Genomic DNA, 85,218 nt, shown 5'->3' with positions numbered 1-85,218 from the left:
GGGGCGGCCCGCCAGGGCCGACTCGGGGGGGATTACATTTTTGTCTTGCCGTCCGGCTCGTCCTTCTTGCCCTTGTTCTCGGGGATGTAGGGGCTCCAGGGTTGGGCCTTGACCGGACCCGGGGTCTTCCACACCACGTTGAACTGGCCATCGGCCTTGACTTCGCCGATGAACACGCTCTTGTGCAGGTGGTGGTTCTTCTCGTCCATCTTGGACGTGATGCCCGACGGTGCCTTGAAGGTCTGGCCGGCCATCGCCTTGATCACCGCGTCCACATCCGTGGTCTTGGCCTTCTCGACGGCCTGCTTCCACATGTTGATGCCGATGTAGGTGGCTTCCATCGGGTCATTGGTCAGCGGCTTGTCCTTGTGGCCGGGGATGGCCTTGGCCTTGGCGTAGGTGGCCCACTTCTTGGTGAACTCGGTGTTGGCCGGGCTCTTGATGCTCATGAAGTAGTTCCAGGCGGCCAGGTGGCCAACCAGGGGCTTGGTGTCCACGCCACGCAGCTCTTCCTCGCCGACCGAGAATGCAACGACCGGCACGTCGGTGGCCTTCAAGCCCGCATTGCCCAGTTCCTTGTAGAAGGGCACGTTGGAGTCGCCGTTGATGGTCGAGACCACGGCCGTCTTCTTGCCAGCGGAGGCGAACTTCTTGATGTTGGCGATGATGGTCTGGTAGTCGGAGTGGCCAAAGGGCGTGTACTCCTCCATGATGTCTTCGTCCTTGATGCCCTTGCTGTGCAGGAAGGAACGCAGGATCTTGTTCGTCGTGCGCGGGTACACGTAGTCCGTGCCCAACAGCACGAAGCGCTTGGCGGAACCGCCGTCCTTGCTCATCAGGTATTCCACGGCGGGAATGGCCTGCTGGTTCGGTGCGGCGCCCGTGTAGAACACGTTCTTGGACAGCTCTTCACCCTCGTACTGCACGGGGTAGAACAGCAGGCCGTTGAGTTCTTCCACGACCGGCAGCACCGACTTGCGCGACACCGACGTCCAGCAGCCGAAGATCACAGCCACCTTGTCTTGCGTCAGCAGCTGCTTGGTCTTCTCGGCGAACAGGGGCCAGTTGGAGGCCGGGTCGACGATCACGGGCTCGAGTTTCTTGCCCAGCACGCCGCCCTTGGCATTGATTTCGTCGATGGCCATCAGCACGGTGTCTTTCAACACCGTCTCGGAAATGGCCATGGTGCCGGACAGGCTGTGCAGCACGCCCACCTTGATGGTGTCGGCGGCTTGGGCGGACAGGCCCGTCAGGCCGAAGGTGGACACGGCGGTGGCCGCGGCCAGCGCCTTGAGCGTGTAACGACGTTGGGATTTCATGGGGGAGGACTCCGTTCGATGAGGGAAGGTGGGTGGGAAGAAAGCAAGGCCAATGTAAAAAAGGTGGCCTCGTGCAGGAATACGCCGGACGGCGTACGCACCGAGCCCCCGGCACCCGGTGTTCCTGGTCGGACGCCCAGGCCTCGACCCGTCCGCTGCCGCGCGGGGGACAACACACAAACACATGTGCACCGACAGACCTTCCGCCCGGGCAAACCCCTAGCTGATGGGCGCTCCAGATGGTTGCACGCGCAACCATAACGGCGCTACAGTTCATCGGCCGGAACACACGGCTTCAACCAGATCAGGAGACAAGACCATGCCCCATCCCAGTACGCCCGCGGTTTGCAACACCGCCCGTCGCTTGTTCACGGCCGGCCTGGCCACCACGCTGATGTCCGCCGGCCTGCTGGCCGCCGGCTCCGCCTCGGCCCAGAGTTACCCCAGCAAGCCCATCGAGTGGGTCGTGCCCTACCCGGCCGGCGGCGGCACCGACGTGCTGGCCCGCACCCTTGCCGAATCCATGAGCCGCACGCTGGGTCAACCCATCGTCATCAACAACAAGCCGGGCGCGGCCACCAGCATCGGCGCGGCCTACGTTGCCGAAGCCAAGGCGGACGGCTACACCCTGCTGTCGGCCGACACGGCCACGCTGGCGGCCAACCCCTTCCTCTATCGCAAGCTGCCCTACGACGCCGAGAAGAGCTTCGCGCCCATCGGCCTGACGGTGCGCTTTCCGCTGATCCTGGCCGTCAACCCGCAGGTGCCCGCCAAGGACCTGAAGGAATTCACCGCCTGGGCCAAGGCCCAGCAGTCCGGCCCCAACGGCGCCAACTACGGCTCACCGGGCGCGGGCAGCCCGCACCACTTGGCCACCGCGCTCTTCGCTCAGCAGACGCAGCTCACGCTCACGCACGTGCCCTACCGCGGCGCGGCGCCCGCCATTCAGGACGTGGTCGGCGGCCAGATTCCCTTCATGTTCGTGGACACCGCCGCGGGCAAGGCTTTCCTGGAGAGCGGCAAGCTCAAGCCGATCGGCGTGGCCAGCGACCGCCGCGTGCGCGGCTTCAACACCGTGCCCACGCTGAACGAACAAGGCTTGAAAGGCTTTGAAGCCTATGCGTGGCAGGGCGTGGTCGTGCCCGCTGGCACGCCCGCGCCCGTGGTGGCCAAGTTGCATAAAGCCCTGCACGACGCCTTCAACGACGACAACGTCAAGGCCCGCCTGATCGCGCTGGGCCTGGAAGCCATCCAGAGCACGCCCGAGGAAATGGCCGCCTACGCCGCGGCCGAGCGCGCCAAGTGGGGCCCGGTGATCAAGGCCGCCAACATCACGGTGGAGTGAGCGTGACTCAGACCCCCGACCCCACCCCGCTGGAACGCACCTTCACCTACCGGCTGCATCTGCTGCAGAAGGTGAGTGATTTGGAGACCCAGCAGCGCTATCCAGGGGCGGTCGGGCTCAGTCTGAGCGATGGCCGCTGTCTGACCGCCATCGGCCGTTTCGAGTCCCTGTCGGTCAAGGACCTGGCGCGCTACGCCAACCTGAACAAAAGCCAGGCCAGCCGTGCCGCGCAGGCCTTGGTGACATTGGGTCTGGTCAGCAAGCGCGACAGTCAACAAGACGGACGAGGCGTCACGCTGACGCTGACCGCGGCGGGCCGCAAGGCCTGCGCGCGTGCCATGCAATTGGTGCACGAACGCAACGCGGAAATCGTCGGCTGTCTCACGCCGACTGAGCAAACCCAGCTGAGTGCTCTGCTCGATCGCCTGGTCGCGCACAACCATGGGTTGGCGCTGGCCCATGGCGCCGCGGACGCCAGCGAGCCCGAGGACGAAGACGCCACATCCGCGCTCTGAGCCACGCCCGACCGGTCCGCCCATCGCCCTTCACTCTTCCCATGCCACGAGGAGCTCCTCATGAAGATATCCAAGATCCACCACGTCGCCTACCGCTGCAAGGACGCCAAGCAGACCGTGGAGTGGTACCAGAAGTACCTCAACATGGACTTCCAACTCGCCTTCGCCGAGGACTATGTTCCCTCCACCAAAGCGCATGACCCCTACATGCACATCTTCCTCGACGCAGGCGGTGGCAACGTGCTTGCCTTCTTCGAACTGCCCACGCAGCCCGAGATGGGCCGCGACGAAAACACGCCTGCCTGGGTGCAGCACATCGCCTTCGAGGTGGACAGCCTGGACACCCTGGAAGACGTGAAGGCCCGCCTGCAGGCCGATGGCATCGAGGTGGTGGGCGTCACCGACCACACCCTGTTCAAGTCCATCTATTTCTTCGACCCCAATGGCCACCGCCTTGAACTGGCCGTGGACACCAGCACGCCCGAGTTGAATCGGCGCGCGGCCGAGGTCAAGTGGGACATGCTCAACGAGTGGGCCCAGACCAAGCGCGCGCCCAAGCACGCGGCTTGGATGCATTCGCTGGAACTGGCCGACGCGAAGTGATCCGACCACAGCGCCCCACCCACCTTCCCCCTGCCCCGTTCCCTCTTCCATGACCACGACACGCCCTTTCCGTCTCAACGAAACCCACGACCCGGCACTGCGCAGTTGGGTGGTGTCCGCGAACCCCCGTGCCGCGATCGCGGCCAGCGACGCGGTCGCGGCCCAAGCCGCCACGGTGAGCGACTTTCCCATCCAGAACCTGCCTTACGCCATCTTCCGGCGCAGCCACACGGACGAGCGGTTCCGCGCCGGCGTCGCCATCGGCGACCAGGTGTTGGACCTGGCGCCGCATGCGGTCCATCAGGCGCTAAAGCTGGACGCCAGCCTGGCCGCGGCGCTCACGCTCTGCCGTGAAGATGCCGCACTCAACGCGCTGATGGCGCTGGGTCCCGCGGCCTGGTCTGGTCTGCGGCTGGCCCTCTCGCGGGGGCTGCGCGCCGAGGCCTCGCACGCGGTGCAAGCCGTGCTGCAAGCCCACCTGACGCCCCAGGCCGAGGTGGAATACGCCTTGCCGGCGCGCATCGGCGACTACACCGATTTCTATACCTCGGTCCACCACGCCACCAACGTGGGCCGGCTCTTCCGGCCCGACAACCCGCTGCTGCCCAACTACAAATGGGTGCCGATTGGCTACCACGGACGCAGCAGCAGCATCGGCGTGTCAGGCCAGCAGTTCCATCGGCCCAAGGGCCAGTTGATGGCGCCCGGCGCCGACCCCGCCACCACGGCGCCGACGCTCGCACCCACGCAGCGGCTGGACATCGAACTGGAACTGGGCATCTTCATCGGCCAAGGTAATCCACTGGGCGAGCCGGTGCCGCTGGTCGAAGCCGAGGACCATGTGTTTGGCCTGTGCCTGCTCAACGATTGGTCGGCCCGCGACATCCAGGCCTGGGAATACCAGCCGCTCGGACCGATGCTCTCCAAGAACTTCGCGACCACGATCTCGCCTTGGATCGTGACGCTGGAAGCGCTCGCCCCGTACCGCACAGCGTTCACGCGCCCGGACGGAGACCCCCAACCCCTGCCCTACCTGGACAGCGCGGCCAATCGCGAGGGCGGGGCCTTCGACATCCAGCTCGAAGTGCTGATCCAGACCAGCCGCATGCGCCAGGCCGGTCAAGCCGCGCACCGCATCGTGCGCACCAGCTATCGGCATGCCTACTGGACGCTGGCGCAGCTGGTCACCCACCACACCGTCGGCGGCTGCAATCTACAGCCGGGCGATCTGTTCGGCAGCGGCACCCTGTCCGGCCCCACCCTCGAGGAAGCGGGCGCGTTGCTGGAGCTGACCCGCGGTGGCAAGCAGCCGCTGAGCCTGCCCGATGGCGAGCAGCGCACCTTCCTGCACGACGGTGACCGAGTGACGCTGCGCGGCCATTGTGAGAAAGCCGGCGCGGTGCGCATTGGCTTCGGGGATTGCACGGGCACGGTGCTGCCCGCGAAAGGCTAAGGCCAGAGCAAGCAGCGACGAATCGGATCTGGGTATGCGCCGTGCTCAGGCGAACAAGGCCTGCACGTCGATGCTGGAACGCCGTCCGACATGGACGGCGTTGTCGCGCAGCCAGTCCTGCGCATGCTCGCGGCCCTGCGCGTGCAGGTACTGCAGAAAAGGGGCATACGGCAGCATCTTGCTTTCACTGCGGGCCAGGCTTTCCAGCTCGCTGCCCCCGATCATGTGAAAGCGCATCGCGCGCAAGCGACGCTCCAGCTTGGTGTTGAACAGCGAATAGGACGGCAGCGCGGCGAACATGCGCATCTCGCGCATGAAGTGGGTGTTGAAGCCCAGCTCGGCGATGCGGGTCTCGATCTCCGCCGCGCTCTGCGGCATGCGGCTGCGCCGCAGGGGGTTGAGCAACACCAGCAGCACATCGCTGCTGCGGCAGGCGTGGAACAGCGGGTAAACCGCCGGATTGGCGCTGTAGCCGCCGTCCCAATAGGGCTCGCCCTCGATCACCACGGTGCGGTGGATGCGCGGCAGGCAGGCAGAGGCCAGCATCACATCCACAGTCAGTTCGTGTTCTCGGAAGACGCGCAACCGCGCGGTGTTGACCTGGGTCGCGCCGATGAAGAGCTTGAAGGGCGATTGCCGGCGCAAGGCCTCGAAGTCGATATGCGCGACCAGCAGGTCCCGCAGGGGGTTGAGGTCGAAGGGGTTGATCTGCGCCGGCGAGAACTGGCTGGCCCAGCTGGCCAGCAGGCGCCCAGCCGAACCCAGGCTGACGGCGCCCTGACCGGGGCTGACCAGACCGAAGCCCAAGGGGTCCACGGTGTGGGCCGGCATTTTCTGGCCCAGCGCCGTCCAGAAATCGGCCAACGCCCGGCGCGCGCCCGCGCGGCCCCCGATGCCGTCGGCCTCGCCCTTGATCCAGCCATCGGCCAGCACCACGGCGTTCACCGCGCCCGCGCTGCTGCCTGACAAGCCCTCGAACACCAGACCCGCGCCCGGTTCATCCGCGCCGGCCTCGGACTGCGGGGACTCTCCCGCGGCGAGCAAGGCGTCAAGCACACCCCAGGTGTAGGCGCCGTGGGCGCCACCGCCTTGCAGGGCAAGATTCAAGGCAAGGGGATGGGTCATGCGGCGCAGTATGACCCATCCGCCCGCGCCGACTGGGTTTTGTCATACCCGCTGACGTGGCGAGCGGCTCGCGCCGAGGCAGAACGTCGCGCTCCGGGCACAGCCTGCCGCCACCGACAGGGGGAAAGCAGCTCGCTTGCAAAATGGCATGCAAGGCATATAATAAGCATTGCTTACTATTAATCCGCAGACGCAGACCCACCCCATGGCACGCTCCCAGGACACCCTCGGTTTTTTGCTGGCGGACATCATGCGCCAGATGCGCCGCATCTACGCGCAACGCCTGCAAGGCACCTCCATGACCCTGGCGCAAGCCAAGGTTCTGCTCAACGTGGAGCGCCATCCCGGCATCCGCCAAGTGGATCTGGCCGAACTGCTGGACATCCAGCCCATCACCCTGGCCCGGCTGATTGATCAGCTCAGTCAGTCGGGCTGGGTGGAGCGCCGCGCCGACCCCCAAGACCGCAGGGCCTACCAGCTGCATCTGCTGCCCAAGGCCGCGCCGATCCTGGAAACCATCGCGGAAACGGCCGCGGGTGTGCATGCCGAGGCGCTGCAAGGCGTGCCGGCCGCGCAAGCCGCCACCCTGATGAACGTGCTGCGCACCGTGCGCGACAACCTCGGTCAGCGCTGACGCATCGCGCGCCATTCTTCCATCGTCTGTTTCTTTCCTTGCCCTCCGTTTTCTCTCCTCAAGGTTCACAGCAATGAGTACCTCCACCTCACTCCCCTCCACGCCCGACACCCAGCGCCGTCGCCAACGCCGCCTCTTGCTGATCGCGGTGCCCTCCCTGGCCCTGCTGCTCATCGGCGGGCTCTACCTGCACGGCGGCCGCAAGGTGGAAACCGACAACGCCTACGTGAAAGCCGACAAAGTGCCGGTGAGCGCCGAAGTGCAAGGCACCGTGCAGCAGGTGCTGGTCCAGGAAAACGAAACCGTTGCCGCGGGTCAGCCGCTGTTCCGCGTGGACGACGCGCCCTACCGAGTGGCCGTGGCAGGCGCCGAGGCGAAACTGGCCCAGGTTCGCAACGACTTGGCCGCCACCCGCGCCGGCTACCGCGAGAAGCAGGCCGAGATCGCGCTGGCGCGCTCGCGCTACCAGTCCGCCCTGCGTGAGCAGAAACGCCAAGCCGATCTGGTCGCCAGCAACTTCGTCTCCGCCGTGCAATACGACAACGCGCGCGACGCCGCCACCATCGCGCAACAGCAGGTGCAGACGCTGGAAGAAGACCTCAAGCGCATCGGCGAGACCTTGGGTGGCGGCGAGAACGCGCTGACCGCGCCCATCGAGAAGCACCCGAACTACCTGGCGGCTCAGGCCTCCCTGGCCCAGGCCCGGTTGGACCTGGCCCGCGTGGAAGTGCGCGCCTCGCTGCCGGGCACGGTGAACAAGCCGCCCAAGCCCGGCCAGTTCGTCAGCCCGGGCGCCAGCGCGATGGCCTTGGTGGTCAACGGCGAGCCGTGGATCGAAGCCAACTTCCCAGAGACCGACCTGACCCATGTGCAAGCCGGCCAACCCGTGGTCATCCGCGTGGACACCTACCCCGACGCGGTCTGGACCGGCACGGTGGACAGCCTGAGCCCGGCCACGGGCGCTGAGTTCTCAGTGATCCCCGCGCAAAACGCAACCGGGAACTGGGTGAAGATCGCCCAGCGCGTGCCGGTGCGCATCCGGCTGCAATCCTTGCAAGCCCGTTCCTCGGGGACGGGGACCGCCCCCGAACTGCGTGCCGGCCTCTCCGCGCACGTCGAGATCGACACCGGCTACCGCCGCCGTTTCCTGGGGCTGACGCTCTGATTCGCGTCACAGGCACCCACGCTTTTCCTGATCAGGTGACGAGGCCATGAGCAGCAACACCGCCGCGCTGGACAACAGCGCCGCTCCCCCGAGCGCCCACACCGCCACGCCCACCGCGCCCGCGGCGTCTGACGTGCAGCATCGCGGACTCATCACCCTGTCGGTGATGCTGTCCACCATCATGCAGGCGCTGGACACCACCATCGCCAACGTCGCGCTGCCGCACATGCAGGGTGCCATGGGCGCCACGCAGGACCAGATTTCCTGGGTGCTGACCTCCTACATCGTCGCGGCGGCCATCTTCATGCCGCTGACGGGCATCCTGTCCGCGCGGCTGGGCCGCAAGCGCATCTTCCTCTGGTCGGTCGCGGGCTTCACCATCGCCTCCATGCTCTGCGGCGCGGCGCAGAACCTGACTCAGATCGTGCTCTTTCGCATGCTGCAGGGGGTCTTCGGCGCCGCCCTGGTGCCGCTGTCACAGACCGTGCTGCTCGACACCTACCCGCGCGAAAAGCACGGCTCGGCCATGGCCATGTGGGGCGTGGGCGTGATGGTCGGCCCCATCCTCGGGCCCGCCCTGGGCGGCTGGCTGACCGAGTACTACAGCTGGCGCTGGGTGTTCTACATCAACCTGCCCTTCGGCATCCTGGCCTGGCTGGGCATCGCGGCTTACGTGCGCGAGACGCCACTGGACCGCCGCCGCTTCGATCTGCTGGGCTTCGTGCTGCTGGGCCTCGGCATCGGTGCCCTGCAGATGATGCTGGACCGCGGCGAGTCGCAGGACTGGTTCGCCAGCCCCGAGATCGTGGTGGAGACCTTGCTGATGGGGTTTGCCTTCTACCTCTTCATCACGCACACGCTCACGCACGAACACCCGTTCCTGGAGCCGGGCATGTTCCGCGACCGCAACTTCAGCGTCGGCCTGGTCTTCATCTTCATCGTCGGCATCATCCTGCTGGCCACCATGGCCCTGCTGCCGCCCTTCCTGTCCAACCTGATGGGCTACCCCGTGATCGATGTGGGCCTGGTGCTGGCGCCGCGCGGGCTGGGCACCATGGCGGCCATGGTCATCGTGGGCAAGCTCTCGGGCAAGGTGGACCCGCGCAAGCTCATCGTGCTGGGCCTGTCGCTCACCACCCTGTCGCTCTGGCAGATGACGCAGTTCAACACCGACATCGGCAACCGGCAGCTGATCATCTCGGGCGTGATCCAGGGCTTCGGGCTGGGCTTCATCTTCGTGCCGCTGTCGACCGTGACCTTCGCCACCATCGCCCCGCGCTGGCGCAGCGACGCCACCTCGCTCTTCAGCCTGATGCGCAACATCGGCAGCAGCATTGGCATCTCGGTCGTCACCACCTACCTGGCCCAGCGCGCCCAGGCCAACCACGCGGCCTTCGCGGGTTACATCAACCCCTGGAGCCTGCCGCTGCAGCAGGCCGCGCACAGCGGCGGCATCGACCTGTCCACCACGGCGGGCCTGTCCACCCTCAACAGTCTGGTCACGCGTGAAGCGGCGGTGCTGGCCTACCTGCAGGATTTCCGCCTGATGATGTGGGTGACCGTCGCAGCCCTGCCCCTGGTGCTGCTGCTCAAACGTCCGGCGCCCGCGCCCAAGGGCGACGCGGCGCATGCGGCGGTGATCGAGTAAGCAGCAAGGGCGGCACACCCGCCCGCCAACACCTGGCGACCGTCAGGCGACCAGATCAGGCCGCCGATTCCGGTGCGTGCCGCGCCAGATGCACCTGGTGCAGCGTGATCTTGCGCACCTCGGCCTGGCTGGTCTCGATGTGGGCGCGCAGCAGCAGCACCGCCTGATCGCCGCGCTTGCGCTGGATGGCGTGCAGGATCTTGGCGTGCTCCTCGTAGGTGGCGTCGATGCGCGCGGGCTTGGTGAAGTCCAACCGGCGGATGATGCGGATGCGCTCGGTCACGTCGCGGTGCACACGCGCCATCTCGGCGTTGCCGGCCGCGGCCACCAGGCTGGCGTGGAACTCCTCGTCCCACTGCGCCACCTGGCGGACGTCGCCGCTGCGCTGCTCGGCGGGCACCAGCCAGACGGCGTCCAGCGCCTCAAGGCGGGCACGGTCCACCTGGGGATCGTCACCGCACAGGCGCTGCACGGCCGCCGTCTCGATGACCAGGCGCAGGTCGTAGAGCTGCTCAAATTTCTCGAAATCAAAGGGCAGCACGCGCCAGCCATTGCGAAACAACACCTCGACCAAGCCTTCTTGCTGCAAGCGCAACAGGGCTTCACGCACGGGCGTGCGGGAGACGCCGAGTCGCTCGCTGAGTTCGTTTTCGGTGAAGCGGTCGCCCGGCACCAACCGGAAATCGGCCACGTCGCGCTTGAGCTGCTCGTAGACCCGTTCGGAACGCGAGGGAGGCTGCGGTGTGACGCGGCGGGCAGTACGGCGGGTGACAGGGGTGGGCATGGGCATGAAGTAGGCGCGGGGCCTACTTTAGCGCAGCCAACAGCGCCTCGCTCCTTGCCGTCCAACCGACGATGGCGCCTTGGGCGCGGATCATCTCCAGGGTCGCGGCCTTGAAGGCCGGGAAATAGCTCTCGGTACAGTCCTCCAGCACCAGGCTGTCGTAACCGCGGTCATTGGCCTCGCGCATCGAGGTCTGCACGCAAACCTCGGTGGTCACGCCCATGAAAATCAGGTGGGTCACGCCGCGCGCCTGCAGTTTTTCATGCAAGCCCGTGGCCCAGAACATGCCCTTGCCAGGTTTGTCAATCACCAGCTCGCCGGGGGCCGGCGCGAGCGCGTCGATGATCTGGTTGCCCGGTTCACCCGCGACCAGGATGCGGCCCATGGGGCCCGCATCACCGATGCGCAGACTGGGGTTGCCACGCAGTCGCTTGGCCGGCGGGCAGTCCGACAGGTCAGGCTGGTGGGCCTCGCGCGTGTGCAGCACCAAACCGCCCGCGCGCCGCCAGGCGGCCAGCACCGAGCGGCACGCCGGCACGATGGCGGCCAGCAGCGAGACGTCATTGCCCAGGGTCTCGCCGAAACCGCCGGGTTCGATGAAGTCGCGCTGCATGTCGATGAGGACCAGCGCCGTCGCGCGCGGGTCGCATTCGTAGGCGAAGGGTTGGGCGTTGATGTGCACGGTCGACCTCCTTTTCTTTCACTGCCAGGGCATGCAATTCATGGCATGCAGCTCACGTCGTGTCCCACACGTCATTCCGTTCAGCGCACACACCGGTTCCATCCCTTCAGCCCATCCAGCTCACGTGCGCGGCCACCACGCGCCAACCTTCGGGCGTGCGCAGCCAGGTCTGGCTCTGACGGCCCGTGCGGTCCACCCCCGGGCGCCGGAATTCGACGTTGGCGGTCGCGAAGTCGCGCCCGTAAGTGGTGATGGCCGTGCGCAGCAGTTCGCGTGCTCCGGGTGCGGGGCGCGCGTTGCGGAAAGCGCGGATGGCGGCAATGCCGTAAAGGTTCTCACCGGCGCCGTAACGCAGGGTGTGCGGACTGTCCCAAAACAGTTCGTCCAGCACGGTCGTGTCATTGGCCGCCAGCGCGGCTTCGTAGCGCTCGAAAGCAGTGGTCACCTCGGCCAGTACCTCGGGCAGGTTGATCTCCATCACAGCGTCGTCTCCTTCAGGCAGGCCACGCCCGCCGCTTGCAACACATGGGCGGCGCGCAGCGCCAGGTCTTCGCGCCAGGGCGCGGCGATGATCTGCACGCCGATCGGCAACGGACCCGCCTCGCCCCCGGGCCACAGCGGCGCGGCCACCACGGGGCAGCCCGCGAAAGACACCGGTTGCGTCAGCAGACCCAGCGAAGGACGGCAGGGCAGGCGTTCGCCCTGGATCTCGATCCACTCCGTGCCGATCACGGGCGCGGCGATCGGGGTGGCCGGGGCCAACAGCACATCCCATTGCGCGAACAAAGCGTTCACCTTGTCGCGGTAGACGCGACGGAAACGTTGCGCGCGGGTCATCCAGGCGGCTGGCTGCAAGGCCCCGGCGATGAAGCGGTCCACCGACAGGGGCTCGGCCTCGTCGGCGCGCTGGCGCAGGTGGTCCAGGTGCAGGCTGCCGCCCTCGCTGGCGGTGACGATGAAGGCCGCCGCACGCGCCTCGGCGGCATCGGGCCAGAGCACCTGTTCACGCGCGTCCAGCGCGCGGGCCGCGGCCAGGACCGCCGCGCGGGCCGGGGCCGTGGCCAGGTCTTCAAAGTAGCCCCCCAGCACGCCCACGCGCAGCCCGGCGACGCCTTGTGCCAGCGTGGGCAGCACCGCCTGCACCGCGCGGGCATGGCAGCCCGGGTCCTGCGGGTCGGGGTACTGCAGCGCGTCGTAGGACAAGGCCAGCCCTTCCACCGAATCCGCGAAAGGCCCCAGGTGGTCGATGCTGTGCACGAAGGGGTAACTGCCCCTGCGCGAGAGCCGCCCGAACGTGGGCTTGAGCCCCCAGACGCCGCAGAGCGAGGACGGCACGCGGATCGATCCATTGGTGTCCGAGCCCAGCGTGATGTTCACCTGCCCGGCCGCGATGGCCGCACCTGAGCCGCCCGAGGAACCCCCGGCACTGCGGCTCAGGTCGTGCGGGTTGCGCGTGGGGCCCTGGTGCGAGTTCTCGGTGGTGAAACCGTAGGCGTACTCGTCCATGTTGAGCGCGCCGACCAGCACCGCGCCCGCGTCCCGCATGCGCTGCACCAGCACGGCGTCGGCCCGCGCGGGCGGATCATCGCGATTGATCTTCGAGCCCGCCAGCGTCACCTCACCTTCAATGTCGAACAGGTTCTTGACCGCGTAGGGCACGCCAGCCAGGGGCGGCAGTCTCTCGCCACGCGCGCGGCGGGCGTCGACGTCGGCCGCCTCGCGCCGGGCGCGTTCGAAGGTGCGGGCGGTGAAGGCGTTGACGCGCCCGTCCGTCGCCTCGATGCGCGCGATGGCTTGGCCCAGGGCCTCGGCCGCGCTGAGCTGCCCGGCGGCGATGGCACTTGCCAGCTCATGGGTTCTCAAGGGCATCCCCGTCATGCGGACGCTCCCGGCACGGGCCGCGCGGGGCAGTAAATCTCGGCGGGCTCGTCCTCAACCGCGAGGTCCAGGCGTTCCAGCAAGGCCGCCATCGCGGCCGTGCGTTGCAGGTGCCCGGCCACGCGCGCGGCGCGGGCTTCGTCCAGGGGCAGGTCCAGCAGGCGCGCCGAGGCACGCACATAGGTCAACATCTCGTCGTCGCTCACGCCAAGTTCTCCCTCATTCAACGGCCTGCATAGGGTTGGGCGAGCGCCGTCGGCGCGACCTGGCGACCGACCAGGCCACCCACGGCCAGCAGGGCCAGCACATAGGGCAAGGCAATCAGCAAGGCACTGGGCACCTGCACGCCCAGGGCGGGCAACTGGAATTGCAAGGCCGTGGCCGCGCCGAACAAGCCGCAAGCCAGCAGGGTGCGGCCCAGCTTCCAGTTGCCGAAGATGACCGCCGCGATGGCCAGGTAACCCGCGCCGCTGGTCATGCCTTCGGTGAAGGTGTGGATGTCGCCAATGGACAGGAAACACCCCGCCAGCGCCGACATGAATCCGGTGAACAGCACCGCGCCGTAGCGGATGCGCCGGACCTTCAACCCCGAGTGGCTGGCCGCCTGCGGCGACATGCCGGCGGCGTGCACGGCCAGGCCGGTGGCAGTGGAACGCATCACCCAGGCGATAGCCACGACCAGCAGCAGCGCCGCATACAGCAGCCAGGTCTGCGTGAAGACGTGCTCACCCAGATAGGGGATGTCGGCCAGCCCCGGCGGCGCCCACTTGTCCAGACCCGGGATCTCAGCGCGCGAGCGGCTGCCAAACAGGGCGCGGTAGCCCAGCGTGGTGGCGCCCAGCACCAGAATGTTGATGCCGATGCCGGTGACGATCTGGTTGGCGCGCAGCGTGATGCTCAGGAAGGCCTGCAGCCAGGCAATCGGCAGCACGCACAGCACGCCGAACAGCAGGCCGAGCAGCGGCGAGCCGGTCATCCACGAAGCCGTGGCGCCCGCGAAGGCGCCCGCCAGCATCATGCCCTCCACGCTCATATTGAGCACGCCGGCACGCTCGCTCACGTACTCACCGGCGGCAGCCAGCAGCAGGGGCGCAGCAAGGCGGATGCTGGAGCCGATGAAGACGGCGGCCAATTCGGGTTCGATCATGGGTGACCTTTCATGGTGTGCGGGCCTCCATGCGCTGGATGCCCAGGGCCGCGCCCGCCAGCGTCACGATGATCAAGCCCTGGATCACCACGACCAGGGCCGTGGGCACCTGCGCCACCATCTCCATGTTGATGCCGCCCGAGCGCAAGAAGCCAAACAGCAGGGCCCCGGCGATCACGCCCGGCATCGAGCCGCGCGCCAGCAGGCCGACGACGAGGCCGTCAAACCCATAACCCGAAGAAAAGCCCGCCTTCAGCGTGTATTGCTCGCCCTGCAGCATGCAGGCCCCCGCGAGCCCGCCAAAGGCACCGGCCGCGCAAAGCACGCCGATCGTGAGCCGCTCGATGGGCATGCCGGCGCGGCGCGCGGCGCGCGGGTTCAGACCGGTGGCGCGCAGCTGCAGGCCCAGCACCGTGCGCCGCAGGATGACCGCAACCACGAGAGCCAGCACGAGGCCCAGCAGCAGACCCGCATGCAGGGGCATGGACGCATCCCCCGTCAGCAGCGGCAACTGCGTGGCCTCGGGAATCTCCAAAGACTCCGGCAGCGTGGCCGAGCTCGTCATGGGTCGGCGCAGCAGGCTCTCTGACTGCACGCTGCCGTAAACCATCCAGATCGCGATGAAGGACAGCAGCAGCGTGGCGATCACCTCGTTGGTCCCCGCCTTGACTTTGAGCACCCCCGCGATGCCGCCCCAGAGCGCACCCGCCAAGCAGGCCCCCAGCAAAGGCACGACAAAGGACAGCCCCCAGGGCAGGGCCGCCACTGGCGCCCACAGCGCGAACGCCGTGGCCGTGATGCCGCCGACGGCGATCTGCCCCTCGCCGCCCACATTGGTCAGGCTGGCGCGCTCGGCCAGGATGAACCCCAGGCCCACGAGCATGAAGACCAGGGCACGGTTGAGCGAGGCCGCCAGGGCATAGGGCGAGCCCCAAGCCCCATCGGCGAAAGCCGCCACCGCCTCGCCCACGGGCACCCCCATCAGGGCGATCAGCAGTGCGCCCACCCCGAAAGCCAACAACACCGCCACCGCCGACACCAGCAGGACAGGACTGGGCCGCAAGCGGATCAGCAGGGAGGTCCTCCAACTCATGCCAGCACCTCTTCCTCTTCTCGATGGCCCGCCATCCAGGCACCAATGCGCGCGCGGTCGGCCCCGGCCGTCGCGCAACTGCCCATGATGCGGCCGCGGTAGAGCACCACGACCCGGTGCGCCACCGACAGCAGTTCGTCCAGTTCCGACGAGATCAGCAGCACGCCCACACCCCGCGCCGCCGCGGCGCGGATATGACCGTAGACGGCTTCGACCGCGCCCACGTCCAGACCGCGCGTGGGCTGCGCCGCCAGCAGGAAGCGTAAGGGGTCGAGCGTGAGTTCACGCGCCAGCACGGCCTTTTGCTGGTTGCCGCCGGACAGTCCACCAAAGGCCACGTCCGGGCTGGCCGCGCGCACGTCGAAGCGCCGCATCAGGTCCAGCGCCGCCTCGCGCATGGCCGTCCGGTCAAGCAGGCCGAAACGGCGGTAATCGCGCAGGCGGTCGAGCAGGAGGTTCTCCGCCACGCTCATGCCCGTGACGCAGGCCAGGGCATGGCGGTCCTCGGGCACGACACCGCAACCCGCACCGGTCAGGGCGCGCGGCGTGGCGCGCGTCATCTCTTGCCCCTGAATGAAATACCGGCCTTCGGTCGGCGCCAACATGCCCGAGAGCACGGCGCCCAATTCACTTTGCCCATTGCCCTCCACGCCCGCGACCGCGACGATCTCGCCGGGGTCCACCAGCAGGGTGAAGTTGTCCAGGCGCAGCACGCCGTCGGCATCGCGCACGGTCAGGCCATCGGCATGCAAGGCGGCCTCGGGCACGGGCTGACCGGGCGCGCGCGGGGCAAAGGATGTTGCAGCAGGTCCGGCTGTGAGCCCGGACGAGGCAAGAGATGAGAACGATGCGACCGGCATGGGCGCGGAGGCGTGGGCCGGGGCGTTCAGTTCGCGCTGGATCATCGCGCGCACCAGCGTGTCGATCTCACGCGCGGGCGCGTCCGAACGCGCCACCACCCGGCCCGCGCGCAGCACCGTGGCGCGGCGCGCGATCTGCTGGATCTCGGCCAGCTTGTGCGTGACCAACACCACGCCGCAGCCTTGCTGAGCGACGCGCTCGCAGACGGCCAGCAACGCCTTGATCTCCTCCGGCAGCAGCACGGCCGTGGGCTCGTCCAGCACCAGGAGGCGCGGTTCACGCGCCAGGCACTTGACGATTTCCACCCGCTGGCGTTCGCCCACCGACAAATCCTGGATGCGGGCGTGCGGGTCCAGCGCCAGGCCGTAGCGCTCGTGCATGGCCAGGATGCGCGCCGCGCCCGCCTTGCGATCCAGCACCCCCCAACGTGTGTCGTTCGCTTGGCCCAGCAGCAGGTTGTCCAGCACCGTCATGTCGGGCACCAGGCTGAAATGCTGGTGCACCATGGCGATGCCCTGCGCCAGCGCATCCGCGGGCGAACGCGGCTGGTAGGCCGCACCGGCCAGCGTCATGGCACCGGCGTCGGGCTGGTGCACGCCGAACACCAGGTTGCACAGCGTGGACTTGCCGGCGCCGTTCTCGCCGAGCAAGCAGTGCACCTCGCCTGGGTGGAGTTCCAGCGACACCTCACCCAAAGCCTGCAACGCCCCGAAGCGCTTGGACAAGCCATCCAGGCGCAGCAGGGCCGCGCCGCCGCCGTCACGGCCATCGCCGTGCGTCAGGGTCGAGGTGGGCAGACCGGCCTGCATGGCTCAGCCTTCCAGCACCTTGATCTTGCCGGACTGGATGTCCTTCTTGATCTGTTCGAGCTTGTTCTTCTGCTCGGCCGTGCCGCCGCAGATCACCATGTCAGACGCCTTGGGCCCCATGGCCAGGCCGAAGGGCTTGTAGCCCGCCTTCCAGGTGCCTGCAACCGCTTCCTTGATGGCGTACTGCACCTGGAAGCCCACGCCCGTGATGCTGTAGGCCACGTAGAGCGGATCGCTGCCGCAGTAATTGGTGTAGCTGCCGATGATCTTGGTGCCCTTTTCCTTGGCCGCCTGTTCCAGGCCGCGCAGGCCGAGGTTGAGGATGTGGTAGTGCACGTCGGCCCCCTGGGCGATGGCGGCCAGGGTGGCTTCCTTGGATTTGGCGACGTTGTCGAAGTCACCCGTGTAGTTCTCGAAGTACTTGATCTTGGGATTGATGTACTTGGCGCCGTTGCCGAATTCCTTGCCGGCGTTGACGATGGAGGGGATCTCCATGCCGCCGACATAGCTCACGGCGCCGTTCTTGGACAGCATGGCGGCGGCGGCGCCGGCGACGAAGGCGATCTCGGCCTGCTTCACGTCGTAACCGGCGACGTTCGCCAGTTCCTCGGACTTGTTGCCGCCGACGATGGAGAACTTGACCTTGGGGAAACGCTTGGAGACCTTGAGCACCGCGGCCTGGGTCTGACCGCCCACGCCGATCACAAGGGCGTTCTTGCTGGCCAGGTTGGTCAACGCCTGCTCCATGTCGGCGTAGTTGATGTTCTCGATCATCTGCACCTTGATCTTGGCGCCCAGCTCCTTCTGCGCGGCGACCAAGCCGTCATAGCCGGACTCCATCCAGCCCTTGTCGGACTTGGAGCCAGGAATCAGGATGCCAACGGCCAGGGGGTCGGCGGCTTGCGCCGGCACGGCCAGCAAGAAGGCGGCGAGCAGGCCACCCAGGGCGAACACACGACGGGAGAAAACGGAAGCTTCCATGACGAGACCTTTCAACGTATGGGTTGCGGCAAGTAAATAACTGATTACTTACAGGCATGCCTCTTGCAATAACGATGCCAGCCGCGGCGCCCCGTCAAGGCCGGTTTTCGAGGCCCGCGGACGGCGATTCGGGGCGTTCGCGGTGCGCGGGTGGTGCGCGCGCGCGCCATCGCACCAAACCGTGGCACGGCCTGTCCAAAACCGCGCCCCCATCCGTGTCCCCTGGTCCTTCATCGCAGGAGTTCCCATGAAACCTCACCCCTACATTCCCGACCCGCGCCCCGACAACGCCCTGGGCCTGGCCCCGCAGTACTACTGGGTGGCCAGCGAGCGCGAGGTCGACATGTCGGTGGAGCCGCCCGCGCCCGTGCGTGCGCGCATCGACGCCGAGCCGCAAAACGTGGTGCTGGACCTGCGCCGCACGGCCATCGTCATCATCGACCTGCAAAACGACTTCTGCACTGAGGGCGGCTGGGTCGATCACATCGGCGGCAACTACCAGGCCGACCGCGCGCCCATCGCGCCGCTGGAAGCCCTGCTGCCCGCGCTGCGCCAGGCCGGCGTGCCGGTGATCTGGGTGAATTGGGGCAACCGCCCAGACCTGGCCAACATGTCGCCCAACCAGATCCACCTCTACAAGAACAGCGGCAAGGGCGTGGGCTTGGGCGACCCGCTGCCCAATGGCAAGGGCCATGTGCTGCAAAAGGATTCCTGGCCCGCCGCCATCGTCGACGAGCTGACACCCCATGACGGCGATTACCTCGTGGACAAGCACCGCATCAGCGGCTTCTGGGACACCCCTCTGGACAGCATCCTGCGCAACCTGGGCGTCAAGAGCATCCTGTTCGCCGGCTGCAACACCGACCAATGCGTGCTGCACACGCTGACCGACGCCAACTTCCTGGGCTATGGCTGCGTCATGCTCAGCGATTGCTGCGCCACAAGCTCGCCCTACTTCTGCACCGAGGCGACGATCTGGAACGTCAAGAAATGCTTCGGCTTCGTCACCGACTCCACGGCGGTGCTGCGCGCCTTGCCAGCATGAACCTGTCCGGCGCGGGTGATCCGGCGCCCCACCCCTCGGGTGCTTTCGTCCCTGGCCCGCGTGCGGAACGCGAGCCAACCGGACCCGGCCGGCTCGCGGGTGTGCGTTTGGCCGTCAAGGACCTGATCGACGTGGGCGGCACGATCACGGGCGGCGGCAACCCCGACTGGGCGAGCTCGCACGGCGAGGCAGCGGCGGACGCGCCCTGCGTCGCCGCGCTGCGCGCCGCGGGCGCGCGCGTCGTCGGCAAGACCGTCACCGATGAACTGGCCTTCAGCTTGGAAGGCGAGAACGCCTTCTTCGGCACGCCGGTCCACCCGCTGGACCCCGGGCGCCTGCCCGGCGGCTCGTCCAGCGGCTCCGCCGTGGCCGTGGCCTGGGGCGAAGCCGACCTGGCCCTGGGCACGGACACCGGCGGCTCGGTGCGCGTGCCCGCCTCGTTCTGCGGCCTGCACGCCCTGCGGCCCACGCATGGACGCATTGCCCTGAGCGGCGTGCTGCCCTTCGCGCCCAGCCTGGACACCGTGGGCTGGTTCGCGCGCGATGCCGCGCTGCTGCGCGACGCCGGGCAGGTGTTGCTCGGTGGCTCGTCCGCCCCAACCCCCGTTCGTGCTCCGCTGCGCCTGTGCATCGCGCAAGACACACTCGCCCTGGCCTCCCCCGAGGTGCGCGAGGCCTTGCTGGACTGGGCCCGGCGCGCCGGTCTGCGGGAGGAGCGCCTGGCCTTTGGTGAGGGCGAGGGCGACGCCGCTGTCGCCCAGGAACAGGGCACGGCACCGTGGCGTGATTGGCTGACCGCCTATGCCACACTCCAGGGCTTGGAAATCCGCACCCACCTCGGCCCTTGGATCCGCGCGCGACGCCCGCGCTTCGGCCCCGCGATCGCACCGCGCTTCGCGGGTGCATTGGCCTTGGACGAGTCCATCGGGGCGCGCTGGCGCGCGTGGCGCACCGACGCGGCGCGTGCCTTGCGTGAGCGACTGGGGCAGGACGAAGCCTGGCTGGTTCCGGCCGCGCCCACCGTCGCGCTGCACCGCGGCGCGGACGCCGCAACGCGCAACGCCTTCTACGACCACGCGCTGGCCTTGGGCGCACTGGCCGGACTGGCCGGGTTGCCCCAGCTCGTACTGCCGCTGCGCCACACCCAAGGTCTGCCGATCGGACTGTCTTTCATCTCCGCGCCTGGCCATGACGAGCGCCTGCTCGACCTCGCCGTGGCCTTGTCGACCGCTTAGGAAACCCGTTTTTGAGCACCCGTCCCACACCGCGCCGCGCGGCCGCGCCCACTGCGGCACGCGCTGCCCCCAGCAGCACGTCCAAGCAGGCCAAGAGCCGTCCCGCCGTCCGCCGCGACCCGGAGCGCACCCGCGCCCGGCTGCTGGAAGCCGCCGTCGAAGAATTCGCCAGCCACGGCTACAGCGGCGCGCGCACCGACCGCATCGTGCAAGCGGCAGGTACGAGCATCCGCATGCTCTACCATTACTTCGGCGGCAAGGACGGTCTGTACCTGGAGGTGCTGGACACGGTGATGGCGCAACTGCGCCAGGCGGAGTTGCAGGCCATCCCCGATGACTTGCCGCCGATGGAGGGACTGCTGCGTGCCTTCGACTTCATCGCCGAGCACTTCGCCGACCATCCCAAGCTGCGCAAGCTGCTGGCCTTCGAGAACCTGAACGAGGCGCGGCACCTGTCGCTGTCCGAGCGCATCCCTCAGATGGCGGCACCGGTGGTCGGCCGCATCCGGCAGTTGCTGGCGCGCGGCGCGGCGACGGGCGAAGTGCGCGCGGACATCGACGCCCTGCAGCTTTACATCGCCATGGCCGGCCTGGCCTATTACGGCCGGCAGCACGCCCACACGCTCTCGCACATCCTCAAACGCGACCTGCTCAAGCCCAGCTGGCAAAAATCCAACCTGAATACATGCCGCGCCATGGTCGAGGCCTATCTGAAGCCCCCGGGCTGAAGCCGTCCCGCGGCGGCCAACACACCGCTTGGGGCCTAGGCCCTTTGGCGCCAGCGCTAGCGCCGCACCTCGCGCTGAAAGATCTCCAGGCTCTTCTTCTTGGTGGCGACGAAGCTGGCCTCTGACAAGGTCTCGACCGTGCGCGGACGGGCATCGTCGTAGGGCAGGATTTCAGCCACGCGGGTCGGGCGCTTGGTGAGCAAGAGTACCTGGTCGGCCAGGTAGACGGCCTCCTCCAGGTCGTGCGAGACCAGCAGCATGGTGGTGCCGGTCTGCATGAAGACCTCTTGCAGCTTCTCGCGGATGAACAGTGTCATCTCGAAATCCAGCGCCGAGAATGGCTCATCCAGGAACAGCACTTCCGGCTTGGGCGCCAACGCGCGCATGATGGACGCGGTCTGCTGCTGCCCGCCCGAGAGTTCGTAGGGATAGCGGTTGAGGTCGAACTTGACGTCGAAGCTGGCTACCAGCTCGGCCATGCGGCGGTCCACCTCGGCCTTGCTCTGGCCTTCGAGCTTGAGCGGGTAGGCGATGTTGTCGATGGTGCGCATCCAGGGAAACATGGCCTCGCGGTAGTTCTGGAAGACGTAACCGATCTTGGTGTCCTGGAGCGACTTGCCGTCGAACAGGATCTCGCCGCTGTCGATGGGCACCAGGCCCGCGATCATGTTGATCAGCGTGGATTTGCCGCAGCCGTTCGGCCCGAAGACCGAGACGATCTTGCCCTTGGGAATGTCGAGGTCGAAGTTCTCGTACAGCGGCCAGCCTGCGAAATACTTGGTCAAGCTGCGGATGGTGATGTGGGTGCCCGCCGGGCCAGGCCGGAAAGGTGCCAGCGGCACGTCGGCGACCACGGGGGCATTCAGAACCTCGCTCATGATGTTTTCTCCCACGCTGCGCGCGACATGTTGTCGCCGCCCCCCAATGAAAAGAGGGCGTTCGCTGGCTTGAAGCGATTCCGCGCTGCGTTCATCTTCCACTCCAGTGAACAATTCGACGCTCGGCGACGAGGAACAGGATGTTCAGCACATAACCCAGGATGCCGGCCGACAGGATGGCGGCGTACATGTCCTTCACATTCATCACCTGCTGCGCGTTGATGATGCGGTTGCCCAGGCCGCTGTCGGAACCGATGAACATCTCGGCCACGATCACGATCACCAGGGCCATGGACACGGCCGAGCGCAGGCCCACGAAGCTGGGCTGGAGGCTTTCCCAGATCAGCACGTCCTTGAAGATCTGCCACCGCGAGGCGCCCATGACCTTGGCCGCCATCACGCGCTGCTTGCGCGCGTTGATCACACCGTAGGCGCTGTTGAACACCACGATCAGCAGGGCACCAAAGGCCGCGATCGCCACCTTGTTGATGTCGGACACGCCGAAGATCATCAGGAAGAGCGGGATCAGCGCCGAGGACGGCGTGGAACGGAAGAAGTCGATCAGGAACTCCACGCTGCGGTAGGCCTTCTCGGCGCTGCCCAGCACCACGCCCAGGGGCACCCCGACCACCGCCGCGATCAGGAAGGCCTGCGCGGTCCGCCACAACGTGACGACGAAGTCCGTCAGCAACGGCCCCCCGGCCAGGCCGTTGAGCAAGGTGCTGACGGTGGCAGCCGGCGGCGGCAGCAGGATGGGCTTGACCATGCCCAAGCGCACGACCAAGTCCCAGACGATGAAGAGCAAGGCCGGGCCGATGAAGGGCAAGGCCTTGGCCCAGTTTCGTTTGCGCGGCACGGCAGGCGCCCCGCCAACGGCCTGGGCCCAAGGGCTGGCAGACCGCTGGCCACCAGCGGAGGTGGAGTCCGTCATGGTCTTCAGCCCTTGTAGAGCATGGTGTCGACCATCAGGCGCGAGGAGAAGATGCCCTTCTCGGCGAACAGGTCGAAGAACTTCTGGAAGTGCGCCACGTCGGCCGGCGTGAACTCGTTGTACATCGTGTAAGCGGCCAGGGGCACCTCGCCGGTCAACGCGCCTTCGATGGCCGTGTAGCCCTTGAGGTACTGGCGCGCCTCGACGGCCTGGCTGCGCACGAACTGCACGCCCTTGCCGTAGGCGGCGATGAACTTCTTGGCCTCGGCCGGGTATTTCTTGATGAAGGCCGAGGACAGCGACGCCGAGCCGCCGAACCACGGCGCCATCGGGTCACCCAGCACGTACTTGGCGATCACGCCGGCTTCGAGCATGCGGGTGGTGCCGTTCATGCGGCCGATGGTGCCCGTGGGCTCCAGCGTGTAGCAGCCGTCGACCTGGCCTGCGGCGAGCGCCGCCACGTGCTGGCCGATGGGCAGCTCCACGACCGTCACGCCGGTGGCGCCGCCGCGCTCGAACACCGTCTTGGCCAGCGTCACGTTCTGGATGCCGGGGCCGGAGGCCACGCGCTTGCCCTTGAGGTCGGCGATGGTCTTGGCCGGGCTGTCCTTGGGCACCAGCACTTGGTCCAGCACGTTCTTGGCGTTGCTGGGGTTGGAGCAGAAGATCTTGAACGTACCCGGCTGAGCCAGCTCGCCGATGGCGATGTTGGCCGAACCGGTGCCGTTGGCCGTGCCGTCGGCGCGGTCGGACAACACGGCCTCCATCACTTGCTGGGCCCCGGCGAAGCGCAAGGCCTCCACGTCCAAACCGGCTTCCTTGAAGAAGCCGCGTTCGATGGCCGCATAAAAAGGCAGACCCGCCGCGATGGGCCAGTAGCCAATGCGGATCTTGGGGCCGCTTTGCGCGCGCACCAAAGCCGGTGCTCCCAGCACGCCCAGCATGGCGGCCGCGCCCCCGGCCTGCACGAGCTTGCGGCGCGTGGTCGCGACGGAGGAGGGAAGGAAGGAACGTTGGCTGTCTTTCATGGAAAGCTCCTGCACAGTGGGTTGAAGAGAGGCACGCAGGTTTCAGGCCTGCGGTGGGGTCGGCACGGCTTGCGCCGCGAGGTAGGCCCGCCAACCGCCATGGGCCGTGATGTCCAGGGCGCCGTTGAGCGCCAGCGCCTCGCACAGAAAACCCTGCACATTGCCGCCGTCGTCCAGCGACAGCGTGCCAATGCCCAAGGGCGCGGGCACGAGCGCGACGAAGGAGCCGTAGTGCTCGATCGGCATCTCCCAGACCTCGACCGCGATGCGCGCGCCCTGCCCTTCGGCCACGCGCTGCAGGCCGGGCTTGGGCGGCATCGTGCCGGGCAAGGCGTAGAGCCGGTAGTGCGGCGCGGTCGTGGTCTGCGCAAGCAAGCGGGCACCACGCTCGGTGAGTTGTGTGTTGAGGGGCATGCCCGAGAGGTGGGCACCCACCACCGCAACGCGCACGGTGGACGGGGCCTCCGATGAGGACCTGATGCCAGGGATGGGCACCGGCGCGGGCAAGGGCTCGCCCGTCGCTCCTTGCGTCAAACCCGTGGCGTGGTGGTAACGCTGGCCCAATTCGGCCAGCTGCCAATCGCTGCCGCAGGGGCCGATCAGGGTGATGCCAAAGGGCAGGCCATCGGGCCGGATGCTGCTGGGCACGGACAGGGCCGCGTAATCCAGCAGATTGACGAAGTTGGTGTAAGCACCCAGGTTGCGGTTGAGCGCCACCGGGTCGGCCTGCATTTGGGCGATGGTGTAGTGGGTGGGGGCCGTGGGCACGAGCATCACGTCCATGCCCTGTCCACCCGCTTCTCGCCATTGCGCCGCAGCCTGCTGACCCAAAGCGCGCAAACGCGTCTGTGCGATGCAAAGGTCCGCAGCGTCATACGAGCGCCCTTGGGCGATGATGCCCCGCACGGGCTCCATCACGGCCGCCTCATGCGCGTCGAAGAAGTCGCGGATGGCGGCGTAGCGTTCCGCCACCAGGGCGCTTTCATACAGCAGCGCCGCCGCTTCGGCGAAAGGCTGATAGGCGAAACGCACCTCCACGCCACCCAATTCACGCAGGCCGGCACGCGCACGCTCGAATTCGGCCTCAGCCAGTCTGTCGCCGAAGAAGGCCAGCGCATCGGGCACACCGAAGCGGAAGGTCTTGGGGAAAGGCCGGTCCGCCAGGGTCAGCGTGCGTGAATACGGGTCTGCGGGGTCATAGCCCCGCGCCGCGGCCAACACCTGCGCAGCCAGCCCCACGCTGCGCGCAAAGATGGAGACGCAGTCCACACTCTGCGCGGCCGGCACCACGCCGCGCGCACTGATCAGGCCCTTGGACGGCTTGAGCCCGACGATGTTGTTCAGGCCGGCAGGCACCCGGCCCGAGCCCGCCGTGTCCGTGCCCAGGGCGAAATCCACCTGCCCCTTGGCCACCACATGAGCCGAGCCGGAACTGGATCCACCGGACACATACGCCGGATCAAAGGCATTGGGCACCGCGCCCCAGGGCGAGCGTGTGCCGTTCAAGCCGCAGGCGAATTGATCAAGATTGGTCTTGCCCGCCAAGGACGCACCGGCATCGAGCAGCTTTTGCACCACCGTTGCGTGGGCCTGCGGCGAGTACGCGAAGGCGGCGCAGGCTGCCGTCGTGGGCAGGCCCGCCGCGTCGATGTTGTCTTTCACCGCGAAGTGCAAGCCTGTCAAAGACCCCGTGACCGCGCCTTGCAGTGGTGATTCTCGGTGGCGTATCCAGGCGCGGGCGCCTTCCGACGCAGAAGACGGGGTGAGAGCTGGGTCAGGAGAAGGTAAGTGCACCATGGGGCCGCAAGTCATCTTGTATACATGAAAACATGCAACATGCGTGCCAGATCCCATGCGACCCGAAGCGGCTGCGCGGACAAAGCGACTGGGCGGCCACCGTTTTGCTTGCGCGTTTGCGGTGAATTTTTCACGATAGGCCCCCGCACGCGCCTACAAAACTGGAACCGGGGCCTCGCAGACGGGCCGTGAATGGCTAAATTACCCCTTGCGTCTTGAATACGCCTGCGTTTTACTTCCCTGCCCGGCTCAGTTGGGGGTTTGCGGACGCGGCCCGGACCCGAGTCCATGACCGGAAAAGCGCGCAAGAGGTTGTCAGGGCACGCTGAGTCGCACTGGCCTGGGTTCGACCCTTGTTATGGATACCTTTGCGCTCGCGCCTGCGCTGCGCCCCTTTCTTGAGCAGCATCTTTCTAAAAACCACTCTGAGGAAACATCGTGAACTATCTGAAGAACATGCGCATTGGCGCCAGGCTGGGCCTGGGATTCGGCGTGATCCTGGTTCTGCTTGCGGTGGTCTCATTGCTGGGCATCAGCCGCATGGCACAGGTCTACAAGGAGCTGCAAGCCATCACCGATGAGAACAACGAGAAAGTGAAGCTGACCGAGAACATGAGTGAAACCATCACCCATATCGGTGCGCTGGCGCGTGACGTGGTGCTCCAGACTGAGGAAGCCGGCATACGTGCCGCGCACAAGAGCCTGCTCGAGACCCGAAGCGGTTACTCCAAGTTGGAAGCTGACCTCGCCAAGATGCTGGAAAGTCTGGCGAGCACGAGCCAAGCCGAAAAAGACACGCTCGCCAAAACCAAGACCATCCGCGCCCGTGCCGACGCCATCACGGACAAGGTCGTCGAACTCGGCTTGGCGAACCGAAATGCAGAAGCCACGCAGATGCTGACGCGCGACATGGTGCCCGCCCAGCGGGAGTGGCAGGCGGCCATGGATGAATTGGCCGACTTCGAATACAAGGCCAGCGACGACGCGGAAGTGCGGGCCAAGGGGGTTTACGAGACGGCCATGGCCTCCATCATCACGTTGACCGTCATCGCGATCGCCATTGGTGTCTTCGTCGCCTACGTGATCACGCGTTCCATCACGGCCCCCGTCGGGCGTGCCGTGACGCTGGCCGAAACCGTGGCCGCCGGCGATCTTTCAAGCCGGGTCATGGTGGAGGGTCAGGACGAAACCGCCCAGTTGCTGCGTTCACTGGCCCACATGCAAGAAAGCCTGTCGCGGGTGGTGAGCACGGTGCGTGTGGGGTCCGAGTCGGTGGCCACGGCCAGCGCCGAGATCGCCCAGGGCAACCAGGACCTCAGCGCCCGCACCGAGACCCAGGCCAGTTCCTTGGAGGAGACGGCCGCGTCCATGGAGCAACTGTCCTCCACCGTCACCCAAAACGCGGACAACGCGCGCCAAGCCAACCAACTCGCTCAAAGCGCATCGTCCGTCGCGGTGGAGGGCGGCGAGGTGGTTTCGCAAGTGATCGAGACGATGAGGGGCATCAGCGACTCGAGCAAGAAGATCGCCGACATCATCAGCGTGATCGACGGTATCGCCTTCCAGACGAACATCCTGGCCTTGAACGCGGCGGTGGAAGCGGCACGCGCGGGCGAACAGGGCCGGGGCTTCGCCGTGGTGGCGGGCGAGGTGCGCAATCTGGCCCAGCGCAGCGCCGAAGCCGCCAAGGAGATCAAGACCCTGATCACGGACAGCGTGCACCGGGTCGAGGCGGGAACCACCTTGGTGGACCAAGCGGGCAACAAGATGTCGGAAATCGTTCAGGGCATCAAGCGCGTGACGGATCTGGTGGGCGACATCAGCGCGGCCAGCACCGAACAAAGCCAAGGCGTCGCCCAGGTGGGCGAAGCGGTGCAACAGATGGACCAGGTGACGCAGCAGAACGCGGCCCTGGTGGAGGAAATGTCGGCCGCGGCCAACAGCCTCAAGAGCCAGGCCAATGAGCTGGTGCAAGCCGTGGCCATCTTCAAGCTGCTGGACGGGCATGGAGGGCATGGCGGCGCCCGGGCTGCGGCCCCCAGCGGCTTGGGCACCCATGGCGCCACGGCGGCGTCACATGCCGCGCCGGCCGTGGCATCCCCCGCCGCCAAGCCAGCCGCAGGGGACAGCCAGCGGCCCGCTGTGAGCCGCCTAGCGCGCCCCGCGCCCACGGCCACCGCCAAGCCCGTCACCCCACCCGCAGCCCGCAGCGCTCCCTCCCAGACCGCGCTGCCATCGGCCGCGACACCCAGCAAAGCCTTGCCAGACGCCGCGCCCAGCGGCCGCGGGGGCGAGGGCGACTGGGAAACCTTCTGAGCAGAGTCTCAACGCGGGCCTTTGCCCACGCCCACGCCCACGCCCACGCCCACGTCACGTCGATGTCCATGTCCATGCGTGGGCTGGCGTGGAGCCTTCCCTCCCCAAATCCAGAACGTCAAAAGAGGGCGGGCTCGCCTGGGACGGAGGGCTTGAGCTGACCACCCCAGGACTGCACGGTCTCCCGTATCAGGCGTGAAACGATGCGACTGGCCTGGGTCAGCTGACCCCATTTCGGATGCGCCAAGGTCACATACCGTTTGAGCTCGGGCGTGACCAGCTTGGCCGCCCGCAGCTTGCCCTGACGCAACTCCTCGTCAATTGAAAACGGCCCGAGCAATGCATACAGATTCGGTTGATCCAGCAGAACTTGCTTCTGGAGACGCAGGGAATCCGCATCGATCACCGCCTGCAGGTGGAAGCCCTGGCTGCGGGCCGTCTCGTCCAGGATGGCCCGCCAATGCGCGGGCCGTCTGGGCAGCACCAGCGGCAGGTCTTCGAGCATCTTGAAGCCCACGGTCTCGCCGCGCGTGCGGGCCGCGCCTGGGCTGGACACCAGATAGGTGTCCACCGTCGCCAGCAGGACTTCGTCCTGACCGCGAGGCGGGTCGAACCGAAACAGGACCGCCATGTCCACGCCGCCCGTGTCGAGCATGGCGTCCAGCTCACCGCCCTGCCCCTCGCGCACGTTGAGCACGATCCTGGGATAGTCCTGCCGCAAGCGGCTGAACACATGGCTCATCAAGGGGTGCGCCACCGAGGGCAGGACGCCGATGCGCACCTCCCCCATGGGCACGGTGGACGCTTGCCGGATCTCCGCGAACAGCTCGTCACAGCCGTTCAGCCAGAGTCTGACCCGTCGTTCGACATGTTGTCCGAACTCGGTCAGGGCCACGCCCCGGCCGGTGCGCCGGAACAAAGGGCTGCCGCATTCCTTCTCAAGCGCGCTGATCTGTCGGCTGATGTGTGACTGAACCGTCTGGCGCCGTGCGGCGACTTTGGTGAAACTGCCCAGCTCGGCGACTTCAAGGAACAGACGGAAATCCTGAATCTGAAACTGCATCTGCATCTGTACGCCCCGCTATGCCAAATCAGGCATGTCTGAAATCTTCGAGTGCATTCTATGCAGATGACTCGCGCGTTCCTAGACTGCCCCTCCATGGACAACCCAGCCACCGCAAGGTGACCACCAGGAAAACAGAACATGAGTTTCGTGAGTTTTGACATCGAGGGCCGTGCGAGCTACGGCGTGTGGAAGGATCAACAGACCTGGATCCAGGCACCGTCGGAATTTGAAGCCCGGTATCCCGACCTCAAGTCCGTGATTGCCGCCGATCGGCTGGATGAACTGGACCGCGTGGCGCGCACGTTGGGCCGCACCGTGTCAGCGGGTCAAGCCCGCTTGCTGCCCGTCATCCCGAACCCCGGCAAGATTCTGTGCGTGGGACTGAACTACAAGTCGCACGTCGCCGAGACCAAGCGCGCGGACAGCGAGTACCCGGCGATCTTCACGCGTTTTGCCGACAGTCTGCTCGCGCACGACGCCCCGATGCCCAAACCCAAGGCGACCCAGCGCTTTGACTTCGAAGCGGAACTGGCCGTCATCATCGGCAACGGGGGGCGCGCCATCCCCCAGGCACGGGCGTTTGAGCACATCGCCGGTTATGCCTGCTTCAACGACGGCACCGCGCGCGACTGGCAACGCCACACCCATCAATGGACACCGGGCAAGAACTTCCCGGCCACCGGGCCTTTCGGCCCCTACATGGCCACGCCACGCGAGATCCCCGACGTCAACCGACTGACGATCGCCTCGCGACTGAATGGACAGGTGATGCAGCAAGCCTCCCTGGCCGATCTCATCTATACCCTGCCCGTCATCATCGAATACCTGTCGGGCTTCACGACGCTGTCGCCCGGTGACGTGATCGCCACCGGCACGCCTGGCGGTGTGGGCGACCGCCGCGACCCACCGGTTTACATGGTGGCCGGGGACGTGATCGAAATCGAGATCACCGGATTGGGCGTTCTGCGCAACGTCATCACCGACGAGGCCTGAAGACGCCATGAACGCCCCCTCTTCCCAGAAGTCGCTGCGCATCGCCGTCGATATCGGCGGCACCTTCACCGACATGGCCGCGTTTGACGAGACCAGCGGCACACTGCTGTTCGGCAAGGCGCTTTCCACCCATGGCGAACTCGTCAAGGGCATCCAGGACACCATCAACAGCGCCAAGATCGACTGGCGTGACGGACGCCTGTTCCTGCACGGCTCGACCATCGCCATCAACACCCTGCTGGAACGCAACGGGGCCAAGACCGCCTTGCTGATCACCGAGGGATTTCGTGACATCTACGAAATCGGCCGCGTGAACCGGCCCGACGCCTACAACCTCTTCTTCAACAAGCACCAGCCCTTGGTCAAGCGCTCGCTGCGTCACGAAGTCTCGGAGCGCTTGCGCGCCGACGGCGGCATCCACAAGCCGCTGGACGAAGCCGCCGTGCGCGAACTCGCACGCGAGCTCAAGGGCCAGGACATCGAGGCCGTGGCCGTGTTGCTGCTGCACTCCTACCGCAACCCAGCACACGAACAGCGGGTCAAGCAGATCCTGCAGGAAGAACTGCCGGGGGCCTTTGTCTGTGCCTCCCATGAGCTTTCGCAGGAATACCGCGAGTTCGAGCGTGTGTCCACGGCCGTGGCCAACGCCTACGTCGGTCCCCGCGTGAGTGCCTACCTCGGTCAGTTGGAACAGCACCTGAGCGGCCAGCATTTCGAGGGCGATTTCTACATCGTTCAGTCCACGGGCGGCTTGTTTCCGGTGGCGCATGCCAAGGTGGGTTGCGTGCGCATGCTGGAATCCGGCCCCGCGGCTGGCGTGATCGGCGCGCAGGCCATCTGCGCGCAACTGGGCATGGGCGACGCCATCGCCTTCGACATGGGCGGGACCACGGCCAAGGCCGGGGTGATCAGCGAGGGGCGGCCACTCACCACGGGTTCGGCGCTGATCGGAGGTTACGAGCGCGCGCTGCCCATCCAGATTCCGATGATGGACATCCATGAAGTCGGCACGGGGGGCGGCTCGATTGCACGCGTCGAGACCGGCAAGGCGCTGCGCGTCGGACCGCAAAGCGCGGGCTCGATTCCTGGGCCCGTGGCCTATGGCCGCGGCGGGCAAGACCCCACGGTCACGGACGCCAACTTGCTGCTCGGCCGCCTGGACGCCGACCACTTCCTGGGCGGCGAACTCAAGCTGGACCTTGAAGGAAGCCAGCGTCAGATGCTGGAACGGGTGGCCAGCCCGCTGGGCCTGGACCCGACCGAGGCCGCCGATGGCATCTTGCGCATCGCGGTGACGCAGATGTCGCACGCCGTCAAGGCCGTGACCACGGAACGGGGCCTGGACGCGGGCAACTTCACCATGGTGGTCTACGGTGGAGCCGGCCCCTTGCACGCATCCGCGATTGCGCGGGAGCTCGGCATCCGCAAGGTGCTGATTCCCTATGCGCCGGGTTATTTCTCGGCCTACGGCATGCTGTTCTCCGATCTGCGTTATGACTACGTGCGTTCGGTCTTTCGCAAGCTCAATGAGGTCTCCTTCGAGGAGATCGAGGCCGCCTACCAGTCCATGGAGGACGAAGGCCGCGCGGCCCTGGCTCAGTCGGGTGTGAAGCCGGAAGGCGTGGTCATCGAGCGCGCCGCCGACATGCGTTACGTCGGCCAGGAGCACGCGGTGACCGTCGACCTGCCGCAGGCCTTCTTCGCGGCCAAGGACCGCGCCGCGATCAAGCAGCAATTCGACGAGCTGCACAAGGTGCGCTACGGCACGTCCGCGCCCAAGGAACCGGCCGATCTGGTCAGCCTGCGCGTCACGGTCCTGGGCACGATGAAAAAGCCGCCTCGGCACAGCGTGGCACGGGGCACGGCCCAAGCCGCGCCCGCGGCGATGCGCGCGAACAAACCGGTGTACTTCCGCGCGACAGGATGGGTCAACACCCCCGTGTACGTGCGCGAGCAACTGCTGGCGGGCAACGTCGTCGTGGGCCCGGCGTTGATCGAAGAACATGCCTCCACCACGGTCGTTCAACCTGGCGACACCCTGTCCGTCGACGAACTCGGCAATCTGCAAATCGTCATCGGGAACGAAACACCATGAGCACGACAGCCACCCCCAAGACGTCCGGGATAGATCCGGTCACCGTCGAAATCATCCGCAATGGCCTGTATGCCGTGACGGAGGAGATGAAGACCAACCTCACGCGCACGGCCTACAACCTCATCATCTATGAAGCGCTGGACTTCACCGTCGGCCTCTTCACCAAGGAAGGGGACACCGTCTCCATCGGCCTCGGATTGCCGATGTTCATCCGCGGCATGTCCGAGACCGTGAAAGCCAAGATCCGGCACTTTGGCTATGACAACATCAAGCCGGGTGACATCCTGGTGACCAACGACGCCTACACCACGGGCAGTCACCTGAACCACTTCACCTTCACGATGCCGGTCTTTCACGAAGGACAGCTGCAGGGCTTCACCTGCTGCATGGCGCACTGGCTGGACGTGGGCGGCACGCTGGGCAACGTGACCACCGACATCTACAGCGAGGGCATCCAGATTCCCATCGTGAAGTACCAGCGCGAGGGCGTGGTCAACCAGGACCTCATCGACATCATCGCGATGAATGTGCGGCTCTCTGAACGTGCCATGGGTGATCTGCGCGCCCAGATCACCGCCATCACCACGGGCGAGCGCCGTTACGTCGAACTGCTGCGGCGCTACGGCGCCGAAGCGGTGCACGGCGCGATCCAGCAGATCATGGATTCGTCCGAGGCCGTGGCGCGCGAGAACACCCTGTCCATCCCCGACGGCACCTATGAAGCCGAATCCTTCATGGACGACGATGGTCTGGAGATCGGCAAGCGCATTCCGATCCGGGTGAAGGTGACCGTCAGCGGCGACGAAATGACCATCGACCTCTCGGATGTGAGCCGACAGGTCAAGGGCTTCTACAACTCCGGCTTCACCACCGGCATCGCCTGCGCGCAGGTGGCCTACAAATGTCTGACCACGCCCACCGACTACCCGGTGAACGACGGCAGCTTCCGACCTCTCAAGGTGATCATGCCCATGGGCACGGTGATCAGCGCGGAACGGCCCTACCCCATGCGCGTCTGGATGACCTTCCCCATGACGGTGATCGACACCATCTTCAAGGCGCTGGCGCCGGCCATCCCGCACCGGTCGATCGCGGGTCACCACGCCGACTTGGTCTTCCCCAACATCCATGGCATTTCACCCGAGGACGGGCGGCTGTTCATCGTGGGCATCGGTCCTCTGGGCGGAGGCTGGGGCGCCAAGAGCAGCGAGGACGGGGTGTCCGTCACGGTCTGCATCAACGACGGAGACACCCACAACAGCCCGACCGAGCAACTGGAGGCCAAGTACCCGGTGTTGGTGGAGAAATACGAAATCCGCCAGGACTCGGGCGGCGCGGGCCGACATCGCGGTGGCTTGGGGGCCGAAATGGTGGTGCAGGCGCTCTCGCCCTTCACCGTCACGACCCGCATCGACCGCGTTCATTGCAAACCCTGGGGGCTGGAAGGTGGCGGAGATGCCATGGGCAACGGCCTGGCGGTGCGACACCAGGGTGAATGGAAGACGGACCATCCGAACGCCAAAATCTTCAACGTGCGCCTGGAGCGGGGTGACGCCTACAGAATGCTGTCGGGTGGCGGTGGCGGCTTCGGCAACCCCATGGAGCGCGACGCCGAACGGGTGGCCGAGGACGTGCGCGAAGGCTACGTGAGCCGCGAACAAGCCGAGACCTTGTATGGCGTCGTGCTCGACGAGCGCTTCGAGGTCAACGCCGAGGAAACCGCGCGACGCCGCGCCTAGCTCAAGCGGAGAGGGGACCCCGATGGACATGCAGCCCTGTGATCAAGCCGCCTACCTCTCGATGCTCTGGCATCGGCTGGCGGCGCAGCACATCGCGCTGGGCTGTGCCTGCGCCATGAGTGGCGTGACCGTCACCCTCGAAGACTTCGAGCGTGACATCGCCGACCATTTCCTGGAGCGAAGCGAGCGCGAAGGCATGACCGAGGTCATCGATTTCCTGCTGCTGCGGGGCCCCTTGGCGATCCAGCCGCAGCCCGTGCGCGACATCCTTCAGCGCCTGAGTGACGGAGAGGCAAGCTCCGCCGTCGCGGACTGGCTGCTGCCGCGCATGAGCAGAACGCTGCAGTCCTACGCGGAACTGCACGGCCCCGCCCTGGCCGCACCCTTGCTGGGTGGTTCCAAAGCCTGGCGAGGCGCATACCGAGGCGAGGTTTGAGCATTTCAATTTTCTTCAGGAGACAACCATGAACATCCGTATCCCCAAACTGCTCGGCTTGCTGCTGGGTTTGCTCATGACCGGCATCGTCGCTGCGCAAGACAAATTCCCGGAAGGGCCCGTCAAGATCATTGTTCCTTTCGCCGCGGGCGGAGGTGTCGACAATGCGGCGCGCTTGCTGGCCAAGCAGTTGCAAACGGACTTGGGTGTGCCGGTCATCGTTGACAACCGCCCCGGAGCCAGTGGCGCCATTGGGGGCAAGGCCGTGCAGACCGCGCCCGCCGACGGCCTGACACTGCTGTTCTCCGCCGCCACGCAGGTGCTGACCAAGGAGGCCATGGCCAAGCCGCCCTATGATCCCTTGACCGACTTCAGCTTCATCGCCCGGACCGCAAGCGCGCCCCTGCTGATGGTGATCGCCCCCAATCTGCCGCAGACGCAGATCAAGGATGTCATGCAAGCCGCGCGCAGTGAACCGGACAAATGGTATGCCGGTCTGCCCGCGCTGGGCGCCCCCAGTCACCTGGCCACCCTGATGCTGGCCAAGGAAGGGCAGCTCAATCTCGCGACGGTGGTGTACCGGGGCACCGCGCCCGCCCTGACCGATGTCGCCGGTGGCACGACCCAGATCCTGATCGACTCCATCATCTCCTTGCAATCGCTGGCCAAGGCGGGCAAGGTCAAGCCCATCGCCGTGACGTCGGCCAAGCGCAGCGCGCTGATGCCGGAGGTGCCCACGGCCGCGGAGAGCGGGTTCCCCAACTTCGTCGCGGAATCCTGGTATGGCGTCTGGGGTCCCAAGGGCTTGTCGGTGCAACGGCAGCAAATGCTGAACAAGGCGATCAACGAAGCCACGCGGCAATTGATCAAATCCGGCGCCTATGCGCCGCTGGGGATTGACCCCGTCATCGAAACCATTGATGACTTCAAGAAATACAGCCAGCGCTACGTGTCCGAGAGCGCGGCCTTGCTCAAGAGCAGCGGCTACAAGCCGGAGTGAGCGAGCCCACGCCGATCTTCGTCGACATCAGGGTGCTGGCTCGGCGAGCGCGAGCCGGCTAAGACTCGGGGTTTTGGCAGTTACGCGCGGTCTGCGGTAACGACTTCTTGGAGTCGCGCGCAACAACGGCGCCCGGGCGCCGTTATTGTTTGCGCCCAACGCAGACTTATTGGAACGCCACCTCCGCGAAGCTCCTGAGCTTGCGGCTGTGCAATTGGTTGACACCGCCCTGGCGCAGCAGCTCCAGCGCGCGAATGCCGATGCGCAGGTGCTGGTCCACGCGCTCGCGGTAGAAGTGGTCGGCCATGCCCGGCAGCTTGATTTCGCCGTGCAAGGGCTTGTCGCTCACGCACAGCAAAGTGCCGTAAGGCACGCGGAAGCGGAAACCATTCGCGGCGATGGTCGCGCTCTCCATGTCCAGGGCCACGGCGCGGCTCTGGCTGAAGCGGCGCTGCGGCCGGTTCTCGGGCAGCAGTTCCCAGTTGCGGTTGTCGGTGGTGGCCACCGTGCCCGTGCGCAAGATGCGCTTGAGCTGCGCGCCATGCAACTCGGTCACGTCGGCGACGGCCTGCTCGAGCGCCAGCTGCACCTCGGCCAGCGCCGGAATCGGCACCCACAGCGGCAACTCCTCGTCCAGCACATGGTCCTCGCGCACATAGGCGTGGGCCAACACGTAGTCCCCGAGCTGTTGGCCATTGCGCAGGCCCGCGCAATGGCCGAGCATGATCCAAGCGTGCGGGCGCAGCACGGCCACGTGGTCGGTGATGTTCTTGGCATTGGCCGGACCGACGCCAATGTTGACCATGGTGATGCCATTCCCATCGGGCAAGACCAGGTGGTAGGCGGGCATCTGCGGCAGGCGCGGCGGCGCCTTGCCGAGGGCGTCTTCGTCACGGGCCGGTTCACCCGCGCGGCGCGTGACCACATTGCCCGGCTCGACGAAGGCGATGTACTCGCTCTTTGCATCCCGCATCAGCTCACGCCCGAGGCGGATGAACTCATCGATGTAGAACTGGTAGTTCGTGTAGAGCACGAAATTCTGAAAGTGCCCGGGCCCCGTGCCGGTGTAGTGACGCAGCCGGTGCAGGGAATAGTCCACGCGGGGCGCGGTGAACAGCGACAAGGGCTGTGGCTGCCCCGCCTGGGCTTCGTGGGTGCCGTTGGCGATGCCGTCGTCCATGGCCTCCAAGTCGGGCAGGTCGAACCAATCGCGCATTTTCTGGCGCCGCTCCGCGCTGAGGCTGCCCTCGATGTGGTCATGCTCGGCAAAGGAGAAATGCACGGGGATGGGCTGGCGGCTGGTCGCGACCTCCAGCGTGACGCCATGGTTGCGCAGCAGCAGGCGGAACTGCTCCAGATAGTAGGTGCTGAACAGATCGGGCCGGGTGAGCGTGGTTTCATACACCCCCGGGCCGGCGACGAAACCGTAGCTCAGACGCTCCTGCACACCCGCCTGCTGACGCAGCACGGTCTCCGTGCGGATGCGCACCAGCGGGTAATAGGCTCTCACGGGTCCGGCGCCGTCATCCCCCGCCACGAAACGCCGCATGCCTTCGCGCAGATGAGCGATGCTGGCGTCATAAATCAATTGCACCTGGGCCAGGGCCGCGGCGGCATCGTCAAAGGGTTGCGGGGAGATGAAGGGCGGAAGGTGGTGCATACGAAACGATTGTGCCTGCGGTCCTCAGCGACCATAGGCTAGAAAAACTTCAAAAGCGCAATGGCCATGGCAATAACTCCGCAACCTACCATCAACTTCCGATTGAGAAGAAATGCAGGAAGCTTCTCTTTCATCGAGTGAGGAAAATTTTCGGCAGCAACAGCCCAGTAGAAGAAAGCAACTGACAGAATGAAAAACACAATGATGTCGCCCCAGGGAATCTGCTCTTCGAACATTTGATCACTCCGTTCAAACCAATAAATAAAAATACGTTCAGACAAAACATCTGAACTGCCTCGGCTCTCGTGGAGGCGGGTTGACTCAAGTCAGGCCGCCCCATGGGTGGTCTGACAGGCTAGTTGCCAACAGTAGTTTGCCTCAGCTTCTGCAGACGGTATGTCCCCAATGGCTCCGAGCAGCCGATGATGGTTGAAACAGGACCCCCATCGCAGCGTCGCCAGTTCCACTGACTCTCGGGTTGGCCAGGAGCGTTCACTCTAGTCCCAAGAGGATCACTGCAACCCTCACCCTTCACCCCTCGAACTGCGGATGCAACTGCTTGATGCGGTTCATCGCCAGTGCCGCGGCGGCCGTGCGAGTCTCCACGCCGAGCTTGGCGTAGACCCGCTCCAGGTGCTTCTTGACCGTCATGGGGCTGCTGCCCAGGATGTCGCCGATGTCGCGGTTGATCTTGCCCTTGATGACCCAGTAGAGCACCTCGGCCTCTTTGGCCGTCAATCGGAAGCTCAAGGAAATCGCTTCGATGACGCTTTCGTCTGAAGCCTCCTGCATGATCAGCATCCAGTCGCCCGCGGCCGCGGAGGTCGCGCCATCGTCATTGCGCTGGTGCAGCCGCAAGGTGAGGCGGCGCGCGCCCTGCTCCACGCTCAAGCGCGGCGGCTCGGCCAGGGGTTCACCGCGGGCTTGGGCTTCCAGCACATGCTCCACGCTGAGACGCAACCAGGTCAGCACTGGCTCAGGCACATGCGCCGGTCCAGGCACTGGCTCGCCGTAATAACGCGCCAGCAGCTCACGTGCGAGCGGGGTCTGCCACATCAGTCGGCCGTCGCTGGCGCGCACGGTGACACTGGCGTAGCCGAAGGCATCCAGCGCGTTGCGCGCCTGGCGCCGCTCACGCGCGCCCTGCAGGTGCACGTGCATGCGGGCCAACACCTCCTTGGGGCGGATGGGCTTGGTCACGTAGTCGGTGCCCCCCGCCTCCAGCGCGGCCACCAAGTGCTCAGTCTCAGTCAGCCCCGTCATGAAGATGATGGGAATGTGGGCCGTGGTCGCGTCGGCCTTCAAACGCCGCGCAACCTCGAATCCATCCATGCCGGGCATCATGGCGTCGAGCAGCACGATGTCCGGACGGGCCTGCGCAGCCCGCTGCAATGCCGAGGCACCGTCCAAGGCGACCAGCACGGTGCAGCCCGATTCGTCCAGCGCGTCGTGCAGCAGCGACAGGTTGTCGGGCACGTCGTCGACGATCAGCACCACGTCGCTGTGCGCGCGGTTGAGGGCCTGGGCCAGGGTATCGCTCATGTCTTCGGGGCAGAGGGTTCGATCAGCGCCAGGATGGCGTCGAAGCGGTAGGCGCGCGCCAGCGCCCGCACCTGCGCCACCCAGCTTTGGTGAGCGGGATTCTGCGCCTCGACGTCGTCGAGCAGGCGCACGATGCCACGGTAGTAACCCAGCCCCGCGAGTTCACGCAGCTCGGCCACGCGCTCGTCCGAGGGCGGAGTCACCGGCCCAGGCGCGGCAGGTGCCGGGGACTGGGGCGGCGTGAGCTCGGTCCAACGCAGTTGCAGTCGCTGCTCCAGCCAATCCAGCAACTCGCTGTGGCGGATGGGCTTGGTGATGAAATCCGATACCGCGATGCCCGCGTCGTTCTCCAAGCCCTTGTCGAAGGCATTGGCGGACACCACGGCCACAGGGAGTTGGGCCAGCCCCGGCATGCGGCGCAAGCGGCGGATGGTTTCCCAGCCATCGATGCCGGGCATGGCCAGGTCCATGAAGATGGCGTCCGGCACGTAGCCCGCCGCCAGCAGGTCCAACGCGTCATGGCCGCTGGACGCGGTGCGCAGCACGAAGCCCAGGGGGACCAGCAGCTGCGTGAGCATCTCGCGGTCGGGCTCTTCGTTGTCCACCACCAGCACATGGCGGCGCGCGCCGAGGTAGCCACGGCGGGGCGGCTTGGGCACGGCCGGTCGCGCCGAGGGCAAGGCGGCGTGCGCCTCGGGCAGGAAGAGCTTGACTTGGAAGACCGAGCCCAGGCCCGGCGTGCTTTGCACCGTGAGCTCGCCGCCCATGAGGTCGGTCAGCATCTTGGCGATGGTCAAGCCCAACCCGGCACCCGGCGTGCCCTGGGCAGAGGCTGTGCGGGCGAAGGGTTCGAACAGGCGCTCCATCTCGTCCAGCGCCATGCCGGGGCCGGTGTCGCGGATGTCGATGTAAGCCATTTCGCGGGCGTGACGCACCTGGAACGTCACCTCACCCTGGGCGGTGAACTTGATGGCGTTGCCCAACAGATTGATCAGAATCTGGCGCACGCGCTTTTCGTCGGCGCGCACCCGCTCGGGCAGCGTGGACAGGGGCGCGAAACGGAAAGCCAGCCCCTTGGCCGCGGCCTGCAACTCGAACATCGCGGCCAGTTCATGCACGACGTCGGCAAAGGCCATGGGCTTGACGTCGAGCGTGAGCTTGCCCGACTCGATGCGCGCCAGGTCCAGGGTGCCTTCGATCAGCGACAGCAGGTGCTCACCGCCACGGCGGATCACCTGCACCGCGTGCTTGCGGTGCGCGGGTACTTGCGGGTCCTCGCCCATCAGTTGCGCGTAACCCAGGATGCTGTTGAGCGGCGTGCGCAGCTCATGGCTGATGGCGCTGATGTAGCGGCTCTTGGCCTGGTTGGCCTGCTCGGCCTGCCTGCGCGCGTGCTCGGCGATGCCCTGCGCCTCCTCGGCCACGCGGCGTGCCTCCTGCAAGGCGGCATCGGTTTGCTGGTGCAGATCGATTTCACGGCGCAGCAGGGCGGTCTGCCGGTTGGACTCTTCTTGCGCCACCTGGCGGCTCTTGTGCGCCAGCACCACCCACCAGGCCACGGTACCCGCCACCAGCAGCAGGGCGACGTAGGCCTTGAGGAAGGCCGAGCGCAGGGCCGATTCGGCGGCCTCCAATTCGACTGCGGAGCCCAAGCCCCGGTGCATCAAACCCTGTAGCTCCTGTTGGTAAAACAGAGCGAAAACGCCGGCCAGCAAGGGCGCGGTGAACAGCATCAGCAACAGGAAGTGCGCGAGCCCTCGATCCAGGTAGGGCCAAAGGGTACGCGGCAGCAGACGCTGCAGCACGCTGTTCCATTGCGCGGAGAAACTGGCGCCCGGCTTGCACAGGTCACCGCAGCGCGCGTCCAGGGTGCAACACAGCGAACAAATCGCCCCCTGGTACGCCGGGCAATGCGCCATGTCCGGCCCTTCGTATTCACGCTCGCAGATCACGCAGCGCTGGAGCTTCACGCCCAGGTAGTTCCCTGCTTGCGCTGCACCAACCGCCACCACCACCGGGCCGCGCCAGGACGGCCGCGTCCCCGCGACCGGGGCGGACGAGACACGCTGCGCATGGCTCGGGGCATCGGCTTGGCGAGCCAGGTAATAACGCCCTCGCGTGGCCCAGGCGATCAGCGGCGCCGTGACGAAGGCCACGCCCAAGGCGATCAAGGCCGAGTAGGCCTGGGCCATGGGCCCGAACACACCCAGGTGCGCCGTGACCGAGACCAGGGACGCCAGGGCCATCGCCCCCACACCCACCGGGTTGATGTCGTACAGATGCGCCCGCTTGAACTCGATGCCCTTGGGCGAAAGACCCAGCGGCTTGTTGATGACCAGGTCCGCCACCACGGCCATCATCCAAGCGATCGCGATATTGCTGTACAAACCCAGCACGTCGCCCAGGGCCTGGAACACATCCATCTCCATCAGCAGGAAGGCGATCAGGGTGTTGAACACCACCCACACCACGCGCCCCGGGTGGCTGTGCGTGAGGCGCGAGAAGAAATTGCTCCAGGCCAGGGAACCGGCGTAGGCGTTCGTCACATTGATCTTGAGCTGCGAGATCACGACGAAGAGTGCCGTCGCGGCCACGGCCCAGCCGTAATGCGGGAAAACGTAGCCGTAGGCCGCCAGGTACATCTGGTTGGGGTCCACCGCCCGGTCCGCCGGCACGGCTTGGCTCAAGGCCAGGTAGGCCAGCAAGGCACCGCCCAGCATCTTGAGCACGCCCGGCAGCACCCAGCCCGGCCCGCCGGCCAGCACCCCCGCCCACCAGCGCAGGCGATTGGTGGAGGTACGCGCGGGCATGAAGCGCAGGTAATCGGCCTGCTCACCCATCTGCGTCATCAGGGCCACCCCCACGGTCAAGGCGGCACCAAAATGGAGCGCACTTAGACTGGCCGTGCCACTGCGATCCCCAGCGTAGTGCAGAACTCCATCAAAAGCGTGCGGATCGAGCACCAGGACCGTGACAAAGGGCACGACCAGCATCAGCAGCCACAGCGGCATGGTCCACACCTGCAGGCGGCTGATGACCGACACCCCATGCGTCACGAGAGGGATGACCACCAGCGCGCAGACCAAATAGCCCCAGCGCGGCGGGATGTCCAAGGCCAGTTCCAGCGCGTAGGCCATGACAGCGGCCTCCAGCGCAAAGAAGATGAACGTGAAGCTGGCGTAGATCAGCGACGTGATGGTCGAGCCGATGTAGCCGAAACCCGCGCCGCGCGTGAGCAGGTCCATGTCCACGCCGTAGCGGGCCGCGTAGACGCTGATGGGCAAGCCAGCCAGGAAGATGATGAGGCCGGTCGCCAGGATGGCGAGCGCGGCGTTGGCCCAGCCGTACTGCACCAGCAGCGTGGCGCCAACCGCCTCCAGGATCAGGAAGGAAGCCGCACCGCCCGCGGCCGTGTTGGCCACGTTCCAGGCGCTCCACTTGCGAAAGCGCTGCGGGGTGTAGCGCAGCGCGTAATCTTCGAGCGTCTCGCTGGCCACCCAGGCGTTGTAGTCGCGCCGGACCTTGACGATGGTCTGCACAGGCGCACCGGCAGCATCCACCGCGTCCGATACAGCGGTGTCGGCGGATTCAGACGGAAAGCGGGCCGGGGCATCCATGCTCCCTGACATTCAGGAACCATGCCATGCGCAGGCCCCGGGAAACCCTCGCAGGCAGGTTTTCGGCTCAGTTCGCGCGGCGGCGACGCAGCCAGCCGTACCAAATGCCCACCAGCGCTGGCACCCACAGGCACAGTCCTGCCAGCATGTCGCCGAAGCCACCCTCGCTGAACAAGGCGGCAACCAGCCCCACCGCCGTCAGCACACCCAGCACGATCGGCCAAGTCCAGATGGCAGGTTCGCTCAGTTCTCGCTGCGGTTCACTCATGCAATCCCCCCATGCCGCGCAGATGGCTGCGACGGTTTTTGCGATGCGAAGCCATGCTCATGACACCACCGCGCTTTCGTCCGGCCGAGTCGATTCATCACGGCGGCGGCGCGTGGCGCCCTGGGGCTTGGCCAGCCAAAGGTAAAGGCCGCTGCCCAGCACGATGATGGTCGCGATGTCCAGCACGGCCCAGACGATTTGCATGGGCCGCCCGCCGTAGTCACCGAAGTGCAGCGGTTGAGACACCCGCAGCGTATCGATGTACCACGGCGAGGGCGGGGCTGCCGTCACTTCATTGGTCTTGGCGTCCACCAGCACGGGCTGAATCAGGCGTGCGGTAAAGGGCTCATTGCCCTTGAGGAACACGGTGTTGTGGTGCGGGCTGGAGAAAGCCGTGCCTGGGAAAGCGATGAAGGACAACGCCCTGCCCGGCACGTGACGCAAGGCTGCGTCCAGGGAGCCCTGCACCGACGCACGCTCGGCCTCAGGCACGGGCGGTTTGCCCTGGTAAGGCTGCAGCACCGAGCTGAGTTGGTCGTATTGCCAATACTTGATGAGCGGGTCCGCCAAGGTGTTGATGACCCCGGTGGCCCCCACCACGAACAACCAGACCAGGGTCACGATGCCCAGCAGGTTATGCAGGTCCAGCCACTTGATGCGAGGACTGTTTTCACGTCGCACCGCGCCGAACTCCAGCTTGCGCATGAAAGGGCTGTAGAGCACCACGCCGCTGACGATGGCCACGAGCAGCAACAAGCCCATGAAGCCCAGGAAAAGCATTCCAGGCAGGCCCGCGAACAGGTCCACGTGCAGCTTGAACATCACCCACATGAAACCCTCGTCGAACCTAGGCTGCGCCAGCAGAGCGCCCGTGCGGGCGTCGATGGCCACCGAGCGGAAATCGTCCGTCGGCGCGGGGGTGGGCGTCATGGTCGCGAACCAGATGTTCGCGTCGTCCTCGTCGGGAAACAGGAACTGCACCACCCGGTCCGGATGCTGCGCCTTCGCCACCTCGATGACCTTGTCCACGCTCACACGCGGCGTGTCAGCGGGCATCTCCGGCGACTCGACCTCCGTGCCCAGCAGATGGCCGATCTCGTGGTGGAAGATCAAGGGCAAGCCAGTGAGGCACAGCAGCAGCATGAAGACCGTGCAAACCAGGCTGCTCCATTTGTGCACCCAGGACCAGGTTTTGATGGTTTTGTTTTGCATGGGTATCAATGGGGAAGACGCCCAAGGGCGTCTTACTTTTCCTCAGATGATCATTGGTACTGGCAGCGACTCAGAACTTATAGTTCAAAGAGGCTTGGTAGCTGCGAGGTGCCCCGTAGTAACCAATTTGGTAAAGACTATTGATGTACTTCTCATCGGTCAGGTTCTTGACATTGAAGCGCAAGGTAGTCTTAGGTGTGACCTGATACGCCGCGAAAGCGTTGAGCACCGCATAGCTGTCTTGGCGCACGGTGTAGCCACTCGAACCATCGACGTTGGAGGTCTTGCTCTGCCAACGGCCATTCGCGCCCAGGGTCACCGGAGTGCTGGGTACGCGGCCGCTGATCGCCAAATTGGCGGTCTGGCGCGGCGCCCACAGAACGGGATCACCAGACTCCGTGTCGGTCATTTCCATGGTGGTGTAACCCAGGACGACATCCAGGTTGTTGTCGAGCTTGCCGCTGACTTCGAACTCCAAGCCCTGGGACTCGACATCCATGCCGGTGTAGTAGTACTGCTGCGTGGTCGCGTTTGTGCCGGCATAAACGGAGAGTCCTTTTTGCTCAGCGCGGAACCAAGCCAGGCTCGTGAGCAGCCGCTTATTCAGCCAGTCCATCTTCACGCCTGCCTCGTAATTGACCCCCTTCGAAGGATCCAGATAGTCGCCATTGATGTCCTGTTGATCCTGCGGCTGGTAAATGTCCGAATAACTTGCGTAGCCCATCAAACGGTCAGTGAAGTCGTACGTCACGCCTGCGTAAGGACTGATTTCACGCTCAGTCTGGTCAAAGAGAGTGCCCGAGTCGTTGCCATCACGGTGAAACTCGGCAAAGTTGAAGCCACCAATCACTTTCAGCTTGTCACTCACCTGCAGACGAGTCGTGCCATACATGCGCGTGAGGCGCAGATTGAGTTCACTGTAGAACGTCTTCGGTCCCCAATCTGGCTCATCCACCTCATTCCCGTTCAGCGGGAAGCTGACAGGATCGAATCCAGACGCAGGGGTATGGTTCCAATAGGTCTGTTTGCTGCGGCCGTGACTGGCGCCCACAATCAATTCGTGCTGACGGCCAAACAGTCCAAAGCTGCCGCTGGCATTGACGTCAAAAAGGTGGGTTTCACTCTCGTCCACATATTTGCCCGGCCAGCCTGTCGCTCCCGAACCGGTGTTCGGATCCAGCCCGGTTGAGCTGTAAACATAGAACAATTGATCGTCGTTTCTGCTGCTTCGGAAGTTGTAAGACGTCTTCAGCTGCCAGTCCGCAGCGAGCTGGTGGATGTACTCAACGAAAGCCGTTTGGTTATTCGTATTCCAGTAGGTCCAATCCTGAGTCGTTGAGGCGCTGCGCGACCACTTAGCCTGGCTGCCGTCGTTGTTGCTGAACGTCAACGCACCCCACATGTTTCCGTCGGTATTGGCCTGTTGATAGGAGTAGCCAAGTGCCAAGGTGCCGTTGTCACCCACTTGACCATCCACAACGCCATAGATGTAGGTGCGCTCGTTTTCCAGGTCACGCAAATAAGAACCCCCCTCTTCTCGCACGGCAACAACCCGTCCAGCCCAACGGCCATCATCACTCAACGGTTTCGAGTAGTCGACCTCGGCCCGGGTAGTGCCCCAAGACCCATAGCTCACGCCGACCGATCCTTGTTCCACATTGGTAGGCCGCTTGCGCACATAGTTGATGGTGCCCGAGGAATTACCCACGCCAGTCAATAGACCGTTCGCACCACGGATGACCTCGACTTTTTCGTAGCCAAATGAATCCATGGCACCGGTCACGATGCCCCAATCGTTGGGCATGCCAACGCCATCGATCTGCGTGCTCTTGATTTCAAAGCCGCGCGACATGTAGTTGGTGCGATTGGTTTCCCACTCTTCAACCTGAATACCCGTTGACAAGCGCAAGGCGTCGTTGAGATTGGTCGCGCCGAAATCCTGCATCTGCTGGGCCGTCACCACGCTGATGGACTGCGGCGTTTCCTTGATCTCTAGATTCAGGCCAGTCGCGCCGGTGCTCACCCGCGCCTCGCGCTGGCTGACGATCGTCACCGCCTCCAAGGTTTTGGCACCAGAAGCCGCAGAGGCCGCAGAGTCGGACTGCGCCACGGCAGGCATCACGCAAGCCGCCCCCAAGAAGGCGACCAGGACCGCTTGTGCAACCGGCTTTCTGTCAAATCCAGAATGGACGTTCTTACTCGCTGCTTCAATTCTTGTGCGTGCTTTTTTCATTTTCTTTTGCTCATCCAAATCAATGTTCAGGAGGCCGATGCCTCACATGGCCCAACTCATACTCACCTGAATAGAAAACAAAGGCGACTAGCAATGATAATTACTCCTATTATAAATACAACGTCCTCTTGCCCCAATGTAGTGCGAACCCAACGGCAGAGGCATCGCCTAGGCTGTCCTACGGTTGAAACAAGACACGTTGTGCAGGGGCACGCCCTCCGCCCCGAAAACCCAGGTCATTGAGATACGGCAGAAGCGGGCGACCTAAGAAAGCAACCACTCACTCAAAGACCGAGATCAACCTCGGGCGCGCCTTGTCGCCTTGACCTGGTACATCAGCAGGTCTGCGCGTTGAAGCACCTCTTCCGGATCATGCTCACCCGGTTCAACGGCCAACACCCCGGCACTCGCACCCGCATAGTCCATCGTGACCTCACCCAGGTGGATTTGGCCGACGGTGGCGCCTGACACGCGGGCCTGCAGAGCCTGTTTGGCATCTTCAACCACTTGGGCATCGGCGGGGCCTTGGCCCACCACGACGAATTCGTCGCCCCCGAGTCGCGCCGCGAAGTCGCCCGCGCGCAGCGCGGCCCTCAAACGGTTGGCGATTTCAACGAGGAATAGGTCTCCCACCCCGTGGCCATGCTGGTCATTGATCGCCTTGAACCCATCGAGGTCGATGAACGCGACCAACACCCAGAATTTTTGGCGCTTGCCCTGAGCGAGTTGGCGCGCCAATTCCTGCAGCAAGGCACGACGGTTGGGCAGCGTTGTCAGTGGGTCCGTGCTGGCATAGGCTGTCAGCCGCGCATTGGCCTGCAACAGTTGGGCCACCAACTGTTCGCGTTCAATCTGGTGAGCAATCAAGGAGGCAAACAACTGCAACAAACGCTGCGCTTGGGGAGGCTGAGCGCGCCGGTCCGCGCTCGCAGCGCACAAGGTGCCGTACATCACCCCATCGCCCAGGTACACGGGCGTGCTCATGTAGGTCCGCAGGCCAAGACTGCGCACGGCACCGGTTTGCGACCAGCGCACGTCCGCATCGTCCACGAAGAAATCACCGGACTCCAATGCCTGCTTGCACAGCGTGTCGTCCCAGGGCACAGCTAGGCCTTCCGGCATGTCGAGTCGGCCGGTGTTCCTGGAATAGAGGATGTTCTGCACCCCTTGTTGCAGATCCACGCGCGTGAGGTAGGTGGACTCCAAGCCGGTGGCGGCCTGCAACAGCTCCAGCAAGGGACGGGTCAGCTCTTCGACGGAACGGGCCGTGGCGACGGATGTGGCGAGACGGTCGAGGATGGGGTCCATCGCCGCATTGTGCCGGTGACCTGGGCCGTGCAACGCTCAGCAGGACTGTGGGCTGTGGGGGTGGTAGGGCGTGCTGGGCTCGAACCAGCGACCAAGGGATTATGAGTCCCCTGCTCTAACCAACTGAGCTAACGCCCCCCAAGCATGCGCTGCGATTGCTTTGCCTGCGAAGTGGGAGATTGTAAGAGGCGGCACGGCCCCGCCGACCTTGGGCCGTGCTTATTTGCCGTGGCTCAGGGCATTGCCCAGCAGCTTGGACGTGACGTCAACGATCTGGATCATGCGGTCGTAGGCCATGCGCGTGGGGCCAATGACGCCGAGGGTGCCGACGATCTGGCCGTCCACCTCGTAGGGGGCGCTGACCACCGACAGCTCCTCGTAGGGCACGACGTGGCTTTCGCCGCCGATGAAGATGCGCACGCCCTCGGCCTGGCCCGCGCTGTCGAGCAGCCGCATCAATTGCGCCTTCTGCTCGAAAAGATCGAAGGCGCGGCGCAGATGGCTCATGTCGCTGGAGAAATCGCTGACCGCCAGCAGATTTCGCTCGCCGGCGATCACCACTTCCTCCTGAGGCTGGCTCATGGCCTCGGTGCCGACGGTGACGGCGGCCTGCATCAGCGCGGCGATCTCGCCCCGCAGCTTCTCGACCTCACCCTGCAAACGCTCCTTCACCTGTTCCAGTGTGAGGCCGAGGTAATGGGCATTGAGGTAGTTGGCGGCCTCGGTGAGTTGGGACGTGGAGTAATCGGCCCCAGTGAAGATCACACGGTTCTGCACATCGCCCTCGGGCGAGACCAGGATGACCAAGATGCGCCGCTCGCCCAGGCGCAGGAATTCGATGTGACGGAACACCGAGGAACGGCGAGGGGCCACGACCACCCCGACGAATTGCGACAAGGAAGACAGCAGATTGGCCGCGTTGCTGATCACCTTCTGAGGCTGATCGGGCACCAGCTGATGGGGCGCGAACTCCGGCGAGGCCATCTGCTCACGCTGAACGGTCAGCATGGTGTCCACGAACAGGCGGTAGCCGCGGGCCGTGGGCACCCGTCCGGCGCTGGTGTGGGGACTGGCGATCAGACCCAGTTCCTCCAGGTCAGACATCACATTGCGGATGGTCGCGGGAGACAGTTCCAGGCCCGAGGCGCGCGACAGCGTGCGCGAGCCCACCGGCTGCCCGTCGGCGATGTAACGCTCCACCAGCGTCTTCAACAGCAACTTGGCACGGTCATCCAGCATAGAAAATCATTCTAACGACGAGCCCTGCGCGCACCCGAGCCATTCTTGCAAAACAAGGCCTTCGCAAGATTGAAAATCAGCACCAATACTGTATATTGATACATATCCACGGTTTTACCCATGAACCTCCAATTCCGCCAAGTTGCCCTGATTGGCCGCTACCCACTCGCCCCGCAGCCCGGCGGCAACCCGGGGGCGGCCAGCCTGCGGGCACGCCCCGCGCTGGGCGGCATCGCGGCACTGCTCCAAGCACAAGGTTGCGCCGTGGTGGTGGAAGCGCAAACGGCCTTGGCCGCCGATGGCCTCGATGGCCTGCCGACGCTCGCGCTGGAAGACATTGCCAGCCGTTGTGACCTCGCCCTGGTTGTGGGTGGGGACGGCACCATGCTCGGCGCGGGACGGGTACTCTTCCATCCCGACACAGGCGAGGGTCTGCCGCTGATCGGCATCAACAGCGGTCGGCTCGGCTTCATCACCGACATCTCGCTGGAGAGTTACGCCAGCGTATTGCCCCCGATGCTGCATGGTGAGTATGAGGCGGAAGGACGCGCGCTGATGCAGGCGCGGGTGATCCGCCCCGGGCCGGACGGCGACCGCTGCGTCTTCGATGCCCTGGCCATGAACGATGTGGTGGTGCACCGCGGCAACTCCTCCGGCATGGTGGAACTGCACGTGGAAGTGGATGGCCGTTTCGTGGCCAACCACCGGGCCGATGGCCTGATCCTCGCCACGCCCACCGGCTCCACCGCCTACTCGCTGTCGGCGGGCGGCCCCATCCTGCACCCCGCCATCGCGGGCTGGGTGCTCGCGCCAATCGCGCCGCATTCACTGTCGAACCGCCCCGTGGTGCTGCCTTCGGATTCTGAAGTCTCCCTGCAGATCGTTTCCGAGCGCGAGGCCATGGTCAATTTCGACATGCAGACCTTGACCGCGCTGCAACAGGGTGACCTCATCTTGGTCCGGCGCTCAGCCCGCACCGCGCGCTTCCTGCACCCGCGCGGCTGGAGCTATTTCGATACCTTGCGCAAGAAATTGCACTGGAATGAAACCTAGATCTGACTCACCCCAGGCTTCGCGCCTCGTTGGGCGCTGCGCCCCCCCTTGCAGGGGGCGCTCCCAGCAGCCCGGCCAAGCCGGTCCTGCGGGAGCCCTCGCCTGGGTTGATCGGCAAGTCACCGTTTGAGGAGCGTCACGCAAATGGCACTTAAAAGAATCGTCCTGCGGGATTTCGTCATCATCAGCGAGCTCGACCTCGAATTCGCCCCCGGCTTCACTGTGCTGACCGGCGAAACCGGCGCCGGCAAGTCCATCCTGATTGACGCCTTGCAGCTTGTCACCGGCGCGAGGGCAGACACGGGGCTCATCCGCGAAGGTGCGACACGCACCGACGTGAGCGTTGAATTCGATCAGTGCCAGCTGTACAACGGCTGGCTGGAAGCCGCGGGCTTCGACACCGGCTTCGACCCCGGTGCCACCTTGCTGCTGCGCCGCACGGTGGACACCCAAGGCAAAAGCCGCGCATGGATCAACGGCAGCCCCGCCACCGCCACGCAATTGCGCGAGCTCGGTGAACAGCTGTTCGACATCCACGGCCAGCATGCCTGGCAAAGTCTGACCCGCTCCGAGGCCGTTCGCGGGCTGCTCGATGCCTACGGCCGCATCGACACTGAGGCGCTGACCCGCGCCTGGACGCATTGGCGGCAAGCGGGCAAGACACTGGACGACGCCCGCGCGGCGCAAGACAAACTGCAAAGCGAGCGCGAACGCCTGAGTTGGCAGATCGGCGAAGTGGAGAAGCTCGATCCCCAGCCCGGTGAATGGGAAACGCTCAACACCGACCATGGCCGTCTAGCCCACGCGCAAGCCCTGCTGGACGCCGCGCAGACCGCGCTGAACGCCCTTGATGGCGGGGACGATGGCACGGATGGCAGCGCTCGGCACGCGCTGGGCGCCGCGCGTCAATCGCTACAAAATCAGGAGCATCTGGAGCCCGAGTTCAAAGCCCTGGCCGAGATTCTGGCCTCCAGCCTGGCCCAGGTGGAAGACAGCGCGCACAGCCTGCGCTCCTACCTGCGTCGCACCGACCTGGACCCGGATCGCCTGGCCGAACTCGACGCGCGTCTCACCCAATGGATGGCCGTGGCACGCCGTTACAAGCGCGCGCCAGAGGAACTGGCCGCCGCGCTCGCGGGCTGGCGCGAAGAGCTGGCACGGCTGGACGCCGCGGCCGACCTGGAGACGCTACAAAAAACAGAGCAAGATACGCGTGCGTCTTACATGCAAGCGGCGCAGGCCGTCTCGCAATCCCGCGCGGCCGCCGCGCCTCGCCTGGCCCAGGCCATCACCCAAGCCATGCAAGGGCTGGGCATGGAAGGCGGCCGTTTCGACGTCGCTCTACAAACAGTGGATTCGCCGCAGGCTCACGGCTTGGAGGAGGTGCAGTTCCTCGTGGCCGGGCATGCGGGCAGCACGCCGCGGCCCATCGGCAAAGTGGCGTCAGGCGGCGAACTGTCGCGCATCGCGCTGGCCATCGCCGTGACCACCAGCCAACTGGGCGCGGCGCAGACCCTGATCTTCGACGAAGTGGATTCGGGCGTGGGTGGCGCGGTGGCCGAGACCGTGGGACGCCTGATGCAACGCCTGGGCCGCGATCGCCAGGTGTTGGCGGTCACGCACTTGCCGCAAGTCGCTTCCTGCGCGGACAACCACTTGCAAGTCTCCAAGCAGCGCGAGGGCAGCGCCACGCTGAGCAACGTGGCGCGCGTGCAGGGCGAGGCACGCGTGCAGGAAATCGCGCGCATGCTGGGCGGTGAACGCCTGACCGGCGCCACCCTTGCACATGCCAAGGAAATGCTGCAAGACCAGGGGCAACCGGGCCTGATCTGAGCAGAACCGGCTCAGCTCGCGCAGAATCCTTGCCATGGAAATCATCCTCATCACCGGCATGTCCGGCTCTGGCAAGTCGGTGGCGCTGCATGCGCTCGAAGACGCAGGTTATTACTGCGTGGACAACCTGCCGCCCGAACTGCTGGAACCTTTTGTCGCACTGGAACAAAAACAGCGTGCACGTCACGTGGCCATTGCCGTGGATGTGCGCAGTGCCATCTCGCTGCCGCAGCTGCCGGCCCTGCTGGTCACATTGCGCGAGCAAGGCCACGCGATCAAATCACTGTTCCTGGATGCGTCGACCGACACCCTGGTACGCAGGTATTCCGAGACACGGCGCAAGCATCCACTCTCCAGCACGCCTACCGCCATCCCGCTCGCGGGTGCACCCGTCTTGGGCGCATCCGACAAGGACGGCGGCGTGGGGGAAGCCACCGATCCCAACCGCGCCCTGATTGAAGCCATCGAACTCGAACGCGAGCTGCTGGCCGACCTGCGCGACCAAGCCCAGGTCATCGATACCAGCGTGTTGCGCGCGGCGCAGTTGCAAAGCTACATCAAGGAGGCCATCCGCCTGCCGGGCAACTCGCTCACCTTGGTGTTCGAATCCTTCGCCTTCAAGCGCGGCATCCCCGTGGACGCGGACTATGTGTTCGACGTGCGCATGCTGCCCAACCCGCACTACGAACCGGCCTTGCGCGAACTAACCGGACGCGACCAGCCGGTCATCGACTACCTGCGTGCCCAGCCGGAGGTCGACCTGATGCGCCAGCACATCGAGCGTTTCCTCAACCAGTGGCTGGCCGCCCTGCTGCACAACCATCGCAGCTACGTCACGGTCGCCATCGGCTGCACGGGCGGGCAGCATCGCTCGGTCTACCTGGTCGAGGAGCTGACGCAGCGGTTCGCGACGCGATGGGCCACGCTCAAGCGTCACCGGGAAATCGCCTAACCCTGCTGTTTCAGCAGTTTTTTGATCGGCGCTGGGAGGCCCAATGCAGGCCAAGCATCTGCGGCGTGCCAGAGGCCTTGCTCGGACAACTTCACTGAAGCAGGCAAGACCACGCGCACGGGATGCAGGTGCAGATCCTTGTGCGTCAGCACATGCTTGAAGACCGGCAGTTCCTGCAGACCATCGCGCCGCCTGGCCGGCACAGCCGCTTGCAAAGACTCAAAACTGTCGAACAGTTCCAGGCAATGCAAGCCTGCCCAGACGCTCTTCAGGGCATCTTGCCCACCTCCGGACGCAGGCCGCTGGCGCAGCCAGACCGCGCCTTGGTTGGTCTGCGCCCACAAGAGCCACAGTGACTGTGCCGTGCGCTTGAGCTTGCGGGTCTTGACGGGATAGGCCTCGGTACGCCCCTCGCGACGGGCCACGCAGAGGTCAGCCACAGGGCAAGCCTCAGGGGTCATAAGGCAGCTCGGCTTGCGCGGCAGGCAGACCGTGGCGCCCATGTCCATCACCGCCTGGGTGTAGCGGGGCATGTGTTGATCCAGGTCGTCGCGGGGCAACAGTTCGTCGGCCAGCTTCCACAAGGTCTTTTCCTGCGCGGCCTGCGCCAGATCACCGTCAAAGCCCAGGGCACGCGTCAGCACGCGTTTGACATTGCCGTCCAAGATCGCCACGCGTTCGCCGAAGCAGATGGAGGCGATGGCTGCCGCTGTTGAACGGCCAATGCCCGGCAAGGTCTGCAATGTGACCGCGTCGCGCGGGAAGGCGCCTGCGTGCAGCGCCATCACTTGCTGCGCGCAGGCGTGCAGGTTGCGCGCGCGGGTGTAGTAGCCCAGGCCGCTCCAGAGCGCGAGCACGTCGTCCAGCGGCGCCGCAGCCAAGGTCGCCACGTCAGGAAAGCGTTGTAGGAAACGAGCGTAGTAATCGCGCACCGTCGTGACCTGGGTCTGCTGCAGCATGATCTCCGAGAGCCAGACCCGGTAAGGATCACGCGTGTTCTGCCAGGGCAAATCATGACGACCATGCACGGCTTGCCATCGCAGCAGACGATCGGGCCATTGCGCGAATTCTGTGGCCGGCGTCAACTTGGCGGAGGTCATGGTCTGTGGATCAGGCTTTCTCACGCCTTCTTACGCTTTCTGGCAATGGACACAGTAGTAAGTGGCCCGCTGGCCTTGCCGCATCAGTTTGATGGGGTGACCACACACCGTGCAGGGCAGGCCCTCGCGTCCATAGACCTTGGCCTCGAACTGGAAGTTGCCGCGTTCGCCCACCGCGTTGCTGTAGTTGCGCAAGGTGGTACCTCCCGCAGCCAGGGCCCGGCCCAACACGTCGCGTATCGCAGCGTGCAGCCTCTCCGCGCGCGGTTTGCTGATGCGCGCCGCGGACAAGCTGGGACGAATGCCGGCGATGAACAGCGCCTCGGAAGCGTAGATATTGCCCACGCCCACCACCACATCGCCGGCGAGCAACACCTGCTTGATGGCGCTTCTGCGTTTTTTCAGCGCGGCATGGAACGCATCGGCCTCGAAGCTTTCGTCCAGAGGCTCCACGCCCAGGCCATCCAGCAGCTTGCGCGCGATGGGCGCCTGTTCGCTTTCGGCCCAGACCACGGCGCCGAAACGGCGCGGGTCATTCAAGCGCAGCAGTCCCCGGTCGGTCTGTAGGTCGAAATGGTCGTGCGCGCCCCGTGGTCGTGTGCCGTGCACCGCGACGTCGGTGAAGCTCAGGCTGCCGGACATGCCCAAGTGCAAGAGCAGCATGCCTTCGTCCAAATCCAGCAAGAGGTACTTGCCGCGACGCCGCACACCACGCACCCGCCGGCCGACAAGTTGCGCGGGGGCGATGCCCAGAGGCCAACGCAAGGGCAAACCTTGCCAGGCGGACACGATGCGAGCGTCGGCGATGTGGTCCGCGAAGCTCAGGCGGGTGGCTTCGACTTCGGGCAACTCGGGCATGAAACGGTGAAAAGTCGCTGGAAAAACGGACATTATGGAGAGGAACCAGAGGTGCGCACGCCTTGGCTTATCATGGCCCGACCCGATTCGGATCGCCTTATGTCAGCTCTACGCCCGCGCCTGCCCGCCCTGATCTTGCCTGCCCTGCTGGCGCTTCTTCTTCCCCCGACCCAGGCCGCGCCGGCGACGCCCACCAAGGGCGCCACCGCAGCCGCGGACATCGCAACTCCCGCACCCGTGGAGAACTCCGTCCTCAACGGTGAGCTTTTTTACCAGTTGCTGCTGGGTGAGTTGAGCGCACAACAGGGCGAAACAGGGGCGGCCTACTCGCTGCTGCTGAACGCGGCGCGCAAGACAAACGATGGTCGGCTCTACATGCGTGCGATCGACATCGCCTTGCGCGCGCGGGCCGGCGATTCCGCCTTGCAAGCCGCACGGGACTGGACCAAGGCGCAGCCCGAATCCGCGGAGGCCAACCGCTATGTGCTGCAGATCCTGCTCGGCCTGAACCGCTTGGACGACACCGTGGGGCCGCTGCAACGAGCCCTTGCGCTGACAGCGCCTGCGGAGCGTCCGCTGCTGATTGCCACCTTGCCCCTCTACTTCTCCCGCAGCAGCGACAAAGCGATGGCGGCGTCCGTGCTGGAGCAGGCCCTGCAGGCTCAGTTGCTGGATCCCGCCCGGCTTCCTGCTCAAGTGATGCCCATCGACAAGACAACGGGCGCAGCCGCCTGGAGCGCCGTGGGGCGCATGCGTTTGGCAGCAGACAACCCGGCAGGCGTGCTGGAGGCCGCCCGGCGAGGCGTGGCGCTCGACCCGCGCGCGCCCGAGCCCCTGCTGCTGGCCATGGCGCTGCTGTCACCGCAGTTGCCCGCGCGTTACGCAGCACAACGAGAGGAAGCAGGCGAACTCCTGACGCGTCATTTCGCCACGACCTCCTCGGCGACGCCGAACTTGCGCTTGTACTACGCACGTGCCTTGGTTGACATTCAGCGGTATGCCGAAGCTCAAGCTCAGCTGAAGATCATCCTCCAGGCTCAGCCCGATCTCGCCGACGCCTGGCTGCTGCAAGGCATGCTGGAACTGCAAGACAAGCGCCTGGCAAACGCAGAAAAATCTCTGACACGCTTTCTCGCATTGATCGAAACCCAGCGCAAGCAAGCCATGGGCTCAACGAGCGCAGACGAGGAGGACGACGACGAAGCCGATGCAGCCCAGGATGGCGGCCAGATCATCCACAGCCAGGATGGTCAGCAAGCCATCCATCGCGCGGTGGCGCAAGCCTGCCTTGGACTTGCTCAGATCGCCGAGCAGCGCAAGGACTACAAAGGTGCGGAAGCCTGGCTCGCGCGCATTGACACCAGCGGCAACGCTGCGGAACAGTTGCGCGTTCAGCGGCAACGTGCGAGCTTGTTGGCCCGGCAAAACCGGATGGACGATGCGCTGGCTTTGATTCGCGACCTGCCAGACAACACGTCAGAGCAAGCGCGCGAAAAGTTTTACGCGGAGCTGCAACTGCTGCGGGACAACAAGCGCTATGCCCAAGCCTATGCGCTGCTTGAAGAGGCGACCCTGCGCAACCCGCAGGACTATGACCTGCTGTATGAGCAGTCCATGATCGCCGAGAAGCTGGGCCGAGCGGAGGAAATGGAGCGGCTGCTGCGCAAGATCATGGCGGAGAAGCCGGACTACCACCATGCCTACAACGCGCTGGGGTACTTTTTCGCCGACCGCAACATGCGTCTGGCCGAGGCCCGCACACTCATTCAGAAAGCCCTGGACGCAGCCCCTGGCGACCCGTTCATCACCGACAGCCTGGCCTGGGTGACTTTCCGGGAGGGCAACAAAGAGGAAGCGCTGCGCCTCTTGAAGCAAGCCTACACGGACCGACCTGACGCCGAGATCGCCGCCCACTTGGGCGAGGTGCTCTGGAGCCTCGGGCAGCGCGACGATGCGCGCAAGATCTGGCGCGAGGGCTTGGAACTGAACGCCAGCAATGAAACGCTGCTGGAAACACTGCGGCGACTGGGCGTCAATAAGCCCTGATCGGGCCCGTCGCCAAGCAGCCTGCGCTGCGGCTTCGGGTCACGGGCCACGGTGATGCGCGGATGGAGCGCGTACGTGAGCCCTGCGAGGGAGCGCCGAAGACCGCTAAACTCGCCCGCCATGCCGACCTCCCTGCATGATGTCTCAGCGCCAGCGAAGCTGAATCTTTTCCTCCATGTCACGGGTCGACGCGCCGACGGGTACCACCTGCTGCAATCGGTCTTCACCCTGATCGATTGGGCTGACACGCTGCATTTCGAAACCCGTGCACATCGACAACATGATGGGGGCTTGAGTCGTGAGGACCTGACCACGCCCTTGCCCGCGGATGATCTGGTATTGCGAGCCGCTCGCGCCTTGCAGGCCGCGACAGGCCATGCTGGTGGGGCCCACATCGCGATTGCCAAGCACATTCCCGCGCAAGCCGGGCTCGGTGGAGGCTCCTCCGACGCCGCATCGACTCTGCTGGCGCTCAATCGCCTGTGGAAGCTCAAGCTCAGCCTGGAGCAATTGGCCGCAATCGGTCTCACCCTGGGCGCGGACGTGCCGTATTTCCTGCACTCGGCACATGCGAAGCAGGCGACGGCCTGGGTGGAAGGCGTGGGCGAACGCATCACCCCCTTGCCGGCAAACCTGGAACCGGCTCGCCTGCTGCCCGGCCATGCTCTGCTGGTCGTCAAGCCTGACGCAGGCCTGGAGACTGCGGCGATTTTCCGTGACCCCGCTTTGAAACGCGACAGTTTTGCTGCTACAATCACAGGCTTTGCTGCTGACCCCGGCGTGGGATCGGCAAGCGAGGAAAAACCGAACGACGTTGAGCACAATCGGGATCGAGGTGCTCAAAGTTTCAGGAAATTCCTGCTTGAGGATTCACGCAACGACTTGCAGCCCGTCGCCCAGCGGCTTTGCCCTGGTGTCACGCAGGCCCTGGAATGGTTGAATTCCCTGGGTTTGTCGGGGCGGATGACGGGCTCGGGCAGCGCGGTTTTTGCATGGGTTGCGCCTGAGATGCATGTGCGTGCCAGGTTTTCAAGCACGGCGATCGCCGTGCCCGACCAGATGCAGAGCCGCTGGTGTCGCAGTCTGGATGTCCATCCGCTGGCCCATTGGGCTTAGCCGAAGGATGCCCGGCGCAAGAAAACGTCAGGGAGTTCGGATTCAGTCCGAAGTGAACGAGTTTTGAGGTGGGCGGTTGTGGTGACTGACCGTCGACCTGTGTAGGGGAGTCGCCAAGTTGGTTAAGGCACCGGATTTTGATTCCGGCATGCGAGGGTTCGAGTCCTTCCTCCCCTGCCAAATTCCTGCATTCGTACCAGTCACCCACGCTTCAAACAAGCGCGTTGCCACCTTCCACCTCCGACGTCTCCACGCTGGGCTCTTCCATGCAGATCGCAGCCTCATCCCCGGATTTCATGCTCTTCACGGGCAATGCCAACCCCACCCTGGCGGCGGACATTGCCAAGCATTTGGGCATCAGTCTTGGCGCGGCAACCGTTGGGCGTTTCTCCGACGGCGAAGTCACGGTTGAAATCAACCAGAACGTGCGCGCCCGCGACGTGTTCGTGGTGCAGTCCACTTGTGCGCCGACCAATGATTCGCTGATGGAACTGCTGATCATGGTGGATGCGCTCAAGCGCGCGTCGGCCGAACGCATCAGCGCCGTCATCCCCTATTTCGGTTACGCCCGCCAGGATCGGCGCCCGCGCTCCAGCCGCGTGCCGATCTCGGCCAAGGTGGTGGCCAACCTGCTGCAAACCGTGGGTGTTTCCAGCGTGCTGACCATGGACCTGCATGCCGACCAGATCCAGGGCTTCTTCAACATCCCGGTGGACAACATCTACGCCTCGCCGGTGCTGCTGGGTGACCTGCGTCAGCAAAATTACGAGGACCTGATCGTCGTCAGCCCCGACGTGGGCGGTGTGGTGCGCGCCCGCGCGCTGGCCAAACAGCTCAATTGCGACCTCGCCATCATCGACAAGCGCCGTCCCAAGGCCAACGTCAGCGAAGTGATGAACGTGATCGGCGACATCGAAGGCCGCAACTGCGTGATCATGGACGACATGATCGACACCGCTGGCACGTTGGTGAAGGCCGCCGAGGTGCTGAAGGAGCGCGGCGCGAAAAGCGTCTACGCCTACTGCACCCACCCCATTCTGTCTGGCCCCGCCATCGAGCGCATTTCCAAGAGCACCGCGCTGGACGAGGTGGTGGTGACCAACACCATCCCGCTAGCCGAACTGGCCCGCGCCTGCGACAAGATCCGCCAATTGTCCGTGGCCCCGCTGTTCGCGGAGACCATCCACCGCATCGCCCGAGGCGAGTCGGTCCTGAGTTTGTTCTCGGAGCAGGACGCGCCGCTGCTGTGAGCAGCAACCGCCCAGCTGCGAGACCAAAAGCCGCCCGCATCGAAAGACGCGGGCATTGTTGAAACCGGAACCACACTGGTCGCGGTGGGTTCCGAAGGAAGCATTGATGCATCAATCTTCCACAAGGAGTGAACCATGAAATTCGTCGCTTTTGAGCGCGCCAAGCAAGGTACGGGTGCGAGCCGCCGCCTGCGTCACACGGGCCGCACGCCCGGCATCGTCTACGGTGGCACCGTTGAACCCTCGCTGATCGAGCTGGACCACAATGCCCTGTGGCATGCCCTGAAGAAGGAAGCCTTCCATTCGTCCATCCTCGACATGGAACTGAACGGCAAGAGCAATCAGGTGCTGCTGCGCGACGTGCAGATGCACCCCTACAAGCCCCTGGTGCTGCACATTGACTTCCAGCGCGTGGACGCCAACACCAAGCTGCACATGAAGGTGCCGCTGCACTACAGCGGCGAGGAAAACTCGCCCGCCATCAAGGACAAGTCACTGGTGAACCACATCGTCACCGAGCTGGAAATCTCCTGCCTGCCCAAGGATCTGCCCGAATTCATCGCCGTGGACCTGAGCAAGCTGACCAAGGGCGCATCCCTGCACCTCAAGGACATCACCCTGCCCAAGGGCGTGACGGCCGTGACCCACGGCAAGACCAACCCGGTGCTGGTTGCCGCAGTGGCGCCCGCGGGCGAGGAAGAAGCAGCCCCCGCCGCCGAAGCCGCTCCGGCCGCCGATGCCAAGGCCGCTCCGGCAAAAGCAGCTCCGGCCAAGGCCCCCGCCAAGAAGTAATCCTCTTGGTTGTGACAAGGTCCGGGCGCGACTGCCCGGTCCCTGCTCCCAAAACGGCCCGCCTCGGCGGGCCGTTTTCATTCCAGCCTCTGCATGCCGTCACTCGCGGTCCCCGATAATCCCGCCATGCTCAAACTCCTCGTCGGCTTGGGTAACCCTGGCCCTGAATACGAAGCCACACGCCACAACGCCGGCTTCTGGTGGATCGATGCTGTAGCCCGTGAACTGAAGGCCGGGCTGACCCTTGACAGAGGCTACCAAGGCCTCGTGGCTCGCACCACGTACAAAGGGCAGACGCTCTGGCTGCTGGAGCCCATGACGTTCATGAACGAATCCGGCAGATCGGTCGCGGCACTGGCGCGCTTCTTCAAGATCCAGCCCGATGAAATCCTGGTCGCCCATGACGAGATGGACATCGTGCCGGGTGAAGTCAAGCTCAAGCGCGGCGGCGGCCATGCCGGACACAACGGCCTGCGCAGCCTGCACGCGCAACTGGGGAGCGACGACTATTGGCGATTGCGCATCGGCGTGGGCCATCCCGGCGTGAAGTCCGAGGTCGTGAGCTGGGTGCTCAAGAAGCCATCGCTCGACCACCGCGCTGCCATCGAGGACGCCATGATCCGCACCCTCCAGGCCCTGCCGGATCTGCTCAGCGGCGCCATGGACAAGGCCACCATGCACATCCACACGAGCAAGCCGCCACGGCCGAAACCACCGAAGCCGCAAAAATCAGAGGCCCCGGACACGCCAACAACTCCGGCGACGGTGGACAAGAATCTGGCGGACAGCAAACCTGCGGCCTGAACTTCAGGCGGCTGAAGCTGGCTTTTCCGCCTGCAGCCGCAGGTATTTCTGCATCAGTGTCTCGCGGCTCTCGACATGCTGCGGATTGACCGGGATGCAGGCCACGGGGCAGAGTTGCACGCACTGGGGCTGCTCATGGTGGCCCACGCATTCGGTGCAGCGTGCCGGATCGATTTCATAGATCTGCGGCCCCAGGTAAATCGCCTCGTTCGGGCATTCGGGTTCGCAGACATCGCAGTTGATGCACTCGTCGGTGATCATCAGGGCCATGGCGCCTACCCTTCCGTGGGACGGCGAATCTTCTCCGCCAGACGCCGCGCGACGGCGGGATCGACGAATTTCTCGGCCTCGCCGCCCAGGGCCGCGATCTCCCGCACCAGGGTGCTGGAAATGAATTGGTAATTCAGGCCGGGGGTGAGGAACACGGTTTCGACCTCGGGCATCAATGTGCGGTTCATGCCGGCGAGCTGAAACTCGTAGTCGAAATCGGTCACGGCCCGCAGGCCACGGATCACGACTTTGCCGCCATGCCCGACGACGAAGTCACGCAGCAGGCCCGTGAAGCTCTCGACCGACACATTGGACTGGTCGTGCAGCACCTCGCGCACCAGGTCCATGCGCTCGTCGAGGGTGAACAGGGTTTTCTTGTGATGGGCCGCGGCCACGCCGACAACGACCCGGTCAAACAGCTGAGCGGCACGGCGCACCACGTCGCTGTGGCCCAGGGTCAGGGGGTCGAAGGTGCCGGGGTAGATGGCAATCACGGGGCGGGACATGGCGGCGGCGTCTCCAGACTCAGATGCTCAGATGCGTCTCGGATGGGCGGTCAGCGATTATGAGGGGCCGGAACAAAACACTCCGCAACCTGGCCGACCACGCCTTCAGGCCGCGCCGAGGTGGGGCACCAGGCCAGTCACCGGCTGGCCCGCCTTCTGCGCGGCCGTGAAGGCCAGCATGCGGTCAATGGGCTGGCGCGCGCGGGGAATCAGGGTGGGATCGACGTGGACTTCGTTCAGGCCCGTCTCGAGCACATGGGCCACGCCCGCCAGGCCGTTCATGGCCATCCAGGGGCAGTGCGCGCAGCTCTTGCAGGTGGCGCTGTTGCCCGCCGTGGGGGCCTCGATGAAGGTCTTGCCCGGGTTGAGCGTGCGCAGCTTGTGCATCATGCCCTTGTCGGTGGCGACGATGAACTCTTGTGCGTCGAGCTCCTTCGCCGCCTTCAAAATGCCCGAGGTCGAACCCACGGCGTCCGCCAGCGCCACCACGCCACTGGGCGACTCCGGGTGCACCAGCACCTTGGCTTTCGGGTGTTCCTTCTTGAGTTCCTCCAGCTCAAAGGCCTTGAACTCGTCATGCACGATGCAGGCGCCGTTCCACATCAGCATGTCGGCGCCAGTCTCGCGTTCGATGTAGGCGCCCAGGTGGCGGTCGGGTGCCCAGAGAATCTTGTGACCCTGGTCTTTCAAGGCACGCACGATGTCCAGCGCGCAGCTGGAGGTGACCAGCCAGTCCGAACGCGCCTTCACCGCCGCGCTGGTGTTGGCGTAGACAACCACGGTGCGGTCTGGGTGCGCGTCGCAGAAGGCGCTGAATTCGTCCACCGGACAGCCCAGGTCCAGCGAGCAGGTCGCGTCCAGGTCGGGCATCAGGATGGTCTTTTCGGGGCTGAGAATCTTGGCCGTCTCGCCCATGAAACGCACGCCGGACACCACCAGGGTCTGCGCCGCGTGATCGCGCCCAAAGCGGGCCATTTCCAGCGAGTCGCTGACGATGCCACCGGTTTCCTCGGCCAGGTCCTGCAGGTCGGGGTGCACGTAGTAGTGCGACACCATGACGGCGTTCTTTTCCTTGAGCAGGCGGCGAATCTTGTCCTTGAGCGCGACACGCTCGGCGGGCGCGGGCTCGGCCGGCACGCGAGCCCAGGCATGGTGCGTGGAACACGCCGCGCCTGCGCTCAGGTTTTCGGGTTGCTCGTATTCGACGTCGATGACTGCGCTGCCCATCATTGCTCCATCATTCCAACCGACCGTCACAGGTCCGTGAAACGCATCGAGAAATCGATGGCTTTCACGTCTTTCGTCAAGGCGCCAATCGAGATGCGATCCACGCCCGTGGCCGCGATCTCGCGCACCGTGCCCATGTTCACGCCGCCGGAGACCTCGAGGATCGCCCGACCCGCGTTGATGCGCACGGCCTCGCGCAGCGTCGGCAAGTCCATATTGTCCAGCAGCACCATGGTGGCACCGGCCAGTAGGGCCTCTTCGAGCTGGGTCAGTGTCTCGACTTCGATTTCGACGAACTTGGCCGCGCCCGCAATGGAGGCAGTGGCGCGCACCTGGGCCAGAACCTCGGTCACGCCGCCCGCGGCGGCGATGTGGTTTTCCTTGATCAGCACCGCGTCGTACAGCCCGATGCGGTGGTTCCAGCCCCCGCCGCAGTGCACCGCGTATTTCTGCGCCAGCCGAAGGCCGGGCAAGGTCTTGCGGGTGTCGACGATGCGGGCGCGCACGTTGCCGCGGGTGCCAGACACCTCGGCGATCGCTGCGACGTAGTCTGCGGTGCGGGTGGCCACGGCGCTGAGCAACTGCAGAAAGTTCAGCACGGTGCGCTCGGCCGTCAGCAAGCCGCGCGCGGGCCCCGTCAGCTCCAGCACGGTCTGGTCTGGCTGGCAGCGCTGACCTTCGGCCACCCGCCAGTTCCATTGCGAGCCGGGCGCTGCCTGCCGCAAGGCGGCCTCGGCCCAAGGAACACCACAAATGATTGCGGCTTCACGCGCGAGGATTCGGGCGCGCGCGGTTTTGCTGGCGGGCACCAAGGCCGCCGTCAGATCACCGTCGCCCACGTCTTCCATCAGCGCGCGCGCCACGTCGGCCTGCGCCAGGTCCCGCAGCATGTCGGCGGTGTATTCAAGCACGGGAGAAGTCGTCACGGACATGGCATTCCCATCAACGGATTTCAGAACTGGGCTCGCGCTCCATCAGGGCCTGCACGGCCTGCTGCGGCTGCATCTCGCCATCCAGCAGGGCCACGACGGCCTCGGTGATGGGCATGTCCACGCCCAGATGCCGCGCTCTTTGCGCGACCGTGCGGGCGCAGTAGACCCCTTCGGCCACATGCCCGAGTGAAGTCACGGCCTCGTTCAAGGTTTTGCCCTGAGCCAGTAACAGGCCCACTTTGCGGTTGCGGCTGAGGTCGCCGGTGGCTGTCAGCACCAGATCCCCCAGGCCGGACAAGCCCATGAAGGTCTCGGCGCGAGCCCCCAAGGCAAGGCCAAACCGCATCATTTCGGCCAGGCCGCGGGTGATCAGCGCGGCGCGGGCATTCAAACCCAGGTTCAGGCCATCGCACAGGCCGGTGGCAATGGCCAGGATGTTCTTGACCGCGCCGCCCACTTCCACGCCCACCAGATCGTCGTTTTCGTAGACCCGCAGGCGTGGGCTGTGGAAGGCCTGCACCAGGCGTTCGCGCACCAGAGCGTGTGCGCTGGCCGCGACCAGCGCAGTCGGGCGGCCCAAAGCGACTTCCTGCGCGAAGCTCGGGCCACTCAGGACACCGGACAGCAGTTGCGGAGCCACCTCGGCCTGGACCTCGTGCGCCATCAATCCCACGGACTGCGCTGGCTGCGTCTCACCGGCAGCAGACCGGCTGCGCTCCAAGCCCTTGCAGATCCAGGCCACGGGCACCCGGCAATCGCGCAGTTCCTGCAGCAATTCCCGCAGGCCGGCCATGGGAGCGCCGAGAATGACCAAGTCCTGCCCGCCGCAGAAACGGGCGACATCCGTGCCGTCCACGATGCGCAGCCCCTCGGGCAGATGCAAGCCTGGCAGATACCGCGCATTCACGTGGTCGGCGCGCATGGCGCGCGCCTGCGACGCGTCGCGCGCCCACAGGGTGACTTGGTGGGCCTGACGCGGGTTCGCGCTGGCGCTGACCGCCAGTGCGGTGCCCCATGCCCCCGCGCCCAGGACCAGGATGTTCATGCCGGAATGCCCCAGCCAGCTTTACTGGATCTGCTGCCCCGCCGCACCGTTCGGGGCACCGTTGGCGGACGCCTGCTGCTGTTCATACAGGGCCTGGAAATTGATCTCTTGCAAGTGCACCGGCGGGAAACCAGCGCGCTGCACCAAGTCCGCGACGTTGCCGCGCAGGTAGGGAAACACGATCTGCGGGCAGACCACGCCCAAGACGGGGCCCATCTGGGTCGCGGGGACGTTGCGGATCTCGAAGATGCCAGCCTGCTTGGCCTCGACCAGGAACACGGTCTTGTCCGCGATCTTGGTGGTGACCGTCGCGGTCACGCTGACCTCGAACATGCCATCCGCCACCGGCTCGCCCGCGACGTTGAGCTGGATGTCCACCGAGGGCTGCTCGTTTTGCAAAAAGATGGCCGGGGAATTGGGTTGCTCCAGCGAGGCTTCCTTGAGGTAGACGCGCTGAATCTGGAAGACGGGCTGTGGTTCGGCCATGGTGTGGTCTCTGTGGTCTGGAATTGGAATGGAGGCTCTGCCCGCCCGACCTCATTCGCCAGGGGGCTTGAACGAATCGCGCGCGATGCAGCCGACGCGTCAGGCGGGAGTATGACCTAGCAAGGGCATCAGCCCGCCTTGGGCGTCCAAGGCCATCAGATCATCGCAGCCGCCGACATGGGTCTCACCAATGAAAATCTGCGGCACCGTGCGGCGGCCGGTGAGGGACATCATCTGATCACGTTGAGACGGATCGGCATCGATGCGAATCTCCTCGATCTGCTCAACGCCCCGGGCCTTGAGCAGCTGCTTGGCGCGGATGCAATAGGGGCAGACTGCGGTGGTGTACATCTTGACGGGCTGCATGGCTCAGGCCTTGGAGGTTTTGTTGTCCTGGGGCTGGGCGGAGGAAGCCACTGGCAGGTTGGCCGCACGCCAGCCCTTCAATCCGCCCGCCAGGGCCAAGGCACGGTCATACCCCAGGCCCTTGGCCATGCGAGCCGCGGTGGCGGCACGCGAACCGCTGGCGCACATGAAGATCACGGGCAAGGCCTTGTTCTTCACCGCCTGAGGCAGTTGCTCCTTCAGTTGCGCCAAGGGCACGTTTTTCGCGCCATTGGCATGCGCCGCGGCGTACTCGTCGGCCGAGCTGACGTCGACCAGCACCGCTTTTTCACGATTGATGAGTTGCACAGCCTCGGCAGGAGCCAAGGCACCTGCACCGCTCAAGGCTGGACGCAAGAGCAGCAAGCCGGAGACGAGGACCACAAGAATCAGGGCCCAGTTATGAAGAATGAAATCCACGGAAATCCTTGCACCGGTTCTAGAAAGAATGGGATTTTAAAATGGCGGGCTTTCCCCCGCGCAAAACTCCTTTCTTACCCATATTCAAGCCCCATGTACAAACTTGTGCTCATTCGCCATGGTGAATCGACCTGGAACCTGGAAAACCGCTTCACCGGCTGGACGGATGTGGATCTCACCCCCACCGGCGTGGCCCAGGCCATGGCCGCGGGCCAGCTGCTGAAAGCCGAAGGCTATGACTTCGACGTGGCTTACACCAGCGTGCTCAGGCGCGCCATCCACACCCTCTGGCACGTGCTGGATGGCATGGACCGTGCCTGGCTGCCCGTGGTCAAGCATTGGCGTCTGAACGAGCGCCACTACGGGGCGCTCCAAGGCCTCAACAAAGCCGACATGACGCGGCAATACGGCGAAGCCCAGGTCCTGGTCTGGCGGCGCAGCTACGACACGCCCCCGCCAGCGCTGGAGGCCACCGATCCGCGCAGCGAGCGCGGCGATCGGCGCTACGCCCAACTGACCCCCACCGACATTCCGCTGACCGAGTGCCTCAAGGACACGGTTGCGCGGGTCATCCCCTTCTGGAACGACAGCATGGCTCCAGCCATCAAGGCGGGCAAGCGCCTGGTCGTGGCTGCACATGGCAATTCCATCCGGGCATTGCTCAAGCATCTGGACGGAATTTCAGACACCGATATCGTGGGCCTGAATATTCCCAACGGCATACCATTGGTCTACGAGTTGGATGCCAACCTGCGGCCCATCCGCCACTACTACCTGGGCGACGCGCAAGCCGCTGCGCAGGCCGCCGCCGCGGTGGCGCGGCAGGGCACCTGAACAGCACTCAGACCCCTTTCGCGGCGCAGGAGATTGCCACGTCCATGCCCCTGGCTGGCCCCAAGAAAGCCGCGAGCGTGTATATTGGCTACAGATTCCGCCCGCCTCGCGCGGGCGGCAAAAACAACACTTAGGCCTCTTCATTCGAGCCTCCTTATTCCTCGGGCACATACCATGGGGCAAAAACTGAAAATCGCAGGCTGGGTTTCACTGGGCGTGCTCGCGGGCGCACTCACCACGGTGTCGCTGCAAACCGTCGCGCGCAACGCCGCAGCGCCACTGCCGCTGGAAGAGCTGCAACAACTGGCCGCTGTCTTCAGCCTGATCAAGACCGACTACGTCGAACCCGTTGACGAGAAAAAGCTGATCACTGACGCGATCTCGGGCATGGTGTCCAGCCTGGACCCGCATTCCCAGTACTTCGACAAGAAGAGCTACAAGGAATTCCGCGAAGGCACCTCGGGCCGTTTCGTGGGCGTGGGCATCGAGATCAGCCAAGAAGACGGGCTGGTCAAGGTCGTCTCACCCATCGAAGGTTCACCCGCCGATCGCGCTGGCCTCAAGACCAATGACCTGATCACCCGCATTGACGACACCGCCGTGAAGGGCCTGACGCTGAACGAAGCCGTCAAGCGCATGCGCGGCGAGCCCAACACGAAGGTCATTCTGACCATCTTCCGCAAGGACGAAAACCGGTCCTTCCCCGTGACCATCGTGCGCGAGGAGATCAAGACCCAGTCCGTCAAGGGCAAGGTGGTGGAGCCGGGTTATGCCTGGGTTCGCTTGTCGCAGTTCCAGGAGCGCTCCGTCGAGGATTTCGTCAAGAAAATTGGTGACATCTACAAGCAAGAGCCCAACCTCAAGGGGCTGGTGCTGGACCTGCGCAACGATCCGGGCGGCTTGCTGGACGCAGCGGTCGCGATCTCCGCGGCCTTCCTGCCGGAGAACGTGACCGTCGTGTCGACTGACGGGCAATTGGCGGAAAGCAAGTACACCTTCAAGGCCTCGCCCGAGCATTATCTGCGCCGCAGCGGTGCGGATCCGCTCAAGCGCCTGCCCGAGGCGCTCAAAAAGGTGCCCCTGGTGGTGCTCGTCAACGAAGGCTCCGCCTCGGCCAGCGAGATCGTGGCCGGCGCCTTGCAAGACCACAAACGCGCCACGCTCATGGGCAGCCAAACCTTTGGCAAGGGTTCGGTCCAGACCGTGCGCCCCCTGGGTCCAGATACGGGGCTGAAGATCACCACCGCGCGTTACTACACGCCTTCGGGCCGCTCCATTCAAGCCAAGGGCATCCTGCCGGACGTGCTGGTGGATGAAACCCCCGAGGGTGATCTTTTCGCCGCGTTGCGCACCCGCGAAGCGGATTTGGACAAACACTTGTCCAATGGAGACGGCAAGGAAGAGAAACGCCAGCAGGACGAACGCGCCAAGGCGCGCGACGCAGCCCTGAAGCGCCTCGAGGAAGAAGCCAAGAAACCGCCGGCCGAGCGCAAACTGCCCGAATACGGCAGCGCGGAAGACTTCCAGCTCATGCAGGCGTTGAACCAGCTCAAGGGCCGCCCGGTGATGGTCAGCAAGACGCTGGCCGAACGCAAGGAAGAGCCGAAAGAAAACTGATTCGGCTCAGTTCATGACCGATGACGAGCTGCTGCGTTATTCGCGGCATATCCTGCTGGACGAAATCGGCGTCGAGGGCCAGGAGCGCATCCTGAACGGCAAAGCCGTGCTGATTGGCGCGGGTGGCCTGGGCTCTCCGGCAGCGCTGTACTTGGCCGCCGCGGGCGTTGGTGCTGGCGCAGGACACATCACGCTGGTGGACCCCGACGAGGTGGACCTCACCAATCTGCAGCGGCAGATCGCGCACGACACCGAGCGCGTGGGTTCACCCAAAGTCACATCCGCCGCCGCCGCCATGGCCTCGCTCAACCCAGGTGTGCACGTACGAACCATCGCGCGGCGCGCTGACCCCGAGCTGCTGACCACCCTGGTGGCCGAGGCGGACGTGGTTCTGGATTGCAGTGACAACTACGCCACCCGGCAGGCCGTGAATGCCGCTTGCGTGCGAGCCCGTAAACCTTTGGTTTCCGGCGCGGTTATCCGTTTCGACGGACAGATCGCGGTCTTTGACCCACGCCAAACGGCTGCGCCTTGTTATGCCTGCCTGTTTGACCCCCACGAGGCATTCGAGGAAGTGTTGTGCTCCACCATGGGCGTCTTCGCGCCGCTCGTAGGTGTCATCGGTGCCATGCAGGCCGCGGAAGCCTTGCGGCTGCTCATGGCTCCATCGACCACCGCGCATTTGCAGGCGCCATCCCCCTTGACCGGCCGCTTGCTGATGCTGGATGGCCTGCGCATGCGCTGGAACGAGGTGCAAGTGCCTCGCAACCCCGCTTGCCCGGTCTGCGGTCACCCGCATGCATGAGCATCGCCACACGGCCGGTACACGCCGAAGCCACCTTTTCAGGTCTTGAGGGCGGGAACTGCATCTGAAAGCCTGATTTACGGGCTTTACTCCTCGGTATTTCCCGGCCCGGCATTTGCGCGGGGTCGATAGACTTTACCGTTCCTTAAAGTACCCCAACCCTGTCCATTCCTTGCTGGTGTCTACATCACGCGCGCCTGCGGCGCCCACCGCTTCGTCAACCAAGCCACTGTCACGGCCTTTGCCGGCCCAAGGACAGGGGCACGGCAGGGTGTTGGCCGTGACCAGCGGCAAGGGCGGCGTGGGCAAAACCTTCGTCTCCGCCAATCTGGCGGCCGCCCTCGCCCGGCGCGGCCTGAGAGTATTGGTGCTGGACGCCGACCTGGGGCTGGCCAACCTGGATGTGGTGCTCAACCTCTACGCCCGCACCACCTTGCACGATGTGCTGACGGGCAAGGCCAAGCTGGAGCAGGCCATCGTGCCCGCGCCAGGCGGTTTCTCGGTGCTCATGGGAGGCTCGGGCATGGCCGAATACGCCCGCTTGACCCCGGACATGCGCGAGAAATTCACCCAGGTATTGAACTCACTCACACCGCGCTATGACGTGGTGCTGCTGGACACCGGCGCGGGCATTTCCGACGCCGTGTTGTTCGCGATCTCGCTGGCCTCCGAAGTGGTGCTGGTCGCCACGCCAGAGCCAACCTCTCTGACAGATGCCTACGCCACGATCAAGGTGTTGGTCAATCAGCAACGGCGCCCCCGCATCCACATGATCGTCAACCAAGCCAGCCGCCCTGGCGATGGCCGAGCCATCACCATGCAGCTGCAGCAGGTGGTGGGGCGCTTCGTGGTGCAGGAAGGTGCCGAGGGGGCCATAGGCTCCGCTCCTGGGGCGGAGGCCGGCCGCTTGATCCATCTGGGCGACATTCCCAGTGACCCGGCCGTGAGACAGGCTGTGATGCGTCGTCAATTGCTGATGCAGACCATGCCCGGCGCTCCCGCAGCACTCGCCATGGTCCAGGTGGCCAGCAAGCTGCAAGATACGGCCCTGCGTTCTGGCTCGGGGGATTGATCCCATCAGGGATCTCGCAAACGCCTGCCAAGCAAGCGGCCTCGGTCGCCAGCGCGGCACTGCGGGCTTACCACGGCGAGTCTTCGCCGCCCTCGTCTTCGGCTTCCGAAGCGCCGCGCGGGATGGCCGCGTTCATCGCCTGCACATGCCCCCCGGTGGCAAACCAGCGGTACAAGGCGGGACGAGCCCGCAACAGCGCTTGGGGATCGGCATGGAACAGCGCGAAGGACTCGGCAAAGGACTCCTGCAGGGATTCACGGCCATAGTCCGTCGGCGGCGGCAAACCCGCCAGCGCGCGCAGATAGGCCGTGATGACCGGCCCTGGATTGCGCAGCAGTTCGGCTTCGGCGATCAGTTCATCGTAGCGGCGGACCAGTTCATCATGCCGGCGGATGAGCGCGTTGTAGCGCGCTGGCTGATCCCGCAGCCGCCAAGCATCGCTGCGGTACTTCTCAGCCGCGGCCCGAAGGCTTTCCGCGGTGCACAGGGCGTGTCGCGCGGGAGCGCGCTCCACCGCATGGCCGATTTCATGGAGCAAGGGAAAGAGCACGGCGTCCCGCGGCGCGGCAATGTCGCCCACGAACAGAAAGCGGTTGAAGCCAGCGCCCGCGGGATACAGGGTGATCCGTGCCAGACAGCCATCGAGCTCATACCGCGCGGCCTTGTCGCGCCCCAGATCGCGTTGACTGCGCTCAAAGCGCACCGTGCGCAGCACGGCCAGTTCGTCCGGCAACAGCAGCGCGAGAGACTCGGCCAACGACTGGCGCTCGGCCTCGCTCCACTCGCCTCGAAAGGTCTTGTGCAAGCCGAAGCGTTCGCGGATTTTCGTTTCCGTCAGGGCCGCCTCGCGAGGTGCGTCACCGCGCGATGAGAGGATGCGCAGGCTGTCGTTACCGCCGATCAGCACCGAAACAGGCGCGGCCCCCTTGCCAGCGACGTGGATGCGCATGTCGTATTCGCCACCGGTGCGGCCCAGCAACACGGCAGCCCATAAGGCACCTAACTCGGCCGTGGGCAACAGCGGCAGGGTTGCCGAATTCAGCGGCGTTTCCTTACCGTCGACATCCACCCAGACAGCGCGCCGCCCGTCGAGGCGGCGCAGAATTTCCTCGGGGAGTTCACGCACCTGCTTTTCTGGCAAGGGCTCGTGGCGCAGCTCGGTTCTGTCGTAGAAAAGCTGTGGCGTGCCGCAGCCCGCCAGCAGCAGGGGGAGGGCCAGAAACGGGAGAACGGCCTGGACTGGGAACCTCAAGACAGCCCCAAATCGAACCGTCTGTCCGCCTCTACTTCTGGCGGGGAATCAAGGACAGGAATTCCTGCCGCAAGACAGCGTCCTTGAGGAAGACGCCGCGCATCACGGAATTGAGCATCTTGCTGTCCATGTCACGCACCCCGCGCCAGGACATGCAATAGTGATTGGCCTCCATCACCAGCGCCAGGCCGTCGGGGCGGGTCTTCTTCATGATCAGGTCGGCGAGTTGCACCACGGCCTCTTCCTGAATCTGCGGCCGGCTCATCACCCATTCAGCCAGGCGCGCGTATTTCGACAGACCAATCACGTTGGTGGACTGATTAGGCATGACACCGATCCACAGTCGACCGATCACCGGAACGAAGTGATGGCTGCAGGCGCTGCGCACCGTGATCGGCCCAACGATCATCAGCTCGTTCAGATGCTCCGCATTGGGGAACTCTGTGATGCGCGGGGTGGGCATGTAGCGTCCCTTGAAGACCTCGTTGAGGTACATCTTGGCGACGCGGCGCGCCGTGCTCTCGGTGTTGTGATCATTGACCGTGTCAATCACGAGGCTGTCGAGCACCCCTTGCATCTTGGTTTCCACCTCATCCAGCAAAGCCTCCAACTCACCCGGTTGGATGAAATCGGCAATGTTGTCATTGGCATGGAAGCGCTGCTTGGCAGCTTTCACGCGCTCGCGAATCTTGACGGACACCGGCACGCCTTCGTCGGTGCTGGGGCGGGTCGTGGACAAGCCTGCGGAGATGAGGGAGGAGGTCATGCGACTATCCTATCAGGGGCTCAATACTTCTGCCCGAGTAGGAACAAAGCCACACGAACCGCCCCCAGTGCCAGTCTGTCAAGGAAGCGCTGGCGCCATGGACGGCGCGCGAAGTCATCGGTCACGACCACTCGCCCCCCTTTGCGCATGGCCTCCAAAAGGCGCTCCCGCAGCTCCGTGGCAAAGGCCGCATCCACCACCACCACATTCGCCTCGCGCGCCAACAGCAGGCTCAGCGGGTCCAGATTGGACGATCCCACGGTCGCCCAGGGAGTCACGCCCTCTTGCAGACAGGCGCCGTCGATGACCGCCACCTTGGCATGCAGAAAACTCGCCGAATACTCGTGGATTTCCACACCAGCCGCCAGCAGCGAGCCATACACGGTGCGCACGGCGTGGTACTGCATGAAGTATTCGTAGCGCCCCTGCAAGAGCAGGCGCACATGCACACCGCGACGCGCCGCCTCGATCAGCGCTTGCCGCAGCTTGCGCCCCGGCAGGAAGTAGGCGTTGGCGATGATGATTTCCTCCCGCGCGGCACGGATCGCCCGGCGGTAGGCGTGCTCAATGTGCCTGCGGTGCAAGAGGTTGTCGCGCAGCAGCAGCGCCGCGCGCGCTGAGCTGGCGTCCTCCACGGGACGTAGCGCGCTCCCCCCCCGCTGCGCCGTGGTTTTCGCGTCCGACTCCAAACGCCTTGTCAGATGCCGGTGGCTGCGTTCATCGCGCAACCCGTCTTCAGGCTGCCAACGCCACCAGATCTGCATCATGGCTTCGCGCGCCACGGTCACCAAGGGACCTTGCACGCGCACAGCAAAGTCAAAACGCGGCGCATCGAGGGGGCCGTGGTTGGGATCCATCCGGTCGTCGAGGATGTTGATGCCGCCGCAGAAGACAATTTCCCCATCGATCAAACAAAGCTTGCGATGAAGCCGCCGCCAGCGGCTGGGACGCAGCAAGGACAGCCAGCGCAGCCAGGCCCCACCGGGCTTGTACAAGCGCCAACGCACTCCCGCAGCGCTCAAGCGGTTTGCCCAGGCCGCGGGCAGTTGGGGCGTACCGACGCCATCGGCCAGCAGCGAGACCGACACCCCTCGCTCTGCGGCACGCACCAAGGCGTCCACGATCAGGCGCGCGGCCTCGTCTTGCCAAAAGATGTAGGTTTCAAGCCGGACTTCGCGCCGAGCCCCATCCATGGCTTCCACCATGGCGGGGAACAGTTCCGCACCGCCTTGCAGCAAGTGCACCCGATGACCTGGCCGAGTGGTCACCAGACGGGCCGCGCGGCGCACCAGGCGGCGCAAGGCACGCTGGGTCGCGCGGCGGCGGATGGCCCATTCACGCAGCGGCCGCAGGCCCCGCCTCGATGGCGTCACGGGAGACACGGCTGCGACCTCATTGCGGCAGGGTGAATTCGGCGATCAACGGCAGATGGTCAGACATGCGCCACCACGCGCGTCCACGCGGCACCACCACGCGCAAGGGCGTCAGACCGCGCACATAGACATAGTCCAATTGCACCAGCGGCAGCCGCGCGGGAAAGGTGGGGTGCGCCGCGGGTTCGCAGGTCTGCAAGCCCATGCGCTCGAAATGCCGATGGACTCGCTCGCCCCAGTCGTTGAAGTCACCGGCCACGATGAGCGGCGCCTCGGTTGGAATCTCGCGACGGATGTATTGGTCCAGTTGCGCGGCCTGACGCACGCGGCTGGCCCGGATCAACCCCAGATGCACGACCAGCACGTGCACGCTCTGTCCGTGCACGGACACCACGCCGTGCAGCAGGCCACGCTGCTCGAAACGATGGTCCGACATGTCTTCGTGCCCAGCGCTCAACACCGGCCAGCGTGACAGCATGGCGTTGCCATGTTCACCATGCCGGGTGTAAGCATTGGTGCGATAGATGGCTTCATACCCCTCGGGAGCGAGGTAATCGGCTTGCGGCAACTCGGGCCAACGGCTGAAATGCGCGGCCTCGCGGTGATTGAGCTTGCGCACTTCTTGCAGACAGACGATGTCTGCGTCGAGCTGTTCAACGGCCAGGCTCAGGTTGTGAATCTCCAGGCGCCGCCTAGGGCCCAGGCCCAGCACTCCCTTGTGAATGTTGTAAGTGGCCACCCGCAAGGTCGCGGCCTGGTGACCGGCCATCGGCTCGGCGGAATCTGGACGTATGGCGGGCGGCATGGCCCGCATTTTTTCACGACTTCTGCCCGAGGCCGCCAACGGACTCCGCAAAGCGCGGCAAAAGCAGGCACGCCTCGGCGTTGCTGGGTGAAGCGCACACCTGGGCAGCTTCTCGCCAAGGCAGCCATCGGTAGGCTCGATGCTCGCGGGGCGAGAGCCTGACCGGCGTTCCGGCGGGCACGCACAGGCTGAACAGGTGTTCGGTGTTGTGCGTCACTTCCGGTGCGTAACGCTTGCGCCACCAGGGATAGATTTCGTAGACATTCTCCAGCCCCCAGTCCCTCAGCCCCTGGGGCCATAGACGGGCGTCGATGCCCGTTTCCTCCTGCACCTCGCGCCAGGCGGTCTCCGCGTACGACTCGTCCACATGGTCCTTGGAGCCCGTGACCGATTGCCAATAGTCTGGCCAGGTCGGAGGCGTGTCCGCGCGCTGGATCAGCAACACCTCCAGGGCCGGGGTATGGATGACGACCAGGACGGATTGTGGAATCTTGTATCCGCCACTCGTCAGCTGATCCATGACCGCGCGCTCCCTCTTCCTGCGTGCAAGGCGCGGCCGCGTCTCAGCCGACCTGCAGATTCAGGCCCGATCGCGACGCCGGAGTGACCGAAGCCGCGACTCTGGCATGCTGCACCTGAGCACCCAGCTTGCCATGAGGATCGCCTTGATGCCCCTTCAGCAAGGCGTCAAGGTCTTGGGGTTGAGCGGAGGTCTCCAGTGCGCCCGCTGCGCACTGTTGGAGCCAAGTGGACGACAGTCGGCACAGCATGCCGGACGTCCTCGAAGAGCCTTGGGGCGCAGCCACCGGCACGCCGATGACCGCGTCAATCAGCGCAGTCTGCCCGCCAAAACCCACGGGCTGGAATTGACGCCGGTCGAGGTCGAGCATCGGGCCCAGTGCGTCAACACGCAGCGCCAACTCGCGCTCACCGCCGTCGTCCAGCACCACCTTCACGATGATCAATTGCCTGTCCGGATCGGCCTCCCGTTGCATCTGCAAGGCACGGCCCTGCAATGCTTCCAAGGCGTCACCGGCATGCTCCGGGGCGGAACCCACACCATTCGTCGACGCCAGCGAGGCATCATTGCGCACGATGGAGCGCAGATCCAACAGGGGACACACTCGGTTGCCGATGGGCGCGAGCCCCAGGAAAGGCGGACGTGCTGGCCCCGCCCCGCGCGCGGTGACATCGGGCGCGGCGGCGACGACTTGCGCCGCGTCGATGCCCAGCCAGTACGAGCCCAGCATGAAAGTCGCCATCTGCACCCTCTGCGCCATGTCCACGCGCGCGCCCTGGGTCTGTGCCGTGGGCACCGTCGCGCGTGCTGGCCTGCGCTCGCACAGGTGTCGCAATGCCAAACAGCTGAGCCCATGGTCATAACCGTCCTGGGCGCGAAATTCGCGGTAGCCCGCACCCCGCGCTACTCCCACACCATGGAGATGCCCCGCCAGGCTGACCATGCGCCCGCCCGTGCGGCAGGACTCGATCGCGCCATCTCCGTGCAACAAGGCTTGGACATCCTGTCGGCCATGGGCCAGCACCAGCTGGTCTCGGCTGTCGATGAACGCCAGCAGGTCACGCTCGCCGCCACCCTCGGCACAATCCTTGAGGATCGACTGAAGTTGCTGCGCCGCGTCCCAGACGATGGCAATGCCTCCTAGATTCATGCCGGCATTGTGGCTGCTGGCGGCCGTGGCGTCACGCACGGCGGCCGCGTAGATGAAGGTGGGACCGTGGTCGTAGAAGCGGCTGGGAGCAAAGGCGCTGACCACATACTCCTGCGCGCTGGACAGGCGCAGGCAACGCGCCACCCACTCCTCGTCCAGGACGGTGCCGATCAGGGCTTGCTGTGCGGGGTTGGACACCGCCATCACTCGCCCCTGGCGATCGAACAGAACCAGGCTGCTGTACACCGTGTAGAGCGCGTTGATGTCACTCAGCACCCCGGTCGCTTGCTCGCAACCCACCCTCCCCGCGGCCAGGGTCTCGCTGAATTGCGGAGTCAGCGCCCACCAGCGGCAATCATTCGCGCGCTCGTAAAGGTTGCGGTCCAGGATCTGCATGGCCAGATCAGCGCGGCTCTGTCCGTCGCGCAGGATCGAGCGGGTCACCACGCCATAGAGATCCTCGAGCGCGCTGGAAAACGCACGCGCGGTCTTGCGCGCCGTGGCACCGATCTCCGACAGCAAGGTTTTGGCGAACAGCAGGTCACGCGGCGCAGCCACCTCGCTGCGACCCAGCGCCGCCTCCTGCATCTGGTTGAGCTCAAGCAGGCCATTCCACACGGAGCGCTCCAGCGCCGACTGGATGGCCACCGAGCGCCGCGGAATTTCACGCAGCTCGTCGGACAGGAAATCCGCGTTGCCGGCCAACTCCTGGGTCAGCGCGCTGTGTTCGGAAGCGGCGGCATCGTCAAAAGCGACGTCCAGAGGCAACAAGGCCAGACCGCGCCAACCGGGGCCGGCATAGCCTTGGAAACTGCGCGCCTCACGCACGACGGCAAGGTACCTGCGGCTGAAATGTTGCAGCATGAATGCGCCCGAGGCCTGCCCCGGCGGCAGATCCCAGCGCACGGTCCAGCTCAAGGGCAACTGGTGCGTGTCACTGGACGCCAGCACGCTCCCCTGTGCGTCCACCAAGGCGAGCACCACGTCCCCGCCATGCTCACGGTCGTTGCCTTGGATGGACTGGAACAGGGCCGGCATTTCGTCCGACAACTTGAAGACCAGCACGACAACGCCGACCACGCGGCCTTGTGACTCGACCCGATGGGCGTAGGACAGGGCGGCATGGTGCTGCCCGGTGTATGCACGGACGGCGTAGTCTTCAGTGTGGGCCGCCTCGCTGGCCATGACCTGCCGCAGGAAGTCCGCGTCATCGCCCCTCGCCTCCTCGCCAGGCGACAGGCCACCGCCCTCGCGCAAGACCGCCGCGAGCCGGCACTGCGCATCGAACAGGTAGATGTTGTCGTACACGGTGTACTTGCTGGCGTACTGCCGCATGCGACTGGCGATCACCTCGGGCTGGCGCTCCGACGCCGGCATGCGAAGAAAATCAGCCAGGACAATGTCGGTCGAAAAAAAACCGATGTCGGCGGTGCGCTCGAAAAGGTTGCGCACCAGCACATCAATGCAAATCTGCGCCCTGCTGTGGAGATCGTCCACGCAGTTGTGCACGGCCTCCGCAGCCAGGCCATGCATCAACTCGATGGAGAGTGAGGAAAAGTCCTGCCGCGCGCGGGCCAGATCACTGCCGGACGACGCATTCGATGAGAGCAGCGACAGCGACGACAGCAGGGACAGATGATCCCAGGCGTTTTCGACGAGGCGCAACTCCTGTCGCTGGCGCTCGACGCCCGGCATGTAGCGCAACCATTGCTCCGGCGCGGGCAAGGTGTGGGTGGATGACATGAAACCCCTCCCTGGGTTTTCTTAAGTGATTCAGCATGCTAATTGTGATGAGAGGCTCCGTCCAATACCGTGAACTGACGGGGGCATCCATGCCTTCGCAGCCCGGATGCGCGCGTACTCCAGCAGAGCTGCCCACCTCAGCGACCAAGATCAGCAACAGATCCGCTCATGCACCACGCCACGCATGCACAAGCCATGCCCACTCAGGCAATGTCGACACACCAAGAAAAAAGGCGTCCGAAGACGCCTTTTTGCCATGCATTTGTCACTTTTACGTGCAAGCACCTCCTCACCCCTCATCCCCCCGGGAGGGACGATCGGAGCGAGCCAACACCCCTACGAGCGTCAAAGTGAACAGGTTCAGGCCGCTTGCTGATTGCGCAAGCGGATGTGAAGTTCGCGCAGCTGTTTCTCGTCCACCGGGCTAGGTGCCTGAGTCAACAAACATTGTGCACGCTGGGTCTTGGGGAAGGCGATCACGTCACGGATGGATTCGGCGCCGGTCATCAAGGTCACGATCCGGTCCAAGCCAAAGGCCAAGCCGCCGTGCGGAGGCGCACCATATTGGAGCGCGTCCAGCAGGAAGCCGAACTTCAGACGCTGCTCGTCGGGGCCGATCTTGAGCGCATCAAAAACCTTGGCCTGCACATCGGCGCGGTGAATACGCACCGATCCGCCACCGATTTCCCAGCCGTTGAGCACCATGTCATAGCCCTTGGCGATGCACTTTTCGGGATCGGTGACCATCCAATCCTCGTGGCCATCCTTGGGGGCCGTGAACGGGTGGTGCACGGCGCTCCAGCGCTGCTCGTCCTCGTCGTACTCGAACATGGGGAAGTCCACCACCCACATCGGCGCCCAGCGGGCCTCGAACAAGCCGCTCTTCTTGCCGAACTCGCTGTGGCCGATCTTGATGCGCAGCGCGCCAATGCTGTCGTTGACGATCTTGGCTTTGTCCGCGCCGAAGAAAATCAGGTCGCCATCCTTCGCACCCGTGCGCTTCAGGATCTCGGCGATCGCGGCGTCGTGCAGGTTCTTGACGATGGGGGACTGCAGACCGTCGCGACCCTTGGCCACCTCATTGACCTTGATCCAGGCCAGGCCCTTGGCGCCATAAATCTTGACGAACTCGGTGTAGCCGTCGATTTCCCCACGGCTCATCTCGCCGCCGCCCGGCACGCGCAGTGCGACCACGCGACCGCCTTTGGCCTGCGCCGGTGTGGAGAAGACCTTGAAGTCCACATCCTTCATCACGTCGGTCAGCTCGGTGAATTCGAGCTTGACGCGCAAGTCAGGCTTGTCGGAACCGAAACGGTGCATGGCCTCGGAATACGCCATGACCGGGAACTCGCCCAGGTCGATGCCCAACACGTTCTGGAACACCGTCTTGATCATGCCCTGGAACATGTCGCGGATGTCCTGCTCGGTCAGGAAGGAGGTCTCGATATCGATCTGCGTGAACTCGGGCTGACGGTCAGCGCGCAGGTCTTCGTCACGGAAGCACTTCGTGATCTGGTAGTAGCGGTCGAAGCCGGCCACCATCAGCAGCTGCTTGAATAGCTGGGGCGATTGCGGCAAGGCGAAGAACATGCCATCGTGCACGCGGCTGGGTACCAGGTAATCGCGCGCACCCTCAGGGGTGCTCTTGGTCAGCATGGGCGTCTCGACGTCGATGAAGCCGTTCGCGTCGAGGAACTTGCGAACTTCCATCGCCACGCGGTAGCGCAGCATCAGGTTGTTCTGCATGTAGGGCCGGCGCAGGTCCAGCACGCGGTGCGTGAGGCGCGTGGTTTCGGACAGGTTCTCGTCGTCCAGTTGGAACGGCGGCGTCACCGAGGGATTGAGCACGGTCAGCTCGTGGCACAGCACTTCGATCTTGCCGCTCTTGAGGCCGTCGTTGGTCGTGCCAGCGGGACGCGCGCGCACCAGCCCCTTGACCTGCACGCAGAACTCGTTGCGCAGATCCTCGGCGACCTTGAACATCTCGGGGCGATCCGGGTCGCAGACCACCTGGACATAACCTTCACGGTCGCGCAGGTCCACGAAGATCACGCCGCCATGGTCACGCCTACGGTTGACCCAGCCACACAGGGTGACAGTCTGGCCCAGCAGGGCTTCGGTCACCAGACCGCAGTAATGGGAGCGCATGGACATGGAATTTTTCTCTTTCTGGCTTGTTCTGATAAGGGATGGATCGGGGATCGGGAGGGGCCGTGCACGAGCTCAGGCGGGATCGGAAGGGCCGATCTGCAGCTTGGAGCCGGGCGCGATCACCCCCATGGAAATCACGTAAGTCAGGGCTTCGTCCACGTTCATCGCCAGCACCACGCAGTCGGCGCGAGGCAGCATGACGAAATACCCGCCGGTGGGGTTGGGCGTGGTGGGAACGAAGACACTCAGGTAATCACCCTGCAGGTGATTGACCAAGTCGCCCCCGGGCGTGCCGGTGACGAAACCGATGGTCCACATGCCAGGACGGGGCCACTGCACCAGCACGGCTTGCCGGAAGGCATTGCCTTTCTCGGAAAACAAGGTGTCCGAGACCTGCTTGACGCCGGAGTAAATCGAGCGCACCACGGGGATGCGCTGCAACAGCGCATTGCCCCAGGCAATCAATTGGTTTCCGATGAAGTTGGACGCCAACGCACCGATGACGAGCACCACCACCACGGCGAAGATGACCCCCAAGCCGGGAATGTGCAAGCCCAGCAGGGTGTCCGGATGCCAGGCCCTGGGCAGGATGCGCAGGGTCTGATCCAGCGTGCCGACGACCCAATTCAGCACCCACAGGGTGATGATCAGCGGCACCAGGACCAGCAGGCCCGCGAGCAGCCATTTGCGAAATTTCGCCATCACGGAAGCACTCCTGCCATCTTGATCTTGAATGTCTTTGGTCATGTCAGCTGCCGGACCCTGTCATCAGGCTCAGGCGCAACCGCACCCCGTTCCACAGCTGTGCCCCGAGGCTGCGGCTGCCGTGCTCGTGCCACCGCCCTCCGATGAACTTGAGCCACCCCCACCCCCACTACCACTACTGCCTCCGGAGTCCCCGGATGCACCGCCGGAGCCGCTGCCGGAGGATTCGGAACCCCCGCCCCCCGAACCACCGCGGAAGTCAGTGACGTACCAGCCACTGCCCTTGAGCTGGAAGCCCGCCGCGGTCACCTGCTTGCTGAAACTGGCCTTGCCGCAGTTCGGGCAAACCGTCAGTGGCTGATCGGAAATCTTTTGCAGCACGTCCTTGGCAAGGCCGCAGGCGCTGCACTTGTAGGCGTAGATGGGCATGGTGTGATGTAGCTCTGAAACGGTAACGAGGAAATCGGAACTGACGATCAGCGGTCCACCTTGAAATTGGTGAAGGTGCGGGTGATCAGGCGCATGGTGGCCGCGTCGGGAGTGTCCGGCGCGATCATGGAGGCCAGTCCCGCGGCGTCCGGGAACACCGCAGGATCCTTGGCCAGCAGCGGATTGACGAACTTCATGCTCGCCTTGTTGGGGTTGGCGTAGAAGACGGCATTGGTCAAGGAGGCATGCACCTCCGGACGCAAGATGTAGTTGATGAACTTGTGCGCGTTCTCCGGGTGCTTGGCGTCCTTCGGGATGGCCATGGTGTCGAAGAACAGCAGACCGCCCATCTTGGGCAGCATCACTTGCAGGTTTTGGGGCTTGCCGGCCTCGTTGGACTTGTCCTTGGCGATCATGATGTCGCCAGACCAGCCAACCACGGCGCAAAGCTGGCCGCTGGCCATCTGGTCGATGTAGTCAGAGCCCGAACCGGCGAATCGGCCCACGTAGGGGCGGACCGCCTTCAGCATCTTGCCGGCTTCGGCGTAGTCCGCGGCGTTCTTGCTGCGCGGGTCCTTGCCGATGTACTTGAGCGCGATCGGCAGGATCTCGGAGGCGGTGTCCATGAAGGAAATGCCGCATTTCTGCAGCTTCGCGGCGTACTCGGGCTTGAACACCAGATCCCAGGGATTCGCGGGCATGGGCGTGCTGCCCAGGGCTTTCTTGACTTGGTCGGCGTTGATGCCCACCGTGGTGTACCCCCAGAGCCAATCGACCAGGTGTTCATTGCCTGGGTCCACCTTGGCCAGTTGGGCCTGGATGGCAGGGTCCAGGTTCTTCAGGTTGGGGATCTTGGACTTGTCCAGCTTCATCAGCAGGCCGCCCTGGATTTGCAGCTTGGCGAAGTGCGAACCCGGCACCACGATGTCGTAGCCCGACATGCCCGCCATCAGCTTGGCGTGCAGGGCTTCGTTGCTGTCGAAGTTGTCGTAATTGACCTTGATGCCCGTTTCCTTCTGGAAATTGGCGATCGTGTCCTCGGCGATGTAGTCAGCCCAGTTGTAGATGTTGAGCACCGGCTCCTCGGCAGCCTCCACGCTGGAGACCACACCTGTGAAACCGGTGACTGCCAGTGCCATGGCCGCGACGAATCCGCGGAACCGAGGGGTCAAAGTCTTCATGTCCATCAATCCTTTCGAGGAACGAGCAGGCTGTGAAAAAACGGAATACTGAAAACGGCGAGCGGTTTCAGGTGAAACCCCGGGATTATCCGGTGAAAACCTAGCGGCCCTGGAAAAAACCGCTGAAGGCGTTGGCCATGGCTGACCAGTTCCAGAGGACCTGCATCAGCAGCACCCCTGTTGCAAAACCGATGCCCGCTGCCAGCAGCATCTGCAGCAGCCGGCGGGTGGCGCGCTGCTCGACGAGCAAGGCCTCCAGGGTCCGCCGCCCGCCCCCCATCGCCGCGGGCCCCTGCCGTTCCCGAAGGAAGTCGTGCAGCAGACGCGGCAACTCCGGCAGCAACTTGGCATAACGCGGCGCCTGGTTCTTCAGCTCCGCCCAGAGGCGCTTGGGGCCGATCTGATCGGCCATCCATTTCTCCAGGAAAGGCTTGGCCGTGCTCCAGAGGTCCAGATCCGGGTCCAAGTCGCGTCCCAGCCCCTCGATGTTCAGCAGGGTTTTTTGCAGCAGCACCAGCTGAGGCTGGATTTCGACGTTGAAACGGCGGGAAGTCTGGAACAGGCGCAGCAACACCATGCCCAGGGAGATTTCCTTCAGCGGACGGTCGAAATACGGCTCGCAGACGGAGCGCACCGCCGCCTCCAGCTCGTTGACGCGGGTCTCAGGCGGTACCCAGCCGCTTTCGATGTGGAGCTCGGCCACGCGCTTGTAATCCCGCCGGAAAAAGGCCGTGAAGTTTTGCGCCAGGTATTCCTTGTCGAATTCCGTCAGCGTGCCGACGATGCCGAAATCCAGTGAGATGTAGCGCCCGAAAGTGGCCGGGTCCGTGCTCACGAAGATGTTGCCCGGATGCATGTCCGCGTGGAAGAAGCCGTCACGGAACACCTGGGTGAAGAAGATCGTCACCCCGTCACGGGCCAGTTTCTTCAGGTCCACGCCGGCCTCGCGCAGCCGCTGCGTCTGGCTGATCGGGATGCCGTGCATGCGCTCCATCACGATCACATCGTTGTGGCAGTAATCCCAGAACATCTCGGGGATCAGCACCAGGTTCAGCCCGGCCATGTTGCGCCGCAGCTGCGCGGCGCTGGCGGCCTCGCGCACCAGGTCCAGCTCATCGTGCAGGTAACTGTCGAACTCGGCCACCACCTCCCGGGGCTTGAGGCGCCGGCCATCGGCGGACAGGTTCTCCACCCACGCGGCCATCCAGCGCATCAGCGCCAAATCTTTCTCGATGACCGGCAGCATGTTGGGGCGCAGCACCTTGACGGCCACTTCGCGCCCGACATGTCGTCCATCCTTGCCGCGCAGGCGAGCGAAATGCACTTGAGCAATCGAGGCACTGGCCACGGGTTCGCGCTGGAACTCGCTGAAGATGCTGTCCAACGGCTGACGGAAAGAGCGCTCAATGGTCGCCACCGCCACCTCCGAACTGAAGGGCGGCACGCGGTCCTGTAGCTTGGCCAGCTCTTCCGCGATGTCGGGCGGCAGCAGATCACGCCGCGTGGACAGCACCTGCCCGAATTTGACGAAGATCGGCCCCAGACGCTCCAGGGCCTCGCGCAGGCGGACACCACGCGGCTTGTTCAGGGGCCGGCCAAAGGCCACGATGCGCGCGGCCACCCGCAGCCAGGGCTTGCGAAAGCTGGAGAGCACCAGCTCGTCCAAGCCATAACGCAACACGATCCATAGGATGTAGGCGCCGCGCAGGAAACGGCTGACCACCCCGGTCATGCCGGCGCTCCAGACCCGGCGGAATGTCCGGCTGCGCCCGAACGGGCGGGCAACCAGGCGCGCAAGGCCTGCCCCGCACGCCGCGCGGCCTGGACCAGACCGTGGGCGGGCGCATCACCGATCAAACGGGCCAGATCTTCTTCGATGTCCCAGCGCAAGTGCTCGGCCAGCCAGTTCAGCTCGGAGGCCAAAGCCACATGCCCTTCGATGCGCACGGGGGGCTGCTCCCCCGCGAACAAGTTCTGCGCCACGGTCACGGGTGAGGTCTCGGTGACCGTCAGCGTCAGGTCCGGCGCAGGGGCATCCACGGCGGGCTTGGGATCTGACAAGTCAAACAGCCCCGCAGGCGTGCAACGGAGCATGAAACTGAAATCACGCCACTGGAACAACACCGCCCGTCCCTGCTGACGTGCCAGGCGCGTCATGGCCTCGGGCTCCTGCATCAGGACGTGGTTGAGCAGCAGCACCACCCTCCGCTGCACCTCCCGGACCGCCCAAGCCGGGGGCTGGGGCAGACGATCCAGTGAGGGAAGAGGAAGTGGCGGGGGAAAAGACGGCTTCGGCAAGACACCGAACAGCTTTTGCGCGATGCCTTCAAGCATGGACAAAGGGGACGACTGCATAAGCCTCCGATTATTCCCGGTTCTGCCCTCAGCCCGCCCGCGCCGCTCACAATTCAAGCAAGGCACTCATGGTGCAGGCCTCGGTATGCCGTCGGGGTAGCCCTGAAGGTCCAAGAACTCCGGCCCTCGGCCACGCCGCTCAGCTTGCGAAAACCAAGCAGCCAGGGCTGGCGCCCGGGCTCCAAGGCACAGCACACCCAGGCGTAGCGATGCCGCCGAGAACAGCGGCTGATTACTGCAGGGCCTGCACGCCCGCAACCAACCAGCCACGGCTACCATCACGCGGCTTGGTCATGTTCCAGACCTCGCGGAAGGGGCTGGGGCCGCTGTGGCGGTCTTCGCGCACCATGCCGGAGAACTCCACGCTGGCCATGTATTCGCCACCGAGGTCCTCGATGCCCAGCAACTGGGCCTGCAGCATCTGCACCTCGGTCAGGTTCGGCTCGCCGCTGGACAGGCGCTCGCGCTCAGCCAACTGCGCGCTGATTTCGGCGAGCATCTCGTCGGTCATCATGGAACGCAGCGTGACCATGTCAGCCTTGTCCCAGGCCGCTTGGAGGTGGATGAAGTTGCTCTTGGCGACCTTGAGGAAACTCTCGACGTCAAAGCCGGCAGGCACGCTCCAATCCCCTGGCTTGCCATTCAAGGCCGATCCAATCACGACGCCTTGCGCAGCGCCAGCGGCGGTCGTGCTTGCGCCTTGTTCCCAGGGGCGCGCGGAAGCGTCATTGCCCACGTTCTCGGGAAAATAGGCGGAAGGAATCGTGGCCACGCCGGAGCCTCCGGCCCCCTGGAAGGCGTAACTGTTGCGAGGTGCCGTCGCGGGGGCACGAGGACGCAGCAGCCAGCGCAACACGACGACGGCCAGCAAGACGACGAGCGCGATCAGCAGAAACTGACCAAAAGCCGGGCCAAGACCCAGACTGCTGGCCAGCCAGGCCAAGCCCAAGCCTGCGGCCAGGCCACCCAGCAAGGCCA

The 85,218-nt window shown here is 65.0% G+C and carries 76 protein-coding genes, 2 tRNA genes and 1 pseudogene; 29 read left to right on the top strand and 50 right to left on the bottom strand.

The window, feature by feature from the left end:
• Positions 1–32 precede the first annotated feature (32 nt).
• Complete coding sequence (gene urtA / locus HGR_RS02020; protein ID WP_006296391.1) at positions 33–1,319, bottom strand: urea ABC transporter substrate-binding protein; 1,287 nt, start codon at positions 1,317–1,319, stop codon at positions 33–35.
• A gap of 319 nt (positions 1,320–1,638) precedes the next feature.
• On the opposite strand from urtA, the gene HGR_RS02015 reads away from it, so the two are divergent.
• From HGR_RS02015 to fahA, 4 genes are read left to right on the top strand one after another with little or no spacing between them, the layout of a single operon-like run.
• On the top strand, positions 1,639–2,664 hold the full coding sequence (locus HGR_RS02015) for a Bug family tripartite tricarboxylate transporter substrate binding protein (RefSeq protein WP_006296390.1): 1,026 nt from the start codon (positions 1,639–1,641) through the stop codon (positions 2,662–2,664).
• Positions 2,665–2,666: 2 nt separating this feature from the next.
• On the top strand, positions 2,667–3,179 hold the full coding sequence (locus HGR_RS02010) for a MarR family winged helix-turn-helix transcriptional regulator (protein ID WP_006296389.1): 513 nt from the start codon (positions 2,667–2,669) through the stop codon (positions 3,177–3,179).
• Positions 3,180–3,239: 60 nt separating this feature from the next.
• The gene (locus HGR_RS02005; RefSeq protein ID WP_006296388.1) at positions 3,240–3,782 is read left to right on the top strand and encodes a VOC family protein; all 543 of its coding nucleotides are present in this window, start codon (positions 3,240–3,242) and stop codon (positions 3,780–3,782) included.
• Between the two features lie 49 nt (positions 3,783–3,831).
• Positions 3,832–5,235 carry a fumarylacetoacetase gene (fahA, locus tag HGR_RS02000; protein WP_006296387.1) on the top strand — a complete coding sequence of 468 codons (1,404 nt, stop codon included), beginning with the start codon at positions 3,832–3,834 and terminating at the stop codon, positions 5,233–5,235.
• Positions 5,236–5,280: 45 nt separating this feature from the next.
• On the opposite strand, the gene HGR_RS01995 is transcribed toward fahA, so the two are convergent.
• Positions 5,281–6,360 (bottom strand): patatin-like phospholipase family protein, encoded by a 1,080-nt coding sequence (locus HGR_RS01995; protein WP_006296386.1) that lies wholly within the window; start codon positions 6,358–6,360, stop codon positions 5,281–5,283.
• Between the two features lie 205 nt (positions 6,361–6,565).
• On the opposite strand from HGR_RS01995, the gene HGR_RS01990 reads away from it, so the two are divergent.
• From HGR_RS01990 to HGR_RS01980, 3 genes are all read left to right on the top strand, one after another.
• The gene (locus tag HGR_RS01990) at positions 6,566–6,994 is read left to right on the top strand and encodes a MarR family winged helix-turn-helix transcriptional regulator (RefSeq protein ID WP_006296385.1); all 429 of its coding nucleotides are present in this window, start codon (positions 6,566–6,568) and stop codon (positions 6,992–6,994) included.
• A gap of 73 nt (positions 6,995–7,067) precedes the next feature.
• Positions 7,068–8,159 (top strand): HlyD family secretion protein, encoded by a 1,092-nt coding sequence (locus HGR_RS01985; protein WP_006296384.1) that lies wholly within the window; start codon positions 7,068–7,070, stop codon positions 8,157–8,159.
• Between the two features lie 46 nt (positions 8,160–8,205).
• Entirely contained in the window at positions 8,206–9,807 is a 1,602-nt protein-coding gene (locus HGR_RS01980; RefSeq protein WP_006296383.1) for a DHA2 family efflux MFS transporter permease subunit, read from the top strand.
• 55 nt (positions 9,808–9,862) lie between these two features.
• Here the strand turns inward: HGR_RS01980 and HGR_RS01975 are convergent, their stop codons facing one another.
• The 9 genes from HGR_RS01975 to HGR_RS01935 form a co-directional block, all read right to left on the bottom strand.
• The gene (locus HGR_RS01975; RefSeq protein ID WP_006296382.1) at positions 9,863–10,597 is read right to left on the bottom strand and encodes a GntR family transcriptional regulator; all 735 of its coding nucleotides are present in this window, start codon (positions 10,595–10,597) and stop codon (positions 9,863–9,865) included.
• Positions 10,598–10,613: 16 nt separating this feature from the next.
• Entirely contained in the window at positions 10,614–11,273 is a 660-nt protein-coding gene (locus HGR_RS01970; protein WP_006296381.1) for a cysteine hydrolase family protein, read from the bottom strand.
• Positions 11,274–11,379: 106 nt separating this feature from the next.
• Positions 11,380–11,751 carry an oxalurate catabolism protein HpxZ gene (hpxZ, locus tag HGR_RS01965; protein WP_006296380.1) on the bottom strand — a complete coding sequence of 124 codons (372 nt, stop codon included), beginning with the start codon at positions 11,749–11,751 and terminating at the stop codon, positions 11,380–11,382.
• Complete coding sequence (locus tag HGR_RS01960) at positions 11,751–13,151, bottom strand: AtzE family amidohydrolase (RefSeq protein WP_006296379.1); 1,401 nt, start codon at positions 13,149–13,151, stop codon at positions 11,751–11,753. Before HGR_RS01960 ends, hpxZ begins: the two co-directional genes overlap by 1 nt.
• Entirely contained in the window at positions 13,148–13,357 is a 210-nt protein-coding gene (locus HGR_RS01955; protein ID WP_006296378.1) for a DUF4089 domain-containing protein, read from the bottom strand. Before HGR_RS01955 ends, HGR_RS01960 begins: the two co-directional genes overlap by 4 nt.
• 17 nt (positions 13,358–13,374) lie before the next feature.
• Positions 13,375–14,298 (bottom strand): ABC transporter permease, encoded by a 924-nt coding sequence (locus HGR_RS01950; protein WP_006296377.1) that lies wholly within the window; start codon positions 14,296–14,298, stop codon positions 13,375–13,377.
• A 10-nt stretch (positions 14,299–14,308) separates the two neighbouring features.
• Positions 14,309–15,391 carry an ABC transporter permease gene (locus HGR_RS01945; protein ID WP_006296376.1) on the bottom strand — a complete coding sequence of 361 codons (1,083 nt, stop codon included), beginning with the start codon at positions 15,389–15,391 and terminating at the stop codon, positions 14,309–14,311.
• Entirely contained in the window at positions 15,388–17,061 is a 1,674-nt protein-coding gene (locus HGR_RS01940; protein ID WP_006296375.1) for an ABC transporter ATP-binding protein, read from the bottom strand. The genes HGR_RS01945 and HGR_RS01940 overlap by 4 nt, the downstream gene beginning before the upstream one ends.
• A gap of 3 nt (positions 17,062–17,064) precedes the next feature.
• Complete coding sequence (locus tag HGR_RS01935; RefSeq protein ID WP_006296374.1) at positions 17,065–18,042, bottom strand: BMP family protein; 978 nt, start codon at positions 18,040–18,042, stop codon at positions 17,065–17,067.
• Positions 18,043–18,289: 247 nt separating this feature from the next.
• On the opposite strand from HGR_RS01935, the gene HGR_RS01930 reads away from it, so the two are divergent.
• From HGR_RS01930 to HGR_RS01920, 3 genes are read left to right on the top strand one after another with little or no spacing between them, the layout of a single operon-like run.
• Positions 18,290–19,087 carry a cysteine hydrolase gene (locus HGR_RS01930; protein WP_006296373.1) on the top strand — a complete coding sequence of 266 codons (798 nt, stop codon included), beginning with the start codon at positions 18,290–18,292 and terminating at the stop codon, positions 19,085–19,087.
• Positions 19,084–20,322 (top strand): amidase, encoded by a 1,239-nt coding sequence (locus tag HGR_RS01925; RefSeq protein WP_006296372.1) that lies wholly within the window; start codon positions 19,084–19,086, stop codon positions 20,320–20,322. The genes HGR_RS01930 and HGR_RS01925 overlap by 4 nt, the downstream gene beginning before the upstream one ends.
• An 11-nt stretch (positions 20,323–20,333) precedes the next feature.
• Entirely contained in the window at positions 20,334–21,050 is a 717-nt protein-coding gene (locus HGR_RS01920) for a TetR/AcrR family transcriptional regulator (protein ID WP_006296371.1), read from the top strand.
• Positions 21,051–21,106: 56 nt separating this feature from the next.
• Here HGR_RS01920 and HGR_RS01915 read toward each other — a convergent pair whose 3' ends face one another.
• The 4 genes from HGR_RS01915 to atzF form a co-directional block, all read right to left on the bottom strand.
• Positions 21,107–21,928, bottom strand: coding sequence for an ABC transporter ATP-binding protein (locus tag HGR_RS01915; protein ID WP_039852050.1), 822 nt, complete (start codon positions 21,926–21,928; stop codon positions 21,107–21,109).
• A 91-nt stretch (positions 21,929–22,019) separates the two neighbouring features.
• Positions 22,020–22,859 (bottom strand): ABC transporter permease, encoded by an 840-nt coding sequence (locus tag HGR_RS01910; protein ID WP_006296369.1) that lies wholly within the window; start codon positions 22,857–22,859, stop codon positions 22,020–22,022.
• 5 nt (positions 22,860–22,864) lie between these two features.
• Positions 22,865–23,887, bottom strand: coding sequence for an ABC transporter substrate-binding protein (locus HGR_RS01905; protein ID WP_006296368.1), 1,023 nt, complete (start codon positions 23,885–23,887; stop codon positions 22,865–22,867).
• Between the two features lie 42 nt (positions 23,888–23,929).
• The gene (atzF, locus tag HGR_RS01900) at positions 23,930–25,684 is read right to left on the bottom strand and encodes an allophanate hydrolase (protein ID WP_050797357.1); all 1,755 of its coding nucleotides are present in this window, start codon (positions 25,682–25,684) and stop codon (positions 23,930–23,932) included.
• A gap of 456 nt (positions 25,685–26,140) precedes the next feature.
• On the opposite strand from atzF, the gene HGR_RS01895 reads away from it, so the two are divergent.
• On the top strand, positions 26,141–28,000 hold the full coding sequence (locus tag HGR_RS01895; RefSeq protein WP_039852048.1) for a methyl-accepting chemotaxis protein: 1,860 nt from the start codon (positions 26,141–26,143) through the stop codon (positions 27,998–28,000).
• A gap of 118 nt (positions 28,001–28,118) precedes the next feature.
• Here the strand turns inward: HGR_RS01895 and HGR_RS01890 are convergent, their stop codons facing one another.
• Complete coding sequence (locus HGR_RS01890) at positions 28,119–29,063, bottom strand: LysR family transcriptional regulator (protein ID WP_039852047.1); 945 nt, start codon at positions 29,061–29,063, stop codon at positions 28,119–28,121.
• Between the two features lie 141 nt (positions 29,064–29,204).
• Between HGR_RS01890 and HGR_RS01885 the strand changes: the two genes are divergently transcribed.
• From HGR_RS01885 to HGR_RS01865, 5 genes are read left to right on the top strand one after another with little or no spacing between them, the layout of a single operon-like run.
• On the top strand, positions 29,205–30,059 hold the full coding sequence (locus HGR_RS01885) for a fumarylacetoacetate hydrolase family protein (RefSeq protein WP_006296364.1): 855 nt from the start codon (positions 29,205–29,207) through the stop codon (positions 30,057–30,059).
• A 7-nt stretch (positions 30,060–30,066) separates the two neighbouring features.
• Positions 30,067–32,154: a hydantoinase/oxoprolinase family protein gene (locus HGR_RS01880; protein WP_006296363.1), complete on the top strand. Its 2,088-nt coding sequence runs from the start codon at positions 30,067–30,069 to the stop codon at positions 32,152–32,154.
• Positions 32,151–33,893 carry a hydantoinase B/oxoprolinase family protein gene (locus HGR_RS01875; RefSeq protein ID WP_006296362.1) on the top strand — a complete coding sequence of 581 codons (1,743 nt, stop codon included), beginning with the start codon at positions 32,151–32,153 and terminating at the stop codon, positions 33,891–33,893. Before HGR_RS01880 ends, HGR_RS01875 begins: the two co-directional genes overlap by 4 nt.
• A 22-nt stretch (positions 33,894–33,915) precedes the next feature.
• Positions 33,916–34,329 (top strand): hypothetical protein, encoded by a 414-nt coding sequence (locus HGR_RS01870; RefSeq protein ID WP_006296361.1) that lies wholly within the window; start codon positions 33,916–33,918, stop codon positions 34,327–34,329.
• Between the two features lie 28 nt (positions 34,330–34,357).
• The gene (locus HGR_RS01865) at positions 34,358–35,329 is read left to right on the top strand and encodes a Bug family tripartite tricarboxylate transporter substrate binding protein (protein ID WP_006296360.1); all 972 of its coding nucleotides are present in this window, start codon (positions 34,358–34,360) and stop codon (positions 35,327–35,329) included.
• 166 nt (positions 35,330–35,495) lie between these two features.
• On the opposite strand, the gene HGR_RS01860 is transcribed toward HGR_RS01865, so the two are convergent.
• The 11 genes and pseudogenes from HGR_RS01860 to hrcA form a co-directional block, all read right to left on the bottom strand.
• A complete protein-coding gene (locus HGR_RS01860; RefSeq protein ID WP_006296359.1) occupies positions 35,496–36,989 on the bottom strand; it encodes an AMP nucleosidase in 1,494 nt (497 codons plus the stop codon).
• Between the two features lie 38 nt (positions 36,990–37,027).
• Positions 37,028–37,225, bottom strand: a complete 198-nt coding sequence (locus HGR_RS01855; protein WP_006296358.1) for a hypothetical protein — start codon at positions 37,223–37,225, stop codon at positions 37,028–37,030.
• Positions 37,226–37,315: 90 nt separating this feature from the next.
• Positions 37,316–37,474, bottom strand: a pseudogene (locus tag HGR_RS17170) (IS3 family transposase); the annotation flags it as partial.
• A gap of 46 nt (positions 37,475–37,520) precedes the next feature.
• Positions 37,521–38,531, bottom strand: a complete 1,011-nt coding sequence (locus tag HGR_RS01850; protein ID WP_006296357.1) for a response regulator — start codon at positions 38,529–38,531, stop codon at positions 37,521–37,523.
• Complete coding sequence (locus HGR_RS01845) at positions 38,528–42,148, bottom strand: hybrid sensor histidine kinase/response regulator (protein WP_006296356.1); 3,621 nt, start codon at positions 42,146–42,148, stop codon at positions 38,528–38,530. The genes HGR_RS01850 and HGR_RS01845 overlap by 4 nt, the downstream gene beginning before the upstream one ends.
• Before the next feature lie 67 nt (positions 42,149–42,215).
• Positions 42,216–42,416 carry a hypothetical protein gene (locus HGR_RS01840; protein ID WP_006296355.1) on the bottom strand — a complete coding sequence of 67 codons (201 nt, stop codon included), beginning with the start codon at positions 42,414–42,416 and terminating at the stop codon, positions 42,216–42,218.
• Positions 42,417–42,473: 57 nt separating this feature from the next.
• On the bottom strand, positions 42,474–43,628 hold the full coding sequence (locus HGR_RS01835) for a PepSY-associated TM helix domain-containing protein (RefSeq protein ID WP_006296354.1): 1,155 nt from the start codon (positions 43,626–43,628) through the stop codon (positions 42,474–42,476).
• A gap of 70 nt (positions 43,629–43,698) precedes the next feature.
• Positions 43,699–45,861 (bottom strand): TonB-dependent siderophore receptor, encoded by a 2,163-nt coding sequence (locus tag HGR_RS01830; RefSeq protein ID WP_237701355.1) that lies wholly within the window; start codon positions 45,859–45,861, stop codon positions 43,699–43,701.
• Positions 45,862–46,158: 297 nt separating this feature from the next.
• Positions 46,159–47,169, bottom strand: a complete 1,011-nt coding sequence (locus HGR_RS01825) for a GGDEF domain-containing protein (RefSeq protein ID WP_006296352.1) — start codon at positions 47,167–47,169, stop codon at positions 46,159–46,161.
• Positions 47,170–47,230: 61 nt separating this feature from the next.
• A tRNA-Ile gene (locus HGR_RS01820) sits at positions 47,231–47,307 on the bottom strand.
• An 81-nt stretch (positions 47,308–47,388) separates the two neighbouring features.
• On the bottom strand, positions 47,389–48,408 hold the full coding sequence (gene hrcA / locus HGR_RS01815; RefSeq protein WP_006296351.1) for a heat-inducible transcriptional repressor HrcA: 1,020 nt from the start codon (positions 48,406–48,408) through the stop codon (positions 47,389–47,391).
• Between the two features lie 120 nt (positions 48,409–48,528).
• Here hrcA and HGR_RS01810 point away from each other — a divergent pair, with 120 nt between their 5' ends.
• The 3 genes from HGR_RS01810 (at position 48,529) to rapZ (ending at position 52,246) form a co-directional block, all read left to right on the top strand.
• A complete protein-coding gene (locus tag HGR_RS01810) occupies positions 48,529–49,461 on the top strand; it encodes an NAD kinase (RefSeq protein ID WP_006296350.1) in 933 nt (310 codons plus the stop codon).
• 144 nt (positions 49,462–49,605) lie between these two features.
• Positions 49,606–51,294 (top strand): DNA repair protein RecN, encoded by a 1,689-nt coding sequence (gene recN / locus HGR_RS01805; RefSeq protein ID WP_006296349.1) that lies wholly within the window; start codon positions 49,606–49,608, stop codon positions 51,292–51,294.
• 34 nt (positions 51,295–51,328) lie between these two features.
• Complete coding sequence (gene rapZ, locus HGR_RS01800; RefSeq protein ID WP_006296348.1) at positions 51,329–52,246, top strand: RNase adapter RapZ; 918 nt, start codon at positions 51,329–51,331, stop codon at positions 52,244–52,246.
• Here the strand turns inward: rapZ and mutY are convergent.
• Together mutY and mutM are read right to left on the bottom strand one after the other, a co-directional pair.
• Positions 52,243–53,346 (bottom strand): A/G-specific adenine glycosylase, encoded by a 1,104-nt coding sequence (gene mutY, locus HGR_RS01795; RefSeq protein WP_006296347.1) that lies wholly within the window; start codon positions 53,344–53,346, stop codon positions 52,243–52,245. The two genes, rapZ and mutY, sit on opposite strands and share 4 nt — an antisense overlap.
• 30 nt (positions 53,347–53,376) lie before the next feature.
• Positions 53,377–54,204, bottom strand: coding sequence for a bifunctional DNA-formamidopyrimidine glycosylase/DNA-(apurinic or apyrimidinic site) lyase (gene mutM, locus HGR_RS01790; protein WP_006296346.1), 828 nt, complete (start codon positions 54,202–54,204; stop codon positions 53,377–53,379).
• A 99-nt stretch (positions 54,205–54,303) separates the two neighbouring features.
• Between mutM and HGR_RS01785 the strand changes: the two genes are divergently transcribed.
• The 6 genes from HGR_RS01785 (at position 54,304) to pth (ending at position 60,212) form a co-directional block, all read left to right on the top strand.
• A complete protein-coding gene (locus tag HGR_RS01785) occupies positions 54,304–56,250 on the top strand; it encodes a tetratricopeptide repeat protein (RefSeq protein ID WP_006296345.1) in 1,947 nt (648 codons plus the stop codon).
• 120 nt (positions 56,251–56,370) lie between these two features.
• Entirely contained in the window at positions 56,371–57,366 is a 996-nt protein-coding gene (gene ispE, locus HGR_RS01780) for a 4-(cytidine 5'-diphospho)-2-C-methyl-D-erythritol kinase (protein ID WP_006296344.1), read from the top strand.
• A gap of 103 nt (positions 57,367–57,469) precedes the next feature.
• Positions 57,470–57,546 (top strand) — tRNA-Gln (locus HGR_RS01775).
• 92 nt (positions 57,547–57,638) lie between these two features.
• Complete coding sequence (locus HGR_RS01770) at positions 57,639–58,616, top strand: ribose-phosphate pyrophosphokinase (protein WP_039852037.1); 978 nt, start codon at positions 57,639–57,641, stop codon at positions 58,614–58,616.
• 135 nt (positions 58,617–58,751) lie between these two features.
• Positions 58,752–59,408, top strand: coding sequence for a 50S ribosomal protein L25/general stress protein Ctc (locus HGR_RS01765; RefSeq protein ID WP_006296342.1), 657 nt, complete (start codon positions 58,752–58,754; stop codon positions 59,406–59,408).
• Positions 59,409–59,534: 126 nt separating this feature from the next.
• Complete coding sequence (pth, locus tag HGR_RS01760; RefSeq protein ID WP_006296341.1) at positions 59,535–60,212, top strand: aminoacyl-tRNA hydrolase; 678 nt, start codon at positions 59,535–59,537, stop codon at positions 60,210–60,212.
• Between the two features lie 3 nt (positions 60,213–60,215).
• On the opposite strand, the gene HGR_RS01755 is transcribed toward pth, so the two are convergent.
• The 8 genes from HGR_RS01755 to HGR_RS01720 all read right to left on the bottom strand — a co-directional run bounded on the left by HGR_RS01755 (position 60,216) and on the right by HGR_RS01720 (position 65,482).
• Complete coding sequence (locus HGR_RS01755; RefSeq protein ID WP_006296340.1) at positions 60,216–60,482, bottom strand: YfhL family 4Fe-4S dicluster ferredoxin; 267 nt, start codon at positions 60,480–60,482, stop codon at positions 60,216–60,218.
• A 5-nt stretch (positions 60,483–60,487) separates the two neighbouring features.
• Complete coding sequence (coaD, locus tag HGR_RS01750; RefSeq protein ID WP_006296339.1) at positions 60,488–60,988, bottom strand: pantetheine-phosphate adenylyltransferase; 501 nt, start codon at positions 60,986–60,988, stop codon at positions 60,488–60,490.
• Between the two features lie 105 nt (positions 60,989–61,093).
• Positions 61,094–62,218 (bottom strand): quinolinate synthase NadA, encoded by a 1,125-nt coding sequence (gene nadA, locus HGR_RS01745; protein ID WP_006296338.1) that lies wholly within the window; start codon positions 62,216–62,218, stop codon positions 61,094–61,096.
• A gap of 23 nt (positions 62,219–62,241) precedes the next feature.
• Positions 62,242–63,147 carry a carboxylating nicotinate-nucleotide diphosphorylase gene (nadC, locus tag HGR_RS01740; RefSeq protein WP_006296337.1) on the bottom strand — a complete coding sequence of 302 codons (906 nt, stop codon included), beginning with the start codon at positions 63,145–63,147 and terminating at the stop codon, positions 62,242–62,244.
• Between the two features lie 10 nt (positions 63,148–63,157).
• The gene (locus HGR_RS01735; RefSeq protein ID WP_006296336.1) at positions 63,158–64,192 is read right to left on the bottom strand and encodes an NAD(P)H-dependent glycerol-3-phosphate dehydrogenase; all 1,035 of its coding nucleotides are present in this window, start codon (positions 64,190–64,192) and stop codon (positions 63,158–63,160) included.
• Between the two features lie 21 nt (positions 64,193–64,213).
• Entirely contained in the window at positions 64,214–64,678 is a 465-nt protein-coding gene (gene secB / locus HGR_RS01730; protein ID WP_006296335.1) for a protein-export chaperone SecB, read from the bottom strand.
• A gap of 99 nt (positions 64,679–64,777) precedes the next feature.
• A complete protein-coding gene (gene grxC / locus HGR_RS01725; RefSeq protein WP_006296334.1) occupies positions 64,778–65,044 on the bottom strand; it encodes a glutaredoxin 3 in 267 nt (88 codons plus the stop codon).
• Between the two features lie 3 nt (positions 65,045–65,047).
• On the bottom strand, positions 65,048–65,482 hold the full coding sequence (locus HGR_RS01720) for a rhodanese-like domain-containing protein (protein ID WP_006296333.1): 435 nt from the start codon (positions 65,480–65,482) through the stop codon (positions 65,048–65,050).
• A gap of 93 nt (positions 65,483–65,575) precedes the next feature.
• Here HGR_RS01720 and gpmA point away from each other — a divergent pair, with 93 nt between their 5' ends.
• The 4 genes from gpmA to HGR_RS01700 all read left to right on the top strand — a co-directional run bounded on the left by gpmA (position 65,576) and on the right by HGR_RS01700 (position 69,810).
• Positions 65,576–66,316 carry a 2,3-diphosphoglycerate-dependent phosphoglycerate mutase gene (gene gpmA, locus HGR_RS01715; RefSeq protein ID WP_006296332.1) on the top strand — a complete coding sequence of 247 codons (741 nt, stop codon included), beginning with the start codon at positions 65,576–65,578 and terminating at the stop codon, positions 66,314–66,316.
• A gap of 174 nt (positions 66,317–66,490) precedes the next feature.
• Positions 66,491–67,933, top strand: coding sequence for a S41 family peptidase (locus tag HGR_RS01710; RefSeq protein WP_006296331.1), 1,443 nt, complete (start codon positions 66,491–66,493; stop codon positions 67,931–67,933).
• Positions 67,934–67,946: 13 nt separating this feature from the next.
• A complete protein-coding gene (locus HGR_RS01705; protein WP_006296330.1) occupies positions 67,947–68,738 on the top strand; it encodes a HesA/MoeB/ThiF family protein in 792 nt (263 codons plus the stop codon).
• Positions 68,739–68,916: 178 nt separating this feature from the next.
• On the top strand, positions 68,917–69,810 hold the full coding sequence (locus HGR_RS01700; protein ID WP_039852031.1) for a MinD/ParA family protein: 894 nt from the start codon (positions 68,917–68,919) through the stop codon (positions 69,808–69,810).
• A gap of 67 nt (positions 69,811–69,877) precedes the next feature.
• On the opposite strand, the gene HGR_RS01695 is transcribed toward HGR_RS01700, so the two are convergent.
• The 13 genes from HGR_RS01695 to HGR_RS01635 all read right to left on the bottom strand — a co-directional run.
• Positions 69,878–71,062, bottom strand: a complete 1,185-nt coding sequence (locus HGR_RS01695) for a hypothetical protein (protein ID WP_006296328.1) — start codon at positions 71,060–71,062, stop codon at positions 69,878–69,880.
• Positions 71,063–71,093: 31 nt separating this feature from the next.
• Positions 71,094–71,828 (bottom strand): GTP cyclohydrolase I, encoded by a 735-nt coding sequence (gene folE, locus HGR_RS01690; RefSeq protein ID WP_006296327.1) that lies wholly within the window; start codon positions 71,826–71,828, stop codon positions 71,094–71,096.
• A 20-nt stretch (positions 71,829–71,848) separates the two neighbouring features.
• Positions 71,849–73,201 carry a cardiolipin synthase ClsB gene (clsB, locus tag HGR_RS01685; protein WP_006296324.1) on the bottom strand — a complete coding sequence of 451 codons (1,353 nt, stop codon included), beginning with the start codon at positions 73,199–73,201 and terminating at the stop codon, positions 71,849–71,851.
• A 19-nt stretch (positions 73,202–73,220) separates the two neighbouring features.
• The gene (locus tag HGR_RS01680; RefSeq protein WP_237701354.1) at positions 73,221–74,006 is read right to left on the bottom strand and encodes an endonuclease/exonuclease/phosphatase family protein; all 786 of its coding nucleotides are present in this window, start codon (positions 74,004–74,006) and stop codon (positions 73,221–73,223) included.
• Between the two features lie 13 nt (positions 74,007–74,019).
• Positions 74,020–74,526 (bottom strand): dihydroneopterin triphosphate diphosphatase, encoded by a 507-nt coding sequence (gene nudB / locus HGR_RS01675; RefSeq protein ID WP_006296320.1) that lies wholly within the window; start codon positions 74,524–74,526, stop codon positions 74,020–74,022.
• 43 nt (positions 74,527–74,569) lie between these two features.
• The gene (locus HGR_RS01670) at positions 74,570–77,419 is read right to left on the bottom strand and encodes a chemotaxis protein CheW (RefSeq protein ID WP_006296318.1); all 2,850 of its coding nucleotides are present in this window, start codon (positions 77,417–77,419) and stop codon (positions 74,570–74,572) included.
• 360 nt (positions 77,420–77,779) lie between these two features.
• Complete coding sequence (gene aspS / locus HGR_RS01665) at positions 77,780–79,573, bottom strand: aspartate--tRNA ligase (RefSeq protein ID WP_006296316.1); 1,794 nt, start codon at positions 79,571–79,573, stop codon at positions 77,780–77,782.
• A 69-nt stretch (positions 79,574–79,642) separates the two neighbouring features.
• On the bottom strand, positions 79,643–80,272 hold the full coding sequence (locus tag HGR_RS01660) for a DUF502 domain-containing protein (protein ID WP_006296314.1): 630 nt from the start codon (positions 80,270–80,272) through the stop codon (positions 79,643–79,645).
• A 72-nt stretch (positions 80,273–80,344) separates the two neighbouring features.
• Positions 80,345–80,704, bottom strand: coding sequence for an FmdB family zinc ribbon protein (locus HGR_RS16965; RefSeq protein ID WP_006296313.1), 360 nt, complete (start codon positions 80,702–80,704; stop codon positions 80,345–80,347).
• Between the two features lie 47 nt (positions 80,705–80,751).
• Positions 80,752–81,885, bottom strand: a complete 1,134-nt coding sequence (locus HGR_RS01650) for a polyamine ABC transporter substrate-binding protein (RefSeq protein ID WP_006296312.1) — start codon at positions 81,883–81,885, stop codon at positions 80,752–80,754.
• Between the two features lie 100 nt (positions 81,886–81,985).
• The gene (gene ubiB, locus HGR_RS01645; RefSeq protein ID WP_006296311.1) at positions 81,986–83,617 is read right to left on the bottom strand and encodes a ubiquinone biosynthesis regulatory protein kinase UbiB; all 1,632 of its coding nucleotides are present in this window, start codon (positions 83,615–83,617) and stop codon (positions 81,986–81,988) included.
• Positions 83,614–84,240, bottom strand: coding sequence for a hypothetical protein (locus HGR_RS01640; RefSeq protein ID WP_237701353.1), 627 nt, complete (start codon positions 84,238–84,240; stop codon positions 83,614–83,616). The genes ubiB and HGR_RS01640 overlap by 4 nt, the downstream gene beginning before the upstream one ends.
• A 232-nt stretch (positions 84,241–84,472) precedes the next feature.
• On the bottom strand, positions 84,473–85,218 hold a 746-nt coding region (locus HGR_RS01635), incomplete at its 5' end, for a Tim44 domain-containing protein (protein ID WP_006296309.1).

It is taken from the genome of Hylemonella gracilis ATCC 19624, assembly GCF_000211835.1.
Classification (GTDB): domain Bacteria; phylum Pseudomonadota; class Gammaproteobacteria; order Burkholderiales; family Burkholderiaceae_C; genus Hylemonella; species Hylemonella gracilis.
This window is presented reverse-complemented; position numbering and strand designations above follow the sequence as displayed.

Bases quoted from the DNA above. Each gene is read 5' to 3' on its own strand.
- urtA (WP_006296391.1), bottom strand. From the start codon at position 1,319: ATGAAATCCCAACGTCGTTACACGCTCAAGGCGCTGGCCGCGGCCACC.
- HGR_RS02015 (WP_006296390.1), top strand. From the start codon at position 1,639: ATGCCCCATCCCAGTACGCCCGCGGTTTGCAACACCGCCCGTCGCTTG.
- HGR_RS02005 (WP_006296388.1), top strand. From the start codon at position 3,240: ATGAAGATATCCAAGATCCACCACGTCGCCTACCGCTGCAAGGACGCC.
- fahA (WP_006296387.1), top strand. From the start codon at position 3,832: ATGACCACGACACGCCCTTTCCGTCTCAACGAAACCCACGACCCGGCA.
- HGR_RS01995 (WP_006296386.1), bottom strand. From the start codon at position 6,360: ATGACCCATCCCCTTGCCTTGAATCTTGCCCTGCAAGGCGGTGGCGCC.
- HGR_RS01990 (WP_006296385.1), top strand. From the start codon at position 6,566: ATGGCACGCTCCCAGGACACCCTCGGTTTTTTGCTGGCGGACATCATG.
- HGR_RS01985 (WP_006296384.1), top strand. From the start codon at position 7,068: ATGAGTACCTCCACCTCACTCCCCTCCACGCCCGACACCCAGCGCCGT.
- HGR_RS01980 (WP_006296383.1), top strand. From the start codon at position 8,206: ATGAGCAGCAACACCGCCGCGCTGGACAACAGCGCCGCTCCCCCGAGC.
- HGR_RS01975 (WP_006296382.1), bottom strand. From the start codon at position 10,597: ATGCCCATGCCCACCCCTGTCACCCGCCGTACTGCCCGCCGCGTCACA.
- hpxZ (WP_006296380.1), bottom strand. From the start codon at position 11,751: ATGGAGATCAACCTGCCCGAGGTACTGGCCGAGGTGACCACTGCTTTC.
- HGR_RS01960 (WP_006296379.1), bottom strand. From the start codon at position 13,151: ATGACGGGGATGCCCTTGAGAACCCATGAGCTGGCAAGTGCCATCGCC.
- HGR_RS01950 (WP_006296377.1), bottom strand. From the start codon at position 14,298: ATGATCGAACCCGAATTGGCCGCCGTCTTCATCGGCTCCAGCATCCGC.
- HGR_RS01945 (WP_006296376.1), bottom strand. From the start codon at position 15,391: ATGAGTTGGAGGACCTCCCTGCTGATCCGCTTGCGGCCCAGTCCTGTC.
- HGR_RS01940 (WP_006296375.1), bottom strand. From the start codon at position 17,061: ATGCAGGCCGGTCTGCCCACCTCGACCCTGACGCACGGCGATGGCCGT.
- HGR_RS01935 (WP_006296374.1), bottom strand. From the start codon at position 18,042: ATGGAAGCTTCCGTTTTCTCCCGTCGTGTGTTCGCCCTGGGTGGCCTG.
- HGR_RS01930 (WP_006296373.1), top strand. From the start codon at position 18,290: ATGAAACCTCACCCCTACATTCCCGACCCGCGCCCCGACAACGCCCTG.
- HGR_RS01925 (WP_006296372.1), top strand. From the start codon at position 19,084: ATGAACCTGTCCGGCGCGGGTGATCCGGCGCCCCACCCCTCGGGTGCT.
- HGR_RS01915 (WP_039852050.1), bottom strand. From the start codon at position 21,928: ATGAGCGAGGTTCTGAATGCCCCCGTGGTCGCCGACGTGCCGCTGGCA.
- HGR_RS01910 (WP_006296369.1), bottom strand. From the start codon at position 22,859: ATGACGGACTCCACCTCCGCTGGTGGCCAGCGGTCTGCCAGCCCTTGG.
- HGR_RS01905 (WP_006296368.1), bottom strand. From the start codon at position 23,887: ATGAAAGACAGCCAACGTTCCTTCCTTCCCTCCTCCGTCGCGACCACG.
- atzF (WP_050797357.1), bottom strand. From the start codon at position 25,684: ATGGTGCACTTACCTTCTCCTGACCCAGCTCTCACCCCGTCTTCTGCG.
- HGR_RS01895 (WP_039852048.1), top strand. From the start codon at position 26,141: ATGCGCATTGGCGCCAGGCTGGGCCTGGGATTCGGCGTGATCCTGGTT.
- HGR_RS01890 (WP_039852047.1), bottom strand. From the start codon at position 29,063: ATGCAGTTTCAGATTCAGGATTTCCGTCTGTTCCTTGAAGTCGCCGAG.
- HGR_RS01885 (WP_006296364.1), top strand. From the start codon at position 29,205: ATGAGTTTCGTGAGTTTTGACATCGAGGGCCGTGCGAGCTACGGCGTG.
- HGR_RS01880 (WP_006296363.1), top strand. From the start codon at position 30,067: ATGAACGCCCCCTCTTCCCAGAAGTCGCTGCGCATCGCCGTCGATATC.
- HGR_RS01875 (WP_006296362.1), top strand. From the start codon at position 32,151: ATGAGCACGACAGCCACCCCCAAGACGTCCGGGATAGATCCGGTCACC.
- HGR_RS01870 (WP_006296361.1), top strand. From the start codon at position 33,916: ATGGACATGCAGCCCTGTGATCAAGCCGCCTACCTCTCGATGCTCTGG.
- HGR_RS01865 (WP_006296360.1), top strand. From the start codon at position 34,358: ATGAACATCCGTATCCCCAAACTGCTCGGCTTGCTGCTGGGTTTGCTC.
- HGR_RS01860 (WP_006296359.1), bottom strand. From the start codon at position 36,989: ATGCACCACCTTCCGCCCTTCATCTCCCCGCAACCCTTTGACGATGCC.
- HGR_RS01855 (WP_006296358.1), bottom strand. From the start codon at position 37,225: ATGTTCGAAGAGCAGATTCCCTGGGGCGACATCATTGTGTTTTTCATT.
- HGR_RS01850 (WP_006296357.1), bottom strand. From the start codon at position 38,531: ATGAGCGATACCCTGGCCCAGGCCCTCAACCGCGCGCACAGCGACGTG.
- HGR_RS01845 (WP_006296356.1), bottom strand. From the start codon at position 42,148: ATGGATGCCCCGGCCCGCTTTCCGTCTGAATCCGCCGACACCGCTGTA.
- HGR_RS01840 (WP_006296355.1), bottom strand. From the start codon at position 42,416: ATGAGTGAACCGCAGCGAGAACTGAGCGAACCTGCCATCTGGACTTGG.
- HGR_RS01835 (WP_006296354.1), bottom strand. From the start codon at position 43,628: ATGCAAAACAAAACCATCAAAACCTGGTCCTGGGTGCACAAATGGAGC.
- HGR_RS01830 (WP_237701355.1), bottom strand. From the start codon at position 45,861: ATGAAAAAAGCACGCACAAGAATTGAAGCAGCGAGTAAGAACGTCCAT.
- HGR_RS01825 (WP_006296352.1), bottom strand. From the start codon at position 47,169: ATGGACCCCATCCTCGACCGTCTCGCCACATCCGTCGCCACGGCCCGT.
- hrcA (WP_006296351.1), bottom strand. From the start codon at position 48,408: ATGCTGGATGACCGTGCCAAGTTGCTGTTGAAGACGCTGGTGGAGCGT.
- HGR_RS01810 (WP_006296350.1), top strand. From the start codon at position 48,529: ATGAACCTCCAATTCCGCCAAGTTGCCCTGATTGGCCGCTACCCACTC.
- recN (WP_006296349.1), top strand. From the start codon at position 49,606: ATGGCACTTAAAAGAATCGTCCTGCGGGATTTCGTCATCATCAGCGAG.
- rapZ (WP_006296348.1), top strand. From the start codon at position 51,329: ATGGAAATCATCCTCATCACCGGCATGTCCGGCTCTGGCAAGTCGGTG.
- mutY (WP_006296347.1), bottom strand. From the start codon at position 53,346: ATGACCTCCGCCAAGTTGACGCCGGCCACAGAATTCGCGCAATGGCCC.
- mutM (WP_006296346.1), bottom strand. From the start codon at position 54,204: ATGCCCGAGTTGCCCGAAGTCGAAGCCACCCGCCTGAGCTTCGCGGAC.
- HGR_RS01785 (WP_006296345.1), top strand. From the start codon at position 54,304: ATGTCAGCTCTACGCCCGCGCCTGCCCGCCCTGATCTTGCCTGCCCTG.
- ispE (WP_006296344.1), top strand. From the start codon at position 56,371: ATGCCGACCTCCCTGCATGATGTCTCAGCGCCAGCGAAGCTGAATCTT.
- HGR_RS01765 (WP_006296342.1), top strand. From the start codon at position 58,752: ATGAAATTCGTCGCTTTTGAGCGCGCCAAGCAAGGTACGGGTGCGAGC.
- pth (WP_006296341.1), top strand. From the start codon at position 59,535: ATGCTCAAACTCCTCGTCGGCTTGGGTAACCCTGGCCCTGAATACGAA.
- HGR_RS01755 (WP_006296340.1), bottom strand. From the start codon at position 60,482: ATGGCCCTGATGATCACCGACGAGTGCATCAACTGCGATGTCTGCGAA.
- coaD (WP_006296339.1), bottom strand. From the start codon at position 60,988: ATGTCCCGCCCCGTGATTGCCATCTACCCCGGCACCTTCGACCCCCTG.
- nadA (WP_006296338.1), bottom strand. From the start codon at position 62,218: ATGATGGGCAGCGCAGTCATCGACGTCGAATACGAGCAACCCGAAAAC.
- nadC (WP_006296337.1), bottom strand. From the start codon at position 63,147: ATGTCCGTGACGACTTCTCCCGTGCTTGAATACACCGCCGACATGCTG.
- HGR_RS01735 (WP_006296336.1), bottom strand. From the start codon at position 64,192: ATGAACATCCTGGTCCTGGGCGCGGGGGCATGGGGCACCGCACTGGCG.
- secB (WP_006296335.1), bottom strand. From the start codon at position 64,678: ATGGCCGAACCACAGCCCGTCTTCCAGATTCAGCGCGTCTACCTCAAG.
- grxC (WP_006296334.1), bottom strand. From the start codon at position 65,044: ATGCAGCCCGTCAAGATGTACACCACCGCAGTCTGCCCCTATTGCATC.
- gpmA (WP_006296332.1), top strand. From the start codon at position 65,576: ATGTACAAACTTGTGCTCATTCGCCATGGTGAATCGACCTGGAACCTG.
- HGR_RS01710 (WP_006296331.1), top strand. From the start codon at position 66,491: ATGGGGCAAAAACTGAAAATCGCAGGCTGGGTTTCACTGGGCGTGCTC.
- HGR_RS01705 (WP_006296330.1), top strand. From the start codon at position 67,947: ATGACCGATGACGAGCTGCTGCGTTATTCGCGGCATATCCTGCTGGAC.
- folE (WP_006296327.1), bottom strand. From the start codon at position 71,828: ATGACCTCCTCCCTCATCTCCGCAGGCTTGTCCACGACCCGCCCCAGC.
- HGR_RS01680 (WP_237701354.1), bottom strand. From the start codon at position 74,006: ATGCCGCCCGCCATACGTCCAGATTCCGCCGAGCCGATGGCCGGTCAC.
- nudB (WP_006296320.1), bottom strand. From the start codon at position 74,526: ATGGATCAGCTGACGAGTGGCGGATACAAGATTCCACAATCCGTCCTG.
- HGR_RS01670 (WP_006296318.1), bottom strand. From the start codon at position 77,419: ATGTCATCCACCCACACCTTGCCCGCGCCGGAGCAATGGTTGCGCTAC.
- aspS (WP_006296316.1), bottom strand. From the start codon at position 79,573: ATGTCCATGCGCTCCCATTACTGCGGTCTGGTGACCGAAGCCCTGCTG.
- HGR_RS01660 (WP_006296314.1), bottom strand. From the start codon at position 80,272: ATGGCGAAATTTCGCAAATGGCTGCTCGCGGGCCTGCTGGTCCTGGTG.
- HGR_RS16965 (WP_006296313.1), bottom strand. From the start codon at position 80,704: ATGCCCATCTACGCCTACAAGTGCAGCGCCTGCGGCCTTGCCAAGGAC.
- HGR_RS01650 (WP_006296312.1), bottom strand. From the start codon at position 81,885: ATGAAGACTTTGACCCCTCGGTTCCGCGGATTCGTCGCGGCCATGGCA.
- ubiB (WP_006296311.1), bottom strand. From the start codon at position 83,617: ATGACCGGGGTGGTCAGCCGTTTCCTGCGCGGCGCCTACATCCTATGG.
- HGR_RS01640 (WP_237701353.1), bottom strand. From the start codon at position 84,240: ATGCAGTCGTCCCCTTTGTCCATGCTTGAAGGCATCGCGCAAAAGCTG.